This is a genomic window from Streptomyces sp. NPDC032161, assembly GCF_040636995.1.
Lineage (GTDB): Bacteria > Actinomycetota > Actinomycetes > Streptomycetales > Streptomycetaceae > Streptomyces.
Window position 1 is genome coordinate 1 of record NZ_JBEZVN010000004.1, and the last position, 115,343, is coordinate 115,343.

91 protein-coding genes and 2 pseudogenes (1 of these 93 running past the window's edge) are annotated in these 115,343 nt (G+C 71.4%); 57 read left to right on the top strand and 36 right to left on the bottom strand.

The features are described 5' to 3' along the window. Positions 1-98: 98 nt before the first annotated feature. Genes AB0E67_RS12415 through AB0E67_RS12425 form a run of 3 tightly spaced genes read right to left on the bottom strand, consistent with a single transcriptional unit; the run spans position 99 to position 2,300 of the window. Entirely contained in the window at positions 99-1,034 is a 936-nt protein-coding gene (locus AB0E67_RS12415; RefSeq protein ID WP_362024679.1) for a hypothetical protein, read from the bottom strand. 58 nt (positions 1,035-1,092) lie between these two features. Then, positions 1,093-1,674, bottom strand: a complete 582-nt coding sequence (locus AB0E67_RS12420; RefSeq protein ID WP_073784997.1) for a TerD family protein — start codon at positions 1,672-1,674, stop codon at positions 1,093-1,095. A gap of 50 nt (positions 1,675-1,724) precedes the next feature. Beyond that, complete coding sequence (locus AB0E67_RS12425; protein ID WP_073784999.1) at positions 1,725-2,300, bottom strand: TerD family protein; 576 nt, start codon at positions 2,298-2,300, stop codon at positions 1,725-1,727. A 797-nt stretch (positions 2,301-3,097) separates the two neighbouring features. Here AB0E67_RS12425 and AB0E67_RS12430 point away from each other — a divergent pair. From AB0E67_RS12430 to AB0E67_RS12475, 10 genes are all read left to right on the top strand, one after another. Next, on the top strand, positions 3,098-4,030 hold the full coding sequence (locus AB0E67_RS12430) for a helix-turn-helix domain-containing protein (protein WP_362024682.1): 933 nt from the start codon (positions 3,098-3,100) through the stop codon (positions 4,028-4,030). Between the two features lie 208 nt (positions 4,031-4,238). Further along, positions 4,239-4,427 (top strand): hypothetical protein, encoded by a 189-nt coding sequence (locus tag AB0E67_RS12435; RefSeq protein WP_362024685.1) that lies wholly within the window; start codon positions 4,239-4,241, stop codon positions 4,425-4,427. 440 nt (positions 4,428-4,867) lie between these two features. Next, positions 4,868-5,932 carry a phytanoyl-CoA dioxygenase family protein gene (locus AB0E67_RS12440; protein ID WP_362024688.1) on the top strand — a complete coding sequence of 355 codons (1,065 nt, stop codon included), beginning with the start codon at positions 4,868-4,870 and terminating at the stop codon, positions 5,930-5,932. Beyond that, complete coding sequence (locus tag AB0E67_RS12445) at positions 5,914-7,260, top strand: DUF6271 family protein (protein ID WP_362024690.1); 1,347 nt, start codon at positions 5,914-5,916, stop codon at positions 7,258-7,260. The genes AB0E67_RS12440 and AB0E67_RS12445 overlap by 19 nt, the downstream gene beginning before the upstream one ends. Then, positions 7,251-8,420, top strand: a complete 1,170-nt coding sequence (locus tag AB0E67_RS12450; protein WP_362024693.1) for a type III PLP-dependent enzyme — start codon at positions 7,251-7,253, stop codon at positions 8,418-8,420. The genes AB0E67_RS12445 and AB0E67_RS12450 overlap by 10 nt, the downstream gene beginning before the upstream one ends. A 20-nt stretch (positions 8,421-8,440) precedes the next feature. After that, on the top strand, positions 8,441-8,998 hold the full coding sequence (locus AB0E67_RS12455; protein ID WP_362024696.1) for a GNAT family N-acetyltransferase: 558 nt from the start codon (positions 8,441-8,443) through the stop codon (positions 8,996-8,998). A gap of 6 nt (positions 8,999-9,004) precedes the next feature. Next, positions 9,005-10,195, top strand: a complete 1,191-nt coding sequence (locus AB0E67_RS12460; RefSeq protein ID WP_362024698.1) for an MFS transporter — start codon at positions 9,005-9,007, stop codon at positions 10,193-10,195. 205 nt (positions 10,196-10,400) lie between these two features. Next, the gene (locus tag AB0E67_RS12465) at positions 10,401-11,168 is read left to right on the top strand and encodes a 4'-phosphopantetheinyl transferase superfamily protein (protein WP_362024701.1); all 768 of its coding nucleotides are present in this window, start codon (positions 10,401-10,403) and stop codon (positions 11,166-11,168) included. A gap of 132 nt (positions 11,169-11,300) precedes the next feature. Next, the gene (locus AB0E67_RS12470) at positions 11,301-12,437 is read left to right on the top strand and encodes a P1 family peptidase (protein ID WP_362024703.1); all 1,137 of its coding nucleotides are present in this window, start codon (positions 11,301-11,303) and stop codon (positions 12,435-12,437) included. 113 nt (positions 12,438-12,550) lie between these two features. Beyond that, positions 12,551-13,153, top strand: coding sequence for a hypothetical protein (locus AB0E67_RS12475; protein WP_362024706.1), 603 nt, complete (start codon positions 12,551-12,553; stop codon positions 13,151-13,153). A gap of 64 nt (positions 13,154-13,217) precedes the next feature. Here AB0E67_RS12475 and AB0E67_RS12480 read toward each other — a convergent pair whose 3' ends face one another. Both AB0E67_RS12480 and AB0E67_RS12485 read right to left on the bottom strand, forming a co-directional pair. After that, entirely contained in the window at positions 13,218-14,234 is a 1,017-nt protein-coding gene (locus tag AB0E67_RS12480; protein WP_362024708.1) for an acyl-CoA thioester hydrolase/BAAT C-terminal domain-containing protein, read from the bottom strand. Between the two features lie 6 nt (positions 14,235-14,240). Beyond that, entirely contained in the window at positions 14,241-15,125 is an 885-nt protein-coding gene (locus AB0E67_RS12485; protein WP_362024711.1) for a sugar isomerase, read from the bottom strand. A gap of 186 nt (positions 15,126-15,311) precedes the next feature. On the opposite strand from AB0E67_RS12485, the gene AB0E67_RS12490 reads away from it, so the two are divergent. The 19 genes from AB0E67_RS12490 to AB0E67_RS12580 all read left to right on the top strand — a co-directional run bounded on the left by AB0E67_RS12490 (position 15,312) and on the right by AB0E67_RS12580 (position 37,506). Next, positions 15,312-16,112 (top strand): DeoR/GlpR family DNA-binding transcription regulator, encoded by an 801-nt coding sequence (locus AB0E67_RS12490; RefSeq protein ID WP_362024714.1) that lies wholly within the window; start codon positions 15,312-15,314, stop codon positions 16,110-16,112. 478 nt (positions 16,113-16,590) lie between these two features. After that, the gene (locus AB0E67_RS12495) at positions 16,591-17,763 is read left to right on the top strand and encodes a Gfo/Idh/MocA family oxidoreductase (RefSeq protein WP_362024717.1); all 1,173 of its coding nucleotides are present in this window, start codon (positions 16,591-16,593) and stop codon (positions 17,761-17,763) included. A 408-nt stretch (positions 17,764-18,171) separates the two neighbouring features. Next, positions 18,172-19,173 (top strand): MBL fold metallo-hydrolase, encoded by a 1,002-nt coding sequence (locus AB0E67_RS12500; protein ID WP_362024720.1) that lies wholly within the window; start codon positions 18,172-18,174, stop codon positions 19,171-19,173. Positions 19,174-19,287: 114 nt separating this feature from the next. Then, a complete protein-coding gene (locus AB0E67_RS12505) occupies positions 19,288-20,880 on the top strand; it encodes an ATP-binding protein (protein WP_362024722.1) in 1,593 nt (530 codons plus the stop codon). Further along, positions 20,877-21,302 (top strand): roadblock/LC7 domain-containing protein, encoded by a 426-nt coding sequence (locus AB0E67_RS12510; protein ID WP_362024725.1) that lies wholly within the window; start codon positions 20,877-20,879, stop codon positions 21,300-21,302. Before AB0E67_RS12505 ends, AB0E67_RS12510 begins: the two co-directional genes overlap by 4 nt. Continuing rightward, positions 21,299-21,652, top strand: a complete 354-nt coding sequence (locus tag AB0E67_RS12515) for a DUF742 domain-containing protein (protein ID WP_362024728.1) — start codon at positions 21,299-21,301, stop codon at positions 21,650-21,652. Before AB0E67_RS12510 ends, AB0E67_RS12515 begins: the two co-directional genes overlap by 4 nt. Further along, entirely contained in the window at positions 21,630-22,244 is a 615-nt protein-coding gene (locus AB0E67_RS12520; RefSeq protein ID WP_362024731.1) for an ATP/GTP-binding protein, read from the top strand. The genes AB0E67_RS12515 and AB0E67_RS12520 overlap by 23 nt, the downstream gene beginning before the upstream one ends. After that, on the top strand, positions 22,241-23,539 hold the full coding sequence (locus AB0E67_RS12525; protein WP_362024734.1) for a cytochrome P450: 1,299 nt from the start codon (positions 22,241-22,243) through the stop codon (positions 23,537-23,539). Before AB0E67_RS12520 ends, AB0E67_RS12525 begins: the two co-directional genes overlap by 4 nt. A 161-nt stretch (positions 23,540-23,700) precedes the next feature. Further along, the gene (sepF, locus tag AB0E67_RS12530) at positions 23,701-24,099 is read left to right on the top strand and encodes a cell division protein SepF (protein ID WP_362024736.1); all 399 of its coding nucleotides are present in this window, start codon (positions 23,701-23,703) and stop codon (positions 24,097-24,099) included. Between the two features lie 298 nt (positions 24,100-24,397). Then, a complete protein-coding gene (locus AB0E67_RS12535) occupies positions 24,398-25,747 on the top strand; it encodes an ATP-binding protein (protein ID WP_362024739.1) in 1,350 nt (449 codons plus the stop codon). 2 nt (positions 25,748-25,749) lie between these two features. Further along, positions 25,750-26,118 carry a nucleotide pyrophosphohydrolase gene (locus tag AB0E67_RS12540; protein WP_362024741.1) on the top strand — a complete coding sequence of 123 codons (369 nt, stop codon included), beginning with the start codon at positions 25,750-25,752 and terminating at the stop codon, positions 26,116-26,118. Between the two features lie 124 nt (positions 26,119-26,242). Further along, on the top strand, positions 26,243-26,779 hold the full coding sequence (locus AB0E67_RS12545; protein WP_362024744.1) for a DUF6099 family protein: 537 nt from the start codon (positions 26,243-26,245) through the stop codon (positions 26,777-26,779). Positions 26,780-26,832: 53 nt separating this feature from the next. Further along, positions 26,833-27,756, top strand: coding sequence for an LLM class F420-dependent oxidoreductase (locus AB0E67_RS12550; protein WP_362024747.1), 924 nt, complete (start codon positions 26,833-26,835; stop codon positions 27,754-27,756). 149 nt (positions 27,757-27,905) lie between these two features. Next, positions 27,906-28,898, top strand: coding sequence for a homocysteine S-methyltransferase (gene mmuM / locus AB0E67_RS12555; protein ID WP_362024750.1), 993 nt, complete (start codon positions 27,906-27,908; stop codon positions 28,896-28,898). A 44-nt stretch (positions 28,899-28,942) separates the two neighbouring features. Continuing rightward, positions 28,943-30,547: a 3' terminal RNA ribose 2'-O-methyltransferase Hen1 gene (locus tag AB0E67_RS12560; RefSeq protein WP_362024752.1), complete on the top strand. Its 1,605-nt coding sequence runs from the start codon at positions 28,943-28,945 to the stop codon at positions 30,545-30,547. Further along, positions 30,544-33,117: a polynucleotide kinase-phosphatase gene (locus AB0E67_RS12565; protein ID WP_362024754.1), complete on the top strand. Its 2,574-nt coding sequence runs from the start codon at positions 30,544-30,546 to the stop codon at positions 33,115-33,117. The genes AB0E67_RS12560 and AB0E67_RS12565 overlap by 4 nt, the downstream gene beginning before the upstream one ends. A 217-nt stretch (positions 33,118-33,334) precedes the next feature. Further along, the gene (locus tag AB0E67_RS12570; RefSeq protein WP_351518681.1) at positions 33,335-34,570 is read left to right on the top strand and encodes an arginine deiminase; all 1,236 of its coding nucleotides are present in this window, start codon (positions 33,335-33,337) and stop codon (positions 34,568-34,570) included. Between the two features lie 168 nt (positions 34,571-34,738). Next, positions 34,739-35,776, top strand: coding sequence for an ornithine carbamoyltransferase (gene argF, locus AB0E67_RS12575; protein WP_362024758.1), 1,038 nt, complete (start codon positions 34,739-34,741; stop codon positions 35,774-35,776). A gap of 290 nt (positions 35,777-36,066) precedes the next feature. Next, complete coding sequence (locus AB0E67_RS12580) at positions 36,067-37,506, top strand: amino acid permease (RefSeq protein ID WP_362024761.1); 1,440 nt, start codon at positions 36,067-36,069, stop codon at positions 37,504-37,506. 60 nt (positions 37,507-37,566) lie between these two features. Here the strand turns inward: AB0E67_RS12580 and AB0E67_RS12585 are convergent, their stop codons facing one another. Beyond that, positions 37,567-38,001, bottom strand: a complete 435-nt coding sequence (locus AB0E67_RS12585) for an ATP-binding protein (RefSeq protein ID WP_362024764.1) — start codon at positions 37,999-38,001, stop codon at positions 37,567-37,569. Positions 38,002-38,230: 229 nt separating this feature from the next. Here AB0E67_RS12585 and AB0E67_RS12590 point away from each other — a divergent pair, with 229 nt between their 5' ends. Further along, complete coding sequence (locus AB0E67_RS12590; protein WP_362024767.1) at positions 38,231-39,058, top strand: enoyl-CoA hydratase family protein; 828 nt, start codon at positions 38,231-38,233, stop codon at positions 39,056-39,058. Positions 39,059-39,179: 121 nt separating this feature from the next. Continuing rightward, positions 39,180-41,450 carry a bifunctional salicylyl-CoA 5-hydroxylase/oxidoreductase gene (locus tag AB0E67_RS12595; protein WP_362025517.1) on the top strand — a complete coding sequence of 757 codons (2,271 nt, stop codon included), beginning with the start codon at positions 39,180-39,182 and terminating at the stop codon, positions 41,448-41,450. Here AB0E67_RS12595 and AB0E67_RS12600 read toward each other — a convergent pair. Genes AB0E67_RS12600 through AB0E67_RS12610 form a run of 3 tightly spaced genes read right to left on the bottom strand, consistent with a single transcriptional unit; the run spans position 41,437 to position 44,454 of the window. Beyond that, positions 41,437-41,913 carry a hypothetical protein gene (locus AB0E67_RS12600; RefSeq protein WP_362024770.1) on the bottom strand — a complete coding sequence of 159 codons (477 nt, stop codon included), beginning with the start codon at positions 41,911-41,913 and terminating at the stop codon, positions 41,437-41,439. The two genes, AB0E67_RS12595 and AB0E67_RS12600, sit on opposite strands and share 14 nt — an antisense overlap. Further along, on the bottom strand, positions 41,910-42,749 hold the full coding sequence (locus tag AB0E67_RS12605) for a GNAT family N-acetyltransferase (protein ID WP_362024772.1): 840 nt from the start codon (positions 42,747-42,749) through the stop codon (positions 41,910-41,912). Before AB0E67_RS12605 ends, AB0E67_RS12600 begins: the two co-directional genes overlap by 4 nt. A gap of 46 nt (positions 42,750-42,795) precedes the next feature. Next, positions 42,796-44,454: an AMP-binding protein gene (locus AB0E67_RS12610; protein WP_362024775.1), complete on the bottom strand. Its 1,659-nt coding sequence runs from the start codon at positions 44,452-44,454 to the stop codon at positions 42,796-42,798. A gap of 243 nt (positions 44,455-44,697) precedes the next feature. Between AB0E67_RS12610 and AB0E67_RS12615 the strand changes: the two genes are divergently transcribed. Both AB0E67_RS12615 and AB0E67_RS12620 read left to right on the top strand, forming a co-directional pair. Next, positions 44,698-45,852, top strand: coding sequence for an acyl-CoA dehydrogenase family protein (locus AB0E67_RS12615; RefSeq protein WP_362024778.1), 1,155 nt, complete (start codon positions 44,698-44,700; stop codon positions 45,850-45,852). Beyond that, entirely contained in the window at positions 45,849-46,250 is a 402-nt protein-coding gene (locus AB0E67_RS12620) for a RidA family protein (RefSeq protein WP_362024781.1), read from the top strand. The genes AB0E67_RS12615 and AB0E67_RS12620 overlap by 4 nt, the downstream gene beginning before the upstream one ends. 102 nt (positions 46,251-46,352) lie before the next feature. Here the strand turns inward: AB0E67_RS12620 and AB0E67_RS12625 are convergent, their stop codons facing one another. From AB0E67_RS12625 to AB0E67_RS12645, 5 genes are read right to left on the bottom strand one after another with little or no spacing between them, the layout of a single operon-like run. Further along, complete coding sequence (locus AB0E67_RS12625; RefSeq protein WP_362024783.1) at positions 46,353-47,486, bottom strand: FAD-dependent monooxygenase; 1,134 nt, start codon at positions 47,484-47,486, stop codon at positions 46,353-46,355. Positions 47,487-47,539: 53 nt separating this feature from the next. Beyond that, positions 47,540-48,109, bottom strand: coding sequence for an ATP/GTP-binding protein (locus AB0E67_RS12630; RefSeq protein ID WP_362024786.1), 570 nt, complete (start codon positions 48,107-48,109; stop codon positions 47,540-47,542). Between the two features lie 6 nt (positions 48,110-48,115). Then, the gene (locus AB0E67_RS12635; RefSeq protein WP_362025520.1) at positions 48,116-48,472 is read right to left on the bottom strand and encodes a DUF742 domain-containing protein; all 357 of its coding nucleotides are present in this window, start codon (positions 48,470-48,472) and stop codon (positions 48,116-48,118) included. A gap of 44 nt (positions 48,473-48,516) precedes the next feature. Then, a complete protein-coding gene (locus AB0E67_RS12640; protein WP_362024789.1) occupies positions 48,517-48,954 on the bottom strand; it encodes a roadblock/LC7 domain-containing protein in 438 nt (145 codons plus the stop codon). Continuing rightward, positions 48,951-51,935: a nitrate- and nitrite sensing domain-containing protein gene (locus AB0E67_RS12645; protein ID WP_362024792.1), complete on the bottom strand. Its 2,985-nt coding sequence runs from the start codon at positions 51,933-51,935 to the stop codon at positions 48,951-48,953. Before AB0E67_RS12645 ends, AB0E67_RS12640 begins: the two co-directional genes overlap by 4 nt. Before the next feature lie 376 nt (positions 51,936-52,311). Between AB0E67_RS12645 and AB0E67_RS12650 the strand changes: the two genes are divergently transcribed. The 7 genes from AB0E67_RS12650 (at position 52,312) to AB0E67_RS12680 (ending at position 59,955) form a co-directional block, all read left to right on the top strand. Beyond that, positions 52,312-55,227, top strand: a complete 2,916-nt coding sequence (locus AB0E67_RS12650; protein WP_362024794.1) for a Na+/H+ antiporter subunit A — start codon at positions 52,312-52,314, stop codon at positions 55,225-55,227. After that, a complete protein-coding gene (locus AB0E67_RS12655) occupies positions 55,224-55,979 on the top strand; it encodes a Na(+)/H(+) antiporter subunit C (protein ID WP_362024796.1) in 756 nt (251 codons plus the stop codon). Before AB0E67_RS12650 ends, AB0E67_RS12655 begins: the two co-directional genes overlap by 4 nt. Positions 55,980-55,996: 17 nt before the next feature. Further along, positions 55,997-57,652 carry a Na+/H+ antiporter subunit D gene (locus tag AB0E67_RS12660; RefSeq protein ID WP_362025523.1) on the top strand — a complete coding sequence of 552 codons (1,656 nt, stop codon included), beginning with the start codon at positions 55,997-55,999 and terminating at the stop codon, positions 57,650-57,652. Beyond that, positions 57,649-58,269: a Na+/H+ antiporter subunit E gene (locus AB0E67_RS12665; RefSeq protein WP_362024799.1), complete on the top strand. Its 621-nt coding sequence runs from the start codon at positions 57,649-57,651 to the stop codon at positions 58,267-58,269. The genes AB0E67_RS12660 and AB0E67_RS12665 overlap by 4 nt, the downstream gene beginning before the upstream one ends. 68 nt (positions 58,270-58,337) lie before the next feature. Then, positions 58,338-58,691 carry a monovalent cation/H+ antiporter complex subunit F gene (locus tag AB0E67_RS12670; protein WP_362024802.1) on the top strand — a complete coding sequence of 118 codons (354 nt, stop codon included), beginning with the start codon at positions 58,338-58,340 and terminating at the stop codon, positions 58,689-58,691. Next, positions 58,688-59,041 carry a monovalent cation/H(+) antiporter subunit G gene (gene mnhG / locus AB0E67_RS12675; protein ID WP_073785073.1) on the top strand — a complete coding sequence of 118 codons (354 nt, stop codon included), beginning with the start codon at positions 58,688-58,690 and terminating at the stop codon, positions 59,039-59,041. The genes AB0E67_RS12670 and mnhG overlap by 4 nt, the downstream gene beginning before the upstream one ends. A gap of 2 nt (positions 59,042-59,043) precedes the next feature. Beyond that, positions 59,044-59,955, top strand: coding sequence for a hypothetical protein (locus AB0E67_RS12680; RefSeq protein ID WP_362024805.1), 912 nt, complete (start codon positions 59,044-59,046; stop codon positions 59,953-59,955). Positions 59,956-60,005: 50 nt separating this feature from the next. Here the strand turns inward: AB0E67_RS12680 and AB0E67_RS12685 are convergent, their stop codons facing one another. Genes AB0E67_RS12685 through AB0E67_RS12695 form a run of 3 tightly spaced genes read right to left on the bottom strand, consistent with a single transcriptional unit; the run spans position 60,006 to position 61,913 of the window. Continuing rightward, positions 60,006-60,413 (bottom strand): arsenate reductase ArsC, encoded by a 408-nt coding sequence (locus tag AB0E67_RS12685; RefSeq protein WP_362024808.1) that lies wholly within the window; start codon positions 60,411-60,413, stop codon positions 60,006-60,008. Beyond that, positions 60,406-61,491 carry an ACR3 family arsenite efflux transporter gene (arsB, locus tag AB0E67_RS12690; protein ID WP_362025525.1) on the bottom strand — a complete coding sequence of 362 codons (1,086 nt, stop codon included), beginning with the start codon at positions 61,489-61,491 and terminating at the stop codon, positions 60,406-60,408. The genes AB0E67_RS12685 and arsB overlap by 8 nt, the downstream gene beginning before the upstream one ends. 20 nt (positions 61,492-61,511) lie before the next feature. Next, entirely contained in the window at positions 61,512-61,913 is a 402-nt protein-coding gene (locus AB0E67_RS12695; protein ID WP_362024811.1) for a metalloregulator ArsR/SmtB family transcription factor, read from the bottom strand. An 80-nt stretch (positions 61,914-61,993) separates the two neighbouring features. Here AB0E67_RS12695 and AB0E67_RS12700 point away from each other — a divergent pair, with 80 nt between their 5' ends. Continuing rightward, entirely contained in the window at positions 61,994-62,479 is a 486-nt protein-coding gene (locus AB0E67_RS12700; RefSeq protein WP_362024814.1) for an ArsI/CadI family heavy metal resistance metalloenzyme, read from the top strand. Positions 62,480-62,733: 254 nt separating this feature from the next. Here AB0E67_RS12700 and AB0E67_RS12705 read toward each other — a convergent pair whose 3' ends face one another. The 10 genes and pseudogenes from AB0E67_RS12705 to AB0E67_RS12750 form a co-directional block, all read right to left on the bottom strand. Further along, the gene (locus AB0E67_RS12705; RefSeq protein WP_362024817.1) at positions 62,734-63,570 is read right to left on the bottom strand and encodes a BTAD domain-containing putative transcriptional regulator; all 837 of its coding nucleotides are present in this window, start codon (positions 63,568-63,570) and stop codon (positions 62,734-62,736) included. 978 nt (positions 63,571-64,548) lie between these two features. Beyond that, positions 64,549-69,726, bottom strand: coding sequence for an amino acid adenylation domain-containing protein (locus AB0E67_RS12710; RefSeq protein WP_362024820.1), 5,178 nt, complete (start codon positions 69,724-69,726; stop codon positions 64,549-64,551). Positions 69,727-70,092: 366 nt separating this feature from the next. Further along, positions 70,093-70,308, bottom strand: a complete 216-nt coding sequence (locus AB0E67_RS12715) for an MbtH family NRPS accessory protein (protein WP_360114518.1) — start codon at positions 70,306-70,308, stop codon at positions 70,093-70,095. 23 nt (positions 70,309-70,331) lie between these two features. Beyond that, the gene (locus AB0E67_RS12720) at positions 70,332-71,561 is read right to left on the bottom strand and encodes an aminotransferase class V-fold PLP-dependent enzyme (RefSeq protein ID WP_362024823.1); all 1,230 of its coding nucleotides are present in this window, start codon (positions 71,559-71,561) and stop codon (positions 70,332-70,334) included. Next, a complete protein-coding gene (locus tag AB0E67_RS12725) occupies positions 71,561-72,844 on the bottom strand; it encodes a hypothetical protein (protein ID WP_362024826.1) in 1,284 nt (427 codons plus the stop codon). Before AB0E67_RS12725 ends, AB0E67_RS12720 begins: the two co-directional genes overlap by 1 nt. After that, positions 72,841-73,860, bottom strand: coding sequence for a TauD/TfdA family dioxygenase (locus AB0E67_RS12730; RefSeq protein ID WP_362024828.1), 1,020 nt, complete (start codon positions 73,858-73,860; stop codon positions 72,841-72,843). The genes AB0E67_RS12725 and AB0E67_RS12730 overlap by 4 nt, the downstream gene beginning before the upstream one ends. Then, positions 73,857-77,000: an amino acid adenylation domain-containing protein gene (locus tag AB0E67_RS12735; RefSeq protein WP_362024831.1), complete on the bottom strand. Its 3,144-nt coding sequence runs from the start codon at positions 76,998-77,000 to the stop codon at positions 73,857-73,859. Before AB0E67_RS12735 ends, AB0E67_RS12730 begins: the two co-directional genes overlap by 4 nt. Beyond that, positions 76,976-77,566, bottom strand: coding sequence for a DUF6817 domain-containing protein (locus AB0E67_RS12740; protein WP_360114508.1), 591 nt, complete (start codon positions 77,564-77,566; stop codon positions 76,976-76,978). The genes AB0E67_RS12735 and AB0E67_RS12740 overlap by 25 nt, the downstream gene beginning before the upstream one ends. After that, on the bottom strand, positions 77,567-78,868 hold the full coding sequence (locus AB0E67_RS12745) for an MFS transporter (protein WP_362024834.1): 1,302 nt from the start codon (positions 78,866-78,868) through the stop codon (positions 77,567-77,569). 310 nt (positions 78,869-79,178) lie between these two features. Continuing rightward, positions 79,179-79,321: pseudogene (locus AB0E67_RS12750) on the bottom strand (ISAs1 family transposase); the annotation flags it as partial. Positions 79,322-79,604: 283 nt separating this feature from the next. Between AB0E67_RS12750 and AB0E67_RS12755 the strand changes: the two are divergent. From AB0E67_RS12755 to AB0E67_RS12765, 3 genes are all read left to right on the top strand, one after another. Beyond that, positions 79,605-79,985 (top strand): peptidase inhibitor family I36 protein, encoded by a 381-nt coding sequence (locus AB0E67_RS12755; RefSeq protein ID WP_362024837.1) that lies wholly within the window; start codon positions 79,605-79,607, stop codon positions 79,983-79,985. Between the two features lie 706 nt (positions 79,986-80,691). Then, positions 80,692-85,350 carry an amino acid adenylation domain-containing protein gene (locus AB0E67_RS12760; RefSeq protein WP_362024840.1) on the top strand — a complete coding sequence of 1,553 codons (4,659 nt, stop codon included), beginning with the start codon at positions 80,692-80,694 and terminating at the stop codon, positions 85,348-85,350. A gap of 223 nt (positions 85,351-85,573) precedes the next feature. Then, entirely contained in the window at positions 85,574-86,386 is an 813-nt protein-coding gene (locus AB0E67_RS12765) for a phytanoyl-CoA dioxygenase family protein (RefSeq protein WP_362024842.1), read from the top strand. A 141-nt stretch (positions 86,387-86,527) separates the two neighbouring features. Here AB0E67_RS12765 and AB0E67_RS12770 read toward each other — a convergent pair whose 3' ends face one another. Continuing rightward, positions 86,528-87,481, bottom strand: a complete 954-nt coding sequence (locus tag AB0E67_RS12770) for a ScbA/BarX family gamma-butyrolactone biosynthesis protein (RefSeq protein WP_362024844.1) — start codon at positions 87,479-87,481, stop codon at positions 86,528-86,530. A 248-nt stretch (positions 87,482-87,729) separates the two neighbouring features. Between AB0E67_RS12770 and AB0E67_RS12775 the strand changes: the two genes are divergently transcribed. Continuing rightward, positions 87,730-88,434 (top strand): ScbR family autoregulator-binding transcription factor, encoded by a 705-nt coding sequence (locus tag AB0E67_RS12775; protein WP_362024847.1) that lies wholly within the window; start codon positions 87,730-87,732, stop codon positions 88,432-88,434. Between the two features lies 1 nt (position 88,435). Continuing rightward, positions 88,436-89,191 (top strand): glucose 1-dehydrogenase, encoded by a 756-nt coding sequence (locus AB0E67_RS12780; protein WP_362024850.1) that lies wholly within the window; start codon positions 88,436-88,438, stop codon positions 89,189-89,191. Positions 89,192-89,263: 72 nt separating this feature from the next. Here the strand turns inward: AB0E67_RS12780 and AB0E67_RS12785 are convergent. Beyond that, positions 89,264-89,431 (bottom strand): annotated as a pseudogene (locus tag AB0E67_RS12785) (IS5/IS1182 family transposase); the annotation flags it as partial. Between the two features lie 278 nt (positions 89,432-89,709). Here AB0E67_RS12785 and AB0E67_RS12790 point away from each other — a divergent pair. The 8 genes from AB0E67_RS12790 (at position 89,710) to AB0E67_RS12825 (ending at position 100,426) form a co-directional block, all read left to right on the top strand. Then, positions 89,710-90,348, top strand: a complete 639-nt coding sequence (locus tag AB0E67_RS12790; RefSeq protein ID WP_362024853.1) for a TetR family transcriptional regulator — start codon at positions 89,710-89,712, stop codon at positions 90,346-90,348. Between the two features lie 585 nt (positions 90,349-90,933). Beyond that, on the top strand, positions 90,934-91,713 hold the full coding sequence (locus AB0E67_RS12795) for a phytanoyl-CoA dioxygenase family protein (RefSeq protein WP_362024856.1): 780 nt from the start codon (positions 90,934-90,936) through the stop codon (positions 91,711-91,713). 42 nt (positions 91,714-91,755) lie between these two features. Next, entirely contained in the window at positions 91,756-93,621 is a 1,866-nt protein-coding gene (locus tag AB0E67_RS12800) for an NAD(P)-dependent oxidoreductase (RefSeq protein WP_362024859.1), read from the top strand. 75 nt (positions 93,622-93,696) lie between these two features. Further along, positions 93,697-95,538 (top strand): asparagine synthase (glutamine-hydrolyzing), encoded by a 1,842-nt coding sequence (gene asnB / locus AB0E67_RS12805; protein WP_362024862.1) that lies wholly within the window; start codon positions 93,697-93,699, stop codon positions 95,536-95,538. 97 nt (positions 95,539-95,635) lie between these two features. Further along, entirely contained in the window at positions 95,636-96,847 is a 1,212-nt protein-coding gene (locus tag AB0E67_RS12810) for an MFS transporter (protein WP_362024865.1), read from the top strand. Positions 96,848-97,072: 225 nt separating this feature from the next. Continuing rightward, the gene (locus AB0E67_RS12815) at positions 97,073-98,392 is read left to right on the top strand and encodes a UDP-glucose/GDP-mannose dehydrogenase family protein (protein ID WP_362024868.1); all 1,320 of its coding nucleotides are present in this window, start codon (positions 97,073-97,075) and stop codon (positions 98,390-98,392) included. A 75-nt stretch (positions 98,393-98,467) separates the two neighbouring features. After that, on the top strand, positions 98,468-99,739 hold the full coding sequence (locus tag AB0E67_RS12820; protein ID WP_362024871.1) for a glycosyltransferase: 1,272 nt from the start codon (positions 98,468-98,470) through the stop codon (positions 99,737-99,739). A 42-nt stretch (positions 99,740-99,781) separates the two neighbouring features. Continuing rightward, the gene (locus tag AB0E67_RS12825) at positions 99,782-100,426 is read left to right on the top strand and encodes a hypothetical protein (protein WP_362024874.1); all 645 of its coding nucleotides are present in this window, start codon (positions 99,782-99,784) and stop codon (positions 100,424-100,426) included. Positions 100,427-101,182: 756 nt separating this feature from the next. Here the strand turns inward: AB0E67_RS12825 and AB0E67_RS12830 are convergent. Continuing rightward, positions 101,183-104,476 carry an AAA domain-containing protein gene (locus AB0E67_RS12830; protein WP_362024877.1) on the bottom strand — a complete coding sequence of 1,098 codons (3,294 nt, stop codon included), beginning with the start codon at positions 104,474-104,476 and terminating at the stop codon, positions 101,183-101,185. 16 nt (positions 104,477-104,492) lie between these two features. Continuing rightward, entirely contained in the window at positions 104,493-105,275 is a 783-nt protein-coding gene (locus tag AB0E67_RS12835) for a CBS domain-containing protein (RefSeq protein WP_362024879.1), read from the bottom strand. Positions 105,276-105,308: 33 nt separating this feature from the next. On the opposite strand from AB0E67_RS12835, the gene AB0E67_RS12840 reads away from it, so the two are divergent. Then, a complete protein-coding gene (locus tag AB0E67_RS12840) occupies positions 105,309-107,720 on the top strand; it encodes a UvrD-helicase domain-containing protein (protein WP_362024881.1) in 2,412 nt (803 codons plus the stop codon). A 497-nt stretch (positions 107,721-108,217) separates the two neighbouring features. Here AB0E67_RS12840 and AB0E67_RS12845 read toward each other — a convergent pair whose 3' ends face one another. The 5 genes from AB0E67_RS12845 to AB0E67_RS12865 all read right to left on the bottom strand — a co-directional run bounded on the left by AB0E67_RS12845 (position 108,218) and on the right by AB0E67_RS12865 (position 112,719). After that, positions 108,218-109,747, bottom strand: a complete 1,530-nt coding sequence (locus tag AB0E67_RS12845) for a UDP-N-acetylglucosamine 1-carboxyvinyltransferase (RefSeq protein WP_351517349.1) — start codon at positions 109,745-109,747, stop codon at positions 108,218-108,220. Positions 109,748-110,014: 267 nt separating this feature from the next. Further along, entirely contained in the window at positions 110,015-110,638 is a 624-nt protein-coding gene (locus AB0E67_RS12850) for an RraA family protein (RefSeq protein WP_362024883.1), read from the bottom strand. 61 nt (positions 110,639-110,699) lie between these two features. Continuing rightward, on the bottom strand, positions 110,700-110,981 hold the full coding sequence (locus AB0E67_RS12855; protein WP_362024886.1) for a hypothetical protein: 282 nt from the start codon (positions 110,979-110,981) through the stop codon (positions 110,700-110,702). Positions 110,982-111,046: 65 nt separating this feature from the next. After that, on the bottom strand, positions 111,047-111,670 hold the full coding sequence (locus AB0E67_RS12860) for a histidine phosphatase family protein (RefSeq protein ID WP_362024888.1): 624 nt from the start codon (positions 111,668-111,670) through the stop codon (positions 111,047-111,049). Positions 111,671-111,813: 143 nt separating this feature from the next. Next, positions 111,814-112,719, bottom strand: coding sequence for a LysR family transcriptional regulator ArgP (locus AB0E67_RS12865; RefSeq protein ID WP_362025528.1), 906 nt, complete (start codon positions 112,717-112,719; stop codon positions 111,814-111,816). A gap of 70 nt (positions 112,720-112,789) precedes the next feature. On the opposite strand from AB0E67_RS12865, the gene AB0E67_RS12870 reads away from it, so the two are divergent. Beyond that, positions 112,790-113,416, top strand: a complete 627-nt coding sequence (locus AB0E67_RS12870; protein ID WP_362024891.1) for a LysE family transporter — start codon at positions 112,790-112,792, stop codon at positions 113,414-113,416. A 273-nt stretch (positions 113,417-113,689) separates the two neighbouring features. After that, positions 113,690-115,343, top strand: partial view of an aconitate hydratase AcnA gene (acnA, locus tag AB0E67_RS12875; RefSeq protein WP_362024894.1) — the 5' portion only. Its footprint extends 1,061 nt past the window's final position; 1,654 of the gene's 2,715 nt are visible here — the first part of the coding sequence; the start codon lies at positions 113,690-113,692; its stop codon lies off the right edge, out of view.

Sequence of the window (115,343 nt, forward strand, 5' to 3'; positions counted from 1 at the left end):
GCTCGCCCGACGATGTGTCGTCGGGCGAGCGCGCCGCCGTCGGCCGCATCCGTTGTCGTCGCCGCACCTGTCGTTGTCATCGGGCGAGCGTGTCGTTGTCAGCGGCGCGTGTCGGGGAGGCCCGGCCCACTGAAGTCGGGACCGCTGAAGTCCGGCCCGCTGAAGTCGGGTCGGCCGAAATCCGGTCGGCCGAACTCCGGGCGGATGGAGTCCTGACCGTCGGGCCCCCGGCCGTCCGGCGCCGGGCCTTCGGGATCCGGATCACCGCCACCCGGTCCGGCGAAGTCGGGGCTGCTGAAGTCCGGTCGGCTGAAGTCCGGGCTGCCGAAGCCGGGCCGGCCGAAGTCCGGGCTGCTGAATCGCGGCCGGTGGCCGGAGCCTGCGCGAGGGCCGGGATCGGGGTCCGCGTGTGCTTCCTGGAGCCGGGCGACGAGGAACGGCCTGATGCCGGCGTCACGCAGCGCTTCGAGCCACGACTCCCTCGCCCGGTCGAGGCCGGCGGAGGGGGCCGTACGGCCGTTCGCAGTGGGTTCCTTGTGATCCGCGGCGGTCCGGTAGAGGGCGATGAGGCCGATGACACCGGTCGACGCGGCCGTACCGAGGCTGATCCAGCCCGCGTGGACCAGGGTGTCCGCCGTGGCGGGCAGGCTGTCGGTGAGCCGCAGTCCATATCCCAGCAGCAGGAACGTGGCCGCGGCGACGGCGGCCAGAACCGGGGTGAGGACCGCCAGCACGGGCACCAGGCCCGCTCCGGTGCGTTCCTGACGCCCCGGCCCGGACGGGGACGTGGTCCGGTCGGTGGGCAGGTCGTCGCTGCCGTGCGACCGTTGCCGCAGCTCGGCGTACGACCGGTACTCGGCCTCGGCGGCCGCGGCGACACGGGGAGCCGCCGCCAGGCCCCTGACACGCAACTCCCCGGCGTCCAGCGGAGATCGGGCCAGTAGGTGCCGTATCTCCGCCGAACCGATGACCTCGTCCAGGGCCGCCGCGTAGTCGGCCGTGTCCTCGTCCCGCAGCCGGAACGACCGGTCCATTGCGTTCCCCCGATGTGTGATCCGATTCCGGCCCGGTGGCGGGCACGGCGTGTGCGACCTACAGATGTCCGGCGACGACCGGCAGCAGGTCCTGGAAGGTGCGACCGTGGGTGGCGGCTCCGATGGCGGTCATCTGCCAACCAGCCCCGGAGCGCGCCACCTTGGCCATGATCTGCGCGGTGTGACGTCCGCCGCCGCTCAGCGTGTAGCGCGCCAGTTCCTGCCCCGTGGTCTCGTCGACCAGCCGGCAGAAGGCGTTGTCGACCTCCTCGAAGGTCTGGCCCGTGAACGAGTTGACGGTGAACACGATCTGGTCGATGTGGGCGGGTACACGCTGCAGATCGACGAGGATCGACTCGTCGTCGCCCCCTTGGCCGGCCCCGCCGACGAGGTTGTCGCCGGTGTGCCGCACCGATCCGTCGTCGCTCGTCAGGTGCTGGAAGAAGACCACGTCCTGGGGCTGTGCCCCGGCGAACAGGATCGCCGAGGCGTCCAGGTCGATCTCGCGTGCGGTCAGGCGGGCGAGGAACCCTTTGCGGGGCGCGGCCTTCCAGCCGAGTCCCATGCGTACGACGGTGAGTTCGCCGCCGCCGGACTTGGTGAGGCTGATGCGCTGGCCCTTGGTCAGGTCGACGCTCATGGGGCCGTTCTCCTCTCGGATGTGCCGGTCGTCGGGTGGGGGAGCGGAGGTCAGAGCAGGACGCCGTAGTCGGCGACGATGCCGCTCAGCCCGGAGGCGTAACCCTGTCCGACGGCACGGAACTTCCACTCGGCGCCGTTGCGGTACAGCTCGCCGAAGACCATCGCCGTCTCGGTGGACGCGTCCTCGCTGAGGTCGTAGCGGGCGATCTCGGCCCCGCCCGATTGGTTGACCACGCGGATGTACGCGTTGCGGACCTGGCCGAAACTCTGGCCCCGACCCTCCGCCTCATGGATCGACACGGGGAACACGATCTTCGCCACGTCGGCGGGCACGGCGGCCAGGTCGACCTTGACGATCTCGTCGTCCCCCTCGCCCTCGCCGGTGAGGTTGTCGCCCGTGTGCTCGACCGAACCGTCCGGGCTGCGGAGGTTGTTGTAGAAGACGAAGTGCGCGTTGGAGAGCACCTTGCCCGCCCCGTCGCACAGCAGCGCGCTGGCGTCCAGGTCGTAGTCCGCGCCGGTGGTCGTGCGGACGTCCCAGCCCAGGCCCACCAGTACGGCGGTGAGACCTGGAGCCTCCTTGGTCAGCGAGACGTTTCCGCCCTTGGCGAGGCTCACACCCACAGCGATTCTCCTCTTGCCGGTTCTTTCCGAAGACGACGCCGGACAGTCATCGTCCGCGCGCTCTGTGACAGCGACTGAAATCTACAGCACTGTAGATTTAGCGGTGCGACGCTGGCCGGATCGCGTGGGTCGGTGGCCGACTTGGTCGACGAAGCCTCGGGGGTGGGGGGCGGGGTGGCCCCGTCGTGCGGCATGCCCGTGTCGTCGCCGGGGGTGGTCCGATCCCCCTCGGTCTCGCGTCGGGCCGCGGGGCGGGGCTCCGGTGTGACGCGTTGGTGCGTCACCGAGGGTGCGAGGGCGTGGTCGCCGCGACTGTGAGGGCGGAGGTGCGCCGAGGGGTCCGAATGGCTTGCTCCGCAAGGGATTCGGGCGATCGGGGTGCGTGTCGACGCGCTCGGGCGGGAGCCTTCCGGCGTGAACCTAACAGGAGTTGAGGCGACATGTCTAGACCAGACAGCGTTGCCCTGTGTGATCGATTGCTGATCTTCAGTGATTGATATGTGGCCTGAATCACAAGATTCTTGACAGTTGGCGGGTGGTGTCGAAAGCTCGTTCATCATTGGTCTGGACCACGATGAATGGGCGGGGTTCATGCTCGATCCGTCGCACACTGCCGTCGTCGGCATGTCGTTCTCGCATGATGAACTCCCTTTCAGATCAAGGGAGTCGGGGTCGAAGAGTGCCGGTCGGGGAGTCTTCTCCGTCGGCTCGGCGGTCCGCCGTGCACCCGCTCCGTTCGGGGTCGGTTCGTTCGCGGCCGGGGAGGCAGGTCCGGTGCGTGACGGCCGGGCGTGCTGATGGAGCGCCAATTACCCGACGTCCGCCTGGCGTTGTGCGAGTTGTGGCAAGCGTTCGGCGGCATGGCGCTGCTGGCCCGCCACGGTCCCGACGCCCCTTGGCCGCATGCGCCCTGGGCCCGCGAGGCGCATGGATCGCTGACGCCGCGGTTGCGGGCGGTCGTCGAACTGGCCCGGCCCCGCAGGCGTATCCCCTCGTTCCTGACCGGGGGTGTCGCCTCACGCGGCGGGCGTATCGCCGACGAGCTGGACGGCATGGTGGGCACGCCGCCGGGGCTCGTCCGCGAGGAGCTCGCCCGGGAGTATCCCGGGGCCTTCGGCGATCCGTTGATCGCCGCGCTGATCCGTGAACCCGAGGTGCAGCTCGGGTACTTGGCCGTGGAACTGGCCAACTTCTGGCAAGCCGCGATGGAGCCGCGGGGCACCGGGCTGGCGCGCTCCCTGGAGGAGGAGATCCTCTTCCGGTCGCGCACCCTCGCGATGAGCGGTGGTGCGGCGCTGCTGCACGAACTGGGGCTCCCGGCCGAACGTGCCGACGGCGCGGACCGCCTGACCCTGGTGCCGATGCTGCTGGCCGACGGGACGCACTGGTGGTCGGCCGTCGGTGGCCGGACCGTGCTCTCCTACGCCGCGCGGGGGGCGGGCATTCTCCGTGCCGAGCCGAAACGGGGCGGCGCCGCGGAGCCGGCGCGCGCGGACCGGCTGGCCATCCTGCTGGGGCGTGGGCGCGCCTCGGTCGTCCGTGAGCTGGGTACACCCATCACCACGTCGGCTCTCGCCGACCATCTGGGGCTCGCCGCGAGCACGGTCTCCCAGCATCTGTCGGCCCTGGTCTCCGCGGGCGTGGTGCGACGCCACCGGGCCGGTACCCGTGTCCTCTACGAACTCAACCGCGAGGGTGTGGCGCTCACCGAGTGCCTCATGAATCAATGACCCCCCGGTGTGGCGGAGTTGACACTTCGGTGGGATAGTCTCCTCGCCGCCTGATCGCTGCCCGATCGAGAGCGATCGCCGCCTGATCGCGGGGCGAGTGGCGGGAGTGGACTCCCCCGCGAGGGGTGAATTGGCAGGTCCATGCCGCGTGGCGTGGTGTCGGTCCTCGCCCGCGACGCCGGCCGCCCGAGGCAGTGACGTCCCCAACGTGGCGTACAAGCAAGGCGATTCGGCTCACACCGAAAAGGTTGTCGCGTTCTTCGGGCTCGACGAAAGTCAGGGCGGGAACCGCTCGACCGGAGCACCGCCGGAGGACCGCAACGCCGTGTGCAAGACACCTGCAACCATCAACTTCCTGAGACCGAGATCGCCGCTGGTGGACCCGACGCCACGCTGACCCGGCCGCCGCCCCGCTGCGGTGGCGCACCGGCCCGAGGTGTCCATGTCCGACGCCGTACGCGCCGTGCGGCATCGTCGCGGCGCCCGCTGCCGCACGACGGCGCCCGAAGCCGCGGTCGCGCCACCGGACCTTGCGTCATCGGATCCCGTGCCGTCGGACCGATGTCGTCGGACCGGATGGCGCCGCGTCCGTTGCCACCGGATCGCCCCCGTCGGGGCGTTGTCATCGGGCGCGCTGCTGTGTGCTCTCCCGCCGTGCGCTCGTGTCGCCGGCCCCGGTCGGCACCGCGACCGCCCGGCACGTGATCCATGGCCTCCCTCGCCCTTCCACTCCCTCCTCGTACCGGCACGCACCGCCGTGCGGCGCCCGTACGGGATGTGCCGTGCGAGCGGCCGGCCCCCTCAGCCACCGAGAACGTCGAACCTTGGAGTGATTGCATGCCGACTCCTGCCCCCTACCTGCACCGTGCCGCTTCGGAACGTCCGTACTTCAGCTCCGACGGCGAGTCGTACCTGGCCCAGACACCGCTGAGGGACATCCGGAAGAAGCACGAACTCCGTGTGCTGTCCGAAGAGGACTTCGCCTTCTGGCAGACCTATGGCTACGTCGTCGTGAAGCAGGCGATCCCCGCCGGTGCGGCGAAGCGTCTGCTCGACTTCGCCTGGGACTTCCAGGGCCTCGACCCGGCCCGGCCCGAAACCTGGTACGAGGACCGCCCGTTCCGCACGGACCTGGACCGCGAACTGCACGTCTACGGCTTCGTCGAGGCGTACCACCACCAGCTCATCTGGGACAGCCGCCAGGCGCGGCGCGTCTACGACGCGTTCGTCGACGTGTGGGACTGCGAGGAGCTGTGGGTGACCCTGGACCGGCTCAACCTCAATCCGCCCAACATCAAGAACCGTGACCGCGCGCTCATCGCGCCCACGGACAAGGGCTTCGACATCGAACTCCACTGGGACGTGGACACCTCGCTCGGTGTGCTGCCGCAGCGGGTGCAGGGCATCATCGCGCTGAACGACACCCGTCCGGAGGCCGGTGGCTTCCAGTGCTCGCCCGAGCTGTTCCGGCGGTTCGAGCAGTGGAAGGTGACGCAGCCCGCGGACCGGGACCCGATCAGGCCGGACGTCGACCGGGCCGAGTTCCCGGTCGTGCGGCCCGAGCTCGAAGCCGGTGACCTGCTGATCTGGAACGGGTTGCTGGCGCACGGCGTGGCTCGCAACACCTCCGGGGGCGAGGTACGCGCCGTCCAGTACCTCTCCATGATGCCCGCCCTGGAGTCGCACGAGGAACTGCGCCGGTCCCGGACCGGGTCCTGGCGCGAGCTGAGCACGCCGGACTGGAACAAGACCCTCGTCGGCGACGTGACGAAGCACGAATCACTGAGGTACGGCACCGCCGAGCTGAACGGGCTCGGCGAGCGGCTGCTGGGGCTCGCGTCCTGGAACGAGCAGGAGACCGACCGTGCGACCGGGGAGCCGGCATGCGCCGTATCTGCCTGACGCTTCCCACCAACAGAGCTTGTGCCGCGACGATTTCGGCCGTGGGAGCCGAGGCCGACCACGCGGCCACCCACTTCGACGCCGAGGTGCATCTGCTGATCCTCGACTCCTCCGACGCCGAGACGTTCGCCGAACACGCGAGGGTCGTCGAGGAGTCGCACCGGGCGCCGGACGTGACGGTGCATCATCTGTCGGAGGCGGAGCAGCGGGACTTCCTGGAGCGGGTGATCCGCCGCTCCGGTGTCGTCGAGCCGGAGCTCGTCCTCGACCTCATGCTGCCGTCCGGTGTCTCCTACGGCGCCTGCACCAACCGCGCGTTCCTCATCGCGGGCGCGCTGGGCTGCGCGTCGGTGCACCGCCGGGACTCGGACAGCGACTACCAGGTCGTGGACGGCCGCCCGGTCTTCCCCGTCCACCACGAACTCGCCTCGCTCGGAAGGACCGCCGCCGACGCGGCGGGCGGCGTGTCGGAGACGGTGCTGGACCCGGAACACAACGGCAAGCCGGTGGTGATGGTGGGCAGCTCCTTCGTCGGCGAACTGTCCGTGGACATCGGTGAGATCGCCCGCCTCGACAACGACGTCTACCACGACGTGGTGAGCCTGTGGGCCCCTCTCGACTGGCCGGACGAGCGGAAGCGGGCACTGGTCGAGGAGTCGTTCACGGGGGCGGGCACCGACCCGTTCGTACGCGACCACTCGACGCTCACCCATGTCGACCCCATGCGTGTGGACATGTGCAACATCAGCTTCCTGGACGAGGTGTACGAGCGCGTGCCGCTGCCGCCCGCCACCGACACCATCGGCAGCGACTACTTCCTCATGCACCTGGTGTACGACGGCACGCTGCCCGGCGTGCTGCACAACCGCAACATCGTCAACTTCTACACCCCCGAGCGCAGGACCGATGCCGGGTTCACGGCCTACCAGTTGCGGTTCACGAAGTTCTTCCTGTCGATGCTCTACCTCAACCACATCTACGACCGGATGGCCGATGCCGGTGCCGGCCTGCTCGACGACCGGCACCGGGTCAGGCCGGACGCGGTCGCCGCACTGGTCAGGGAGAGCGCCCGGCTGGACCGGGGGGACAACGTACGACGACTGGCGGTCATCGACCGCTCCTACCGCCGACTCGGGGGCAGGTACGAGGAGTTCGCCGACTTCCTGGCGCCGCGCCGCGAGCGGCTGCTCGAAGAGGCTCAGAAGGACATCGAGGACTTCGCCCTGCTGATCGAGGCGTGGGGACCACTGGTGCGGGCGAGCAGATCCACCGAGCTGCCCCGGCCGCCCCGGAGGACCCGCCCGGAGCCGACGGCGCCATGCGTCTGAACGAGACGATGCGTGCCGCACTGGCCGCCGCCACCGAGGACCGCATCGTCTTCGATCTTGCGGGAATCGAGGAGCAGTACGAAGCGCTCCTGCGGGAACTCCCCGGTGTCTCCGTACGGTTCGCCATGAAGGCGTGCCCGGTGGACGCGGTCCTCGCCCGTCTGGCGGACAAGGGGGCCGGTTTCGACGCGGCGAGCCCCCGCGAGATCGAGCAGGCTCTCGCGACCGGCGCACCGGCCGACCGGATCCACTACGGCAACACCATCAAGTCGGACCGGAACATCGCCGCCGCGTACCGCCTGGGCATCAGGGACTTCGCGACCGACAGCCTGGAGGACGTGGCGGCGACCGCGGCCCACGCCCCGGGGTCGCGGGTGTTCTGCCGGCTCGCCACCACCGGGGACGGTGCCTTGTGGGGACTGAGCCGGAAGTTCGGCTGCTCGGGCGCCGACGCGGTGCGGGTCATGGAGGCGGCGCGGTCGGCCGGACTCGTCCCGTCCGGCCTCTCCGTGCACGTCGGCTCGCAGCAGATGACGTCCGAGGCGTGGCAGGACACCTTCGAGCGACTCGCCGACGTGATCGTGGACCTGGACCGGCGGGGCATCGTCCTGGACCACGTCAATCTCGGCGGGGGACTGCCCGCCCTCGGCTATCTCGACAACCGTGGAAGGCCGTTGGTCCCCCCGGTCGACAAGATCTTCGCCGTGATCCGCGACGGCGTGCAGCATCTCGCCGCCGTCTCCGCGTCCCCGCTGACGTTCCTCGTCGAACCGGGACGGCATCTGGTCGCCGATCACGGGGCGATCAGGGCACACGTGGCCCGCCTCTCGTCCAGGGAGCAGAACGACGGCGAGCGGGAGCACTGGCTCTATCTCAGCTGCGGGAAGTTCAACGGCCTCTACGAGATGGACCAGTTGCAGTACCGGCTGCTGTTCCCCACGCACGACGGCGAGGACGGCGTCCCTGCCGTCGTCGCGGGTCCCACGTGCGACAGCGACGACGCCTATGCCCACGAGCACAACCGTGTCCTCGTGCCCAGGGCCGTCGCGTCGGGCGACCCGGTCTGGATCCTCTCCTGCGGCGCCTACGCCACCGGATACATGACCCAGGGATTCAACGGTTTCGACCCCCTTCCCGCCACCTGGACGGACGGACAGTGAACAGACGGACGGATCACGACGTGCGCGTACGGCACATCTCCGAGAGCGACTGGGACGGCATCACGGCGCTGGAAGCCCACGTGTACGGTGCCCACGGCCTGTCCGAGGGACGCGACGCGCTGCGGTCCAGGGCCCACGCCTCTCCCGGCACCTGCTTCGTGCTCGACCGCGCGGGGCGGACGGCCGGCTATCTGCTGGCCCTGCCCTACCCGAGGCTCGCGTACCCCGACCTGGACCGGCCGGAGGACGTCGTCTTCCACTCACGGAACCTGCACCTGCACGACCTCGTCGTCGCCGAGGAGTTCCGCGGCAGGGGTCTGGCCGGGAAGCTGCTGCGCCACTTCACCGCGACGGCCGGTGCGAAGGGGTACGAGGGGATCTCCCTCATCGCCGTCATGGGCAGCGACACGTTCTGGTCGGCGAACGGATACCGGGCCCATCGCGACGTCGAACCACCGCCGGGCTATGGGCCGGGCGCCGTGTACATGTCCAGGACGGTGCCGGACCACCGCACCGGGCGACCGAATTCCGCCACCGGGCCATCGCTCGGGGCGCCTCTGGAAGACGAAGTAGGCTGATCCCACATGCTTGGCGTCCGTGATCAATTCCACCGGGCACAACTCGCGATCGCGGCGTTGTTCTGCTTTCTCGGGTTCCAGTACGCGACCTGGGCCTCGCGGCTCCCAGCCATCAAGACACGTCTCGACCTCTCGGAAGCGGAACTGGGCCTCCTGCTGATGGCCTGCGGCGCGGGCGCGGCGGTGTCGTTCCCCCTGGTGACGGTACTGATGAGGCGCCTGGGGTCCCGGCGCCTGGCGTTCCTGTCGGCGATCTGCCTGAGCCTGCTGCTGCTCGCGCTGGCCGCGGCACCGAACTACCCGGTCGCGCTGGCGGTGATCTGCTGCGACGGCGTCGCCGTGGGTTGTCTGAACGTCGCGATGAACGCGCAGGGCGCGACGCTGGAGGCCACGTACCGACGGACCGCCATGTCCAGGCTGCACGCGACCTTCAGCGCCGGCTCCCTGTTCGCCGCGCTCCTCGCCTCCGGTGTGAACATGGTGACGACGGAGGTCGCCGTGCACTTCGGTATCGCCTGCGTCCTGCTCCTGCTGCTGGTGGGACTCACCCGCTCGGGACTCCTGACGGACGACGGGCACGGCGTCGGGGAGAAGGAGGCCCCGAAGAAGAGCGGGCGCAAGCTGACCATGCCGTCCCGGGTGACCATCTGGATGGGCTGCGCGATGGTGTTCGGCACGGTCACCGAAGGCGCCATGAACGACTGGTCCGCCCTCTACATGAAAGACGTCGCCGGTGCGTCGGCACAGCTGGCGCCCATGGGCATCGCGGTCGTCTCGGTGATGATGGTGCTGGCGCGCCTCTTCGCCGACGGCTGGCGCAACCGCTGGGGCGACGGGCGCATCGTGAAGGTGGGCAGCGCGGTGGCCGGGGCGGGACTGGCGCTGGCCCTGCTGGCCGGCGGCGCGGTCCCGGCACTGATCGGGTTCGCCTGCGTCGGCCTGGGGGTCGCGGCCGTCACGCCGTGCGTGTACGTGGCGGCGGCGGGCCGGGGCACGGAGGCCCTGGCCCTGGTCGCCGCCATGGGGACGACGGGGCTGCTGGCCGGACCGGCGGTGATCGGCTTCATCGCGAGCGCAGGCAGCCTGGTGTGGGGCATGGGCGCCGTCGCCGTCTCGGCGCTGCTCGTGTCGGTGTGCGCGACCCGGATCCGCTGGCCCGGGCTCGCGGAGACCGAACCGAGCCCGGGCCGGGCCTGACCGGCCCGGCTCGGCCGCGGGCGCGTGTCACCAGGTGTCACGCGGTACGTGGTGGGCGCGTGGCGCGCATCACGTATCAGGCACGATGCGATGAACCTTCGGCCCCGCTGCAACTAGTGTTCGTGCGAGGGGAATGCTGGAACCGGCACCGGCCGGACGGTGCCGTACCGCCGAGGCGGCGCAGCGGATGAATGAGGGGGAGACCGTGATCGAGAGAATCCTGCCGTCGCGGGTGGTCGTGGAGGAAGCGTTCTCGGATCCGCCCCACGCCACCCTCTTCCCCGCCGAGGAGGAGCTGGTCCGCAACAGTGTGGAGGTACGACGCAGGGAGTTCACGACGGTGCGCCACTGCGCCCGTCGCGCGCTCGGCGCGCTCGGTGTCGCTCCCGCCCCGATACTCAAGGGCGAACGCGGTGCCCCGGTCTGGCCGCGGGCGACCGTCGGGAGCATGACCCACTGCACCGGCTACCGAGCCGCCGCGGTGGCGCACCGGGCGGATGTCCGCACCCTCGGCATAGACGCCGAACCGCACGCGCCGCTGCCCGACGACGTGCACGACAGCATCGCGCTCGCGGCGGAGCAGCGGCGCGAGCGCGAACTGCGAGGCCAGAACCCCGGGATCCACTGGGACCGGCTGCTGTTCAGCGCGAAGGAGAGCGTCTACAAGACGTGGTTCCCGCTCACCCATCGTTGGCTGGGCTTCGAGCAGGCCGACATCGTGCTCCGCCCGGACGGCTCCTTCACCGCTGAACTGCTGGTGTCCGCCGAGGAGTTGGTGGCGAGGGCGGATGTCGTGGCAGGAACCGCCCCGGACGCCGTGCGGGATGGCGTACCGGGAGCGGTCTCCGGCACACAGGTGCGGCCGTCCGCCGCGCCGCCGTCGGTCCCCAGGGAGCTGCGGGGACGGTGGCTGGTCGCGGACGGCCTGCTGGCGACCGCGATCGTCATCGAGAACGCGCCGGACACCCCGTAGCGACCCGAATAGCCGGTGGCGAGCCGACGCCCGTCGCACCGCCCGCGGCCGGGGACACGCGGCCGGCAGCGGGTGCGCGGTCGTCGTCGCACCCTCGTGCCGGGCCCGGGGCCACCCGTAGTCTCTGCTCGCATGAGCGACGATCACACGAACGAAGGACGCAAGCGCGCGCGTGAGGCGGGCATCCCACTGACGGGTGAGCCGGGGCGGTGGAACGCGATCACCGACGTTCCGGGCGTCGAGGTCGGCTACGTCACGCTCGTCGAGGGCGACGACGTACGCACCGGAGTGACGGCGCTCCTGCCGCGCGGCCGGGACGGCGTGGGGACCCCTTGCGCGGCGGGCTGGCACTCGTTCAACGGCAACGGCGAGATGACCGGTACGGCCTGGATCGAGGAGAGCGGCTCGCTCGCCGTTCCGGTGCTCATCACCAACACGTACGCGGTGGGCCCGGTGCACCGGGGCGTCGTCGAGTGGGTGCGCGCCAACTGCCGGGGGATGGCCCCCGAGTGGCTGCTGCCGGTGGTGACGGAGACGTGGGACGGCCATCTGAACGACATCCACGGCACGGCGGTGCGGGAACACCACGCGGGAGCCGCGATCGAGGCGGCGGCCTCCGGTCCCGTCGAGGAGGGGTGCGTCGGCGGCGGCACGGGCATGCGCTGCTACGGCTTCAAGGGCGGCTCGGGGACGGCGTCGAGGGTGGTCCGTTACGGCGCCGACCGCTACACCGTGGGCGCGTTCGTGCAGGCGAACTTCGGCGCTCGCCGCGAACTGGTGGTGGCGGGCGTGCCGGTGGGGCGCGAACTGCCCGGCCCGGTCACGGTGTCCGAGCCGGTTCCGGGGACCGGCGAGGAGCGCCCCGTGCCGCCCGGGGCGGGCTCGGTGATCGTGGTGGTGGCGACCGACGCACCGCTGCTGCCCGGGCAGTGCAAGGCGCTGGCGCGACGGGCGACGCTGGGGCTGGGCCGTACCGGAACCACCGGCAGCCATTTCTCCGGGGATCTCTTCCTGGCTTTCTCCACGGCCAACCCCACCGCGCTGACCAGTACGTTCCCCGAGGACGACGGCAGCGCGCCGTACGAGTCGATGCGCTTCGTGCCGTGGGGGCGGATGGACCCGTTCTACGGAGCGGTGGTCGAGTCGGTGGAGGAGGCGGTGCTCAACGCGCTCGCCGGTGCGCACTCGATGACCGGACGGGCCGGCCACCACGTGCCGGCGCTTCCGCTGGGCGAGGTGACCGGGCTGGTGGCGGACCGGACGCGCTGACGCGGCACGCCGGGCCGGTACCGGCCCGGCGTTCGGGGGAGTTGTCGGGGCGTACGGGCGCCCGGCGCGGGGGTCGCTGGTCTCGTACAGGTTCGTCGGCCATACTGCCCGCCGTGGAGCAGCGCATAGATCCGAACACCCAGCCCGGGTACGCAGCGGGGACAGACCCGGCGTACATCCCCGGCCTCACGGCCCCCGTCACCGCCGGAAAGCCGGCACCGGGCCGAGGACAGCAGGAGCAGGAACAGGAACAGGCGGAGGAACCGGCGCCCGCCGCGATCGCCGTCGACGAAGCCCCCGCCGAAGCCGAAGCCGAAGCCGAGTCCCGGGCCGAGACCGAGGACGAGGCCGATGGCGCGGCGGACGACGCGGAGGCAGCGGCCGAGGACGCGGCGCCGGGATCCGACGGGAAGGAGAAGGGTCAACGGCCCGAGGACGGGCCGGTGTTCGAGGTGAGCGACCGCCGCGGGGCGATCACCGTGAACCACGAGGGCGTCCGGTTCAGGCTGGACGACCAGGAGGCCGACTTCGACTGGGACGAGATCGGGGCGGTCGAGGTGAAGACCCCTCGGTTCGGCCGCCGGTTCACCGTCACGGTCCACCTGGCGACCCGCCGGTGGTTCAACGCCGAGGTCGAGGCGCCTGCCAGGAGCGACCTCAAGCAGTGGGCGGAGCAGCTCGACGCGGCGCTCGACGCCTACTTCGAGGAGTCCTGAGACCGGACCGTGCCCCGTGAGGGGCCGGAACTCACGCCGGCCCCTCACGCCACGGACCCGTCCGTCACCGCCGCGGCACTCGACGCACCGGGCGAGGCCGTGGACCGTCCCGATGCCCACGCGTCCCGCGCAGTACATCGAGCAGATGCGGCCACGCGCGTGCCCCGAGCGTCGCGTCCGCGGCCGCTGAGCCCCCGTACAGGAAATGTGCGGACGCGGGTGCCGGTCCCTCGCCGGGGAAGCGCGGGCGGTGGCCGGCGTCCGGGGCGCCGATCAACCGCACGGGCAGCCCCGCGGCCCTGCGCCGGGCCGCCAGTTCCTCCGCGTGGGGGAGCGAGGGCCACATCGCGTCGTCCCCGCCCGCGACGAGCACGAGGTCGGCCGGGGAATCCTCCACCGTGATCGCCGCCGCCCCGACCCGGTCGGCGAACGTGCGGCGGCTGCGCTCGTACAGACCGCGTACGGCGACGGGGGCACCCTCCGGCGGGGCTGGGCCCGGGGTCCAGGAGTCGTCGTAGGGGACGAACGGCAGCGGCTCTCCCCGCCAGGTCCACGAGGAGCGGTACGGCCGCTCCCGGCCGTCGTCGCCGGGCCCGACGTTGGCCCAGGTCAGCGAGGTGGGCGAGACCGCCACCACGGCGTCGATGCCGGGCAGCAGCACGGACAGGCGCAGGGCGGCCTCGGCGCCCTTGGACGTACCGAGGACGCCGATCCGCCGGGCGCCGTACGCGCGGAGCACGTCGATCGCGGGAGTGAAGGTCTCCAGCGGGATCTCGCAGATGCCGGGCGGCTGTCCCACCCCGCCGAACCAGCGGAAGGACAGCGCGGTCATGCCCTCCCGGGCCAGGAGACGGCACCGCTCGGTCTCGATCCGCCCGCTGGACCCGGAGAGCACGAGCACACCGACGCCGTTGTCGTCACCGTCCGTTCGTCCGTCCGTTCCCCCGTCCGGGAGCCGGTTCGCGGGCATGGCGAGGAACCCCTCGCGGACGCCCGGAAGGGGCGGGACGTGAGGGGCTCCGTCGACGGCCTCCCGCGCGCCCGGGTCCGGAACGCCGAAGGCGCGCTCGGCGATGTCCACCGGCCGTCAGTCGTCCGTGAGCACGACCGAGCGGGTCAGGTGGCGCGGGCTGTCCGGGTCCAGGCCGCGGGCCGTGGCGCGGGCGATCGCCAGGCGCTGCACGCGCACCAGATCCGCCAGCGGGTCGAGGTCGCTCTCCACCCAGTGAGCACCCGTCGCGAGCAGCTGCTCCGACAGGCCCTCGGGCGCGGCGCCGAACATCCAGGTCGCGGTGGTGTCGGTGGCGATGCTGATGGGACCGTGACGGTACTCCATCGCCGGGTAGGACTCGGTCCAGGAGAGCGACGCCTCCTTCATCTTGAGCGCGGCCTCGTTGGCGAGCCCCACCGTCCAGCCCCGGCCGAGGAACGTGAACTGGGTGCAGTCCAGCAGGCCCTCGGGCAGCGGCTCCGCCAGCGCGGTCTCGGCGTCGCGCACCACGTCGTCGGTGTGCAGGCCGAGGTGGGCGCGGAACAGGGTGAGCGCGGTGGTGGCGAACCGGGTCTGCACCACCGACTTCTCGTCCGCGAAGTCCAGGACGACGACGTCGTCGGCGGCGGTCATGACCGGGGTGTCGGGATCGGCGGTGACGGCCACGGTACGGGTGACGCCGCGGAGGCGGTCGAGCAGGTCCAGGACCTCGGTCGTGGTGCCCGAGCGCGTGAGCGCGACGACGCGGTCGTACTCGCGCCCGAAGGGGAACTCCGAGGCGGCGAAGGCGTCGGACTCGCCCTGCCCGGCCCCCTCGCGGAGTGCGGCGTACGCCTGGGCCATGTAGAACGAGGTGCCGCAGCCGACGATCGCGACGCGCTCACCGGCGACGGGCAGGACGCCCGCCTGGGACCCGGCCAGTTCGGCTGCGCGGCGCCAGCACTCCGGCTGACTGGCTGTCTCGATCTCGACAAAAGACACTTCATGCACTCCGAACTCGTAGAATTATGCTCGTTCATGCACGCTATACGGGCGATACAAGCATTATCAAGCATCCGTTGTGTGGAATGCTTGACCGGGCAGGCCCTTGTGCGACGCTTGCGCGTGTCCGGTGACCGTACCCACGGGGATGGGTGCCCGAAGCCCGGGATCGTGAGGAGAGCTCTCTTGTCCAGGGAAGCCCGGTGGAACGCGCTGCTGGAACTCGTCGGCAAGAACGGCCGGGTGGAGGTCGAGGACGCCGCCGCCACGCTGGACGTCTCGGCCGCGACCATCCGTCGCGACCTGGACCAGCTCGCCGAGCAGCAGCTGCTGACGCGCACCCGCGGCGGCGCGGTCGCGCACGGCGTGGGCTACGAACTGGCCCTGCGGTACAAGACCGGCCGACACGCCCCCGAGAAGCAGGCCATCGGCCGGGCCGTCTCCGAACTTGTGGCGGTGGGCGAGGTGGTGGGGCTGACCGGCGGCACGACGCTGACCGAGGTGGCCCGCTCGCTGGCGGTGCGTTCCGACGTCGTCGGCGACACCGGGGCCGGGCCGGGCGGCCAGCCGGCCCTCACCGTCGTCACCAACGCCCTCAACATCGCCAATGAGCTGGTGATCCGGCCGCAGATCAAGATCGTGGTGACCGGTGGCGTGGCCAGGCCGCAGTCGTACGAGCTGACGGGCCCGCTGGCCAGCGGCGTGCTGGGCGAGATCACCCTGGACGTCGCCGTGCTGGGGGTCAACGCGATCGACACCGAGCGCGGCGCCTACGTCCACCACGAGGGCGAGGCCAGCATCAACCGGCTGCTCGCCCAGCAGGCGCAGCGGGTCGTCGTGGCGGCCGACTCCTCGAAGATCGGCAAGCGGGCCTTCGCCCGGGTCTGCGACCTCGGGCAGATCGCCTTCCTCGTCACCGACAAGGGGATCACGCCCGAGGCCGCCGCCCGGTTCGCGGAGGCCGGGGTGACCGTCGTGGCCGTCTGACGCCCGCAGTATCCGCAGTTTCCGTCGTTCGTCGTCCGTCCCGTTGTTCGTCGCGTCCGCGCCGTCGCGCCCTTATGCGGGCCGGCCGACCGGTCGTGTCCGCGTCCGCGTACGAGCCGATCGACCGAGCGGCGGGCCGGTTGTTTGAGCGGCGGGCCGCCGCCTTCCCGGCTGGTGGCCCGCCGCTCTCGTGCATCGTGCGAGGCGTCGGGGCGCGGGGCGGGCAGTGGAGCGTCGGATGGCACGCCCATGAGCCCTTATGGAGACTGCCGTGTTGGCAGATGCTCGATAACCAGGAGAAATGAGCAACTCTTGCCATTCGGGTGCACCGTCGTGAACTATGGGGATGTCGCCGCGAAGGGATGCGGTCCGCGCCCCGACCTGTACCGAACCGGCCGTTCCGTAGGGGCCCGCGCCGCCGGTGAAGACGTCCCCCTACGGAACACCCGCACCACCAGCACAGACAGAAGGGACCACCGTGTCAGACCTGCGACTCGGCGTCGTCGGGCTCGGCCTGCGCCGCTCCATCGCGACGTCCGCCCACCGCCCCGGAGAGGGGGCGGCCATCACCGCCGTCTGCGACCTCGACCCGGAGGTGCGCCGACGCGAGGCCGAGCACTTCGGCACCGACGTCGCCGTCGACGACTACAAGCTGCTCCTCGGACGCGACGACCTCGACGCGATCATCGTCGCCACCCCGGACGACACCCACGAGGCCATCGCCGTCGACGCGCTCCGGGCCGGCAAGGCCGTCTTCGTGGAGAAGCCGCTCGGCATCACGGTCGAGAGCTGCGACACCATCCTGCGTACGGCGTACGAGACCGGCACCCGGCTGTACGTCGGACACAACATGCGTCACATGGGTGTCGTGCGGCTCATGCGTGACGTCATCGCCCGCGGTGACATCGGCGAGCCGAAGGCTGTGTGGGTACGGCACTTCGTCGGCTACGGCGGTGACTACTACTTCAAGGACTGGCACGCCGACCGGACCCGCACCACCGGTCTGCTGCTCCAGAAGGCCGCCCACGACATCGACGTCCTGCACTGGCTGGCGGGCGGCTACACCCGCCGCGTCAACGCCCTCGGCGACCTCCTCGTCTACGGCGACCTGCCGCGCCGCGAGCCGGACACGCCGCGCCCGGCGAACTGGCTGCGCGAGTTCGACTGGCCGCCGACGGCCCGCAAGGACCTGCACCACGTCGTGGACGTCGAGGACGTCTCGGTGATGAACATGCAGCTCGACAACGGCGTCGTGGCCGCGTACCAGCAGTGCCACTTCACCCCCGACTACTGGCGGAACTACACGGTCATCGGCACGGAGGGGCGCCTGGAGAACTTCGGCGACGGTCCGGGCGACGAGGTCAGGGTGTGGAACTCCGGACCCACCGGATACCGCCGTGACGCCGACATGACCTATCGGGTGCCGGACGCCGGCGGCTCGCACGGCGGTGGCGACACCCGGATCATGGCGGAGTTCTGTCGCTTCGTGCGCGACGGCGGCGTCACCGACACCTCGCCGGTCGCCGCCCGGATGAGCGTGGCCGCCGGTGTGCTCGCGACGCGCTCCCTGCGCGAGGGCGGTGTGCCGTACGAGGTGCCGGGCCTCGATCCGGAGCTGGTCGCCTACTTCGAGCGCGGCCAGGTCCGCTGAGGCACCCCGGGTCCCGATCGAGCCGGTGGAGCCGACCGGGCCGACCGGGCCGGAGGGTGCCGTGCCCCTCCGGCCCGCCCTCCTCCGGCCCTCCGATGAGGGTGTCGCCCGCATCGCCGCGCCCTTCACTGAAGGAGTCGCGGCGTCACTTTTTGGTCATGCGCGGTGGGTAACCGGCGTCGGCGGGTTTGACGACCGCCCGGAGACGCTTCGCTGTGATGCGTGAGGGCTCCGGGGGAGTTGATGGCATTCACCCGGTAAGTCCCATGCCGGGATTCGAGGTGTCGGTCTCTCAGGGTCACCGGACCGCCACCATGAGAGTTCGGTGTGATCGATTTCACGCCAATGAGGCACATTGATGGCCGACTTCGAACGCGTGGCCGGATCGCGGTCGGCATAATCGCGTCCATGTCGATCACGGGTGGAGACGTCGTTGATCTCGGGCGGGGCCTGTACGCATGGCTCCCGCCGAAACGGGGCTGGGGGCTGGCGAACTGCGGTCTGCTCGTCTCACCCCGCGGCGCGCTCTGGATCGACACCCCGTACGACAGGACGCTGGCCGGCCGGTTCCTGGCCGAGTCCACCGCGCTCCTGCCCCACGGTGTCTCCATCGACCGGGTGATCGTCACCCACGCGAACGGTGACCACTTCTGGGGCGCGGGTGTGCTCCCGGACGCGGAGATCATCGCGACCCGCGAGGCCCGCGAGCACATCCATTACGAACCCACGCCGCAGCAGCAGCACGCGCTCGTCACCGGCGGCGACCGGAAGTCCCCGCTCGGGGACTACCTCGCGCGCCACTTCGGCCCGTTCGACTGGTCGCGGACCGAGCCCGTGCACCCGACGACGTACTTCACCGGCGAGCTCGAACTGACCCTGGGGGAGTACCCGGTCCGGCTCACCGCCCTGCCCTCCGCCCACACCACCGGCGACCTGATGGTCCATCTGCCCGAGCAGAAGGCCGTGTTCAGCGGGGACGTCATCTTCTCCTCCACCGCGGCCCGGCCCGGTGACCACGCGGTGCACTGGGCGGGCCCGCTCGGCAATGTGATCGCGGCCTGCGAACAGGTCCTCGCCACGGGCGCCGAGACCATCATTCCGGGGCACGGACCGGTGCTCGACCGCGCCGGGGTGCGCGAGCACATCGTGTACCTGGAGTACGTGCGCGAGCGCGCCCACGCCTTCCACACCGCGGGCGTCCCCGCGCTGGAGGCGGCCCGCCGGGTCATCGGCGAGGGCCGCTATCCGGAACTGGGGCTCCCCGAACGGCTGGTGGTGACCATCGGCAGCGAGTACCGGCAGCTCGACGGCTCCGAACTGCCCGGAGTGCTCCAGGTGATGACCGATGTCGCCGTCGTCGCCAGGGAAGTGGAGCAGTCCCGCGAGCCGGTGGGTACGGCCGAGCAGTGAGCAGAGTCTCCGCGGCCGTTTCCGCCGGACACCGGTCCGGGCAGCCGGAGGCCCGGTCCGGCCGAAGACCCACGTGGCCGACGACCGGTCCGACGACAGGGATGTGGTGACGGCATGGGATGGATCGTGGCGTTGATCGCCGCCTTCGTGGCCGCGGCGGCGGGCGTCCGCACACGGGACGTGACGCGTTCGGAGCACCTGGCGCTGGCCCGCGCCGAGATGGCCGAACGACAGGCGAAGGCCGCCGAGGCCCGTACCGCCGCCCTCACCGACGAGATCCGGCAGCTGGCCCGCCGTCGCATACCCGCCGCCGCGCTCGCCCTCTCCCACCCCACCGCACCGGTCCCCGGGCTGAGGGAACCGGCCGAGATCGACGGCGAGGCCGCCCGGCTGCTCGCCGAGGCCGTGCAGGCCACCCGCGCGGCGGTGGTCGAGGAGCGCGGACGGGTCGACGCCGCCGCTCGCGCGGCGATGCGCGGCACCTCCGCGAAGATCCAGTCCCTCCTCAACCAGTCGCAGCAACTGCTCCACGAGCTCCAGCACGAATACGACGACCCGCGGATCCTGCAGCTCGACTTCCGCAACGAACTGGCGTTGCGGCGCACCCAGGCCACCGCCGTGCTGTGCGACGCCTGGCCGGGGCTCGCCCGTCAGAACTCGCCGCTGGTCGAGATCGTGCTCGGCGCCCAGTCCCGCGTCGCGGGCTACGAACGGATCAAGGTCGCCAACCATCTGCGCGACGAACGGCTCGCGCTGGTCGCCCGCGCCGCCGAACCCCTCGCCATCGCGCTCGCCGAACTGCTGGCCAACGCCACGGCGTACTCGCATCCCGACACCGACGTGCAGGTGACCGTCCAGCAGAGCGGGGGACGCGGGGCGTTCCTGGTCGTCGACGACGGTGGCATCGGCATGGACGACGACCAGCTGGAACGGGCCCGCGGGCTGCTGGCCGGCCGGTCCGAGGTGCTCCTGACCGAGCTGGGCGACCCGCCCAGGACCGGCTTCGCCGTCGTCGGACGGCTCGTGGCGCAGTACGGCTTCGACTGCCACATCGAGGCGTCGCCGTTCGGCGGCATGCGGACGATGCTGCGCGTCCCCGCCCACCTGCTGACCGTGCTGGAGGACGACCACAGCCTGTCCGCGCTCGCCCCGGCACCGATCCGGTCCCACGGCCCGGCGTCCGGTCCGCCACCGGCGTCCGGGTCCGCCGTCCCGGCGGGTGCCGGGGCACCTTCCGGTTCCGCGCAGGGCCCCACGGCGCCCTCCGGTTCCGCGGTGTCCCCCGGATCCTCCGGTTCCGGAACCGGGCAGACGCCCGCCGCCGCGACCACGGCCACGGCTTCGTCCACCGCTTCCGCCTCCGCCGAGTCCTCCACCCCCGCCTCCGCCTCCGGGCAGGTGTCCGCCTCCGCCGGGCAGCCCGCCGGGCTCCCCACCCGCCGCCGACGCTCCCCGAGACCGGCACCGGCCCGTTCCGCCACGACGGGCACCCGGGACCACGAAAGCGTGCCCCGTACACCGGAGGAGGCGGGGGCTTCCTGGGCGGCACTCCAACAAGGCACCCTCAACGGCAGGAGCTCGACCGGACGGGCGGCCGCCGCACCGGCACCGGACGGTCGTGCGCGCCACCGCCCCGACGACGAGCACAGCCACCACGACCAGAAGCACCACCACGACGGCCAGGACGACCAAGGAGACGAGACGTGAGCGCCCCCACCCCCACCACCGGTGACCTCGCCTGGGTGCTGACCCCCCTGCTGGAACTCCCCGGGGTCCAGCACGCCGTGGTCGCCACCGGTGACGGCCTCGTCGAGGGCGCGTCGCCCGGCCTCGACCAGGCCTCGGGCGAGCGGGTCGCCGCCATGACCGCCACGCTGCACGCCGCGGCCCGCGCGTTCACCACCGCCTTCACCGACGTCCAGTCGCCGCACCTGGCGCAGACGGTCGTCGAGTCCGACCAGGGCTTCGCCATCGTCGTACCGGCCGGGAACAACACCACGCTCGCGCTGTTCGCGGAGCCCGGGGCCAAGCTCGGCGACATCGCGTACCAGATGCAGGTTCAGGTCAGCGCCCTGATCCGGGCGATGAACGCACCCGCCCGCCGACCGGACACCGCCGAACGGCCATGACCGCCGGCCGAGGACGCCGCCTGATCCCCGCCTACCTGGTCACCGGCGGCCGGTCCCGGCCCGCCGGGCCCGCACTCGACCGGCTCGCCGTACTCGTACGCACCGACACGGCACTGTCCCCGGACACCGGTTCCGAGCAGCGCAGACTGTGCGAACTGCTGGAGCCGGGCGCGCTCACCGTCGTCGAGTGCGCCGCCCACCTGGATCTGCCGGTCAGCGCAACCGTCTTCCTGGCCACGGACCTCGCGGCCGCCGGACATCTGCACACCCGACCGCCCATCCCCAGCGCAGGGGAGATCGACCGGTCGCTCGTCGAGAGGCTGCTCGTTGGACTCCGCTCCCTCCACTGACCGCGCGGGCGTCGGCTATCTGCCGTCCGCCGCCCGGACCCTGATGAAGATCGTCGTCACGGGTCCGTTCGGCGTGGGCAAGACCACGCTGATCCGTACGCTCTCGGAGATCGCCACGCTCCACACCGAAGAGGCGATGACCCAGTCCAGCACCCGGTTCGACGACACCGCGGGCCTGCCGGACAAGACCACGACCACCGTGGCCGTCGACTTCGGCCGGCTCACCGTCCTCGACGACCTGGTGCTCTACCTGTTCGGCACCCCGGGCCAGCAACGGTTCTTCCCGCTCTGGGAGGACATCGCGCGCGGCGCGCTCGGCGCACTCGTCCTGGTCGACACCCGCAGGCTCGCCGACTCCTTCGCGGTCATGGACATGGTCGAGGAGCAAGGGCTGCCGTACGCCGTGGCCGTCAATCGCTTCCCCGACGCCCCCGCCCACAGCGACGATGTCCTCCGCAAGCACCTCGACCTCGCCCCCGAGACCCCGCTGGTGCAGTGCGACGCACGCGGACGCCGCGGCAGCATCGACGCGCTGATCGCACTGGCCGAGCACGTGCTGACCCGACTGCCCCGCCCCGAGGACGCGTCATGACACCGTTCGCACAGCCTCCGCAGCCCCTCGCGCTGTACGGCCCGGACTTCGCCGCCGATCCGCAGGGGCACTACCGGCGGTTGCGGGAGCACGGCCCGCTCGCCCCCGTCCGGCTCGCCCCCGGCATCGACGCGCTCCTGGTCATCGACTACCAGGCCGCCGTCGACCTGCTGCGCGACACCCACACCTTCACCAAGGACCCACGCGCCTGGCAGGCCACCGTCCCCGAGGACTCACCGGTCCTGCCGATGCTCGGATACCGGCCCACCGCGCTGTTCAGCGACGGCCAGGTGCACGCCCGCTACCGCGAGGCCATCAACGACGGGCTCGCCCTGATCGAGCCGCACGTCCTGCGGGCCGAGGTCGCCGGGGTCGCCCGCCGCCTGATCGGCGAGTTCTCCACCACCGGCAGCGGCGACCTGATCGCCCAGTACGCCCGACGGCTCCCGCTGAACGTCTTCGTCACCTGGTTCGGCGTGGCTCCCGGCGATGCCGAGCGCGTCGTCGACGGCATCGCCGGGATGTTCAACTCCGCCGAGAACGCCGCCGCCGCGTACGCCGACCTCGTACGCGTCGTCACCGATCTGGTCGCCGCCCGGCGTGCCCGGCCGCGCCGCGACCTGACCTCGTACCTCCTCGCCCATCCGGCGGGCCTGGACAACGACGAGACGGTGCGTCAGATCAGCCTGCTGATGAGTGCGGGTCACGATCCGACGACGAATCTGATCGGCAACGCGCTGCTGCACATGCTCACCGACGCCCGCTACGCGGGTTCGCTGCACGGCGGCGCGATGACGGCGCACGAGGCGATCGACGAGGTTCTCTGGCAGGATCCGCCGCTGGCCAATCTCTCGGCCCACTACCCGCGCCACGACACGGAGTTCCACGGCGTCCGGCTGCGCGCCGGACAACTGGTCCTGGTCTCCTACGCGGCGGCCAACACCCAGTCAGGGCCCGGCTTCTCGGCCCCGGGAACCCGCTCCGGATCCGGCGCCCACCTGGCCTGGTCGGCCGGTCCGCACCGGTGCCCGGCCAAGCAGCCGGCGCTGCTCATCGCGATGACCGCGATCGAGCAACTCACCAGTCAGCTCTGCGATGTGGAATTGAGCATTCCGGTCGATGGTCTGAAGTGGCGGCCGGGACCCTTCCACCGTGCCCTGGTGAGGCTTCCGGTACGTTTCACTCCTGTCGAGATGAACGCGGCCATGGAGCCGACGGACGCGGCCACGGCGCCGGACGACGCAGCCGACATCGCGCACGACCTCGCACGGGGCGTCACGCACGACCTCACGTGAGGTGTCGCGCACGACCTCACGCGGGAAGGCCCGCCGGCGGCGCCGATCGGTCCGTGAACCGTGTCGGTAGTACGCCGAACGGGTGAGGGGCGAGAGAATTGCCCGATGAACAGCGGGCGCAGCGGGCGCCACGCCGACCGAAGTACAGACGGGGTGGTCCGGTGAGCAGGTATGACAGGTACGACGTCACGGACGAGCAGTGGGAGGGGCTTGCCCAGGTCGTGCCTCTGCGCAGCCGCAACGAGTGGCCGTCCAGGGTCGATCACCGCACGGTCCCGGACGAGATCCCGGAGGCCGAACAACGGCGCCTCGTCGTGATCCGGGTCCAGGTCTTCGCGGACGCGCGCGAGGTCGCGGAATACCTGGTCGCGCACGTTCCGGTGCTGCTCGACCTGACCAGCGCCGAGACGGACGTGGCCAAGCGCATCCTGGACTTCACCAGCGGGGTCGTCTTCGGGCTGGGCAGCGGGATGCACCGTGTCGACCGGAACGTCTTCCTGCTGTCGCCGGTCGGCATGGAGGTCGAGGGGGCCGCGGCGGCGGGCCTCCCAGGTTCGTAGCGGAGCCGGCCCCCGGTCCGTGGAGGGCGGGCGGCGGCGGTGCGCGGGCGCCGGTCGACCGGGTGTGCGACGGTCGCGTGGTGGGCGGGGTGTGGTCGTGCCGGGGCGGGCCGACCGGTTCGGGGTGGGGCGTCGGGTGTGCAGGGGTGGTTCGGGGCGGGGTGGCTCCGGTGGGGGCAGATCCCTCGATCGAGGGAATAGCGGCTGTGCAGGATTGCCGTGGCAGACGTAGCCCGATCGTAGGAAGGTCCGTCTGGCGGAACGATTCTGCTCTGCGTGGTCTGCATACGGTCCGCCCATGACTGCACTCCGCCCGGGTGTCACCACCCCGCCGCCCGTTCCCGGTACGTCGGGGCCCGGTGCCGTCGCCATCGCGGGGGTGCCCGGCGGTGAGGGTGTCCGCGTCCGTACCGGCCCGGTCGTGCGGCCCGTCGCGGACGCCGGGACCGTCGTGCGGGCCGTCACGGGTGCGCCGGGTTCCACCACCGAGCCCCTCCGCCACGCCGGAACCCGCCGGTCCGACGGCTCCGTCCGGGCCGCCGGGCCGGTGGTGACCGAACTGCGCCTTTCCGCGTTCGCCGCGCACCGGGGGGCCACGTTCCCCATCGGCCCGGTCACGCTCTTCACCGGCCCCGGAGGCAGCGGCAAGTCGAGCGTCCTGCGGGCGTACGAGGCACTGGCCCGGCTGGTCGGCGGGGATGCGCTCGGCGAGGTGTTCCCGGATCCGGCGGGCTGTGTACCGGAGGGCGCCGCGGCTGATGCCCAGGGGCGGCGGGGGTTCCGGATCGGCTGCACGACGGACGGCCCGGCGGGGCCGGTGCGGCTCGATGTCGCCGTCCAGGCGGAACCCACCCTCCGCGTCGTCGGAGAACGCCTCACCGGCGGCGGTGAGACGCTGCTCACCACCGCGTTGCGCGATCCGGGCCGCTCGATGGTCCAGGCGGCCTGGCACACGGCGGGCACGGTCCCGGTCACCCGGGCACCGCTGCCCGACGACCGGCTCGGAACGGCCCTGCTGCCCCTGCGGGTGGCGGGCAGGACCGAGGGACAGTTACAGGTCCTGGCCGCCGCGGAACAGACGATCGTGGCCCTCCGGTCCGTCTTCTCCTGCGAACCGCGGCCGTCGCGGATGCGCGCCCCGGTCCCGGCGGGCGACGACCGGCTGCGCCGGGGCTGCGACAATCTCGCGGCGGTGCTGGAGCGCACGCACACGCGGTGCGTCCGCCGCCATGCCCGCCTGGTCGCGGCGGCTCGCGTCGGCTGCGCGCGGCCGGTCACCGCGCTGGGCGTCGAACGGTCGGCGGACGGGCTGGTGCGCGCCACGCTCGGCCGCGACGGCGGGGGCACCACACCGCTCGGACGGCTCGGCGACAGCGAGCTGAGGTACCTCGCGCACGCGCTGGTACTGCTCATCGGCCCCGGGGCGCTGGCGGTGGATGCCGTCGGGGAGGTGCCGTCGGCCATGCAGACACTGACCGTGCTGGCCGACGGATTCGACCGCGACCTGGACGGACGGCAGTTGCGCGGACTGCTGGATCTCGCGGTGTCGGTCGGCGCGACCGGGCACATCGGGCTGGTGGGCACGGTCACGGAACGGGGTGCGGCCGGGGCCAGGGAGACGGCCGGGGTGACGGTGATAGACCTGTAACGGTGACAGAACTTGATGTACGGGCCCTGCAGCGACGACTTGCCGCGTTCGCGGCCGCGCGTGACTGGGAGCAGTACCACACCCCGAAGAACCTGGCGATCGCCCTCAGCGTCGAGACGTCCGAACTGGTGGAGATCTTCCAGTGGCTGACTCCGGAGGAGTCGGCGCGGGTGATGGAGAGCCCCGGCTCGGCGCACCGGGTGAAGGACGAGATCGCGGACGTCCTCGCGTATCTGCTGCAGTTGTGCGAGGTGCTGGGGGTCGACGTGCTGGCGGCACTGTCGGAGAAGATCGACCGGAATGAGATCAGATTTCCGGTTCCGGAGCGCCCCGAGGCCGCCGAATCCCAGGATCGTCACTCTTCGGAGTGATCAACTTATCCACAGTTGAATTCGTGTCCACAGATTTCCGAATTCCCCTGGCTATTCGGTGCTGGTGCCCTCACTGTGGGTAATGGATGGGTTGAGCGGTTTTTCGTACGGACGGGGGTAACACATGGAAGCGGAGCGGCTTGTGGGAGTCAGTCGGCGTGCGTTGGCGCAGAGCCGGGGCACGCCGGACATCATCGCCGAGGCATGGCAGGCCCAGGCGCTCGCCCAGGCGATCGGCAGCCGGCTGGCTGCGGAAGGTCCGAAGGAGTTACGGGGTGAGGCGCGCGGACTCAGCGAGATCGGTGGCAGGAGCGGGGGACCACTGGACCATCCGGCGGCTCGGGCACAGGTGGCCAGGGCCGCCCAGTTGTCCGAACTGGCCGAGCCCCGGGCGACGTTGACGGGATTGGGTGCGCTGCTCGGGGAGGTGGGGATGGCACTCGTCGGGGTGGCGTGCGAGACCGACGAGCAGGCGCTCTACTGGCAGTGCATGGAGGCGATCGACGCGGCCGACGAGTCGATGGACCGGGTGCACGGAATGCTGCGACGCCTCGACGAGCACGAGCGTGAACGACAACAGGATCTGGAGCGCGGCCGGGAGCGGGACGGCCCGTACGGGGCGGTGGGCGGACCGGCCGCATCGGTGAAGGGCCGACCGTGAGCGACGCGGTCCTCGACGTCCACGAGCGGCGCCCCGAGGTGCAGGATGGTTGCATGGATCTTCGAATCTTCACCGAGCCCCAGCAAGGGGCGAGCTACGACACCCTGCTCGCCGTGGCCAAGGCGGCCGAGGACCTCGGCTTTGACGCCTTCTACCGCTCCGACCACTACCTCCGCATGGGGCCGGGTGACGGACTGCCCGGGCCGACCGACGCGTGGATCACCCTGGCCGGGCTGGCGCGCGAGACCAGGCGGATCCGTCTCGGCACGCTCATGACGGCCGGGACCTTCCGGCTCCCCGGTGTGCTCGCCGTCCAGGTCGCGCAGGTCGACCAGATGTCGGGCGGGCGTGTCGAGCTCGGACTCGGCGCGGGCTGGTTCGAGGAGGAGCACAGGGCCTATGGCATTCCGTTTCCCAAGGAGAAGTTCGGCAGGCTGGAGGAGCAACTGGAGATCGTCACCGGACTCTGGGCGACCGAGATCGGCCGGACGTTCAGCTTCGACGGCATCTACTACCAACTGACCGACTCGCCCGCGCTGCCCAAGCCCGCGCAGGCCAAGGTGCCCATTCTGGTCGGCGGCCACGGCGCGAGGCGTACGCCGAGGCTGGCCGCTCGGTACGCGGACGAGTTCAACATCCCCTTCGCGTCGTCGGAGGACAGCGAGAAGCAGTTCGGCCGGGTCAGGGAAGCGGCCCGAGCGGCCGGCCGCGAGCCCGACGATCTGGTGTATTCCAACGCCCTGGTCGTCTGCGTCGGCAAGAACGACGCGGAAGTGGCGCGCCGTGCCTCCGCCATCGGCCGCGAGGTGGCGGAGCTGAAGGCGAACGGGCTCGCGGGCTCGCCCGCCGAGGTGGTCGACAAGATCGGCCGGTACGCGGCGATCGGGTCGTCCCGCATCTACCTCCAGGTCCTGGACCTGGAGGACCTGGAACACCTGGAGCTGATCTCGTCCCGGATCCAGCCCCAGCTCGGCTGAGACGGCCTCCGGCTCGTACCACCCCGCCGGAGAGCGGCCCCGGCGCTGACGCGGGGGAGACGGCTCGGGCCCGGCGGGCCGGCCGGGGGCCGTCGAGGCCGCTGGTGGGAAGAGGCCGAGGTGAGGCCCGGACGATGAAGGAGGTCACCGTGCAACCCGTTCGACGACCGGTCGAGGGAGCGCCCGCCCGTGGACTCGGACACGCGCTCTCCCGGGCGACGGTCCTGCTCGACGGCGGTCTCTCCAACCAACTGGAGGCCCAGGGCTGCGACCTGTCCGACGCCCTGTGGTCGGCCCGGCTGCTGTCGGACGGGCCGGAGCAGATCGTGGCCGCGCACACGGCCTATGTGCGGGCGGGTGCGCAGGTGCTCATCACGGCGAGCTACCAGGCGACCTTCGAGGGTTTCGAGCGGCGAGGGATCGCACGGGCCGGGGCGGAGGAGCTCTTCGCCCGCAGCGTTCGCCTCGCGCGGCGGGCCGCGACCGGGGCCGATCGGCAGATCTGGGTAGCCGCCTCGATCGGTCCGTACGGGGCGATGCTGGCGGACGGCAGTGAGTACCGGGGCCGGTACGGGCTCTCGGTCCGGGAGCTGGAGCGGTTCCACCGGCCCCGCGTCGAGGCACTCGTCGGGTCCGGGCCCGATGTGCTGGCGCTGGAGACGGTGCCGGACGTCGACGAGGCCGAGGCGATGCTGCGCGCGGTGGAGGGGTGTGGCCTGCCCGTCTGGCTCTCGTACAGCGTGGCGGGGGACCGCACCAGGGCGGGGCAGCGGCTGGAGACGGCCTTCGCCCTGGCCGAGGGGCGCGACCAGGTCCTTGCCGTGGGGGTGAACTGCTGCGAGCCGGCGGACGCGGACCGGGCGGTGCGGGTGGCGGCGGAGACGGCCGGGAAGCCGGTCGTCGTCTATCCCAACAGCGGCGAGCGGTGGGACGTCCGGAGCCGGGGATGGACGGGCGGTGCCACGTTCGATCCGGGGAGGGTGCGGTCCTGGCGGGACGAGGGGGCCCGGCTGGTGGGCGGGTGCTGCCGGGTCGGACCGGCGACCGTCGCGGCGCTGGCCCGAATACTCGATGCCGATGCCGATGCCGGGCGTGCGGAAGGGAGGAACGACCAGGAAGGACGGCAGCGGCGAGGCACCTGAAAATGCTTGGTGGTGGGCGAGTGGACCGGACCATACTCGTACGCGTGTTCCTGACGATCAGTACCACCGGCGCTCCGGAACGTCCGGCGACCGACCTCGGCTTTCTGCTGCACAAGCACCCCGACAAGGCGCAGGCGTTCTCCACCTCCCACGGCACGGCCCACGTCTTCTACCCCGAGGCGTCCGCCGAGCGGTGCACCGCGGCGCTCCTGCTGGAGGTGGATCCGGTGGCGCTGGTACGTCGAAGCAAGGGCAAGGGGAAGGGCGGAACCCCCGACGCGGCGCTCGCGCAGTACGTCAACGACCGTCCGTACGCGGCGTCCTCGCTGCTCTCCGTGGCGATGAGCACCGTCTTCAAGTCCGCGCTGAGAGGGGTGTGCCAGGCACTTCCCGAGCGCGCCCGGACGCCGCTCCCGCTGCGGATCGAGGTACCGGCGCTGCCGGCGCGCGGTGGGCCGGAGCTGGTGCGCAGGCTGTTCGGGCCGCTCGGCTGGACGAGCGTGGACGCCGTGGCCGTACCGCTGGACGAGCGGTTCCCGGAGTGGGGGGACTCGCGGTACGTACGGCTGGCGCTGGAGGGCGAGTTGAGGCTCGCCGACGCGTTGCGGCAGTTGTACGTGCTGCTGCCGGTGCTCGACGACGCCAAGCACTACTGGGTCGCGCCGGACGAGGTGGACAAGCTGCTGCGGGCGGGGGAGGGCTGGCTGGCCACGCACCCCGAGCAGAAGCTGATCACCAGCCGCTACCTGTCCCGGCGGTGGGGCCTGACCCGGCAGGCGGCACAGCGGCTCGAACTGGTGCGGCTCGCCGAGTCGGACGACCTCGACGTCGAGAACGTCGACAACGCGGTGGACGAGACCAAGGACACCGAGGAGAGGCCGGTGCCGCTGGCCGAGCAGCGGCGTACCGCGATTCTGGAGGCGCTGCGTACGGCCGGTGCGTGCCGGGTGCTCGACCTCGGCTGCGGCCAGGGCCAGTTGGTGCAGGCACTGCTCAAGGACGCCGCGTTCACGGAGGTCGTGGGCGTCGACGTCTCCATGCGCGCCCTCACCATCGCCGCGCGGCGGCTGAAGCTGGACCGGATGGGCGAGCGGCAGGCCGCGCGGGTCACGCTCCAGCAGGGTTCGCTCACATACACCGACAAGCGGTTGAAGGGCTACGACGCGGCCGTTCTCAGCGAGGTCGTCGAACACCTCGACCTGCCGAGGCTGCCCGCGCTGGAGTACGCGGTATTCGGTTCGGCCCGCCCCCGGACCGTGCTCGTGACGACGCCGAACGTCGAGTACAACGTCCGCTGGGAGACGCTCCCGGCCGGACAGGTGCGTCACGGCGACCACCGGTTCGAGTGGACCAGGGCCGAGTTCCGCGACTGGGCCGGGGACGTGGCGGAGCGGCACGGATACGGCGTCGAGTTCCGCCCCGTGGGGCCCGACGACCCGGAGGTCGGGCCGCCGACACAGATGGCCGTGTTCACGATGACCGCCGCCGGCACCCCACACCGGTCCGGAGGCCGGGCCGGGGACACACCCGAGAACGCGCCCCGGGACAACCGTGGCAACGGACCCCAGGACGGGCCCCGGAACGGATCCGACAACGGGACCGGGAATCCGGCCGAGAGCCGGGCCGAGAAGGAGGGAGAAGCCGCATGACCAGTACGTCCCGCACCCTGCCCGTGACCGACCTCTCCCTCGTGGTGCTCATCGGGGCCAGTGGTTCCGGCAAGTCCACGTTCGCCCACCGGCACTTCAAGCCGACGCAGGTCGTCTCCTCGGACTTCTGCCGAGGGCTCGTCGCCGACGACGAGAACGACCAGAGTGCCAGCCGCGACGCCTTCGACGTCCTGCACACCATCGTCGGCAAGCGGCTCGCCGCCGGCCGGCTGACCGTGGTGGACGCCACCAACGTCCAGGCCGAGGGCCGCAGACAGCTGGTCCAGCTGGCCCGCAGTCATGACGTGCTGCCCGTCGCGATCGTCCTCGACCTGCCCGAGGAGGTCTGCCTCGCCCGCAACGCGACCCGCCCCGACCGCGCCGACATGCCGCGCCATGTCGTCCAGCGCCACCGCCGCGAACTGCGGCGCTCGCTGCGCGGCCTGGAGCGCGAGGGCTTCCGCAAGGTGCACGTCCTGCGCACCGAGGAGGAGGTCGAGCACGCCGAGGTCGTGCTGGAGCGCCGCTACAACGACCTGCGCCACCTCACCGGCCCCTTCGACATCATCGGCGACGTCCACGGCTGCAGTTCCGAACTGGAGACACTTCTCGGCAAGCTCGGATACGTCGACGGCGCGCACCCCGACGGGCGCACGGCCGTCTTCGTCGGCGACCTGGTGGACCGGGGCCCGGACAGCCCCGGCGTGCTGCGCCGCGTCATGTCCATGGTGTCGGCGGGCAACGCCCTGTGCGTGCCGGGCAACCACGAGAACAAGCTCGGCCGGTACCTCGAGGGCCGCAAGGTCCAGCACACCCACGGACTGGCCGAGACCATCGAGCAGTTGGACCGGGAGGACGAGAAGGACCCGGCCTTCCGCGGACAGGTGCGGGAGTTCATCGACGGACTCGTCAGCCACTACGTGCTCGACGGGGGAGCGCTCGTCGTCTGCCACGCCGGGCTGCCCGAGAGGTACCACGGCCGCACCTCCGGCCGGGTCCGCTCGCACGCGCTGTACGGGGAGACCACCGGCGAGACCGACGAGTTCGGTCTGCCCGTGCGCTACCCGTGGGCGGAGGAGTACCGCGGCAGTGCCGCCGTGGTCTACGGCCACACCCCGGTGCCCCGTACCTCCTGGATCAACAACACCCTCTGCCTGGACACGGGCGCGGTCTTCGGCGGGAGGATGACCGCGCTGCGGTGGCCGGAGCGCGAGATCGTCGACGTACCGGCCGAGCGGGTCTGGTACGAGCCGGTCAGACCGTTGGCCACCGAGGCGCCCGGGGGCCGCGAGGGACGGCCGCTGGACCTCGCCGACGTGCAGGGCCACCGGATCGTGGAGACCCGGCACATGGGCCGTGTCGCGGTCCGCGAGGAGAACGCGGCGGCGGCGCTCGAAGTGATGAGCCGGTTCGCCGCCGATCCCCGGCTGCTCGGCCATCTGCCCCCGACCATGGCGCCCACGGCCACCTCGCGCGAGGACGGTTATCTGGAGCACCCGGCCGAGGCGTTCGACCAGTACCGGACGGACGGCGTCGCCCGGGTCGTGTGCGAGGAGAAGCACATGGGCTCCCGTGCGGTGGTCCTGGTCTGCCGGGACGCGGAGACCGCCCGCGAGCGCTTCGGCGTGGGGGACACCCCCCGCGTCCCGGGCGGTGCGGACGGTCCGACCGGCGCGCTGTACACCCGTACCGGACGCCCGTTCTTCGACGACGCCGCGCTCACCGAGGCGGTCCTCGACCGGCTGCGCACCGCCGTCACCGCGGCCGGGCTCTGGGATGAGTGGGGCACCGACTGGGTGCTGCTCGACGCCGAGCTGATGCCGTGGTCCCTCAAGGCGTCCGGCCTGCTGCGCTCGCAGTACGCCGCCGTCGGCGCCGCGGCGGGGGCGGCGCTTCCCGCGGCGGGCGACGCCCTCGCGGCAGCGGCGGCGCGCGGTGTGGACGTGACCGCTCTCGCGGACCGCCGGCGCGGGCGGGCCGAGGACGCGGCCGCGTTCACCGAGGCGTACCGCCGTTACTGCTGGAGCACCCGGGGCCTGGACGGGGTCCGGCTCGCGCCGTTCCAGGTCCTCGCCGTGGCGGGCCGTTCGCTGGCCCCGGTACCGCACGACGAGCAGCTCGCCTGGATCGACCGGTTGGTCGAGCACGACCCGACCGGACTGCTCCAGGTCACCCGTCGGCTGGTCGTCGACACGGGGGACGAGGCATCCGTGCGCTCCGGGATCGACTGGTGGCTGGAGCTGACGCGGAGCGGCGGCGAGGGCATGGTCGTCAAACCGCTCGCCGCGCTCGTGCGGGACGCCCGGGGACGGCTCGTCCAGCCCGGTCTCAAGGTGCGCGGCCGGGAGTACCTCCGGATCATCTACGGACCCGAGTACACCCGCCCCGAGAACCTGGAGCGGCTGCGCGGCCGGTTCCTCGGCCACAAGCGCTCGCTGGCGCTGCGGGAGTACGCGCTCGGGCTCGAAGCGCTGGAGCGGCTGGCGGGAGGGGAACCGCTGTGGCGGGTGCACGAAGCGGTGTTCGCGGTGCTCGCCCTGGAGTCGGAGCCGGTCGACCCCCGTCTCTGACGCCCGCCTCCGAGGCCCCGTCCGTCGGTGGGGCCAAGGGGGGCGCCCCGTCGGTCACGGCACCCGGCCCCGCCCGGCACGTCGCGCCGGGAAACGGCGCGCACGTCGTCCGTACCGGCCCGCGGCGGCCGGTACGGACTGCGTGCGCGCCGCGCGGTGCGGGAACCCGCTGGCGATTCGCCGGGTGAACGGCGCTCCGCACGGCGAGGATGGATACATGGGATTCCATGTCGACTCCGAGACCGGGCGGCTGCGCCGCGTCATCCTGCACCGTCCGGATCTGGAACTGAAGCGGCTCACACCCGACAACAAGGACGCGCTCCTGTTCGACGACGTGCTCTGGGTCCGCCGGGCCCGGCAGGAGCACGACGGCTTCGCGGACGTGCTGCGCGACCGCGGGGTGGAGGTGCACCTCTTCGGCGAACTGCTGCGCGAGTCACTGGAGATCCCGGTGGCCAGACGGCTCGTCCTGGACCGGGTCTTCGACGAGAAGGAGTACGGGCCGCTCGCCACCGAGCACCTCCGGGCCGCCTTCGAGGAGTTGCCCGCCTCCGAGCTGACCGAGGCGCTGGTCGGCGGGATGACCAAGCGGGAGTTCCTGGAGCGGCACAGCGAGCCGACCTCCGTCCGCTTCCACGTCATGGATCTCGACGACTTCCTGCTCGACCCGCTGCCGAACCATCTCTTCACCCGGGACACCTCCGCCTGGATATACGACGGGGTGTCCATCAACGCGATGCGCTGGCCCGCCCGGCAGCGCGAGACCGTCCACTTCGAGGCGATCTACCGCCACCACCCCCTCTTCACGGGCCCCGACGCGGGTGCCTTCCACCACTGGTCCGAGGGGCAGGACGACTACCCCTCCACCATCGAGGGCGGTGACGTCCTGGTCATCGGGCACGGCGCCGTGCTCATCGGGATGAGCGAGCGCACCACCCCGCAGGCGGTCGAGATGCTGGCCCGCGGGCTGTTCGACGCGGGGTCGGCGCGCACGATCGTGGCGCTCGACATGCCCAAGCGCCGGGCGTTCATGCATCTGGACACGGTCATGACGATGGTCGACGGCGACACCTTCACGAAGTACGCGGGCCTGGGCATGCTGCGCTCGTACACCATCGAGCCGGGCGACGGACCGAGGGACCTGAAAGTCACCGATCATCCGCCCGAGCACATGCACCAGGCGATCGCGCACGCCCTGGGCCTGGACTCGATCCGGGTGCTGACGGCCGTCCAGGACGTGCACGCAGCCCAGCGCGAGCAGTGGGACGACGGCTGCAACGTGCTCGCCGTCGAGCCGGGCGTCGTCGTCGCCTACGAGCGCAACGCCACCACCAACACGTATCTGCGCAAGGAAGGCATCGAGGTCATCGAGATCCGCGGCAGCGAACTGGGCCGGGGCAGGGGCGGGCCTCGTTGCATGAGCTGCCCCGTGGAACGCGACGCCGTGCGGTGACCGGGTGCGCCCCGGTGAGCGACGACTCCCTCGACGCCTCTCCGCGCCGGCCGGCCTGCGGGTCTCTCGCCGTGGCTTTCCGGCAAGGCCTGTATAGCGATGCATTGTGTCGTATAGACTTCCAAAGTCGCTGTACGTTCGATCATCGCCCTACCCAGGAGCTGTCCCATGGCCATAGACCTCGCAGGCCGCCACTTCCTCAAGGAGCTGGACTTCACGGCCGAGGAGTTCCGCGGTCTGATCGATCTCGCGGCCGAGCTCAAGGCCGCGAAGAAGTCGGGGACCGAAGTGCAGCGGCTGCGTGGCAGGAACATCGCGCTGATCTTCGAGAAGACCTCGACCCGCACCCGTTGCGCCTTCGAGGTGGCCGCCGCGGACCAGGGGGCCTCCACGACGTATCTCGATCCCTCGGGCTCCCAGATGGGACACAAGGAATCGGTGAAGGACACGGCTCGCGTCCTCGGCCGCATGTTCGACGGCATCGAGTACCGCGGCGACAGCCAGGCGGCCGTCGAGGAGCTGGCCGCCCACGGCGGGGTCCCGGTGTTCAACGGGCTCACCGACGACTGGCACCCGACGCAGATGCTCGCGGACGTCCTCACCATGACCGAGCACTGCGAGAAGCCGCTGGACCGGATCGCCTTCGCCTACCTCGGGGACGCCCGCTTCAACATGGGCAACTCGTACCTGGTCACCGCTGCGCTGCTGGGCATGGACGTGCGGATCGTCGCGCCGAGGTCGTACTGGCCGGACGACCAGGTCGTCGGTGAGGCCCGCAGGCTGGCCGACGCGAGCGGTGCGACCGTCACGCTCACCGAGGACGTCGCCGAGGGCGTGAGGGGCGCGGACTTCGTCGCCACCGACGTCTGGGTCTCCATGGGGGAGTCCAAGGAGGTCTGGGCCGAGCGGATCGAGGCTCTCGCCCCGTACGCCGTGACCATGGACGTCCTGCGGGCCACCGGCAACGCGGACGTGAAGTTCCTGCACTGCCTCCCCGCCTTCCACGACCTCGGCACCGCGGTCGGGCGGGAGGTGGCCGCGGCCCACGGTCTGACGGAGCTGGAGGTGACCGACGAGGTCTTCGAGTCCGCGCACTCGATCGTCTTCGACGAGGCGGAGAACCGGATGCACACGATCAAGGCCGTCCTGGTGGCCACCCTCGCCGGCCCGGCGGCCGGTGTCGCGGCCCCGGCCGAAGGCGACTGACTGCATGATCATGCGCCCAATTGGGTGAACATGCGCAGAGGCGATTAATATCGTGCTTCTTGGTGGGGTTCGGGCCCGGACGCTCGGACCCCGCTTGCGTGAGTGCCGCCCACGCGGCATCGCGACCCCGTCCGGCAGCCTCGTCCCCAACCGGCCGCCGTACTCCCGTCCGGCTCCGAAGCCCCGGCGGCCCCGAAGCCCCGGCGGCTGCGAGGTCCCACCGGCACCGAGGTCCCCCACAGACCCGCGTGCCGCCCCCCACATGCTCCACCAGAGAAGAGATCCCCGCCGTGAGTGCGCTGCGCCCGCCGAACCGCTCGATCCCGTCCGGTCCGCGCGTCAAGAACCCCCACCAGCTGATCGCCGAATCCGGCGCGGACCTGGAGGGGCACGGCCTCAAGCGCACCATGGGCCTCTTCCAGCTCGTGTGCTTCGGTGTCGGCGCCGTCGTGGGCACCGGCATCTTCGTCGGCCTCTCCGACAGCGTCGCCGAGGCGGGTCCCGCCGTGGTGCTCTCCTTCGTGCTGGCCGCGATCACCTGTGTCTTCACCGCCTTCTCCTTCGCCGAGCTGGGCAGCGCGATCCCGGTGTCCGGGAGCTCGTACTCCTTCGCCTACGCGACCTTCGGCGAGCGCGTCGCGTTCCTCGTCGGCTGGTGCCTGCTGCTGGAGTACGGGGTCTCGGTCTCCGCGGTCGCCGTCGGCTGGAGCCAGTACGTCAACGAACTCCTGGACAGTCTGTTCGGCGGGCAGCTGCCCGCCGTCCTCTCGGCGGGGCCCGGTGACGGCGGGCTGATCAATCTGCCGGCGGTGCTGGTGATCATGATGGCCGCCGTCCTGCTGGTGCGCGGCGTCCGGGAGAGCGCCGGGGCCACCGCCGCGATGGCCGTGCTCAAGATCGGCATTCTGGCCCTGTTCTGCGCCATCGCCTTCACCGCCTACCAGCACGAGAACCTCACGCCCTTCGTCGCGCACGGGGCGGGCGGGATCACCGCGGGCGCGTCGCTGGCGTTCTTCTCCTACATCGGCTTCGACGCCATCACCACGGCCGGCGAGGAGGTCAGGAACCCGCGCCGGAACATCCCGATCGCGATCATGGTCTGCATCGGCCTGGTCACCCTGCTCTACTGCGCCGTCGCGCTCGCCGCCATCGGTGCGCTCGGCCCGCGGGACGTCGCCGACAAGCCCGCCGCGCTCTCGATCGTCGTCGACCAGGTGACCGGCTCGGCCGTCGGCGGCGCGGTCATCGCCTTCGGGGCGGTCGTCGCGATCGCCTCCGTCGTGCTCGCGGTGATGTACGGGCAGACCCGCATCCTGATGTCGATGTCCCGCGACGGCCTGATCCCGCGCGTCTTCGAACGGGTCTCGCCGCGCACGTCGACGCCGGTCGCCAACACCTGGATCGTGGCGGTCGTCTTCGCCGTTCCGGCGGCCTTCTCGTCGCTCGACGTGGTGGTGAACCTGACCACCATCGGCACCCTCGGCACCATGGTCGTGGTGAACCTGGCGGTGATCATGCTGCGCCGCCGCAACCCCGAGGTGCGGGGCTCGTTCCGGGTGCCGCTGTATCCGTTGAGCCCGCTCCTGGGCGTCGTCTTCTGCTTGTACCTCATGTATGGGACGGGCTGGGCGACCTGGGTGCAGTTCGCCGTGTTCCTGCTGGTGGGCGCGGGGGTGTACGCCTGCTACGGCCGCAGCCGCTCCCGGCTGGGCGCGGCGGAGCCCCGATAGACCCGGGCGGCTCCCGTTCCCCGGATCCCGGCCCGCCGGGCGGCGGCCGTCGCGGCGGGGTCAGTCCCGGGGCGACGCCTGGGACGGCAGGGTGAACCACACGGCCTTGCCCCGTTCCGTCGTGCGATGACCGCAGGAGGCGCTGAGCGTACGGATGAGCAGCAGGCCCCGGCCGTGCTCCTGCCAGGGGTCCGGTTCGCCGCCGGGCGCGGGACGGGACAGGTCGCCCGGCGGTGTGGGATCGCGGTCGTGCACCTCCACCTGCCAGCCGCTCGGACAGAGCTCCACCACCAGCTCGATGGGTTCGTCGCCGCGCGTGTGCTCCACCGCGTTCGCGACCAGCTCCGCGGTGAGGAGCTCGGCGGTCCCTGAGTCGGCCGCCTCCCCGATGTCCGCCAGTGCCGTACGGATCAGCGCGCGGGCGACCGGTACGGCCACCGTCGAGTGCGGCAGGGCGATCCGCCAGGAGGCGGGAAAGGGGGCATCGGAGGGCACGGCAGCGTTTCCGTTCCGGAGTCGGGGACTCTCTCTAGGTCAATAACTTCTGAGCTTCAACCTTACGAAGCGCAACAACACAGACAAGGGTCCGCCGACCGGTACGAAGGGGGACGTTCGGCACTACGCTCTCACGGCCCCGCTTATCTCGTTCCCATGACGGGAGTCACATGCGAGTGATACGTTCGTGTGCAGGCAGCGGCCCGACGGCTGAAGGGGAGTCCCCTCCATGAGTCCGTTTCCCAGCTCCGCCCCCCGAACGGATGACTGGCGTCATCTGCGGCTGACGACGGACGACGGGGTCGCCACCGTCACCCTCGCCCGCCCCGAGAGACTCAACGCGCTCACCTTCGGCGCCTACGCCGATCTGCGCGACCTGCTCGCCGAACTGTCCCGCGAACGTGCCGTACGCGCTCTGGTCCTCGCGGGGGAGGGGCGCGGATTCTGCTCCGGCGGGGACGTCGACGACATCATCGGCGCCACCCTCGCCATGGACACCGCCCGACTGCTCGACTTCAACCGCATGACCGGCCAGGTGGTGCGGGCCCTGCGCGAAGCGCCGTTCCCCGTCGTCGCCGCAGTGCACGGCGTGGCCGCCGGTGCCGGGGCGGTTCTCGCGCTGGCGGCGGACTTCCGGATCGCCGACCCCTCCGCCCGCTTCGCCTTCCTCTTCACCAGGGTCGGTCTCTCCGGCGGCGACATGGGCGCCGCCTATCTGCTCCCGCGCGTCGTCGGCCTCGGACACGCCACCCGGCTGCTGATGCTCGGCGAACCGGTTCGCGCCCCGGAGGCGGAGCGGATCGGGCTGATCAGCGAGCTGACCGAGGAGGGCGGCGCGGACGTGCGGGCGGCGGCGCTGGCCCGCCGCCTCGCCGACGGACCGGCGCTCGCCCTCGCCCAGACCAAGGCGCTGCTGACCGCCGAACTCGACATGCCCCTCGCCGCCGCGGTGGAGATGGACGCCGCGACCCAGGCCCTGCTGATGAACGGCGAGGACTACGCGGAATTCCATGCCGCCTTCACCGAGAAACGGCCACCGAAGTGGCAGGGGCGGTAGCGCCGTGCCTCCCGATGCGACGGTGCCCGAAGCGTCGGCGGCCGATGCGGCGGTGTGCGGGGCGGCGCCCCTCGGCTCGGTGACGGCCGGTGCGAAGCCGGCCGACGGGCGACGGACCGGCGTGCGGCGGATCGCGGTCATCGGCGGCGGGCCCGGCGGCCTCTACGCCGCCGCCCTGCTCAAGCGCCTCGGCCCGGAGCGCGACATCACGGTCTGGGAACGCAACGCCCCCGACGACACCTTCGGCTTCGGTGTCGTCCTCTCCGACGAGACCCTCGGCGGCATCGAGCACGCCGACCCCGTCGTCCACGCCGCCCTCCAGGACGAGTTCGTCCGCTGGGACGCCATCGACATCGTCCACCGGGGGGTGACCCAGACCTCCGGCGGGCACGGCTTCGCGGCGCTGGGCAGACGCAGGCTGCTGGAGATCCTGCACGCGCGCTGCGACTCCCTCGGCGTACGGCTCCGCTTCCGCACCGAGGCCCCGCCCGCCGCCGAACTGGCCGCCGCGCACGATCTGGTGATCGCCGCCGACGGGGTGCACAGCCTCACCCGCGCCGCCCACGCCGACGTCTTCGCCCCCCGCCTCACCCCGCACCGCTGCCGCTACATCTGGCTCGCCGCGGACTTCGCCCTCGACGCGTTCCGCTTCGAGATCGCCGAGACCGCGCACGGCGTGATGCAGCTCCACGGCTACCCCTTCTCCGCCGACGCCTCCACCGTCATCGTCGAGATGCGCGAGGAGGTGTGGCGCGCCGCCGGATTCGACACCGCCGACGTGACGCACTCGATCGCACGCTGTGCCGACATCTTCCGCGAGACACTCGGCGGCCGGCCGCTGCGGTCCAACAACTCCGCCTGGCTCACGTTCCGTACCGTCGTCAACGCCCGCTGGTCGCACGGCAACACGGTGCTCATCGGCGACGCCGCCCACACCGCGCACTTCTCCATCGGCTCCGGCACCAAACTCGCCGTCGAGGACGCCCTCGCACTCGCCGCCTGCGTCGAGGAGCAGCCCGGCCTGCCCGCCGCGCTGGCCGCGTACGAGGCCGAACGCCGGCCGGTCGTCGAGTCGACCCAGCGGGCCGCGACGGCCAGCCTGCGCTGGTTCGAGGAACTGGGCACCTACGTCGACCAGCCGCCCCGCCAGTTCGCGTTCAACCTCCTCACCCGCAGCCGCCGCGTCACCCACGACAACCTGCGGATGCGTGACGCCTCCTTCACCACCGCCGTCGAGGAGGAGTTCGGCACCGCTCCCGGCACCCCGCCCATGTTCACCCCGCTGCGGCTGCGCGGTCTCGCGCTCCGCAACCGCGTCGTCGTCTCACCGATGGACATGTACTCGGCCGTCGACGGAGTTCCCGGCGACTTCCACCTCGTCCACCTGGGGGCCAGGGCGCTCGGCGGGGCCGGACTCGTCATGACGGAAATGGTGTGCGTGAGCGCCGTAGGCCGCATCACTCCTGGCTGCGCCGGGCTCTACACCGCCGAACAGGCCGCGGCCTGGGCCCGGATCACCGACTTCGTCCACGCGAGCTCACCCGGGACGGCCATCGGCGTCCAGCTCGGCCACGCCGGGCGCAAGGGCTCCACCAGGCTCATGTGGGAGGGCATCGACCAGCCCCTCGACCACGGCAACTGGCCCGTGGCCGCCGCGTCCCCGATCCCGTACACGGCCGGTGTCAGCCAGATTCCGCACGCCCTGGACCGGGCCGGGCTCGCGGCCGTGCGCGAACAGTTCGCGGCGGCGGCCCGGCGCGCCGACCACGCGGGTTTCGACCTGCTCGAACTCCACTGCGCGCACGGCTATCTGCTGTCCGGCTTCCTCTCGCCGCTCACCAACCACCGCACCGACGCGTACGGCGGGCCGCTGAGGAACCGGCTCCGCTACCCCCTCGAGGTCTTCGACACGGTCCGTGCCGCATGGCCCGACGACCGCCCGATGATCGTCCGCATCTCCGCCACCGACTGGGCCGAGGGCGGCACCACGGCCGAGGACGCCGTCGAGATCGCCCGCGCCTTCGTCGCCCACGGGGCCGACGCCATCGACGTGTCGACGGGGCAGGTCGTCGCCGGGGAACGCCCCGAGTTCGGCCGCTCCTACCAGACCCCGTACGCCGACCGGATCCGCAACACGGTGTGCGTGCCCGTCGTCGCGGTCGGCGCGATCTCCTCCTGGGACGACGTCAACTCCCTGCTGCTCGCGGGCCGCGCCGACCTCTGCGCCCTGGCCCGCCCGCACCTCTACGACCCGCACTGGACGCTGCACGCCGCGGCCGAACAGGACTACGGCGGCCCCGGCGCGCCCTGGCCGCCCCCGTACCGCGCGGGCAGTCGCACCCCGCCGACCGGCCGCACCGACGCCCCGAGACCCCGGCTCACCCTGGGGTGACGGGCCCGCACTCGTGGCAGAGGCACGGGTCGGGATGCGGCGCCCCGTGGTGGGCGTGCCGCTCCTTTTGCGCCACCCGCTCCAGCAGGACGGCCAGCTCCTCGGCCTCCTCCCGTGTGGCGCCGACCTGCCCCGGGCATCTGCGCAGTACCGCCGGGGCGTACACCAAACGGGCCCGGAAGGTGTGCAGATGACGGGTCCCCATGTCGATGGCGATCCAGCGACCGGTGCGCCGGGCGTGCCCCACCGCCGTCAGTTGCTCGTGCCCCGCCCCCGGGTGGGTGTCGACGACGTACACCCTCGCCCCGCCCCGGTACGCCTTCGTCCCGGGGCGGAACTCCCGGCCCAGGTCCCCGTACCGCCGCCACCGCACCACGGTCGCCGTGACCAGCCACCGGGGTGCGAACGGCCCGGGTTCGAAGGGCCGGGGTGCGGACGGCCGGGGTCCGGGAGACGCGCTCATCGGTCCGCCGCGGCGAGCAGCAGGCGGTCCGAGACCGGGCGGTAGCCGATGCGGCGGTACACCCCGTTGCTCGTCGGATTGGCGAGGTCGGTGAAGAGGAGCACCTCCGCCGCGCCGGCCTTCCGTGCCGCACGGCTCGTCTCCGCCGTCACCGCGGCCGCGTAACCGCGGCGGCGGTGCTCGGGAGGCGTGTAGACCGCGGTGATCCGCACCATGCCGGCGATGCGCGGCGAGACGCCCGCCATCGACACCGGGACGCCGCCGTCCTCCCAGAGCGTCAGCCTGCCGGACGCCGTCCGTTCGTCCACCAGCCGCTCGACATGGGCAACGGACTGGCCGGTGCGCTCGCCGAACGCGTGGTGCCAGCGCACCAGCAGTTCCCGGTCGGCCCCTGTGGCCGCCCTGGCCCGGCCGGGCGGTGCGATGACGGGCGGGGTCAGCGTTCCCAGGCGGTACAGCCGCTGTTCCTGGACCACCCGGTGACCGGGCCAGAGCGCGGTGGCCAGGGCCTCGGCGGTGGCCCGGTCCGCGTTGACCTCCGCCGGGACGGTGCCCGTCCGGGAGAGCGCGGCGGCCAGCGGACCGACCGCCTCCGGGGCGACGAGGGCGAGCACCGGCGGCCGGGGCGGGGTCTGCACCAGCGTCCCCGCGACCCGCCCGTCCGCGCCGCGCCACCACCCCAGCAGCGGATCGGCGTCACCGAAGGCACGGGGGCCGCCCAGCCGCAGGGCGGCGGTGACGGTCAGAACCAGGGTGTTCTCGGCGGGCCGTGCGGTCAGCGAGGCCCCGGCCGCGTCGAGAAACACCTCGACGTCATGGGTGAGGGTCCAGGCCATGCCTCATCCTGCCGGGAACGCCTGGGACGGGGCACCCGCATTTCCCTCAGGCACCTTCGGGACGCTCCTCGCGGAGACGGAATCGCTGCAGCTTCCCGGTCGCCGTGCGGGGGAGGGCGGGCAGGAACTCGATGACGCGCGGACACTTGTACGGGGACAGCTCGCCCTTCACGTACGTACGCAACGCCTCGGCCGACAGCTCCGCGCCCGCGCGCAGCACCACGTACGCCACCACGATCCGGCCGCGCAGCTCGTCCGCCCTGCCCACCACCGCCGCCTCCGCGACCGAGGGATGGCGCAGGAGGACGTCCTCGACCTCGGGGCCCGCGATGTTGTAGCCGGAGGAGATGATCATGTCGTCCGCGCGGGCCACGTAGCGGAAGTAGCCGTCCGCGTCGCGCACATAGGTGTCGCCGGTGATGTTCCAGCCGTGTGCCACGTACTCCCGCTGGCGTTCGTCGGCGAGGTAGCGGCAGCCGATCGGACCGCGCACCGCGAGGAGACCGGGTTCCCCGTCCGGCACCTCGCGCCCCTCGCGGTCCAGCACCCGCGCCTGCCAGCCGGGCACGGGAACCCCGGTGGTGCCGGGGCGGACCGCGTCGTCGGCGGCGGAGACGAAGATGTGCAGCAGCTCGGTGGCGCCGATGCCGTTGATGATGCGCAGCCCCGTCCGCTCGTACCAGGACCGCCAGGTGGCGGCCGGAAGGTTCTCCCCGGCGGAGACGCAGCGCCGCAGCGCGCTCAGGTCGTGCGCGTCCACGTGGTCGAGCATCAGGCGGTAGGCGGTCGGCGCGGTGAACAGGACCGAGACCCGGTGGGCGGCGAGCGCGGGCAGCAGCCGTTCCGGGCCGGACTGTTCGAGCAGCAGCGCACTGGCACCGGCCCGGAGCGGGAAGACCACCAGACCGCCGAGTCCGAAGGTGAAACCGAGCGGGGGACTTCCCGCGAACACGTCGTCGGGCGTGGGGCGCAGCACATGGCGCGAGAACGTGTCCGCGATGGCGAGCACGTCCCGGTGGAAGTGCATGCAGCCCTTGGGACGTCCGGTGGTGCCCGAGGTGAACGCGATCAGCGCGACGTCGTCCGCCGCAGTGTCCACCGGGACGTACGGTCCTCTTCCGTCCTCGGCCCCGTTCTCGGTGACGGTCCCGGTCCCGGTCCCCGCACCGGTCGGGCGGAGCGGATCGTCCGGTGCGTCACCCCCGTACACCGTGATCCGCAGCCCCGGCACCTCTGCCCGCACCAGGTCGTCGACCGACCGGACGTCGCACAGGGCGTGGCTCACCCGGGCGATCGAGCAGATGGTGGCGAGTTCGGCCGCCCGCTGCCGTTCCAGGACCGTGACCGCTATGGCGCCCGCCTTCAGCACCGCGAGCCAACAGGCTGCCAGACAGGGGGTGGTGGGACCGCGCAGCAGCACCCGGTTGCCGGGGACGACCCCCAGATCGGAGGTCAGGACGTGGGCGATCCGGTCCACCCGCTCCCGCAGCTCCCCGTAGCTCCACACCCCGCCGTCGGGGGTGCGGAAGGCGGGGCGGTCCGGGCCCAGCCGGTCGACGGTCCGGTCCAGCAGTTCCGCCGCGCAGTTGAGCCGGGCCGGATAGCGCAGCTCGGGGAGATCGAAGAGCAGGTCCGGCCACTGGTCCGGGGGAGGGAGGTGCTCCCGGGCGAAGGTGTCGAGGTGCGCTGAGGTCTTCGGGTCCATGAAGGATCGCCCCCTTGTCGCCTCTGGAGCGTATCGTTCGGGTGACGGTAGTCAACGGTCCGCGATGGACGAACGGGCGCGAAACCGTAGAAGGGCCGACGTGCGGACCGGGTACGGAACATGACGTACCGAGGGGTCCGGTGCGCGGAGGACGGAAGTCCGGCGGACAGGAGACGCAAGAACGGGGAAGACGACAGAACGAGAAGGACGACTCAGACGAGACGCGACAGGAGAGACGCCGCGATGACGGCATTCTCGCTCGATCCGGCACGGACCTCATGGTGCGAGGAGTTGAGAGCCCTCGCCGAACAGCGACTGCGCCCCCTCGCCGAAAAGGGCGAACCGGGCCACGTGAACCGCCCCTTGATCGCCGCGCTCGGCGCGTCGGGTCTGCTCGACCGGATGCTGGACTCCGGAGCGCTCGACCTCTGTCTGCTCCGCGAGTCCCTGGCCCGTGGCTGCACCGAGGCGGAGACCGCCCTGGCCCTCCAGGGTCTCGGCAGCCACCCGGTGCTCCGGGCCGGTACGCCCGCCCAGCGGGCGCGCTGGCTGCCCGAGGTGCGAGTGGGGCGTGCCGTGGCCGCCTTCGCGCTCAGCGAGCCGGGCGCCGGCTCCGACGCGGCGGCCCTGGCCCTGGACGCCGCCCCCGACGGGGGCCCCGGTCCCGGTTCCGGCACGGGCCGCGGCTGGCGGCTCACCGGTGAGAAGTGCTGGATCTCCAACGCCCCGGAGGCCGACTTCTACACCGTCTTCGCCCGTACGACCCGGGGCGCCGGATCACGCGGCGTCACCGCGTTCCTCGTGCCCGCCGACCGTCCCGGACTCACCGGCTCCGCACTGGACATGCTCTCGCCGCACCCCATCGGAACCCTGTGCTTCGACGGTGTCCCCGTCACCGCCGAGGACGTGCTCGGCGAACCGGACCGCGGCTTCCGGGTCGCCATGGACACCCTGAACCTGTTCCGCCCCAGCGTGGGCGCGTTCGCCGTGGGCATGGCCCGCGCCGCCCTGGACGCCACGCTCGCCCACACCGCCGGACGCACCGCGTTCGGCGGCCCGTTGAAGGACCTCCAGGCCGTCTCCCACCAGGTCGCCGAGATGGCCACCCGCACCGAGGCCGCCCGGCTCCTGGTCTACGCGGCGGCCGCCGCGCACGACGCGGGCGAAGAGGGCGTGCCGCGCCGCGCGGCCATGGCGAAGCTGTACGCCACCGAGACCGCGCAGTACGTCGTCGACACCGCCGTCCAACTGCACGGCGCCCGCGCCCTGCGCCGCGGCCACCTCCTCGAACACCTCTACCGGGAGGTCCGCGCCCCACGGATCTACGAGGGCGCCAGCGAGGTGCAGCGCACCATCATCGCCCGGGAGTCGTACGCGAACAGGGAGGCGTCCGCATGAGTCCGGTGCACCGGATCAACCCCGCCGAACTGTCGCCCCCGGCGGGGTTCTCGCACGCCACGACGGCCGTCGGCGGCCAACTGGTCTTCCTGGCCGGGCAGACCGCGCTAGACGTGGACGGCAGGATCGTCGGCGCCACGCTGCCCGAGCAGTTCGCGACGGCGCTCGCCAACCTGCTCACCGCCCTGCGCGCGGCGGGTGGCGCCCCGGCGGACCTGGCCCGGGTGACGGTGTACGCCACCGATGTCGCCGACTACCGGGCCCGGGCCGGTGAACTGGGCCGGGTCTGGCGCCGGTTGGCGGGCCGCGACTATCCGGCGATGGCGGTCATCGGGGTGGCGAGACTCTGGGACGAGCGGGCGCTCGTCGAACTCGACGGGGTGGCGGTCCTGCCCTGAGCGCGTAGGGCGGTCGCGAACCGGCCGTCCGTTACCGGTCTCCGCCCCCGCCTCTTCATGGGCGGCGACGGAGACCGGTAACGGACGGGAGGCGGGCGCCGGTCAGTAGGGCTTCACCAGTGCGTGGGCCGCGCCCGGTATCCCGATCTTCAGCAGTTCGTCCTCCACGGGCGTGGTCTCCAGGCCCGTCTCCTGCTTGAGCACGGCACGCGACATGGCCTGCACCCACATGGCCCGGGGGCGGCGGCGGGCCTCCCACGCGTCGAGGGCGGCGGCCACATCGTCCTCGACGTCCAGCGACTGCGCGAGCACCAGCGCGTCCTCGACGGCCATGGCCGCGCCCTGCGCGATGTGCGGAGTGGAGGCGTGCGCGGCGTCACCGGCCAGCACCACCCGGCCGACGTGCCACGGCTCCTCGACCGTGACCTGGGAGATCCGCGAATACACCACCGCGGCCGGGTCGGTGACCGCGGCGAGCGCCTCGGCGACCGGACCGGAGAACATCGTCAGCCGCTCCGCGAGCTGCTCGTGCGCGCGCTCCGGATCCGGACGGAAGTCCTCGGGCTCCGCGAACACCGCGGCCAGATACATCAGTTCGTCGGTGATCGGGGTCAGCAGGGCCTTGGTGTCCTTGCCCGCGGTGCCCATCACCACACCCCGGACCCCGGGCTGCCGGGGGACCGTCACCCGCCAGTTGGCGAAGCCGGTGTACTCGGGCACGTAACGGTCCCCGTACAGCCGGGTGCGCAACGGCGAACCGATGCCGTCGAACCCGACGACCAGGTCCCAGCGACCGGTGGAGCCGTCGGAGAGGGTGACGTCCACGCCGCCGCCGTCGTCGGTCAGTTCGGTGATGGTGCTGCCGAAGCGGACCGTGGCGCCCGCGGCGACCGCGGCGGCGTTCAGCACCTGTGCCAGGGCGGGGCGCGGGATGCCGTTGTTGGAGGGGGCGTCGTCCATTCTCGGCTGTGGAATCTCGGCGAGCGGCTTGCCCGTCGGGTCGACGATGGTCAGGATCTCCCACTCGAAGCCCACCTCGAGGCAGGCGTCGAGGACCCCGATCTCGCGCATCACGTGGAGGGCGTTGGACGGCTGGATGATGCCGACGCCCAGCGCGTCCAGCTCGTCGCGGATCTCGGCGACCTCGACGGTGTGGCCGCGACGGCCCAGTGCCGTGGCGAGTGCGAGCCCGCCTATGCCGCCACCGTGAATCAGGACACGCAGGGGTGATGCCATCTCAGAGCTCTCCAGAACGGGGAAGGGCGGAACGAAGGGGGAGGGACGGGGCGTCAGCCGGCCGTCGCGGGCAGACCCATCAGATGGTCCACCAGCGCCAGCAGCACGTCCCGGGAGAACGGCCGCTGACGGACGTCACCGATCAGCAGCGGGACCTGCGGATCGAGGTCGAGTGCGGCCCTGATCTCGTCCGGGGTACGGGTGTTGTGGCCGTGGAAGCAGTTGATCGCCACGACGAACGGGATGTTCCGGCTCTCGTAGAAGTCGATCGAGGCGAAACTCGTCTCCAGCCTGCGGGTGTCGGCGATCACCACGCCGCCCAGCGCCCCGTTGACCAGGTCGTTCCACATGAACCAGAAGCGTTCCTGGCCGGGCGTGCCGAAGAGGTAGACCACCAGATCGGGACTGACCGTGATCCGGCCGAAGTCCAGGGCCACGGTGGTGGTGTCCTTCTGGCCGACACCGGCCAGGTCGTCGACGCCGACGCTGGCCTGGGTCAGATACTCCTCCGTGCTCAGCGGGGTGACCTCGCTGACGGCACCGACCATGGTGGTCTTGCCGACGCCGAAGCCTCCGGCGATGAGGATCTTGACGGCGGCGGGGGCCGCCTGACTGCTTGTCATGTTGGTTCAGAGTCTCCGGAGTCCGTCACGAACGGCGGCCAGCAGGCCCATGTCGGCGCCGCCGGCCGCCCGCGCCACCGAGAGCGGCGCGCGGGCCGTCAGCAGGCCCTGGGCGACGAGGTCGGCCAGCAGGATCTTGGTCACCGAGACCGGGAGGCCGAGGCCGGACGAGACCTCGGCGACCGCGGACGGCCGACGACAGCGCTCCAGGATCAGCCGGTGCTCCGGCTGGAGCCGCCCCGGCAGGACCGGCGCACCGTGCTCGTCCCTCGGGTCCTGCGTGGTCGTCAGCACGGTGATGAGGCTGAAGTCGTCGCGCTCGGGAGCGGTCCGGCCCCGCGTGATGGTGTACGGGCGCACCATCGTGCCCGCCCCGTCCTCCCCGGCGTCCTCATCCCAGTACGGGGTCACGCGCGCTGCCCGTCCCCGGTACCGAAGGGGTCGAACTCGCCGCGGGCCGGGGTGGAGAGCTTCTGGCCGACCTGCTGGACGAGGTTGTGCATGGCGAGGGACATGATCTCGGCGTCCACCTCCTGGGAGGCGATCACGGCCAGGTGGGTGCCCTGCCCGGCGGAGATGATGAACAGCCACAGGTCCGCGAGTTCGACGACCACCTGGTGGACGCCGCCGCCGTCGAAGAGCTGGCCGACACCGCGGGCCAGGCTCTGCTGACCGGTGCAGATGGCGGCCAGCCGCTCGGCGTCGGCACGTTCGATGGTGCGCGAATGGCTCACCACGAGACCGTCGTCGGAGAGCAGGACGGCGTTGCGGGTCTCGGCCACCGAGTCCACCAGGCCGTCGAGCAGCCAGTCGAGGTCCTGATGCGTGGCGGTTGTGCGTGTCATGACCGTTCTTCTCTCGTGGGATGCGGGGTGGCGGGCGGCGCGGGCGGCGGTGTCGCCTCCGTGGTCGCGCGGGCCGCGCGTGAGCGGCGCTGGAAGGCGCCGATCGCCGCCCCGGCCCGGTGCGGGGCCGGTCGCGCCTGCGGGTTCTCGTCCGGGCCCGGCGGCCGGGGCACGGTGTTCCGGGCGGCCGGGGCGACCCGCAGCTCGTCCACCAGGCTGGCCTGTCGCACGCGGCGCGGCAGCGGCGGTTCCGTACCGGGCGCGGGCGGGGTGCCCGGCGCGGGCGGCGCGGCCCGGCCGGAGCCGTGCTCCGCGGGGACGGCTTCCGGGTCCGGCGGTGCCGGGTGGTCCGGCTCGGACACCGGCAGCCGCGCCGGGCGGTGGTCATCCTGCCCGGACCGGTAGGGGACCGGGAGGCCGACGGTGTCCACGGGGCCCATGAGACCTGCGGGCCCGGCGAGCGGCGGGTGACCGGACTCGGCGTCGGCGGAGTACGGAGCGGGGTAGGGCTGTTCCGGTCCCGCGGGGGTGTGGTAGGGCGGCGGCGGGTCCACCGGGTACTGCCCGGCGGCCGTCATGTAGGGCTGTTCGTCCGTGCCGTACGGGGACGGGTGCGAGGCGTACGGCCCGACGGGCGCGGCGGTGTACGTGTCGCCGGTGGGCGCAGACGCCCCGTACTGCTCCTGCGGCGTCGGGGGGTGCGGGGCGGGAGCGGCGTTCTTCGGGGCCGCGTAGGGGTGCTCCTGGGCGGCGGGGTATGTGGTCCCGGACGGCTGCTGGGGCTGTTCGGCGGGCTGGTGCGGCTGCTGGGCGTAGGGGGTGCTCGCCGTGTTGATCGCGGTGACGTCGGCCAGGGCGCGGCCCTGGACGCGGGTGGGCAGCGGCTGCCCGTCGGCCGTCTCCGGTGCCAGGGACGGGGTCGACGCGGACGCGGGGGCCTGCGCGGGTGCGGGCGCGGCGGCCGGGGGCGCCACGGCCACCGGGCCGGAGTTCGGTCCGGGGACGGTGAGTTCGTCGGGGACGAGCAGGACCACGCGGGTGCCGCCGTACGCCGAGGAGCGGAACTCCACCCGCAGTCCGTGCTGGTTCGCGAGCCGTGCGATCACGTACAGGCCGAGCCGGATGTCCTCGGAGTGGGCCAGCACGTCCATCCGGGGCGGACGGGCCATCAGCTCGTTGGCCTCGGCCAGCTGCTGGTCGTCCATCCCCAGGCCCCGGTCCTCGACCTCGATGGCCAGACCGCGGCTCACCCTGGCCGCACGGACCTCGACCGGGTTCGGCGGCCGGGAGAAGGTGAGCGCGTTCTCGATGAGCTCGGCCAGTACGTGCGTGACCGGGCCGACGGCCCGTTCCGACAGCCAGGGGCTGTCGTTCAGGTCCAGCGCCACCCGCCGGTAGTCCTGCACCTCGCCCTGGGCGGAACGCATCACGTCCAGCAGCGGGACCGGCTTGCGCCAGCGCCGGTGCGGGGTGCCGCCCGCGAGGATCACGAGGTTCTCCTCGTACCGGCGCAGACGTGCGGTGAGGTGGTCGAGGTCGAAGAGACCCTCCAGGATCTCGGGGTCCTCGTGCTTGCGCTCCAGGTCGTCCAGCTTCCTGAGCTGCTGGCCGATCAACTGCTGGGTGCGGCGGGCGATCCGCTGGAGCAGCTTCTCGAACCCGCGGTGCTGGTCGGCCTGCTTGACGGCAGCCGTCAGCGCACTGGTGCGGGCCAGGTTGAGGGCGTGACCGAGCCGGGCCAGTTCGTCGCCCTCGCCGCTCCCCGCGTCCTGCTCGATGGCCCGGACCTCGGCCTCGACGTCGATGCGCTCGCCGCCGGCCAGCCGCTCGACCACGTCGGGGAGCGCCTTCTCCAGCTCCTCGGCCCGTTCCTGGAGACCGCCGATCCGGCGGCGGAGAATACGGGTCAGGCGCCAGGTGGTCCAGATGACCGCGATGACGGCGAGCAGGCCGACGGACGTGGTCAGCACCATCCTGAACAGCAGGGACAGCACACTGTTCTTGCCCTCGTCGACCACGGAGGCGGTGCGCTTCTCCAGCAGGTCCACGAGCTGATCGTTCACCTCGTCCATCGCGCCGCGCCAGGTCTTCTCGTCGGCGTCGACGGTGACGAGGCCGGAACCGTCGGCGCCCGCCGCGCGCAGCACCTGGTTCTCCACCCGCGTCTTGGTCTTCCAGGCCGGGCTGTGGATGAGCTTCTCCCACGCGGCCCTCTCGTCCTTCGACAGGTAGGGCACGACCTGGGTGGAGTACAGCAGCGGCTGGCCCATGACGGCCTCCCGCACCTGGGCGAGATCCTCGCCGCTGAGCTTTCCCTTCGACCAGCCGCGCGCCAGCAGGGCGTCCGAGCGGGAGATCATCTCCTTGGTCCAGAAGAGGTGGACGAGGGGTTGCGAGATGGTGGTGATCCGGCCGTTGTCGACGTGGCTGAGTGCGGCGAACAGCTTGAGATCCACCGCGATCAGGTCCGAGTAGTAGCCGTACACGGCCTTCTGCTGTCCGGCGCCGCCGTCGTCGACGAGGGCACGCTGGGCGGGCAGTTGACCGATCGCGGTGCGTGCCGCGCGTACGGCGTCACGGACCTCGGCGGGGGCGTCGTCGGCCGCCACGTCGGAGAGCCCCTGAAAGCTCTCGATGGCGTCGTCGGTCAGCTCGCGCTGCCGTCGCAGCGCTTCCTCGGAGCCCTTGCGGCCGTCCAGCACGTCGGCGCTGAGCCGCCGCTCCTCCTGAAGGTTGTAGTACACGATGTTGGAGGGCTGACCCGCCTTCTCGGCCAACCGGCCCTGGGCCGCCTGCCGTTGGAAGTCCCACAGGGTCTGGCCACTGGTGACGGCCCAGAGGGCGGCCAGCGCGACTCCCGGAACGATGGCCAGTACGAGAAGGGCCGTCCGCAGCGACATGGTGGTCGATTTGGTCCGCCGTGAGACGCGCGTGCGCAGGGCGTGCTCCTTGACGATGGTGCCAGCCTCAGGACTGGCCAAATCCGTTGAGAACTTCGACAGTTAGATAGTAGTCACACCGCAAAAAATGAAAAGGAAGTGATCTCACAGGTGCATTACTGATCACGAACAGTGCCATCACAGGGTCCGGAAGCGACCGTTCCATACCGGTTCGGGCGGCGAGGCGGTCGGCCCGGGCGGACGCGGTCGGTGTCCGTGCGCGTCGGGCCCGCCGCGCTCCGGCGGTGCACTCGGACCGCGCCCGGCGGCGGACGCAGTGCGCCGGGACGGGTGCGGCGCGCCGTAGGGGTGGGATGCGATCGGGGATATATCTGTATTGAGTGGCTTTTGTCCTTGATGCGTCGTCCGGTTTCCGGATCTCCGACCGGGGTGGGCGCGCGGCGCCTTCCGGGGCCGCATGACCGCGCTCGTCGTCTGTCACTTCGTGCTCGCCGGCTGCGCGCGCCCGCTGGTACGACTCCTGGGCAGGCGCGCCTTCGTCGTGCTCGCGGCGGCACCGGCCGCCGCCACCGTGTGGGCGGCCACGCGGTGGAACGCCACCGCGTCGGGCGACGTGCTCACCTGGACATGGTCGTGGATGCCCGCGTACGGCGTCGGCGCCGACCTGCGGCTCGACGCGCTCGCCGAGCTGATGGTGCTGCTCGCGGCCGGAATCGGCACGCTCGTCCTGCTCTACTGCGCCTCGTACTTCACCGACTCGACCCCGGGCCTGGCGGGCTTCGCGGGAAACCTGCTGGCGTTCGCGGGCGCCATGCTCGGACTGGTCCTCGCCGACGATCTGATGACGCTCTACGTCTTCTGGGAACTGACCACGGTCTTCTCGTACCTGCTGATCGGGTACGACAGCGAGCGCAAGCACAGCCGCCGCTCCGCGCTCCAGGCGCTGGTGGTGACCACGCTCGGCGGCCTCGCGATGTTCGTCGGCTTCCTGATCCTCGGTCAGGTGACCGGCACCTACCGGATCTCCGCCATCCTCGCCGACCCGCCCCCGGCCGACGCCGCCGTCTCGACCGCGGTGGTGCTGATCCTGTGCGGGGCCCTGTCGAAATCGGCGATCTGGCCGTTCAGTCTCTGGCTGCCCAACGCCATGGCCGCGCCCACCCCCGTCAGCGCCTATCTGCACGCCGCCGCGATGGTGAAGGCAGGCGTCTACCTGATCGCGCGACTGGCCCCCGCCTTCGCCGACGTTCCGGTCTGGCGGCCGGTGGTGCTGGTGCTCGGCACCGCGACCATGCTGCTCGGCGGCTGGCGGGCGCTGCGCCTGAACGACCTCAAGCTCGTCCTCGCCTACGGCACCGTCAGCCAACTCGGCTTCCTCACCGTGCTCGCCGGATTCGGCAGCCGCGACACGGCACTGGCCGCCGCCGTGATGATCCTGGCCCACGCCCTGTTCAAGGCCCCGCTGTTCCTGGTCACCGGCATCGTCGACCATGCGGCCGGCACCCGTGACCTGCGCGCCCTGTCCGGCGTCGGACGGGCGCTGCCGCAGGTGTGCGCGGTCGCGGTGGCGGCCGCCGCCTCCATGGCGGCCCTGCCCCCGCTGCTCGGCTTCGCCGCCAAGGAGGCCGCGTTCGACACGCTGCCGCACGGCGACACCGGGGAACGCTGGGTCCTGGCCGCCCTCGTCGTCGGTTCCGCCCTGACCGTCGCGTACACCCTGCGGTTCGTATGGGGTGCCTTCGCCCGCAAACCCGGGGTCGAGGACACGCCCGTGCACCGGGTCGGTCCGGCATTCCTCGCGGCGCCCGCGCTCCTCGCGGTGTGCGGGCTGCTGCTCGGGCCCGGTGCCGGACGGGCCGACCGGCTGCTCGGCGCGTACGCGGACGCGTTCCCCGCGCCCGCGCACCCGTACCACCTCGCGCTCTGGCACGGGATGGGGACCGCCGTGCTGCTCTCGACCCTCGCCACGGCGGGCGGGGTGCTGCTCTTCATGGGACGCGCCACCGTCACCCGGATCTCCCGGCGGATCGCCTGGCCGACCGCCGACAGCGTCTTCGGCCATCTGCTGCTCGGCCTGGAACGGCTCTCCCTCCAGCTCACCGGCTTCGTCCAGCGCGGCTCGCTCTCCGTCTACCTCGCCACCACCCTGCTGGTGATGCTGGCCGGCCAGCTCACCGTCCTGGTGTTCGACCAGCCCTGGCGCGGGGCCGTGGCCCCGCGCCTCTGGGACGCCCCGCTGCAGGGCGCCGTCGCCGTGCTGACCTGCGCGGCGGCGCTCCTCTGCCTCGCCGTCAGACGCCGGATGAAGGCCGTGGTCCTGGCCGGTCTGACGGGATACGGCGCGGCGCTGCTGTTCGTCGTCGAGGGCGGGCCGGACCTGGCGCTCACCCAGTTCTGCGTCGAGACCGTGGCGATGATCGTGTTCGTGCTGGTGCTCCGCCGGATGCCGGTGCGCTTCCAGGAGTCGGTCAGCAGCCGGCGGCGGGCCGTGCGCATCCCGGTGGCGCTGGCCGCGGCGGCGACGCTGAGCGTGGTGGTGTGGGTCGCGGCGGCCGCCCGGAGCGCCGCCCCGGCGGGTGCGGCCATGGTCGAGGAGACCGCCCACCACGGGCTCAAGGACGTCGTGGCGACCATCCTGGTGGACCTGCGCGCCTGGGACACGATGGGGGAGTCCGCCGTGCTCGCCGCGGCGGCGATCGGGGTGACGAGCCTCATCTATCTGCACCGCCGTACCGAGGAGCCGTGGCTGAGGGAGGAGGTGCGGGGGCGTACCGCCTGGTCGTTGTCCGCGCCCGCGATGACGGGTCTGCCGCGCGGTGACGAGGGCGCACCGGAACGCGGCTGGCTCGCGGCAGGTTCGACGCTCGCCCCCGAGCACCGCTCGATCGTCTTCGAGGTGGTGACGCGGCTGCTGTTCCATCCCGTCCTGGTGCTCTCGCTGTACCTGCTGTTCTGCGCCGAGAACATGCCGGGGGGCGGTTTCGTCGCCGGTCTCGTCGCGGGACTCGCCCTGATCACCCGCTATCTGGCGGGCGGCCGTTTCGAACTCGCCGAGGCGGCCCCGCTGCAACCCGGACTCTTCACCGGCCTCGGGCTGTTCGTCTCCACCGGTGTCGCCCTGCTCGGTCTCATCGACGGAACGGTCCTGCACTCCTGGTCCCACCACGGGCGGCTGCCGCTGTTCGGCGAGTACCACCTCGCCACCCCCGTCCTCTTCGACTTCGGGGTCTATCTGCTGGTCCTGGGCGTGGTGCTGGACATCGTGCGCGCGCTCGGCGCCAAGATCGACCGGCAGATCGAGCGGGCGGCGGCCGTCGAGGCGGTCGCGGGGGGACCGGAGCAGGGGCCCGGGACGGGAGGCGCCCCCGCATGACGGTGAGCGCCTCGCTCCTGGCCACCGCCGCGGTGCTGTGCGCGGTCGGCGGCATCCTCATGCTCACCAGGCCCCTGACCCGCATCCTGCTCGGCGCGGTGATCGCGAGCAACGGCATCAACCTGCTCGTCCTCGCCGCGAGCGGACCGGCCGGCCGGGAACCGCTCCTCTACGGCGTCCCCCTGGGACTCGTCACCGACCCGCTGCCGCAGGCCATCGCACTCACAGCCATCGTCATCACCCTCGCCACCACGGCGTTCCTCCTGGCCATGGCCTACCGCAGCCACCAGTTGAACGGCACGGACGAGGTCCACGACGACGACGAGGACCGGCGGATCGCCCTGCGCGCCGAGGTGCTGGGGGAGCGGGCCGAACTGCGTGAACGCTACCGGGCCGCCGCCGACGTCACGGCCGAGGTCCGCGAGCGGTACCGCGAGGAGCGCCGCCGGCTGCGCGCCCGGCTGCGCGCCGATCGCGCGCTCCAGGCCCGGGGCCGGTATGCCACCGGGGACCTCTGGCACGACGTCCTGGGCGCGGACCCCGAGGACTACGCGGAGGGACGGGCCCGTCCCCAGAACCACGCACCGAGCGCGCCCGGCCCGCGCGGCGGTCCGAAGCGACCGCCCCGCCCCGGGGAGCCGCACCCGGAGGAGCCCCGCCACGACGACGGCCCCTCGCGGCGGTCCCGCCCGGGGGACGGTCCGCCCCGGCCGCCCCGCCCCGACGACACCGACCCGGGAGCCACCGGATGAACGTCCTCGTCCCGCTGATGAACGCACTCGTCCCGCTGCCGGTGCTGCTGCCGCTCTGCGCCACCGGCCTGAGCCTCGCGTTCGGCACCCGGCTCAAACAGGTCCAGCGACTGGTCAGCGTCGCCGTGCTCACCGTCGTGCTGGCGCTCTCCGCCGCCCTGATGATCGTCACCGATCTGCACGGCCCGCTGGCCGTCCATCTCGGCGACTTCGCACCGCCGATCGGCATCACCCTGGTGGCCGACCGGCTGTCCGGGCTGATGCTGACCGTCTCCTCCGCCATCACGCTCTGCGTGCTCGTCTACTCCATCGGCCAGGGCATGGCCGACCGGGACGAGCAGACGCCCGTGGCGGTCTTCCACCCCGCCTATCTGATTCTGGTCGCCGGGGTCTCCGACACGTTCCTCGCCGGTGACCTCGTCAACCTCTTCGTCGGCTTCGAGATCATGCTCGTCGCGAGCTTCGTCCTGCTCACCCTCGGCGGCACCGGCCCCCGCGTCCGCGCGGGCTCCACCTACGTGATCGTCTCGCTGCTCTCGTCGATGCTGTTCCTCACCGCCATCGCCATGACCTACGCGGCGACCGGCACCGCCAACTTCGCCCAGCTGGCGGGCAGGATCGCCGGACTGCCGACCGGCGTCCAGACCCTGATCCAGGCGATGCTGCTCACCGTCTTCGCCCTCAAGGCCGCCGCCTTCCCGCTCGCCGCATGGCTCCCCGACTCCTATCCGACCGCGCCCGCCCCCGTCACCGCGGTCTTCGCCGGGCTGCTGACCAAGGTCGGCGTGTACTGCATGCTCCGTACGGAGACGCTGCTCTTCCCCGGCAACCGGCTCGGGGACCTGCTGATGGCCGTCGCCCTGGCCTCGATGACCGTGGGCATCCTCGGGGCCGTCGCCCAGACCGACCTGAAGCGGCTCCTCTCCTTCACGCTCATCAGCCACATCGGCTACATGGTCTTCGGCATCGGCCTCGCCACCCGGGACGCGTACGGCGGCGCGATCGTCTACGTCGCCCACCACATCACCGTCCAGACCACGCTGTTCCTGGCGACCGGGCTGATCGAACGCCGGAGCGGCACCACCGAACTCACCCGCATCGGCGGACTGGCCGCGGCCGCGCCCCTGCTCGCCGCCCTCTTCTTCGTCCCCGCCATGAACCTCGCCGGTATTCCGCCGCTGTCCGGGTTCATCGGCAAGCTCGGACTGATGCGGGCCGGTGTCGAGGACGGCGGCGCCTGGGCCTGGCTCCTCGTCATCGGGTCGGCCGTGACCAGCCTGCTCACGCTGTACGTGGTGGCCAAGGTCTGGAACCTCGCGTTCTGGCGGGCGGCGCCCCCGGGGCAGGCGGCGTACGGCACCGTCCTGGAGTCCGGCTCCGACGAGGGCGACATCGACATCGGTCCGGGCCCCGACCACATCCCCGGCAGCGGCGACGAACCGGTCCCGCACCGCCACGAGCCCGCCGGGCGCGCGGTCGCCGCCACCCTGCACGGACACGCCGTCACCACCACCACACAGCTGCCGCGCCCGATGACGGCGGCCACCGCCGCGGCCGTAGCCCTCGGGCTGGCCTTCACCGTGTTCGCCGGGCCGCTGACCTCGTACGCCGACCGCTCGGCCGTCGAACTCCTCGGCCGTTCCCCCTACACGGAGGCGGTGTTCGGCCGGTGAAACGCGTCATCACGCTGTCCTTCCGGCACAAGGGAACGCCGCCCTACCGGGGTTGGTACGCGCGGCGACGCGTGCTGGACCTCCCGCTGATCGCCTGGCTCACCCTGATCTGGGTGCTGCTCTGGTCCGGGCCCAACTGGGCCAACGTGGTCACCGGCGCGGTCGTCGCGATCGCCGTGTGCCTGGCCTTCCCGCTGCCCCGGGTCGACCTCGGGCTCCGCCTGCACCCCTGGGGCATCCTGGTGCTCACCGGCTTCCTGCTCCACGACATGTACACCTCGGGCGTGCGGGTCACCCGGCAGATCTTCGTCGGCCACCCGCACCGGGCCGCGGTCATCGCCGTACCGCTGCGCTGCCGTTCCGACCTGATGCTCGCGGCCACCGCGGTCGCCGTGTCGAACGTGCCCGGCGGATCGATCGTCGAGGTGCGCCGCGCCACCGCCACCGTCTTCCTGCACGTCCTCGACGCGGACCGGCCCGCCGCGCTGGACGCGGCCCGGCGATCCGTGTGGCGCCTGGAGCGGCTGGTCGTACGGGCCTTCGGCACCCCCGACGAGATCGCCCGGGTGGCCGGACCACCGCCATCCGTCGCCCACCGGGGGAGGCGCGAAGCATGAGAAACCACCTCGTACGAACAGGGGGCGGCACATGAGGAGGTACGGCGAATGAGGAGGAGGCACGGCGCATGAGTGTTCCGGAGACCGTCGACCGGGTGCTGCTCACCGCCGCCGTGGTCGTGATCGTCATCGCCGGCGCGCTGCTGCTCGCCCGCATCCGGCGAGGCCCTTCCATGCTGGACCGGGCCATCTCGCTGGACGTGGCCGCCGCGCTCATCATCGCGGGCCTGGGTGCGAAATCGGCCTTCGCGCGCGACCCGTTCTACTTCCCGATCATGCTGGTGCTGGCCTTCCTGGGATTCACGGGATCGGTCGGCATCGCCCGTTTCATCGCCGCCCGCGACCGCCCGGTGCCCCGGAACGGAACGGGCCCGGCCGCGCACGGCGGCGGACGCGACGGGGGCGAGGGGGAGACGCGGTGAACGTCTGGGTCCAGGTCCTCGACACGGCCGGTGCGGCACTGGTGTTCACCGGCGCGGCGATCTGCCTGCTCGGCGTGATCGGCATGCTGCGGCTGCCCGATGTGCTCTCCCGCAGCCACGCCGCCACCAAACCGCAGACTCTCGGCATGATCCTGGTCCTCGTCGGGGTCGCCCTGCGACTGCGCAGCGGCGTGGATCTCGCCACCCTGGCGCTGATCGCGTTCTTCCAGCTGATGACCGGACCGGTCGCGGCGCACCTGGTGGCGCGGGCGGCCTACCGCACCGGCCAGATCGACCACAGCGAGCTGCTCTTCGACGAACTCGACGAGCAACTGACCGAGGGGAACTGATCATGCTGCGCGTCACCGACACCCGTACCGGCCGCCTCGTGGAGGTACCCGCCCCGCCGCGCCGGCTGCTGCGCAGCCGCGTCCACCTGCCCTCCCTCGACGCGGGGACGGACGACGGCACCGGGATCCGGCCGGTCCATCTGCGTGTGCTGCTGACCGGCGACGTGCTCGCGCGCGTGGCGGAGCTCCAGGGCCTGCAGGTCGTCACGGTCCTCACCACCACCGCGCCTCCGGCCGGGGACCGGTCGCGGGCGCTCGACCGGGTCCTGGACGTGCTGGGCATCCACCCGCCCGTCGTCGTGGGGGCACGCCATCCGGACGCCGCGCTCGGCGGCCCCGCCGACGTCCACGTGACCGCCCGGGGCGAGGGTCCGGCCGACGTCACGAGCGGGGTCCGGATCGAGGTGGGGCCGGTCACCACGGTCCCGTCGGGCGAGGGCACCCCGCCGGACGGCCCCCGTCCCCCGGACAGCCCGGCCCCGGCCGGAGCCGAGGCCACCCCGCCGACCACGCCCGGCACACCCGTCCCGGCCGTGCCCACCGTGCCGGACACGGGCACCGCGAGCGCATCGGACGCGGCCGATCCGCTCGCCCTGCGCCTGCTCCTGCTCGGGTGCCCCTACGCCTCGCCGGTGACGATCACCGGCGAGGCCCTGGCCGCCGCCCGGCACACCCTGCGCGAGTGGCGCCGACAGGTGGCCGGCTGGGCACGCGAGCCGTCCGCGCCGATCCCCGCCGAACTGCTGCGCCGCTCGCACGAGGCGCTCGTCGACGACCTCGGTGTCCACGCCGTCCTGGACCTGCTGGCCGACGCGGCGGCCCGGGGCGACGTGCGGTCCGGCGCCAAGTTCGAGACCTTCGCCCATCTCGACCGCGTCCTCGGCCTGGACCTCGCCCGCGACATCGGGCACTGACGAGCCGTCGGGGCATCCGTGCGTGGCGGGCGGCGGTCCGGCGACGGTCCTCAGGGCAGGAGGACGGCGAGCAGGCCGCGGACGCGCTGCTCGATCTCGTCCCGGATGGGACGGACCGCCTCGACACCCTGTCCGGCGGGATCGTCCAGTTCCCAGTCGAGGTACTTCCGGCCGGGGAAGACGGGACAGGTGTCGCCGCAGCCCATGGTGATCACGACGTCGGACGCCCGTACGGCTTTCGTGGTCAGCACCTTGGGGGTCTCGGCGGAGATGTCGATGCCGACCTCTGCCAGCGCTTCGACCACGGCAGGGTCGACGGTGTCGGCCGGAGCGGATCCGGCGGAGCGGACCTGAACGGCGTCGCCCGCCAGGTGGGTGAGGAGGGCGGCGGCCATCTGGGAGCGCCCGGCGTTGTGGACGCAGACGAACAGCACCGACGGCTTCGCGGACTCAGACACGGGCGGAACCTTCCGGGGACGCCGCCGGTTCGGCGGGACGGGGTCGGGGGAAGCAGCGGCGGGCGGCCAGGGAGACATGGACCAGGCCGATCAGGACGGGGACTTCGATGAGGGGGCCGACGACTCCGGCGAGGGCCTGGCCGGAGGCGGCGCCGAAGGTGGCGACGGCTACCGCGATGGCCAGCTCGAAGTTGTTGCCCGCCGCGGTGAACGCCAGCGTGGTGGCTTTCGGGTAGTCCAGTCCGGCCGCGCGGCCGACCGCCATGGACCCGGCCCACATCACGGCGAAGTACACCAGGAGCGGCAGGGCGATCCGGGCGACGTCGAGCGGCCGGGAGGTGACGGCTTCGCCCTGGAGGGCGAACAGGACGACGATGGTGAACAGCAGTCCGTACAGGGCGAACGGGCCGATGCGCGGCACGAGCTTCGTCTCGTACCAGGTACGGCCCCGGGCCCTCTCGCCCAGGCGACGGGTCAGGAACCCAGCGGCGAGCGGGACGCCGAGGAAGACGAGCACGGAGCCGGCGATCTCCTGGACGGAGACGTCGAGCGCGGTCCGCTCCAGGCCGAGCAGGCCGGGCAGGAAGGTCAGGTAGAACCAGCCGAGCAGGCCGAAGGCGACGACCTGGAACACCGAGTTGAGGGCGACCAGGACGGCGGCCGCCTCACGGTCGCCGCAGGCGAGGTCGTTCCAGATGATGACCATGGCGATGCAGCGCGCCAGGCCGACGATGATCAGCCCGGTGCGGTACTCGGCCAGGTCCGGCAGGAACGTCCAGGCCAGGGTGAACATCAGCGCCGGGCCGACGATCCAGTTCAGGACCAGCGACGGGACGAGCAGGCGCCGGTCGCGGGTGACGGTGTCGAGACGGTCGTAGCGGACCTTGGCGAGCACCGGATACATCATCACCAGCAGGCCGAGCGCGATGGGCAGGGAGACGCCCGCGACGGTGGCTCCGGCGAGCACGTCCCCCAGGCCGGGCACGAGGCGGCCCAGCCCCAGGCCGGCGGCCATCGCGGCGAGGATCCACACGGCGAGGAAGCGGTCGAGGAACGACAGCCGCCCGGCCACCGGCATGGCAGGGATCCCGTCCTCGCTCACGAGGCGGCCCCGGCAGGGGAGGGTTCGGCATGCCGCTGCCCGGTGGGTCGGGCGAGGATCCGGGCGAGGTGGTCGGTCATCTCGGGCAGCAACCGGTAGTACACCCAGGTGCCGCGGCGTTCGGAGTCGATGAGCCCGGCCTGCTTCAGCAGCTTCAGGTGGTGGGAGATCGTCGGCTGCGACTGGTCGAAGGCCGGGGTGAGGTCGCAGACGCAGACCTCTCCTCCCTCGCGGGAGGCGATCAGGGACAGCAGCCGCAGCCGCACCGGGTCGCCGAGCGCCTTGAACACCTTCGCCAGCGTCTCGGCCCGGTCCTCGTCCAACGGGGTGGTCAGCAGTGTGGGGCAGCACTCTCCGGCGCCGTCCCCGCCGAGCACCACCAGCTCTTGTTTCGACATGCTTCTATGTTGACGTTCTTCGATCCAAGGCGCAAGGTTGCATCGACCGACATCGATACAACGTGATCGGGGAGACTGTCATGTCCCGTGTCCAGCTCGCGCTCAACGTCGCCGACCTCGAAGGATCGGTGGCCTTCTACGCCAAGCTGTTCGGCGTGGAGCCGGCCAAGCGCCGCCCCGGCTACGCCAACTTCGCCATCACCGACCCGCCGCTCAAGCTCGTCCTCATCGAGGGCGAGCCCGGTCGCGCCACCCGCCTGGACCACCTCGGCGTCGAGGTCGCCAGGACCGACGAGGTCGCCGCGGCGGCCACCCGTCTCGAGGACGCGGGACTCGCGACGTTCGAGGAGAACGACACGTCCTGCTGCTACGCGCTCCAGGACAAGGTGTGGGTGCACGGCCCCGGCAAGGAGCCGTGGGAGGTCTACGTCGTCAAGGCCGACGCCGACGGGCTGGGCAAGGGCACCGTCCTCGACGACGCCTGCTGCTCCGGCCGGACCGGTGTCGCCGACCCCGCGGCCGAGGCGGTCGCGCCGTCGATGGAGCGATGCGCCTGCGAGGGCTGAAACCGGCCGTCCTGCGCACGGGGCGCGGCGGGTGTCCGTCCCCTCGGACGTCGGCGACGGCCGAGGGGAGCACGCCCACCAGTGCCGGCGCCGGCAGGGGCGGGGCCGTGCGGTGGCGTCCGGGGGCGGAGCGCGACCGCGGTCAGGGTGAGAGGGGCGGGGACCGCCCGTCCGCCGACCGGTGGACCGGTCGCGGTGAGCATCGGGGACGGCGGGAGGGGATGCGGAGGTCGATCACCGTCGGGGCGCCGTGGTCACCAGCTCAGCTGTTCACCGCGCAGAGCGTGCTCGTACATGCGTCGGGTCTTGTCGTTCGGGGGCACCTGGAGCTCGTCGCGCAGCCGTTTGACGCAGAGCCGGTACCACCGCTGGACCTGCGTCAGCTGGCCCAGTTCGGCATGCACGGAGATGAGCATGCGATACGAATCCTCGTGCAGGGAGTCGACGGCCAGCATGCGGCGGCACACATCGATGACACCGAGGTGATCGCCCTGTTTGAGGTGCCTCTCGGAAAGGAAGTTCAACGCGACGAGTTGACGGCTCCTCAGCCACTCGCGCTGGGTGGCCGCCCAGTCGTCCGTGAGACCCGGCAGGAATTCCCCTTCGTAGATTTCGCTCGCTTTGCTGTAGAGCTCGTCCGCGCGGTGGAGTTCATGGTTCTTCTGGGCGTTGTACGCCCGGTCGACCAGTGATTCGAACTCGTTGAAGTCGGTCCAGACGTTGCGCGTCTCCAGCTTGTAGCCGGATTCGTACGTGTGAACCCGTAATGAGGAGTTCAGATGCTCCGAACCGTGCAGGCGCTGTGCCTGCTGCAATATTTTCCTGAGTGCGTGCACCGCGACTTTGAGCGAGCTGGAGTTGGCCGCCGTCGATGCGTCCGGCCAGAGTGCGTCGTAGAGGCTGTCGCGTGACACCACCTGATCCCGGTGCAGCAACAGGAACTGAAGTAATTTCCGCGCCTTTCCGGCCTGCCACCTTTCAACGGGGTCTCCGTTGAACGTAACCTTGAAGGCGCCCAAAGCGCGTACCGAAATAGTACAGTCGCCACTCATGAAACTACCCGTGAACCTTTCTCGGTAACGTCTCGACATGCTCGGTGACACCGATCGCGGCTCGTGGCTCGTGGCCCGTGTGCCGCTCAGGCTCTCGAATTCCCCACAGCAGAAGGCCCCTGGCAGGAACGATTTCGCCGAGGACGCGTCCGACCGAGGGGCTCCGCAGGACCTGGGGTGTCACCTACGCTGCTGCGCTGGACATCGACCGCTTCATCACCAGGCATCCGGCCCGGCGGTCGGGAGGGCGCCGTACTCGGCCCGATGGCGTCCGGATCCGCGCGCCCGGGGCTGCCGGGGGCAGTCCCTTCCGGCGTGGCGCTGGTTCCTCGACGGAATCCGGGGACCGCCGACCGGCCCACGACAACGCACTGTCCACCCCAACCTCCCCGTTGGCATCACCGTGCTCGTCCGCATCGCCTGTGTCAATCCCCCCGAGCTGTGGGGATCTTCTCTCCATCCGCCTCGTCGGGGAGTCGTCCGAGCGGTGGAGCGCGTCTTCTCCCGGCGCAAACACTCCCATTCCGCATGCTCGGCCTTCCGGAATCTTCGGAGATCTCCGCCGCAGCACCGGAAGAAAACGGTCACGGGTCGCTCGGGCATGGACGCGTGCGGCCGCGAACCCCATGAATCCCGATCTCCCGGAGAAATGTTCGGTCCATGCCGTGGCGGGGGTACGGTCCCGTTCCGTCCGTTCGGTGCGCCATGGTCGATCGGTATCCCGCCCTCCGGTTCCGGGGCCGTGAAAACAACCGGAGGTGCTTACTCCGGTCACCGGCGGGCCGTACGCGAATCACAGCGGATTCACAGGCGGGTGACACCTCCCGCCCTTCCCTTCGGAATATGCCGCGACATCCGAACCCACTGAACTCGGGGAACGGTGAAAACCGTTTCCCCGAGCTCAGTGTTGATCGATCATGGGGCGGGCTTTTCCTTTGCGAGGTGCATCGATGCCCGGCCCCCGCCCCGAAGGGCAAAGGAATTCGCTTTACCGTTCCTTGGTGCCCCGTTGACCGCTCAGCCGTCGGTCGTCATGGACCGCCGACGGCTCGCGAGAGCCCGGATGGAGATGCCCGGCGGCCGTGCCGGAGCCGCACCGGCGAGCCGCCGGGCCAGATCCGCCACCACGGGTGCCTCGAACACCGTCCGGACCGTGAGCTCCAGGCCCAGCGACGAGCGGGCGCGGTTCACCAGCTTCGCCGCCGCCATCGAACTCCCGCCGAGGGAGAAGAAGTTGTCCTCCCTGCCGACCGAGGTGACGTCCAGGACGTGCTCGATCAGCAGGCACGCCTTCTGCTCCCATTCGTCGCGCGGCGGCGCGCCGCCCGGGGCGACGGCCGCGCGGACCTCGGGCAGGGCCCGGTGGTCCAGCTTGCCGTTTCCGGTCAGAGGCAACGCGTCGAGCGCGACGAAGGCCGACGGGACCATGTACTCCGGGAGCGCCGCGGCGGCGTGCCCACGCAGCACCGACGTGTCCGGGCAGCGCTCCCCGGACGACGGCACCACATAGGCCACCAGCTGCTTCTCCCCGGAGGACGACGCCTTCGCCACCACGGCGACCTGCGCCACCCCGGGACAGCCGGAGAGCACGCTCACGATCTCGTCCGGCTCGATGCGCACACCCCGGATCTTCACCTGGCCGTCGGCGCGCCCGAGGTAGTCGAGCTGCCCGTCGGGCCGCCAACGGGCGAGGTCGCCCGAGCGGTACATGCGCGTGCCGGGCGGTCCGAACGGGTCCGCGACGAAGCGCTCGCTCGTCAGCCCGGCGCGCCCGAGGTAGCCGCGCGCCACACCGTCGCCCGCCAGATACAGCTCGCCGACCACGCCGACCGGCACCGGATTGAGCGATGCGTCCAGCACATACGTCCGGCTGTTCCACACCGGTGCCCCGATCGGGGCCGTCGTGGGCCAGTCGTCCACGTCCTCCGGCAGGGTGTACGCGGTCACCACATGGGTCTCCGAGGGCCCGTAGTGGTTGTGGAGCCGGACCCAGGGGCGGCGCCGATGGAACGCGGCGACGTTCTCGGACAGTCGCAGCGCCTCTCCCGCCTGCAGCACGTGGCGCAGCGGAACGAGCTCCAGATCCCGCTCGTCGGCCGCCTCGTACACACCGCTCATGACCAGATCGGGTGCGAACAACTCGGTCACCCGCTCCCGCTCCAGCCAGGCGGCCAGCTCCGCCGGGTCGAGCCGGGTCTCCTCCGTGGGGACCAGCAGGGTCTTGCCGTTGAGCAGCGTCGCCAGGAACTCGTGGATGGAGGCGTCGAAGGTGATCGAGCTGAACTGGGCCACCCGGGCCCCGGGTTCGACGGGGATGGCGTGCCGGTTCCAGGCGATCAGGTTGTCCAGCACCTGGTACGTGACCACGACGCCCTTGGGCCGGCCCGTCGAACCGGAGGTGTAGATCACGTACGACGGCGACTGCGGGTCGGCCGCCGGGGCTTCGGCATCCGTCGGGTTCTCCGGCGAGTGGCGGCGCAACGCCTCGGCGGTTTTGGGCGCATCGAGTCGGAGCGCCGGGGCGGCGGGCGGCAACCCGCTCGCGGCGCCGCTCGTCAGGACGAGCGCGGGTCGGCAGTCCTCGGTGATGTACGCGATCCGGTCCGGCGGGAACGACGGGTCCACCGGCACGTACACGGCGCCCGCCTTGAAGATCGCCAGAAAGGCGACCAGGAGCTCCGCGGAACGCGGCAGCAGCACGCACACGTGGTCCTCGGGGCCGATTCCCCGCTCCACCAGCAGCCGGGCCAGACGGTTGGCCCGGGCGTTCAGTTCACCGTACGAGAGCGTGGTCCCGGGATCCGTCACCGCGACCGCGTCCGGAGTGCGGGCGGCCTGCTCCTCCACCTGACGGCTCAGGGAGCCGGACGGCAGCGCCGCGGCCGTGTCGTTCCAGCCGAGCAGCACCTGATGCCGCTCGGCGTCGTCGAGCAGATCGATCGAGGCGACCGGCCGGTCGGGGTCCTCGGCCACGGCCTCCAGCAGCAGGACGAGCCGTTCCAGGATCCGCTCCACCGTGGCACGGTCGAACAGATCGGTGGCGTACTCGACCGTTCCGGTCATCCCCGCGCACTCCCGCTCCTCGGAGCGGTGCGCCGAGATGTTGAACAGGAGGTCGAACTTCGCGGTACCGGTGCCGAGTTCCTCGGACGTCCGGGCCAGCGCGGGCAGCGAGAGACCGGTCTCGCCCGCGTCCTGGAACACCAGCATGGTCTGGAACAGCGGATGCCTCGCCTGCACACGCAGCGGATTGACCGCCTCCACGACATGTTCGAACGGCACGTCCTGGTGGTCCAGGGCGGCGAGCGTGGCCGTCCTCGCCCGTCCGAGCAGTTCGCGGAAGCCGGCCCGCCCGGAGACGTCGGTGCGCAGGACCACGGTGTTCACGAAGAACCCGACCAGGTCGTCGAGCAGTTCGTCGGGCCGCCCCGCGACCGCCGACCCCAGGGGGATGTCGTCACCGGCGCCGAGCCGGTGGAACAGCGCCGAGAGTGCCGCCTGCACGACCATGAACAGCGTGCCGCCGTTCTCGCGGGCGAGCCCGGCCAGGCGGGCGTGCAGGCCGGCGTCGATCCGCCACGCGATCCGTTCCCCACGACGGCTCGCGACCGCCGGGCGCGGACGGTCGAAGGGGAGCTTCAGCTCCTCGGGCAGATCCCGCAACGCCTCGCGCCAGTACTTCAGCTGGGCCGCGAACCGGCTCGCCGGATCGGCCGCCCCGCCCAGCAGCTCACGCTGCCACAGGGTGTAGTCGGCGTACTGGACCGGCAGTTCGGCCCAGTCCGGAGCCGTTTTGGCGCACCGCGACGCGTAGGCGTGCTCCAGATCGCGGCCGAACGGACCGTCGGACCACCCGTCGGACGCGATGTGGTGGAACACCAGGAGCAGTACGGACTCATCGGCGTCCACCTCGAACAGCACGGCCCGCAAAGGCACTTCACGTGCGAGGTCGAACGGTGCGGCCGCCGCCCGCCGCAGTTCGGCCTCCAGCCGCTCGGGGACGGACCGGACCACCCGCAGCGGGGGACGGGCGGACGCGGGGTCCAGCACCAGCTGGCGGGGCTCCCCGTCGGTCTCGGGATACACGGTGCGCAGCGCCTCGTGCCGTTCCACCACGTCGCCCAGCGCCGCCTCCAGCGCCGCGCGGTCCGTGCCCCGCCTCAGGCGGTGCGCGGACGGCAGGTGGTAGACCGCCGACGGCCCCTCCAGGCTGTTGATGAACCACAGCCTCCGCTGCGCGAACGACAGCGGCAGGGACCGCGGGCGGTCCGCGCGCGACAGCGCCGGACGGGCCTCGTCCGCGCCGTCGGGACGGGCGCCGAGCCCGGCGACGGTCGGCGCCTCGAACAGCGTCCTGATCGGCAGCTCCGCACCGAGCACGGCCCGCACCCGGCTCGCCAGCCGGGACGCCGACAGCGAATGCCCGCCGAGTGCGAAGAAGTCGTCGTCGACCCCCACCCGCGGCAGGCCCAGGACCTCCGCGAACAGCCCGCAGAGGATCTCCTCCCGATGGGTGGCGGGCGACCGGCCCGCTCCGGCGCCCCCGGCGAAATCGGGGTCGGGCAGGGCCTTGCGGTCCACCTTCCCGTTGGCGGTGAGCGGCAGCGCGTCCACGACCACCACCAGCGCCGGCACCATGTACTCGGGCAGCCGCTCCGCCGCGAAGTCCCGGACGGCGGCGGGAAGCCGGCCGGTGTCCGTCGCCGCGGAGGTGACGTAGGCGACCAGGCGCTGGTCCCCGGCCGCGTCCGCGCGGGCGACCACGACGGCCTGGTCCACGTCCGGATGGCGTGCCAGCCCCGCCTCGACGTCGCTCGGCTCGATCCGGTGACCCCGGACCTTGACCTGGCCGTCCGCGCGGCCGACGAAGACCAGTTCGCCGTCCTGCGTCCGGCGGACCCGGTCCCCCGTGCGGTACATGCGGGACCCCGGCGGCCCGAACGGATCGGCGGTGAAACGCTCCGCGGTGAGGCCGGACCGCCCGTGGTACCCGCGGGCCACCCCGGCCCCGGCGAGGTACAGGTCCGCCGTCACCCCGGGCGGCACCGGCCGCAGCCGGTCGTCCAGGACATGGGCGCGGGTGTTCGCGATCGGACGGCCGATCGGCGGCGGCCCGTCCGGGGCGCCCGCGTCGATCCGCGCGGCCGTGGACCAGATCGTGGTCTCGGTCGGGCCGTAGAGATTGGTCGTCCCGCCGATCCGCCGCAGGTCGTCGGCGAGACGCGCGGGCAGGGCCTCGCCGCCGACGAGGACGCGCAGCGCCACAGGCACCTCGTCGCGCTCCGACAGCTCGGCCGACAGCACCCGCCACAGGGAGGGCGTGGCCTGCATGATCGTCACCTTGTGGTGGTGGAGCAGCGCGATCAGCTCCGCCGGATCCAGCACCGCCGCCCGGTCCGCCAGGACCACCCGGGCACCGCTGACCAGCGGCAGATACAGCTCCAGTGCGGCGATGTCGAAGGCGATCGTGGTGACGGCGAGCCAGCTGTCGCTCCCGTCGAGCGGGAACCGGGCGCCCATGTCCGCGAGGAAGTTCGACAGGTTGGCATGGGTGACCACCACCCCCTTCGGGCGGCCGGTCGAGCCCGAGGTGTAGATCACGTACGCGGCCGAGGCGGGGTGCGGCTGCATGCCGCGTTCGGCGTCGGTGAGTGTGCCGCCGTCGAGCCCGGCGAGCGCGCGGACGCTGTCCGGGTCGTCGAGCAGCAGCCGGGCAGTGCCGGACGCCGGGAGCCGGTCCCGCGTCGCCGTCTGCGCCACCACCAGCGCCGGGGCCGCGTCGGCGAGCACGTCGGCGACGCGCTCGGCCGGATAGGCCGGATCCACCGGCACATAGGCCGCACCGCACTTGAGCACCGCCAGCAGACAGGCCGGCAGGTCCACCGAGCGCCCCAGGACCAGGGCGACACGGTCTCCCGGCCGCACGCCTCGCGTCAGCAGGAGGCGCGCCAGACGGTTGGCCCGGCCGTCGAGATCCCCGTAACGGATCTCCGCCCGGCCGGCGACCACCGCGACCCGGTCCGGGGTCAGGGCGGCCTGCCGCTCGAACAGCTCCGGCAGGGTGGCGCCCGGTTCCGGCAGGACAGGGCCCTGCCACGCCTCCGGGATCTCGCCGGGCCGGTGCCGCTCGGCGGCCCTGGGCCCGGGCGCATCGGTCGGGGACGTGTGGGGTCGGGGGGAGGAAGGCGTACTCACAGACGTACTCCTGGGCTGAGACGGTTCGGACAGCCGGGCTGCTCCGTTCCGGACACGGTCAACTGCGTCGTGGTGCGACGGCCGGTGCGCGGTCCCGCCGCCGGGCCCGCCGGCCCCGGGCCCGTCCTCGAACCGCCGACGTCCGGCAGGGGGCCGGGCCGTGCGTGCCGGGCCCGTCCTCGAACCGCCGTCGCACGGCAGCCGGCAGTTCGAGGACGGGCCCTCGCCGACGCGTACGGACCCGGCCGCCCCGGTCCCCGCCGTCCGACGGCGGGGAGGCGCGCGCCGGACGGGCCCGCCCGCCCCGCGGCTCCCGGCGGGAGCGGCCGTACCCGTCCGGGGACGCGCACGGCCGCTCCCGCGGGGTCACGAACCGTGGGACGTGAGCGCGCGCAGACTCCTCGGCCGCATGTCGGTCCAGTTGGCCTCCACGTACTCCACGGCGCCCTCGCGGTCACCGGGGCCGAAGACGACGCTCCAGCCGGCGGGCACGTCCGCGTGGGACGGCCACAGGGAGTGCTGGTCCTCATCGTTGACCAGCACGTAGAACGCGCCCTCGCCGTCGAAGGGATTGGTGCTCATGGGTCCGCTCCTGTCCCGACCGGTCACCGGGCCGCACCGACCGCGACCGGGGCCATCAGGCTCAGCAGTTCGTCCAACGCCTGGTAGAAGCCCTCGATCTCCGCGACCTCGTTGTACAGATACGCCGAGACCCGGAGGGTCTCCCCACCGGCCAGCTCGGTGACCAGGGGCTGCGCGCACATATGACCGCTGCGCACCATGAAGCCGTAGGAGTCGCTCAGCAGACGGGCGATCTCGCCGGTGGGCACCCCCTCCTCCAGGCGCAGGGTCGCGAGCGCGATCCGGTCGTGCTGGTCCGGGGGCCCGATCAGGCGCACCCCGGGACGGGCGAGCGCCCCGCCCACCAGCGCGGCGCACAGCTCCCGGGCGTGCTGGTGGTGCTCCGGGCCGTCCACGGCCTCCAGGTAGCGGATCGCCGCGGCGCATCCGATGACGGACGCGATGTCGGGCGTCCCCGTCTCGAACTTGAACGGGATGCGCCGGTCGACGCTGCCGTCGAGGTCCACCCAGTCGACCATGCCCCCGCCGACCGACAGGGGGCGCAGCTTCGTGAGGAGCTCGCTGCGGCCGAAGAGGCAGCCGACCCCGGTGGGGCCGAGCATCTTGTGCATCGAGAACGCCATGAAGTCCACGCCCAGCTCGTGCACGTTGACCCGCTGGTGGGGCAGGGACTGCGCGGCGTCGAGCACGATCACCGCGTCGCAGACGGAGCGGACCTCGGCGATCAGCTCCTCCACCGGGTGGACGACCCCCGTGACGTTCGAGCAGTGCGTGAGCGCCACCACCTGCGGTCGGCCGCGCAGGAGCGACCGGAAGTGGTCGCGGTCGAGGCGGCCGTGGGCGTCCACCCGCGTCAGGTCGAGGCGCCCGACGCGCCGCCACGGCAGCATCTGCGAGTGGTGCGCGTCCAGACAGCCCACGACGTACGGGTCCGGGCCCAGGCCCAGACCGCTCGCGACCAGGTTCAGGGCCTCGCTGGTGTTGCGGACCAGCACCACTTCGTTCGCCGCGGCGCCGATGTACCGGGCGAGCACCGTGCGGGACGCCTCGTACGCGTCGGACGCCTCCTCCGACAGCCGGTGCTTCCCGCGGTGGATGTTCGCGCCGTTCGTCTCGTAGTACTCGCTGACGGCATCGACGACCTGGCGCGGCTTCAGCGTCGTGGCGCCGTTGTCCAGGTACGAGATCGCCTGTCCGTCGATCTCCCGCCGCAGCGCCGGGAAGTCGTCCCGGCGGCTCTTCCGCATGGTCATCACGCACCTTCCGCCGAGATGTGGGAGACGCACGGCTGGAACTTCCCGCTGCGCTCGCAGGCGATGTAGTCCACGGCCTCCAGATGGACGTCGTTCGGGGCCAGGGCCTCGGCCAGCCGGAGCGCGAGCGCCGCGGCGTCCTCGTCCCGTGCCCCGTCGTTCGGGACGTACCGCAGGACGCAGTCACCGCTGCGGTCCTGTTCCAGCTTGTAGAGATCGAGCCAGGGCGCGGCGCCGACCACGGCGTCCACGGCGCCCGGGGTGACGACGCGGCCGTCCCGCAGCCGGACCATGTGCGTGGCCCGTCCCTCGATCCGCACCACCGGCAGATCACTGCCGCAGTCGCAGGCGCTGCCCAGCGGGGTGAAGTGGTCGCCGGTGGCGTAGCGGATGCGCGGGATCAGGCCGTCGTCCAGCGTGGTGACGTACAACTCGCCCGTCCCGCCTTCCTCGACGGGCTTGCCGTCCCGGACGAACTCCATGTAGAAATCACGGTCGTTGACGTGCCGGTTCCCGTGGTGGCACTCGAATCCCAGGTACCCCAGCTCGGACATGCCGATCATGTCGCCGATCGGCAGTTCCGCACCCATGAAGTCCTCGATCTGGCGCCGGGCGACCCGGGTCATGAGGGTGTAGCCGCACACCATGTGCAACGTGCGGGGCGAGGTGATCCGCCGACCCAGCCGCCGCGCCCACCGGGTCAGGAAGGCGAAGTGCGTCGGATCCACCACCAGCATGTCGGGCTGGTAGATCTCGATCTCGTCGAGCGCCTTGACGATCTGCCACTCCGGGGTCGCCAGCAGGTCGTGGGCGACGGTCAGCACCAGTGTGCCGTCCGGGAGCGTACGTTCCTCCAGGGTCGAGAACCCCGTCGCGCACTCCACGTCCGAGCAGTTGGGCGGCGCGAACCGGCAGATCCTCGGCCGGCTGCCGGGACGCCACAGCGTGTCGAAGCGACGGTTGACCTTGATCGCCGTGGCCTGACGGCGTGCCAGGTCGAAGGAGAGGATGGCACTGTTCAGACGGTCCCCGGACGTTCCGGAGCTCTGGAACCGCATGACGTTGGGCGAGTTGAGGGTGTACCCCTTCGCCAGTACGCCCGCCGGGAAGTTGCGCCGGTAGTGCGGCTTCGAGGTCGGCGGTATCCGCCGGAAGTCCTCCGCGTCCCGGATGTCCTCCGGCCGCAGGCCGTTGGCGTCCATGTGCTCGCGGAAGAAGACGGTGCTGTCGTACGCGTAGGCGATCTCCTCGCGCACGGCCTCGAACACGGTCGCGTCGCTCATGCCATGGCCACCAGCACTGAACGGGCCCCGGTGTAGGGCCTTCTGCCGTGTGCGAACTGCTCGTTGTCGACGACCACGACATCGCCCTCCTGCCACGGGAACGCGATCTCCTCCGCCGCGTAGGCGTCCCGGACCGCGGCCAGGTCGGCCGGGTCCAGCGGACTGCCGTCCCCGTACATGGCGTTGCGCGGCAACTCGTCCTCGGAGAAGCTCTCGCGCAGCTCGCGCTCCACGCTCCCGGGCAGCGAGCTGACGTGGAACAGGTGCGCCTGGTTGAACCAGACCCGCCTGCCCGTCTGCCGCGACTCCAGGGTCGCCTGCACCACGTGCCGGGTACGGAGCCGCTCGCCGCCCAGCCACTCCGCCTGGATGCCGTGCCGCTGGCAGTACGCGGTGACCTCGTCCCGGTCCTCGGTCTGGAACGCCTCCCGCCAGCTCAGGTCCAGGCCGTGCCCGAAGTTGCGCACGTACATCACGCCGTGGCGCTCGAAGCGCTCGCGCGTCGCGGCCGGCACCCGGTCGTGGACGCGGGCGCTGTCGGCCAGCGGCGTCTCGCCGCCCGTCGCCGCCGGGACCATGCAGGCGAGGAACAGCGTCCCCGGCCACGAGTCGGTGTACGACATCTCGTTGTGCAGGGGGATGGTCTGGTCCGGCGGGTACTCCGTCGAGGTGAAGACCCGGTCGTTGACCCGCGTGCGCGGGGTGGAGCGGTTGTCGTAGTCGCGCAGCTCACCGGCGAGGGCCGTGGCGAGCTCGCCCAGCCCCTCGGCGTCGAGCGGGCTGAAGCCGCGCAGCAGCACGGCACCGTGCTCGTCACGCAGCCGCGCCAGCGTGCTCCCCGAACCGGCCAGCCACTCCCGCGCGTCGAGCCGGGAGACGGCCGGGGTGCACGACACCGCGCGGGTGCCGTCGAACAGCGGGGCCACCCGGACCAGCGCCTCGCTGCTGACCGAGATGGACTTGCGGGCGCTGCCGAAGCGCCCCTTCGGACTCGCCGCGGTCCCCCGGGACATCATTCGCCTCCCGCCTTCTTGTCGAGGAGCTGGTCGACGAACTCGGAGAGCTCCGACACGACGGGCCGCTCGAAGAGGTTGCGCAGCTTGATGTTCACCTTGAACTCGTCGCGCAGCCTGGCGATCAGCTGGGTCGCCAGCAGCGAATGGCCGCCGATCTCGAAGAAGTCGTCGTCGGCACCCGCGGACTTCAGCAGCAGGAGCTGCGCCATGATGTCGGCGACCTTCTTCTCGGTCGGGGTCCGGGGCTCGACGTACGAGGTGGGGACCTCGCTGTAGGAGCCGGGCGCGGGAAGCATCGAGGCGTCGATCTTCCCGGTGCCGGTCAGCGGGAAGGCGTCCAGCGCCACGAAGTGCGCGGGCATCATGAACTCCGGGAGATGCTCCGCCAGGAACTCGCGCAGCCACTCCGCGGACCCGCGGCTTCCCTCGGCATCGGTCACGTAGCCCACGATGTGCCGGGCGGTGCTCTCGCCCGCCACGACGGCCACACTGCCCGTCACTCTCGGGTGCCGGCGCATGACCGCCTCGATCTCACCCAGCTCCACCCGGAACCCGCGCACCTTGATCTGCCGGTCGACGCGGCCCAGGAACTCGATGCTGCCGTCGGGGAGCAGCCGCGCCCGGTCGCCGGATCGGTACATCCGTGCCCCGGGGACCGGGCTGAACGGGTCGTCGGTGAACCGCTCCCGCTGGTCCGCCGTCCCGGCCAGATAGCCCTGGGACACCGAGGACCCGCCGATCCACAGCTCACCGGGGACGCCGGCGGGCACCGGCCGGTGCTCCGGGTCCAGGACGTAGGCGCGTGCGTGCCGCATCGGCCTGCCGAGCGGAAGGGTGGAGGCCAGGCCGGCCAGGTCGTCGGAGGTGATCCGCCCGCAGAGCACGCCGACGGTCGTCTCGGACGGACCGTAGTGGTTGTAGAGCCGGCAGTCGCCGAGGAAGCCGCGGAACAGGTTGTACGTGCCCCAGCCGACCGGTTCGCCGCCCACCACCAGCGCCTGACGTGGCATCAGTTCGTCCGGGGCGTCGGCCACGGCGAAGACGGCCTCCAGGTGCGAGGGCGTGATCTTCAGGAGGTCGTAGCTCTCCTCGGCCAGCAGCTCCGCGAGCGCCTGCGCGTCCGAGGAGACCTCCGCGGCGACGACCCGGAGCCGGCCGCCCGTCATGAGCGGAGGGAAGAGGGCGGTGTTGCCCAGGTCGGTGCCCAGGGTGCTCAGCGCGACCGAGTCGATCGGGCCGTCGAGGTCCAGCCGGCCGAGCACGCCGTCCAGGTAGGCGGCGAGCTGTCCGTGGCCGACCAGCACCCCCTTCGGTGTCCCGGTGGAGCCCGAGGTGAACAGCACATAGGCGAGGTCGTCGTCGGCCGTCACCACGTCGGGGCACGTGTCGTCGCGGTCGGCGCAGACCGTCAGTTCGGCGTCGACGAGGACGACGTCGCGGTCCCGCGGCAGGTCAGGGGCCGTCTCCCCGGTCGCCACCACATGGGTGAAGCCGACGGCGTCGACGATGGCGGCACGACGCCCCGGGGGCAGATTCGGGTCGACCGGGACGTAACCGGCGCCCGCCTTGGCGATCGCGAGCATCGAGACGAGGGCGACGTCGGAGCGTTCCAGACAGAGACCCACCAGGGCCCCGGCGGTCACGCCGCGTGCGATCAGCTCGTTGGCCAGGCGGTTGGCGGCCTCGTCGAGTTCGCGGTAGCTCCAGTCACGCGTGTCGGACCGCAACGCCACGGCGTCGGGCGTGCGCCGGACGGTCCGCTCGACGCGCCGGTGCCAGTGCTCGGCGGGCCGCAGCGGCGGCTCGGCGCCGTTCGTGGCCGCGACGGCCGCCCGCGCGCCCTCCTCGTCGAGCATGGGCAGCGCACGCACGAGGGCCGCGGGGTCCTCGCCCAGCGCCGACAGGGCGGCCCGCAGGCAGGCGAGGAGCGCCTCGGCGCCTCCCTCGGCCATGCCCAGTCGCTGGTGACGCAGCCGGATGCGGATCTCCTCGCCCGAGGACTCCACCCACAGACCGATCTTCCTGCCGTCGTCGTCCGGTTCGATCCACAGACCGGAGAAGGCCGGGGCGTCCTGCGCCGCGAGACCGGCGGCGTCACTGAACCGGAAGCCCGGGATGCCGGCGGTGTGCTGCCTGGCCGGCTCCATGGAGCTCTCGTCCGCGTGCTCGTAGGAGTCGGTCTCCACGCCCACCGTGCGCAGCAGATCGCTCAGCGTGGTCTCGTCGGCCATCGAGGCGAAGACCGGCATGGGGCTCTCGAAACGCCCGATGGACGAGGCCATTTCGCCGAACGGCCGCCGCGTGATCAAGGTGTCGACCGCCAGGCCCTCCGGCCGTCCGGTGGCGTGCCAGAGGGCGGTGATCCAGCCGGTCAGCAGGACCGTGCGCAGCCCGCCGTCGGACGTGTCGCCGAGGCTCCGCAGCTTCTGTGCCAGGGGCGCCGGGACCGTCCACCGCACCTCTTCGTGCCCCGCCTCGTCGGAGCGGAGTTCGAGCGGCAGGCGCAGGGGAGGCAGGGCCGCCAGCCGGGCCTCGCGGTCGGCCGCGATCTCCTTCTGCCGCTTGCTCGGCGGCCCCTCCTCGAACTGCCACTGGGCGTAGTCGGCGTACTGGACGACGTCCTCTCGGTGCCACGGGGTGCCGTTCAGCCGCGAGGCGTACGCCTGCCGCAGGTCCCGGAAGAAGATCTCGACCGACGCCGTGTCGACGCTCAGCCGCGGAGCGGACAGGACGAGCGACCGGCTCCGGTCGGTGTGGGTGAACAGGATCAGACGTACCGCGCACGCCTGGTCCTCGTCGGCGTTTGCGCGCAGTTCCTCGCGGACGAGCGCGCTCAGCGCGTCCTCGTCACCGGAGCGTTCCGACACGAGGATCCGCGGTTCGTCCTCGATGACCATCAGCACGCCGCTGTTCTCGCCGAGGACCTGGCGGTAGGCGGTGCGCAGGCTCTCGTGCACCGACGCCACGTCGTGCGCCGCCCGCTCCAGCACCTCGCGGTCGCACGGGGCCGCGAGGCGCACTCCGGCCACCGTTCTGCTCGACGACGCGCCGGACACGAGACCGAGGACGTGCTCCTGCTGCTTGGAGAGCCGGAATCCGTCCCACGTCTGGGAAGTCAGTTCTGTTCCGTGTCGATGCACAGTTCGCCTCCCGTGAACTTGTTCCAAGTGCTGATCGCGTCCGGACCCAGGTATTCGGCGGCCATCTTCCAGAACCCTCCGTATTCCGTCGGAAGGTCCACCAGGGAGTGACCGACCTGCGGGGGCATGTGGGCCAGGACATCGCCCAGCTTCATGCGCAGGAGGTCCAGGAACTCGTCCCGGTCCATCGGAATGTCCTCGCCGGTCCGGCGGTCCTTGATATCCGGTTTCCCGGTCGGACGCATCACGTTGCGGAAGCTCTTCCCCAGGGATGCGTAACTCATGACGGAGAAATTGAAGATGACCTGCTCGACCTGCGGTCCGACGACCTCCCGGACCTCGACGCGCTTCCAGTCCGGAATGGACTCGACATCGTCGTTGTGCAGCCCTTCCGTTCCATAGACACCGTGAAAGAGACCGGCGAGGCAGATGTGCTCCTTCGCCTTCATGTCCTGGAGGATGGTACATGCGCGAAGCATGTGGTCCATCAACGTCACGTCCTGATGCGCGACCTTGTGCATCCCTAACCGCACGAGATCGCTCCGGTATTCCTGAGCGTCAAGCACCTAACACTCCTTGCTGGCTGTTTGCTTGCTTTTCTCGATTCCGACATCAGAGATGTCTCGAATTCGCCGAAGGGGCGAGATCATCGTCATGAGTGCCGGAATCAGGTATCCGCCGCCGAGCACGGCGATCGTGGACCGGGTTCCGAACGCCTCGCCCAGGAATCCGCCGACGAGTGCTCCGACGGGGAGCGTTCCCCATACGAGGAATCGAATGGCGGCCGTTGTTCTCCCCATCAGGTGATCGGGGGTGATCATCTGCCGGATGCTGATGACATTGACATTGAAGAGCGGCTGACTGGCATTGATGAGCATGAAGCCGGACGCGACGACGACGATCGCCAGGAGCGACGAACCGTCGGCGGCGACCAGGAGAATTCCGCCGGCGCCGGCCGAGCACATGGAGAGCACGATGCCCCGGCCCAGTCCGCACCACCTGTTGACGGTGCCCATCACCAGGACTCCGAGCACGGCGCCCACGCTGCCCGCGAGCACGACGATCGCGATGTTCGCGGCGCTGAGCCGCAGCTCACGCGCGAGGTAGACGAAGAAGACCGCGAGCAGGGCCTGGTACAGCAGGTTCCATGTCGCGCCGATGACGGCGTTCCAGCGAAGAAAGCTGGTCTCGCGGACGAAGCGCAGGCCGGCCTTGAAATCCGACCAGAGCGAGGAATCGCGCGGCGCCCGGGGAGCCGGCTCGGTGGGACGTGTCGAGTGGACGAACAGTGCCGAGAATACGAACGAGAGGGCATCCACCGCAATGGAGACCGGTACGGAAACGACTTTCAGGAGGCCCGCGGCGACACCCGGCCCCGACATCTCCGCCACCGAACGGCTCGTCTCCAGCCAGCGGTTGGCCGTGAGCAGATCACCCGGTTCCACGAGGGAGGTGAGGACGCTCTGATAGGCGATGTCGAAGAAGACGGTGCAGGAACCCACGGCGAAAGCGATGAAGAAGAGCCACTCGATGGTCAGGGCGTCCGAGAACGCCGCCACCGGGATCAGGCCCAGGAGCACGGCACGGATCCAGTCCGTGACGATCAGCACGGTCCGCGGCCGCCAGCGATCGACGAGAACACCGGCGACCAGGCCGAACACCAGAAAGGGCGCCCTCTCCAGCGCGGAGAGGATGCCCACTTCCGACACGCTCGCGTGAAGCAGTGAGATCGCTATGAGAGGAAAGGCGATGAGGGTGATCTGGGAACCGAAGACCGAGATGGACTGCGCGCACCAGAGTCTTCGGAAGTTCGGCCGCTCGACAGCGAACGACCACCATTTTTGCCGCGCGGACACCACATCGTCCATAAGCCCTCGCCGGTAGAAATACGAGGGTGGTCGCCGAACGTGGCGTGGCCCCCTCCTGCGCCGTAGCAGCGGTGAAAGTAACCCACCTTGGTTATCGGACGGTTATGCAGGCGGAAGGCGCCGAACCGGCCCTTCCGGCGCGAGAGGAGGCCTCTCGGTTCCCAGGGGCCCGGCGTTCGCCTCGGATGTCCGGTTGATCACGTGGTGCAGTAGAGGGGGAGGACGCGGTGGCTCGTGGCGACCGTGACCGCGGGCAGGGGCGCGAACTCGGCCATCGCGTTCGTCTTCGAGCCGATCTCACGCGGGGCGAGCTGCGCAGGGCCTTCGCGCCCGGCACCCGGTAGCGGCCCGGGAGCGGGTGGTAGGCAGGTCGAAGGCGGCCGGTTTCTCGGGGGCCGCACGTCGGCACCGCGCCGCTGCCGCGGTGGCCGAGTCGCGGCCCGCTGGTGTCATCGCGCAGACAACCAGGGCCGGCAGGGGCGGGAGCCGGTGGCGCGAGGGCGGCGGTCCGCCGGACGTACCGGGGGCGCCCGTGAAGAGGCGCCGGAATATCACCTGTTCGTGCTGACCGGCGTCATCTCTTGAAATCCCGAGAAGCCCCTGAAATCAAGAGGAGAAACCTTTATCCGTAGAATGGCCCGCCCCGAGTGATTATTGTCAGCCGGCCTGCGGCATTCCCAGGGTGCCCGCGGTTGACTCTATGCGGTCGACCACGGAATACGAAACGGAGAAAAACTTGGTCCGATTCAAAAGCTTCTCCTCGCGTCTGTGGGCCGTCGCGGCCGTCCTGGCGTTCACCACGGGCGCCGCCTCCATGGCCGCGAATCCGGCGGCGGCCGACTCCGACCAGTGCCCGTCCGGATCCTTCTGCGTATGGGAGCAATCCAGCTACCGGGGCGACTTCCGGCACTACACCTCGTCGAACCCCAACGTCGGCGACTACATGAACGACCGCATGACCTCGTACTGGAACCGCACTGGCAAAACGGTCGGCGTCTACGAGCACTCCAAGTACGTCGGGTGCATGTTCACGGTCGCACCGGGCAAGTTCGAAGCGGCCGTGGCCTCGCACTTCAACGACAAGATGACCTCTCTTCGCATCGGCAGCGGCTGCTGACACCGCCCGAGGACGACGGTGTCCACCGAACCGGAACGCGCACCGGCGAGCTCCCGGTGAGCCCTTCGAGCCCCAGCCCGAACCGGGCCGGGGCTCTCCGGCTGTTGTGGTCCACGGCAGCTCTCGTGGACCAAGGCGTCGCCGACGGCGGTCCCCGGCTCGCCATGGGCGTCGATCCAGGCGCAGCCGCGGAAGCCGGGCTCCGCGAACCACCGCTCGAGCCGAACAGGCGGACGCGACCGAAATCGCCGCCTGGGCCCGTGGGCCCCTTGGAAAGCGCTGCGCGACCGGTCGAAGCCGTCGGTCGAGGCTCGTAACCGAACCAGAACTGGGCCCGCCTACTCTGGGCCCGTTCGGAGGCGATGAAGCGTCGGCGGGAGGCGGTTCTCCACGCCCACGGATGCCCGTGGGCGACGCAATGCGCGTCGGCGGTGCGGTGGATCGCGTACGCCGTCGAGCAGGGCGGGGGAGACCGGGCGGATTCGTGCGGTCCGCGGGGGACTTCGCCCGTCGGAGCGGGCGTGTGCCGGGCCCGGGGAACCGCACGTCGCGTTCGACGGCGTCGGACGGCGCCCATGTCCGGCGTCGCGGGGTCCCAGCGGCGTCGGGCGGCCCTCATCGGCGCCCGCCGTGGTCTCGCAGGAAGCTGACGGTTTCGATCGCACGCGCCTTGGTCCTTTCAGGCCCGCCAGTTGGGAGAGCCCGCATGATCCAGTCGTCCCCGGCGCAGCAGCGGTTGTGGTTCCTCAATCAGTTGGAGGACGCCGACGCCGCCTACAACCTGCCCTTCGTGCTGCGGTTGCGGGGACCGGTGGACCGGGGGGCGCTGGGTTCCGCCCTGTTGGACACGGTGGTCCGCCAGGAGAGCCTGCGGACGGTCTTCGTCGACCAGGGCGGTGTTCCCTGGCAGCGGGTGCTGGAGCCGGAGGAGTTCGAGGTACCGCTGGACGTGGTGGCGGTGCCCGAGGGCGCACTGGAGGGGGAGCTGGCGGCCGAGGCGAGCCGGTGCTTCGACCTGTCCTCGGAGATCCCGCTCAGGGCCCGGCTGTTCGAGGTGGGGCCGCAGGAACACGTCCTGTTGCTGGTGGCGCATCACATCGCGATGGACGGCTGGTCGTTGGAACCGTTGTTCCGTGATGTGTCGACGGCGTACGCGGCGAGGCTGGAGGGCCGGGAGCCGGAGTGGGAGCCGCTTCCGGTGCAGTACGCGGACTACGCGGTGTGGCAGCGCGAGGTGCTGGGTGAGGAGTCCGACCCCGAGAGCCTGGTGAGCCGACAACTGGATTACTGGCGGGCCACGTTGGAGGGTGTCCCGCAGGAGCTGGCCCTGCCGTACGACCGGCCGCGCCCGGCGGTGGGTTCGCGTCGCGGCGATCTGGTGCCGGTCGTCCTGGACGCGGAACGCCACCGGGCTCTGACCGATCTGGCGCAGCGCACCGGGACGAGCCTGTTCATGGTGGTCCAGACGGCGCTGGCGGCGCTGTTGACCCGGATGGGCGCGGGGCACGACATCCCGATCGGCTCTCCCGCGGCCGGCCGTGCCGACGAGGCATTGGACGACGTCGTCGGCTTCTTCGTCAACACCCTGGTCCTGCGGGTGGACACCTCGGGCGATCCCACGTTCGAGGAGTTGCTGAAGCGGGTGCGGGACGTGGACCTGGAGGCCTTCGGCCACCAGGACGTGCCCTTCGACCGCCTCGTGGAAGAACTCAACCCGGACCGCTCGCTGTCCCGCCACGCGCTGTTCCAGGTGATGCTCTCGCTGGAGGAGAGCGGAGGGACCCTGCGGCTGCCCGGGGTGGTCTGCGAGGAGCGGCCCCTCCACCTCCCCAGCGCCCGGTGGGATCTCAATCTGACCCTGACCGTGACGCCCCGGCACAACGGCGCCCCGAGCGCACTGACCGGGTACCTGGAGTACGCCACCGATCTGTTCGACCGCGCCACCGCCGAGGCTCTGGCGCTGCGGCTGGTGAGAGTCCTCGAAGAGGTCTGCGCGGATCCGAGGCGGGCGATCGGTGACATCGACCTCTTCGCCCCGGACGAGCGCGCACGCATCCTCGACACGTGGAACGACACCACCCGCCCGCTGCCCGAGGGCGCGATCCCGGACCTGTTCGAGTCGCAGGCCGCCCGCACCCCGGAGGCGATCGCGCTGGTGGACGGGCGGACCACATGGACGTACCGGGAACTGGACGAACGGGCCGACCGTCTGGCGCGGACCCTCGCCGCTCACGGCGTCGGACCCGAGGCGGTGGTCGCGGTCGCCATGGAACGCTCGGCCGAGCTCGTGGCCGTGCTCCTGGCCGTGCTGAAGGCGGGCGGCACATACCTGCCCGTCGACGACCGGTACCCGACGGATCGCGTCGCGTTCATGCTCGACGACGCGCGACCGGCCCTGATCGTGACGGCGGGCACCGTCCGCGACACCGTCCGGCGGGCGGCGCACGACACCGACACCCCGGTGCTGACGCTCGACGCTCCCGGGCCGACGGCCGCGCCGGCCGGGGCCGCACCGGACGAGCCGACCGGGACCGACCGCGCCCTCCCGCTGCTGCCCGGTCACCTCGCCTACATCGTCTACACCTCCGGATCCACCGGCCGGCCCAAGGGGGTCGCCGTCCCGCACGCCGCCGTGATCCGGCTGGCGCGCGGCTCGGGCTTCATGGAGCTCGGCCGCGGCGACGTCTTCGCGCAGATGTCCTCGGTGTCGTTCGACGCGGCCACCCTGGAGATCTGGGGAACGCTCCTCAACGGCGCGACCCTGGCGATTCCCCCCGCGGGACTCCTCTCGACCGCGGAACTGCGCGCCTTCCTGTCCACGCACCGGGTGACCGCGCTGTGGCTGACGGCCGAGCTGTTCCACCAGGCGGTCGACGCGGACGCCGAGGCGTTCGCCGGTCTGCGGTATCTGCTGGCCGGAGGCGATGTGCTCGCCGCGTCGCAGTGCCGGGCGCTGCTGGAATCCGCCCCCTCGGTCGCCTTGATCAACGGATACGGGCCGACGGAGAACACGACGTTCACCACGACCCACCCCGTACGAGCCGCCGACCTGACCGGGAGCGCCGGCGTGCCCGTCGGGCGGCCCATCGGCAACACACGGGTGTACGTGCTCGACGAACACCTCGCCCCCGTGCCGCCGGGCGTGGTCGGCGAGCTGTACACCTCGGGCACCGGTCTGGCCCGCGGCTACCACAACCGCCCCGGGCTCACCGCCGAGCGCCTGGTCGCCTGCCCCTTCGGTCCGGCAGGCGCACGCATGTACCGGACCGGGGACCTGGTCCGCTGGAGCCCCGACGGGGTGCTGGAGTTCGCGGGCCGCGCCGACGACCAGGTGAAGGTCCGTGGATTCCGGATCGAGCCCGGCGAGATCGAGACGGTGGTCCTGGAGACACCGGGGGTGGGCCGGGCCGTGGTCGTGGTGCGCGAGGACACCCCCGGTGACCGGCGCCTCGTCGCGTACGTGGTCCCGGCGGGCCGGCCCCGCACGGGCGGCGACGCCGCGCCGCGGACCATCGACGACCACGAACTCTCCTCGTCGGTACGGCGGTTCGCCGCCTCACGGCTCCCGGAGTACATGGTCCCCGTCGCGGTGGTCGTGCTCGACGCCGTACCGGTGACCGCGAACGGCAAGCTGGACCGCCGGGCGCTGCCCGCGCCCGGCCGTGCCGCGGCCGGCTCCGGGGCCGGGCCCGCCGGTTCGCACCGTACGCTCGCCACCGAACAGGAACGCGTCCTGTCCGGCCTGTTCGCCGAGGCGCTCGGCCTCGAACGGGTCGGCCTGCACGACAGCTTCTTCTCCCTGGGCGGCCATTCGCTCCTGGCCACCAGACTGATCAACAGCGTGCGCTCCACGTTCTCCGTGGAGCTTCCGCTCAAGGCACTGTTCCAGGCGCCGACCGTGGCCTCACTGATGGGAGTCATCAGCGACAACGAGGAATCCCGTCCCCCCTTGCGGCGTCAGGAGCGCACCGGGCCGGTCGAGCTCTCGCTGGCGCAGCAGCGGCTGTGGTTCCTCAACCAGCTCGAGGACTCCAGCGGCACCTACAACGTGCCCGTCGCCTTGCGGCTGCGCGGGACCGTGGACCGGGACGCCTTGCGGGCCGCGTTGCGGGACACGATGGTCCGGCAGGAGAGTCTGCGGACGGTCTTCGTCGACGAGGGCGGTGTTCCCTCGCAGCGGGTGCTGGAGCCGGGGGAGTTCGAGGTTCCGTTGAGCGTGGTGGCGGTGACGGAGGACGACCTGGAGGGGGAGCTGGCCGCCGAGGCGAACCGGGGTTTCGACCTCTCCGCGGAACTCCCGCTCAGGGCCCGGCTGTTCGAGATCCGCCCCCGGGAGAGCGTGCTGCTGCTGTCGATGCACCACATCGCGATGGACGGATGGTCGCTGGAGCCGTTGTTCCGGGACCTCTCGACGGCCTATACGGCCAGGCTGGCGGGGCACGAGCCCGAGTGGGCGCCGCTTCCGGTGCAGTACACGGACTACGCGGTGTGGCAGCGCGAGGTGCTGGGTGAGGAGTCCGACCCCGAGAGCCTGGCCGGCCGCCAACTGCGGTACTGGCGCGAGGCGCTGGCGGGGATACCCGAGGGGCTGGCGCTGCCCTACGACCGGCCGCGTCCGGCGGTGAGTTCGCATCGCGGCGATCTGGTACCGGTCGTCCTGGACGCGGAACTGCACCGGGCGCTGACCGGGCTGGCCCGGCGCACCGGGACCAGCCTGTTCATGGTGTTCCAGGCCGCGTTCGCCGCGTTGCTGACCCGGATGGGTGCGGGGCACGACATCCCGATCGGCTCTCCCACGGCCGGCCGCACCGACCAGGCCCTCGACGACCTGGTCGGCTTCTTCGTCAACACCCTCGTCCTGCGGGTGGACACCTCGGGCAATCCCACGTTCGAGGAGTTGCTGAAGCGGGTGCGGGACGTGGACCTGGAGGCGTTCAGCCACCAGGACGTGCCCTTCGACCGCCTCGTGGAAGAACTCAACCCCCACCGCTCGCTGTCCCGCCACGCACTGTTCCAGATCATGTTCATGTTGAACGAGTCGGGCGACGTGCTGCGGCTGCCCGGCGTGCGATGCGCGGAGGAGCCCGTCGACTTCCCCGTGGTGCGTTTCGACATGTGGCTGGGCCTGACGGAGTCGAAGTCGCGCGAAGGGGAGTGCGAGGGAGTCGTCGGAGAACTGCGCTACAGCGTCGACCTCTTCGAGCACTCCACGGTGAAGGATCTCGTGGAGAGGTTCGTGGAGCTGCTGCGTACGGTCGCGGCCCGCCCGGAGGACCCCCTGGAGCCGGCACGGTCCCCCCGCGGGCTCACGGCCGTACGCAGAAGGCCGGTACGCAACGAGGGCCGGACCGATCCGGCGAGATGAACGCGAGGAACGGCGAGTTCCCGCGCGAGAACCCATGTGCGCGGTCCGCCTCGGAGAGGCGGGTGACGCGTGCCACCGAGGCGGCCGCCCGGCCCCGTCGGCCCGACGACGGCCTTCCCGCGGACGCGGGGCGGCCGGAAGAGCGCCGTCCCCGTAGGGGCCGCTCCGGGGACGCGCGCCCGATGACGACCATGCAGTTCAAGCCCGAGTGCCGGGAGGCGCCGTGAACGACTCGATCCAGACATCGGCGAGCACCAGGAGCCGCTACGAGCGGGAGGGCTGGTTCCGGTCACCGGAGGCCCTGGACGAGGAGGTGATCGCCCGTGTGACGGAGCGGATCGAAGCCCTGAGCACCCAGGAACGGCCCGAGGTCGTGTACGAGAAGGACACCCGGACCGTGCGCGGCATCCATGGATGCCACCTGTTCGACGACGTGTGCCGCCGTCTCGTCCGGTTGCCCGCGCTCCTGGGACTGGCCGAGGAACTGCTCGGCGAGCCGGTCTACGTCTACCAGTTCAAGGTCAACATGAAGCAGCCCGGTGAGGGCGCCGCGTGGCCCTGGCACCAGGACTTCGCGTTCTGGAGCCGGGAGGACGGAATGCCCGCCGACAAGGCGGTCAACATCGCGGTCCTGCTCGACGAGGTCCACCAGGAGAACGGCCCGTTGCGCGTCATCCCCGGCAGTCACCGCGAGGGGCTGATCGACTCCGAGACCGGCGGCGTCTCCGGCGGGCCGGGAGGCGACTGGCGCAAGCACGTCTCCGCGGACCTGGAGCACACCGTCCCCGACAAGCGGGCCGAGGACCTGGCCCAGGAGCTGGGCACGGCCCTGGTGACGGGACCGACGGGCACGGTCTACGCCTTCCACCCGACGATCGTCCACGCGTCGTCCAACAACCTCTCGCCCGACCGCCGGGCGATGCTGCTGGTGACCTACAACGCCGTGAGCAACGCCCCCGAGCGGCTGACCCGGCCGGAATTCCTGGTGAGCCGGGACACCACCCCGCTGGCCGCGGTCGGCGCGAACACACTGTGAGCACCGGGCACGACCCGTCGGCTCCCGCGGCCGTTCCACGTCCCCGCGCCGATGCGGCGGGGCCCGTGTTCCCGACGCGGGAGGGGGTGATCCCGCCGGGCCGCGGAACGCGTCGGGTCCGCCTCGGGAGCCGGGCGGCCGTCAGGGAGGATCGAGCAGGACGGTGCACGTGAACCGGCGTACGGCTCCCTGCCGGGCGGTCACCCGGACCGTACGGCGGGCCGCCGCGCCGTCCGCCGTCCCGGAACCGGACTCGGACTCGGACTCGATCCAGCAGGGCGCGTCCAGCTCGGCATAGCGGTGGAACGAGGCGTCCATGCCGATCACGACCATCGGCGTCGGGGCGAGGGCGGCGTGCGCCGCCTGGCGGGCGCCCTCGAGCAGCAGCATCCCGGGGATGTGGTCGACGGGGTGGTCGAAGAGCACCGGATGGGTCAGGTCCACGCGCAGCCGGCTGCGGGCCGGGGAGCCGGCCGGGGAGAGGACGACATCGGTGAGGCTGTCGCGGGCGACGTCGGCGGGAGCCACGGGCGGGGCGGGGGGAACGGCGCCGGCGAGTGCGGCCTCCAGGTCTCCGTAACGGCCGCGCAGCCAGGCGTAGATGGCCGGGGGGTGGTTGTGGAAGCCCAGTTCGGCGCGGCCGATCGTCCGCCCGCCGCGGACCATTCGTACCCGCATGGACAGCGACACCAGTCGTCCGGTGCGCCGGACGATGTCCGCGCAGGTGATGAGGAGTTCCACCTCGGGGCGGTCGGCGGTCGCCGCCAGGGCGGCCATGTCGGCCGTGCAGCGGAAGTAGTCCCAGGACTGTCTGTGCCCGAAGGGCACGTCGTACCCGGCATGGCTGAGCAGCGGCACCGCCTGCCGTACGGACTCGGCGACCAGCAGCGGATCGTAGCCGCCGTGCACCGGGCGATAGAAGCGATGGTGCGTGGGCCAGCGGGCGACGACACGGAAGGCGTCGGGGCCTGAGCGCCGGTAGGCGGCGAGCAGGATTTCGGACTCGTCGGTCTTGTGCACGTAGACACCCGGTACGCGGTCGACGAGGCCGGGTGCCCGGCCCAGGCAGTCGACCCCCGGAGCGTCGTCGATCACATGGACCTCCCCGATGCGGGCACGGGTCTGATCTCGCTGGGCGTGAAGTGGCTCGATGTCATGGGCGCAACCTACAGAGAACTCGCTCCGCCGTGCCGCGAGTCCGGTCAAGAACCTTGATCCGCCCGGGAGTCGCGAACGCCGCGCGGCAGCCCGGATTCCTCCTTGTGCACCGCTCTTAGGATAAGAAGGGACGTTTCATTCGGAGTGGAGAGGGGCGGCCGATGGGTCGGCCACGACAAGAGCCGATGGGTCGGCCACGACAAGAACGGGCCGCGCGGACGCGCGAAGCGCTCCTGCGGGCTGCGGCCGAGGCGTTCGACCAGCACGGCTACGCCGGTTCGAGCATCAACCAGATCCTCAGGGCGGCCGGAGTGACGGCGGGGGCGCTCTACTTCCACTTCAGCTCCAAGAAGGAACTGGCGCGGGCCGTGATGAACGCGCAGCCGGACACGATCCTGCCGCTGCTCGCATCGGAGGGGATGCAGCGCCTGGTCGACATCACCATGGTCTGGTCGCAGCAGTTGCAGGTCGACGTGCTTCTGCGGGCCGGGGTACGGCTGACCGGTGAACAGGAGTCCTTCGGCATGCGGGACGCCAACCCCTACCGGGAGTGGGTGCGCATCATGGAGGACTGCCTGTGGGTGGCCCGGGACAAGGGCGAGCTGCTGCCCGGCGTGGAGCCGCGCGAACTCGCCGAACTCGTCGTCGAGTCCTGCACCGGCATGCAGATGTACGCGGCGGTGGAGAACGGCCGGGCCGACCTCCCCGAACGAGTGGTGCGGATGTGGCGGCTCGTCCTGCCCGGCGTCGCCGTGCCGTCGGTGATCGCCCGCACGGAGGTGAGCCCCGCCCGGGTGCGCCCGCTGATGGAGGCGGTCGCCGTCGACCGGCGCGCCGACGCGGGCCCCGGCTCCCCGGGTGGCGCGGACGACCGGGGCCGGGGGGACTGAGATGCTGAACGGCAAGGTCGCCATGATCACGGGGGCGTCCAGCGGGATCGGTGCCGCGGCCGCACGCCTGTTCGCCCGGGAGGGCGCGGCGGTGGTGCTGATGGCCCGTCGGCGGGAGCCCCTGGCGCGGATCGAGGAGGAGATCCGTGGCGCCGGAGGCCGGGCTCTCGCCGCCCCCGGTGACGTGACGGTCCCGCAGGACGTGGAGCGTGCCGTGTCGATGGCCGTGGACACCTTCGGCACGCTGGACGCCGCGTTCAACAACGCCGGGTTCGCCACGGCCGGCACCCCGCTGCACGAGATCGACGACGAGGTGTACGCCCGGACGATGGACGTCAACGTGCGCGGCGTGTGGAACTGCCTGCGGCACCAGATCCCGGCGATGCTCGCCTCCGGCCGCGGCGGGTCGGTGGTCAACACCTCCAGCGTGGCCGGTGTGCGCGCCACCAGCGCTTCCGCCGCGTACATCGCGGCGAAGCACGCCGTGATCGGTCTGACCAGGGCCGCCGCACAGGACTACGGGCACCGGGGTATCCGTGTCAACGCCCTGGTCGTGGGCAGCACGAGAACGGAGATGATGGACGAACTGATCTCCCGCTCGCCCCACTTGGAGGAGCGCTTCCGGTCGCACACGCTGCGCGGGCGCATCGCGTCCGCCCAGGAGGTGGCGGAGGCCGCGGCCTGGCTCTGCAGCGACCGGGCGTCGTTCGTGACGGGGATCGCGATGCCCGTGGACGGCGGCCGGACCGCGGTCTGACACCGCGCATCCGGGCGCGCACGGCGGAGGGGGCGGTCCCTGAGAGGGGACGCCGTTGGCTAATTCGGGGGCCGACCAGGCGCATCGCGTGGCGAACAGATCCGCGAAGTCCTCATCGCGGAACATCGGCCCCAACTCGTCCCGGGCCCGGATCGCCAGGCTTCCCTTCGGGAACGCTGCCCGGGCGACCCGCACCGTCTCCGCCGGAATCTCCCCCGGCCCCTTCGGCTGCATCGGCATCGACACCCGCCCCACACAACAACGTCGGTCTCCACGACCACAACCGGATCGTGAAGACCGACGTCACGCGCGGGACCGAACAAACCAACAGCGTCCCTGAGAGGGGGCCGCCCCCCTCCGCCGTGGGGGCCCGCTCGCTCCGGTACCGGGACATTGGGGTCCGCACGCCTCTGGAAAAATATAACGAGCGTTTGGTTTGCTTCTGCTGCTGCCCGGCCGGACCGCCGATCGCTCGCCCGTCCCGGTCCGCGGCGTGCCGGCCCACTGGAAGAGGTGACATGGGGACCGAGAAGAAATCCGATCGCACCCGGAGGCGGTTGATCCGGGCCGCGGCGGTCGAGATCGACCGGAACGGCTACGAGCGCGCCACGCTCGCCCGCATCTGTCAACTGGCCGATGTGTCCATGGGGGCCCTGACTTTTCACTTCGCCTCCAAGGGTGAGCTGGCGGACGCCGTTCGGGCCGATGCCCGCGCGCTCGCGGACGCCCGGATGGAACAGGTGGCGAACGACCCGTCGCCGGCCCTGGGCTCCGCCGTCGGCCTGACCGTGGGGCTCGCCCGTCTGCTGGAGGGCGAGCCGGTGGTGCGTTCCGCGGCGCGTCTGGCCCGGGACGATCCCCGTGGCGCCGTCGACTGGACGGCTGCGTGGATCCCCGTGGTGCGCGAGCTTCTTCTCAGGGCCGACCGCGAGGGGGAACTGCGGCCGGGCGTGGATCCGGACACGGTGGTCGCGCTGGCCGCCTGCCTGCTGGCGGGGGCGGAGGCCCTTGCCAGGACGCCGGACGAAGCCGCTCCCGCCGGGGCTGTCGACCAGCTCGAATCCATGTGGCGGGTGGTGCTGGGCGGTGCCGCCCGTACGCCGGGCGAATCGGGCGACCGGCGGCAGGACTCCGCACGCTCCGGTCACCGATCCTGAGCGGACAGTATTGATCCCCTAGTAAACAAAGCGCGGATTCTGTATGTTTCATGGGCGCGGGCGCCCCAGGGCTCGAACGGGCCGGGTGCACCTGCGCGCGTTTCGCTCGCGAAGGACCGGGGGAAGGAGGGGGAGGGACTTCGACGGCCGGCACCGCCGTGCGGCGCCCGGCACGCCGAGTTCATGACGTCTCTTCGACGGGCGAACGTTCCGATGACCGGGGCCGCTGTGTCCGCCCGGCATCGACCGGGCAATTCCATGAGCCGTTCCGACGGTTGAGGACCAGCACGAAGACGTGTCCGTGCCAGCCCCTCGGGGCCATCGCATTCTCCACGCTCCCGACGCGTCTTCCGGTGCCGTCCCGTGTGCGCCGTCCCCGGTTGCGGGGTGTGCCCCGGACCGGCGCTCCTTGCCCTTCCCGGCGCTCCGTCAACGTCGACGGTGCCATCTTCCGGGCCGCGAACCGTCCTGGTCACGCGGCTTTCCGTTCGACGCCCCTGCCCGTCGTCCCGTCGGTGCCGCATGCGCAACTGCCCTCACCCGCACCGCAGATCACCTGAGCATCACGTCACACGGAGGATTCCCATGACAGTGAACACTGAGATCGACCGGGCGCAGACCTTCGCGAACGACGGATTCGTCACCACGGGCCCGTTGCTGTCGAGGGAGGAGGTGAGGACCTACCGGGACGTCTACGACCGGTTCCTCAGCGGCGAGATCGCGAGCGGCGACAAGCGCTCCGACCTCGGTTCGCACGAGCCGCGCCGGGGCGGCGGCCAGGAGAACATCACCCAGATCATGTGGCCCTCCGCGCTCCACGAACCCCTGCGGGAGATGCCGTTGCACGCCAGGGCACTGGAGACGGCGAAGGAACTGATCGGCGACGACGCCGTGTTCGACTTCGACATGCTGATCCACAAGGCCCCGCGCACCGGTGTGCCGACCCCGTGGCACCAGGACGCGGCGTACTGGATCGATCTGCCCGACAAGCGCGCGGTGTCCATCTGGGTGGCGCTGGACGACGCCGTCCTGGACAACGGCTGCATGTGGTACGTCCGCGGCTCGCACCGCGAGCCGATCCGGCCCCACTACGCGACGAGCGACGGCAAGAACATCCAGTGCGACTGCGCGGAGACGGAGCCGGGCGCCACCGCGGTGCCGCTGTCCGCGGGCGAGGGCGTCGCGCACTCGGGCACCACCCTGCACTACTCGCGCGGCAACACCACGGACGGAGTGCGCCGCGCCTACATCCTCAACTTCCGGCCCGCGGAGATGCTCCGGCTGGAGCGGGAACGCGGCTACGACGTGGGGCTGACGGAGAACGTGAGGCTCGTCCGCAACAGCGAGTTCGACGCACAGAGCTGAACGCCCCGGCCCCTCCACCCCCTGAAACCATCGAGGTATCCCATGAACACTCCGGACCGCCCGGTGAAACTGAGTGGTGCGGTGATGACCCACCCGCGCCGGCTGGAAGAGGCCCGAGAGGTCGCGGCCACCGACCCCCGGGGCCGCGTCACGGTGGTCGTCGACCCCGAGCCCGACGGACGCCCCACCGCGCTGCGGGTGGCACCGCTCTCCTGGGACTGCGTCGCCCCCGACGCCACGCACCACATGGTGCTGCAGGACGACGTGGCGATCGCCGACGGCTTCTTCACCTACGCCGAGCAGGTCGCCGCCGTGGCCGGTGACGAAGCGGTCGCGTTCTACGCGGGCTGGGAGACCCGCAACGGCGCCGTGGCGCGGCTCGCGGCCCTGACCGGAGATCCGTGGGCCTACGCGCTCCAGGAGCATGTGCCGTGCTACGCGCTCATGCTGCCGGCCGAACTGGCCCGTGGTTACGCCCGGTTCCAGGCGGAGGACGAGCCCGGCTGGCCCTACGACGTCGTGGTGCAGCGCTATCTCAACGCCCGCGGGGTCCGGGTCAGGTTCTGCACGCCCAGTCTGGTGCAGCACATGGACATGCCCAGTCTCGCGGGCAACGCCTATCACGGGCTGCGCCAGGCGACGTGGTTCGCGGAGCGGGCCGGGGATCCGGAGCCCTACGACGCGGTCCGTTTCCCGGTGGTGCCCTTCTACCAGTACGGCCTGGCCCGTTGTGCCGTCCGGCACGAGGAGGGCTGGGAATACGTCGAGACCGAGCGTCACCTGAAGCGGATCGGGCTGCTGGACGACTGCCTCGCCGCTCTGGCGTCGGCCGCTCCGTCCCCGCTGTCCGACGAGACGCGCAGGGCGGTGTGGGTCACGGCCTACACCATCGGAGTCGTCACGGCCGGCTCCCCGGCCCCGGACGCGGCCACCGCCGAAGCGGCGATGAGGACACTGGGGCCCGGTGGCCTGTGCGAGGACTACCCCGTCGACGAACTGCTCGCCCTGGCCCGCCCGATCGCCGGTCTCGCGACGGACGCGCTCTCGGCGGGGAGGCGGGCGCGCCGCGCCGACGCCGCCCGGCCGACGGCCCCGGCCGGGAGCAGGACCGTGGTGACCGGGGGTTCGAGCCGCTTCGCCCGGCAGCTCGCGGGTCTGCTGGGCGACGGGGGTCTGGACGCCGTGCACCGGGCGGAGCCGCCGTCGGTACCGGATCTCACCGGGGCGCGGTACGTGGTGCATCTCGGCGGCGCCGTCCGGGGCGACGACCAGAGGCTCGACGGCGTCCTGAAGGCCGCGGAGACCGCCGGCGTGGAGCGCCTGGTGTACGCCGGTTCGTACGCCGTGTACCGGGGGAGCGCGGCGGAGCGGATCGACGAGGACGCGCTGACCGCGGCGCCGCAGGACCCCGTCGCGCTGGCCTGGTGGCAGGAGGAGCAGCGGTGCCGGGAGTGGGGCGAGCGCACCGGCATCCCGGTGCAGGTGCTGCGGCTGGGCGAGCCGGTGGGGCCGTACGCACCGCGCGACGGCGCGTGCGTGCAATGGGTGCATTTGGCATGGACGCGACATTCTTTGACTCTCGCCCCGGGAGAGATCCACCAGGTCCTGGACTACCGGGACATGGCCGACGCGATCGGGGCCGTCCTCGCCGCCGAGCCGTCGCGGCCGGTGTTCAACATCGCCACGGCGGCCTGCGCGGAGGAGGAACTGGCCGGCCTGGTCGCCGACGTCTCCCGCCGCACCCCCCGGGAGACCGGACCGCACACGGCGCCGCGCAACCGGCACATGACGACGGATCTCATCGAGTCCGAGCTGGGCTGGACGAGTTCGGCGTCCCTGGTCGAGGGGCTGCGCGATCTCGCGCAGTGGTACGCCTGCGACATCCACGGCGGCGACCTCCTTCCCTGACTCCCGCCCCGGCTCCCTTCCTGACCAACCGTTTCCTCAGCAACCGTCCTCCCTCCACACCCCTAGGAGCACTCGATGTCCGGTATAGCCGGATGGGTAGATTTCTCGCGCGACGTGTCGGCACGGCAGGACGTCGCCGACGCACTGACGCGGACCATGGCACGCCGCGGGCCGGCCGTCGGCGGCACCTGGACCTCCGAACACGCAGCCCTGGGACAGCGGGTCCTGTCGGCCCACGGCCTGGAAGGCCGTAGCCTGCCCCTCACCGCCGCCGACGGCTCCGGCACCCGCGCCGTCATCTCCTTCAACGGCGAGCTCTACAACGCCGGGGAACTGCGCGCCCGGCTCCGCTCGCTCGGCCGGATCCTCGAAACCCCCACGGACGCCGAGGTCGCCCTCCACGCCTACCTGGAATGGGGCGCGGACTTCGTCGGGCGGCTCGAAGGCGTCTACGGCTTCGCCCTCTGGGACGAACGGCGCCAGGAGCTGCTCCTCGTGCGCGACCGCCTGGGCGTCAAGCCGCTCTTCTACGCTCCCGCGCACACCGGCGTGGTGTTCGGGTCCGAACCGAAGGCGATCCTCGCGCACCCGGATTTCTCCCCCGTCCTGGACGCGGACGGGCTGCGGGACATCCTGTCGGTCGCCAGGGTCCCCGGCCACGCCGTCTTCCGCGGCATGCGGGAGGTCCTGGCCGGCTGCACGGTGCGTGTCACCCGGGAGGGCACGACGCAGGAACGGTACTGGGGCCTGCGGCTCGGGGAGCACACCGACTCGTTGGAGCGGACCGTCTCCACCGTGCGCGAACTGCTCGAAACGGTCGTCGGCGACCACATGGTCGCCGAGATCCCGCCCGCGGCGCTGCTGTCGGGAGGGCTGGACTCGAGTTCCCTGACGGCGCTGGCGGCCCGGGTCGCCCGGCGCGAAGGACTGGGTACGCTGCGCTCCTTCGCCGTCGACGACCACGACCCCTCGCTGCCCGACGGGAGCTCCGGCAACGAGGACCACATCTACGCCCGGCTGATGGCGGACCACGTCGGCTCGGACCTGACCGAGATCCCGCTCGGCTCGCTGGACCTGCTCGACCCGGCCCTGCGGGCGTCCGTCCTGAGCGCCTACGACCTGCCCATCAACAAGGGCGACCAGTACGCCTCCCTGTACCGGCTGTTCGGCACCGCTCGCCGGCACGCCACGGTGGCCCTGTCCGGCGAGTGCGGGGACGACGTCTTCGGCGGCTACAACTGGCAGCGTCTGCCGGAATGGGTCTTCGCCGGCACGTATCCCTGGGTGGCGCAGGGGCGGGACCGCTACGTCGGGAACGACGAGATATTCGATGCCGGCCTGCTGGCCAAGCTCGACCTGACCGCCTACGAACTCGACACGCACAGCGCCGCGCTGGCGGAACTGGGGGCGGCCGGGCAGATCTCCGACCCGAAGGAAGCACGGCACCGTGAGGTCACCTACCTCGCGCTGACCCGCCACTCCCGCGTCCTGTTCGACCGCCTCGACCGGCTGGGCATGAGCTGCGGCCTGCAGATCCGCATCCCCTTCGCCGACCACCGGCTCATCGACTACACGTTCAACGTCCCCTGGGCCATGAAGAGCTTCGACGGCCGGGAGAAGAGCCTGCTGCGCGCGGCCATGCGCGATCTGCTCCCCGAACGCGTGGCCATGCGGATCAAGACCCCGTACCCCAATCTGCGCACCGGCGCCTACGACCGTGTCCTGCGCGAGCGCCTCGCCGGGATCGTCCGGGACCCGCAGAGCCCGAGCGCCCCGCTCTTCTCGGAGGAACTCAAGCAGGCGGTGGCGTCGCACGGAGCGGACGGGCTGCGGCAGGGCGTGAGCCGGGCCGCTCTGGAGACCGCCCTCCAACTCGACACCTGGCTCACCTCCTACGACGTCCGCGTCGCTCTGTGAGCCCCTGCCTCCGCAGGCGGTGCCCCGGCCACGCGCAGCACGCCGGGAACCCGCCTGCGGCGGCGCCCCCTTCCTGTCCACAGCCCTGGAAAGTCAGATGAGCCTGTCCCTCGCCCTGCCGTCCCGTCTGTGGACGCCGAACTTCGCGTTCTACTTCACCGCCCGCGTCGCGTCGCAGGTCGGCGACACCATGATCCCGGTCGCGACAGCCGTGGCGATGTTCTCCCTCGGTTACGGGGTCAGTGGCGTCGGCTACTCGCTGGGCGCCTGGATGGGGGCCTTCGCGCTCTGCGTCGTCTTCGGAGGCGTGTTCGCGGACCGCTTCCACCCCCGTCCCCTGATGATCGGCGCGGACGCGACACGGTTCCTCGTGCAACTGCTGCTCGCCGCCTACCTGTGGCTCGGGCACCCGCCCCTCGCCGTCATGATCGTCGGATCGCTGATCGGCGGGGTGGCCACCGCCATGTTCCAGCCCGGCACCTCCAGTCTCGTGCCCCAGGTCGCGGCCGACCCGCAGAAGGCCAACGGTGTCCTGCGGGTCAGCGAGGGCTTCGCCACCATGGCCGGTCCGGCGCTGGCCGGCACCCTCGTCGCCATGGCGTCACCGGCCTGGGTCTTCGCTCTCGACGCCGTCACCTTCGCGGTCAGCGGGCTCTGCCTGCTGGCACTGCGCCTCGCACCCGGCCAGGCCGACCGGGACGCCTCCACGCTCACCAACCTCCTCACCGGGTGGCACGAGTTCCGCTCCCGCGCCTGGCTGTGGTCCGTCATCCTCATCTGGTGGGTCCTGGGCGTCTTCGTCTGGGGCCCCATCGTCCCGCTCGGCTCCGCCGCCATCATCGCGGAGCACGGCAAGGCCGCCTTCGGCTACGCGGAGGCCGCCTTCGGCGCCGGCTGCGCGATCGGCGGTCTCGTCGCCATCCGCGTCCGCGCCGCGCGTCCGTTGCGCGCGGGCGGCATCGCCATGCTCCTGTTCCCCCTCATGCCTCTGGCCGCCGCCCTCGTCCCCGTCCAGCCCCTGCTCATGGCCGGGTACGCGATCAGCGGCATCGGCTGGGCGTTCTGGGGGGTCCAGTGGTCCACCACGGTCCAGACCCAGATCCCCGAGGACCGGCTCAACCGGGTCGCCGCCTACCAGGTCGCGGGATCCATCCTCGCCGTCCCCCTCGGCCAGGTCGTCGCCGGTCCGGCCACCCACCTCGCCGACCTGCGGTCGCTCCTGCTGGCCTCCACCGTGGCGGCCGTCGCCTGTGCCCTCGCCCTGCTCGCCATCCCCGCCATCCGCAACCTGCCACGCGCCCGTCCCTGACCGACCCCCGTCCCCGCACCCGCCGGCCACCACGCGCCCATCGGCCACCGACCACCACGCGCCCATCGGCCACCGACCACCACGCACCCGCAGGCCACCGGCCACCACGCACCCATCGGTCACCGGCCACTTCGCACCCAACGGCCATCCGCGGCGCCTCCGGTCCCGTATGCCCGAGGCGCTCCTCACCCGTGCCCGAAAACCACTGAAGGAAGGACCACGACCTTGCACGCGCCCCGCAGAATCACCGTGATCGGCACCGGATACCTCGGAATCACCCATGCGGCCTGCATGGCCGAACTGGGCTACGAGGTCCTGGGCCTGGACATCGACGTGGACAAGGTCCGTCGACTCGCCAACGGCGACCTGCCCATCCACGAGAACGGACTCGGAGCCCTCCTGCGCAACGGCCTGGAGTCGGGACGACTGGGGTTCACCACCTCGTTCGAGAAGGCGGCGGCCTTCGGAGACGTGCACTTCCTCTGCCTCGGCACCCCCCAGTCCGCCTCTGGGCACGCCGCCGACACCTCCCAACTCGACGCGGCCGTCGACGCCCTGGCCCCCCACCTCACCCGGCCGTGCCTCGTCGTCGGCAAGTCGACGGTGCCGGTCGGCACGGCCGACCGGCTCGCCCGCCGGCTCCAGGAACTGGCACCCGCCGGGACGGGCGCCGACCTGGCCTGGAACCCCGAGTTCCTGCGCGAGGGGTTCGCGGTCGAGGACACCCTGCGCCCCGACCGGATCGTTCTCGGCGTGCGGACCGCGCAGGCGGAACGCACCCTGCGCGAGCTGTACCGCCCGCTGGGCGACCCCCCTTGCGTCGTGACCGACTTCGCCACCGCGGAGCTCGTCAAGACCGCCGCGAACTCCTTCCTCGCCACGAAGATCTCCTACATCAACGCCATGGCCGAACTGTGCGAGGCGGTCGACGCCGACGTCGTGGCACTGGCCGAGGCCCTGTCCCACGACGACCGCATCGGCAAGCGTTTCCTGCACCCGGGCATCGGATTCGGCGGCGGCTGTCTCCCGAAGGACATCCGCGCCTTCCGGGCCCGGGCCGAGGAGCTCGGAGTGGGCCACGCGCTGGCGTTCCTGGGCGAGGTCGACGCGATCAACACCCGCCGCCGGGAACGGGCCGTGGAGCTGGCCCGCGACCTGGCGGGCGGGTCGCTCGACAACTGCCCCGTCGCGGTCCTGGGCGCGGCCTTCAAACCGGACTCCGACGACATCCGTGACTCCCCGGCCCTGGCCGTGGCGAAGGCGCTCGCGGGAGAAGGCGCACGGGTGTCGGTCTACGACCCGGCCGCGCTCGACAACGCCCGCAAGTCCTGCCCGGAACTCGGCTACGCGGGCTCCGCGGTGGAGGCGGCGACCGGTGCGCGCGTCACCCTGCTGCTCACCGAATGGGCGGACTTCACCGGCCTCGACCCGGTCACGCTCGGCGCCGTCAGCGGCGAACGCAACATCGTCGACGGGCGCAACGTCCTCGACGCCGCCGCCTGGCGCACCGCCGGCTGGAACTACCGGGCTCCGGGCCGCCCCTGAACCGGGACGGCACCGACACCCCGCACGCCCTGCGCCCCACCACGTTGCCACGCCGACAGACCTGGAGTGTTCCCCGTGTCTCCGCACGATCCTCAGCTGACCGGCATCATCGTCGTCAACGAACGCTACTTCCCCGACAGCGAACTGGCCCCGGCCCATGTCGGCGCGACGTCCTTCGCCCGCTCCGTACTGCGCTGCCTGCAGGCGGCCGGTCTGTCCGCGGGCGTCCTGCTCTACCAGCGTGACGAGGACCTCGTCGAGCCCCGGATCCGCCTGGCCCGTCGCTCCGGAGTCGTCTGCGCACTCCTGCAGTTCAACTTCCGGATGGCGCAGCGGGTGGTCAGCGGCGCCATCGCCGAGGCCGCGAGGCTCCTGCTCGCCGAGCACGGCGAGACGCGCCAGGCCATGCTCTACTACCAGACCGACTCCCTCCTGGGCTTCCACCCCGATGAGTTCGCCTGCTGCGTGACCCATCACGGCCCGTTCGTACACGACTTCGTCGGGACGTTCTCGGCCGACGCGACGGGTCGCGCGTTCGGCGACGCGACGAAGGCACTGCACCTGCTCAAGCACCAGGAACTCGGTCTGGACAGGGTCCGTACGAGCGAGCGCATGTTCGTCCTGCAACACTCCCATCTGCAGCGCACCCACCTGATCAACCGCGGCGTCGACGAGCGTCGCATCCGGGCCGTGCGACCGCCCATCGTGCTGCCGGACACGGTCGAACCCCTGCGTGACCCGGTTCTCCAGGGCTTCGTGGAGGGCGCTGCCGTGCTCGCCTTCACGGCGGTCGCGCGACTGGACTACTTCAAGAACGTCGAACTGCTCGTCGACGGCTGTGTCCAGGCGCGCCGGCGCGGTGTCCCGCTGCGCATCCTGGTCGTCGGGGACGGCGTCGACGACGCCGCCGCCCGCGAGAGCCTGCGCTCGCGCGTGCCCGCCGAGTACGCCGACGCGTTCATGGCCGTCGGCAAACTGCCCAAACCGCAGCTCTACGCGCTGTTCGACAAGGCGAGACCGGTCGGCGTCTTCATCTGCCCCTCGCGCTACGAGACCCTGGGGATCACCCCGCTGGAGGCCGCCCTCTCCGGCGTGTGCACCCTCATGATCGACTCGGACAAGGTCGAGGCCCGAAGGTTCTTCCCCCGGACCCATCTCTTCGGACCCACCGGTGACGCGCTGGCCGACGCCGTCGTCCGCGTGCACGACAGCCATCTGGGCATCGAGCAGCTCGGCAAGCAGTTGCGCGCGGACATCTCCACCGAGATCTCCCGGGAGAAGTTCGAGCAGGACACGCTCACCGCCTGGGAGCACTTCTCCCGCGCCGTGCACACGGCCACCGCCTGACCACCGGCCGTACACCGGCCGCCCGTTGGAGGAGCAACGACGATGGTCCACGAAACGATCTCTCCGGACGGTCTCCCCGTCCGCGGCGCCCACCGCCGCAACCCCTACCAGTACCTGATGTCCGGCCCACAGTTCGACGCACTGCTCACCCGTCTCGCGCTGCGCCGGGCGGAGAGCGTCTGGCGCAACCACCACATCTCCCCGGAGCGCGCACCCCACGGCGTCTACCCCAGGCCGCACATGGCGTTCGTCCTGCTGGACGCCACAGCGGGCCCCTGGGTACCCAACGAGGACGCCGTCCTGGCGGCCGTCACCCTGGGAGAGCGGGGACACGACTTCCTCCCCTACGCCGCGGCCAAGGCGGCCGGGCACCGAAGAACCGGCCACAACTGGGGCACCGCCGTCCTGGTGGACCCGCACCTGTGCGGCGACGGCGGCTTCCGCTACGGCCACTCCGCGGAAGTGCGCGGCCAGATCGTCGGGGCCAGCTCGCAGAGCCCCGACCAGGACCTCCACGAAGCCGCGGCTCTCGCCACGGACTTCGTCCAGGCACTGTCCGAACTCCACCAGGCGTGGGAACGACGCACCGGCCCGGGCGAGTGGTTCACCATCGACGGCGGCTCCGGCACCGAACCCGTCGCCATGACCCGCTGGTTCCCCACCCCGGAACCCCGCCCGGCGCCCTGACGCCGGGCGCGATCGCCTGCCGCCCCCCTCAGGACCTGGCAGTGCGTCGGTCCTGAGGGGATGTGGCGGCTTCTCGGTGAGACGTGATCTGCTGGTACCAGCCGGCGTAGCGGCGGACTTCGTACTGGTCCAGGCCCCATTCGTTCACGTGAACTATTGGGGCCCGGAATCGCTGTCGGAGGGCGTCTTCAGGAAACAGCGTCAAGAATGGCTTGATGCTTGAGTGCGGGACCTTGCCCAGGTCCTGAAGAACGGTGGGGCCCGGCTGGACGATCTGCTTCCCCTGACCTCGGCGATCAGCACCTTGTGGCGGCAGCCACGATCGCGCGCGTGGCGGCGGACCAGGCGCGGGCGCAGTCCGTGGCCGAGACCGTGCACTGGCTGGAGCGGCTGATCCCCGGCGCGGCCACCCCCATGACCTGACGGATTCGGTGCGGGAATTGCGTTCGCGCCTCGTGCCGGGTGACGAGCCAGCCCTGTGGTCGTGGAACGCCGAGGTCTGGGAGCAGATGCTGTTGTGGTGGTGGAGGCGGAACCAGCATCGGTCGGCGAGCCCCGACACTGGAAGGAGTTCCGGGCTTCCTCGGGTGATCGGCGTCCGATACGAGATGCCCAGCGGCTCAGGCCTCCCCTACGGCTGCGTCATTGGGCCTCGTCCGAAGTGGGCAGTTGGACCCGCCCGCCATGACCAAGAAGGCCGCTGCTGTGCTGTGTCCGGCTGTGTCTGACCGAGTGAGTGAGGGGAGGTGGGAAGCCCTATCGTCCTTGTCTCAGGCGGATCTTCTGAGTCCATGCGTTGACGCCGCCCTTCGGCGTGGACTTGCAGGCGGTGGCGTAGCAACGCCAGACCCAGTCGTCCTTCTTGTAACGCCGGATCTCGATCTCGCTGCCTTTGCACCGTCCGCATGTCGGCGGAGCGGCGAACGTGGTGGCGTGCTCGTGTTCCAGCAGCTTGCGGGCGAAGTAGCGGCCTTGCATCGTCAGCATGATCTCCCGGGTCGACTTCTGGGAGAGCGGGTTGAGGCTGCCGAGCAGGACGGTCTGCTCGTCTACGACGACGATCTTCTGATGCATTTCATGCATGGGTACCACCGTGTCGACGACGCGCCTCAGCTGGGTGATCAGCGCCTGGTTCTTCTCCTGTTTCTGAAGCTTGTCGGTGTCGTCACGGATGAAGACGTTGATCCGGACGCCCCGCTCGGCGGCGGCTTGGAGTTCGGGCAGGAGGGAGTGGAGACGGGCCGCCACCCAAGGAGCCCAGAGCCACAGTGAACGCCGGGCGTGACCGATCTTCTCGGAGAAGGCCCGGTAGAAGTCCCGTTCGTCGTCCATCTCGGTCACCTCGACGTGCCGACCGAGGACATCCGCGAGAGCGGTGCCGAATTCACCTCGGAACGGGCGCGAGGCGGTGGGCGGGGTGATCAGGTTCCGGGCGTGCAGCACTCGGACACCGGGTGTACCGATCATTGCGGCCAATTGGCCCAGAGCTGTCGCCCGGCCCGCGGCTCGAAGGCGCTCAAGGCTGGCGATCACGTACACCCGGGTCTTCACCCGGGTGACGGCGACGTTGAACAGCCGAACCCCGTCAAGGGGCCATGTACTCCTTGCGGGTTGGCGGTGGGCATGCGCCATCCACAGCGGCCGCGTGCTCCTGTCGCCTTCGACGGTGTCGAAGACGACTACGTCGAACTCCCGCCCCTGAAACCTGTGGGCCGTCCCCACTTCGGCCGACGCATCCCCGTTCGGCCCCTCGACATCGCGCAGGGCCTCCAAGGTGGCTTCGGCCTGGACGCGGCACGGGGTGACCACGCCCGTGTCCTCGCCGAGTTCGCGGTGAACTTCCACCAAGGCACGAGTGATCAGCGTGCCGGCGGGCCACCATCCGCGGCGGCTGCCGGTCAGATGGGGCCTGGCCAGCTCGTGCAGTCCGTCCGTGTCGATCAGTACGATTTCGGGGTCGCCGGGCCCACGCTCCACGCGTGTCTGCGGGCCGCCGCTCAGCACGCCGCCGTATGCGAGTTCATTGGCCAGCCGCATCACGGCGGGACCGAATCGATGCTGCTCGGTCAGAGTGATGCAGGCGGGATGGTGCTGTGCGTCGGAGGGGGTGCGGACGCCGCAGTGAGCGAACACGTCGGGGAGGAGCCAGCGCTGGATGTCGGGGCGCCTCTGGTCCTTGAGCTCCGGTGGGACGACTGCGCCCAACTGCATGAAGTCGCCCAGCAGCACGACGCCCCGACGCGCCTTGCCGGTTGCCAGAAGCACCTCCGGCAGTGTGGCGGCCCCTGCCTCGTCCACGAGCACCACGTCGTACGGTCCGTCGAGGACGACCCGGTTGGTGCGGAACCGGGCCAGCGTGGTCGCGACCAGTTTGGCGGCTTTGATGATCACGCTCTCGGCGTCGCGCGCCAGCCGTTCGTATTCCTCCTGGATCTTCTGGTAGGCCTTCTCCAGCCCCGGACGGCGTGCCTCGTCGGCGGCGACAGCAGGACGGAGTCGGCCTGCGCGCTTGAACGTGGTGGGCCAGTTCTTGTGTTCGGCATCCTTGACGAGTTCATACGCGTGGACGGTGCATTTGCTGATCTCGGTCATCCTGGCGAGTTCGGCGGCGCATCGGTCGAGATGCTGCCAGGCCCGATGCGAAGCGGCCCGTGCCGTGTCGGCTTCGGCGTGCAACGCCGCGGTCTGTTTCCGGGTCAGGGGGATGCTCTCGGCGAGGGCGGTGCTGCGGACTTCGAGGGTTGCGGCATGAGTCGTGGCGATGGACCGGGCCTTGAGCGCGTCCTCCCGGGCTGTCTCGGCGGCCGACTCCATCTCCGCCAGCCGTCGCTGGAGTTCTGCGATTTTGTCCCGGGACCGACGCTGCGACCAGGAGCCTTTCCCCTTGAGCGTACGCAGTTCCGTCCGCAGGGGGTCGCAGCGGCCGTCCGCAAGCAGTGCCGCTGCCTCGCGCAGCGTGGCCGCCTCGCCCACCTCGGTCATCTCTGCCCGCAACTGATCCACCTGACGCCACTGGGCACGGGCGGCATCTGCGGCCTTGTCCCTGGCCGACGCGCTTCGGAGCGCGATGACTGTCTTCTCGTGTTCCTGGTGCGCCTCGTGGTGCTGTCGCTTCGCCTCGTCGGCCAGCCGCTGCACCGACTCCGGGTCCATCCCGGGAGTGCGCAGCAGTTCCAGAGCCGCGTCGTAGGCATCGGAGTCGAACCCGCTCAGTGCGGCGTCCAGAGTGGCCAGTTCGGCTGCCCGCTCCTTGATCGCGACCAGCTCGGACTCGAGCGCGCTGCGTCGCTCCGCGGTCTCCATGAGCCGTGCCCTGACCATCAGGGGGAGAGAGACAGAGGGATCCTCGGCCACCTCCTTGAGATGCGGTGGGCCGACACGGACGATGTCTCCAGGAATGTGTCGCCGGTCGCGGACCACCCCCATCAGCGCGTTGTCCACGGCGATGTTGGTCGTGGAGACGAGTAGTACGCGATCACCGCGGGCGATGAGGTCGCCGATCGCTCTCTTGAGCACGGTGGTCTTCCCGGTACCGGGAGGTCCCCACACCAGGTGGACGCCTTCTCCGAGGCACGCGCGATACGCGTCGGCCTGGGAGGGATGAAACCCCGGAGGGTCCCCCTCCGCCGCCCGTGCTCCGCCGATGGAGCCGGCCGCCAGCGCTGCCGCCAAGGGATGCTCCCCGAGCCCCGCGATGCCTTGGCGCAGGGCCTCCACGAGAAAGGTGGGCGATTGCTTCTGCATCCACAGGTGAGGGTCTGCGACCTGGGCGAACCTGGCCACCTTCAGGGTGAGAAGACTGCCGTTCTGCACGGCCTCGGAGACGACGAATCCTTCCGACTCGATGCTGTCGGTCTCCGGCCCGGCGAGTCGCAGGCTGTCCAGCTGATCCGGTCCGATGTCGGAACCCCGGATGTCCACGACGTACACGCCGGGGTCGCCCGCACGAGCCGCCCGCCCGACACGCTGCCAACGGGACTGCCTCCCCGCACCTCCTTCCAGGGCGATCCACTCGCCGAGTGCAGCAGCGATCTCCTCGCGCCACCCCACTTGAGACTCCTCCCCGTCAGTTGTGCGGATCCATGGAGCGGAGCAGTTCCAGCAGCCCTTGAGCCGGGTGCAGCTGGTCGTCGGTGACGGGGTCGGGGCTGAAGTGCATCAGGTCGTTGCGGAAGTTCCGGCACTCCTCCAGCGCGGAGAGGAAGTGCTGCTGGTCGATGGCCCAGCCCAGTGCGGACCAGTTCTCGGAAACCTTGAACAGGTGGCCGTACGCGCCGAACGTGAGGTTGGCAGCGGAATTGACCCGGGCGGCACGGTGTTTGGGCACGACGGCACGAATGCGCTCGATCGGGATGCAGCGGTCGACGATGCGGCGCAGGCGCTGCTCGATCTCCTCGACGAGCACGAAGGGCCGCACTCGGGTACCGAACTGGACTGTGAGATCGGAGTCGGTGATCAGACCGCACACCTTGTGGTCGTGATCGCGTACGAGGACGTAGCCCGACTTCTGGATGGTCCCGATCCAGTCGAGCAGGTCGTCGGACCGGTCCGCTTCCTGAGCGCGAACCGTGGCAGCGGTGAGACCGGCCCCGGGATCGGCCATGCGGGCACGGCCGATCGACTCCCAGCTGACCACTCCGCGAAGCCGTCCGTCCGCGTCGAGGACGGGCAACTGACTGTAGTCGCGCAGCACCATGAGCGTCATCGCGGTATCGAGACCGTCCCCGACCCGCACGCACTCCGGCATGCGGTTGGCCGAATCGAGGTTGCTCACCCGGTAGGCGACGGTCCGTGCCCGGAGGTCCTCGTCCGCCAGGTGTCCGGCGGCGTCCGCCGCGCTCTGGACCACTGCCCGCATGCTGGGCGAGGAAGGGGGCACGCGATGACTCACGGGGCAGGGCGGCCGGCGAGCCCGGCCCGGACACGTGTCCGGGCGAGCCGCCAGGCCGGCGCGGACATCGCCCGGCGCGGCGGGGCGGTACGGGACGCGGTCGGGACGTTCGTCCGCCGACTGCGGGCCGACCGCCACAACAAGGCGCTGAGTCTGACCTTCCTGCGCGCCGCCGGCGACGACGGAGATCTGTACCTCGCGCGTGTCGACGCTCGCTGCATGGTCCTGCTCCTCTCGACCGAGGGTGGGGACGAGCTGCAACTCCTCGCGGTCCGCGACGGTGCCTTCGCCCGTGACGAACTCTCCCGGCTCACCGTCGCCATCAACTCCGTGTCGGGCGCGGTCGAGGTCGTCGACCAGAGCGAGGTCGCCGCCAACGTCGTCGCCCTCTCCGAGCGTTCCGAGACCGCCGCCTCCGCCTCGGCGGCAACAGCCGTCCCACAGACCTCGGATGCGGCACCGACCGCGTCCACGAGCAGTCTCCGGCAGCCGATCTTCGCCGCCCACGACGACCAGCGCCTCGTCGACCTCGGCGTGGTGCCGTCCCTGCTGCCGACCCTCCGGAGGATCACCACCGGCGAGCAGTTGGACCAACTGCTCACCCATAACCTTCCGGAGCTGACCCGCGACGTCCTGATCGCCCTGCGCGACCGCATGGACCCCGCGGACGTGGAACGCCTGATCACGAGCGCCTGGCGCCCTGAGGACGGGAAGGTCGACGTCCGGGACTGGGCGGGCGCCGCCCGGCGTGCCGTTTCCCAGGCGGAGACCGACGACGACGCCGTCCTCAAGGCCCTGGGCAGCGGGTTCGACGCCTGGCGTCTCTTTCTCCACCCCGAACAACGGCGGCTCGCCGTCGGAGACTTCAAGGGCTCGGCCAAGGTGACCGGAGGCCCCGGCACCGGCACCGGCAAGACGGTCGTCGCCCTGCACCGGGTGCGGCACCTCGTCGACCGACTGCCGGCCGGTCACACCCGCGCCGTGCTGCTCACCACGTACAACACCAACCTCGCCCTGGATCTGCGTGAACGGCTCAGGGACCTGGGGGGCGAGGAGCTGCTGCGCCGGGTCGACGTCAAGTCCGTCGACGTGCTCGCCCGGGAGATCCTCCAGGAGTCCCGCACGGAGATCGGTCGGCCGCTGGACGACGAGGCGGCGGTGAACCTGTGGCACGACGTGCGCATCGAGACCGGCCTGCTCGACTATGACGCCGAGTTCCTCGACAGCGAGTTCAAGCACGTCATCCTCGCGAACCGCTGCGGTTCGTGGGACCTCTACCGGCGTGTCGGCCGCCCCGGCCGTCCCCGCATCACCATGCCCCAGCGCCACGACGTGTGGCAGCTCGTCGAGGCGTACCGGGCTCACCTGAACGGTTCGCCGCGGCGGACGACGTACGCGATCATCGCCGACCAGGCGGCAGGCCTGGAACAGCACCGCATGGCCCGAGTCGAGGAACAGGCACGCTACAAGGCCGAGCAGGGCGGGCTCGACCTCGTCCACCGGGAAGCGGGCAGCGGCATGTGGCTCACGCCCCGGTACCGGCACGTCGTGGTCGACGAGGCACAGGACCTGTCCGCCTCGCACTGGCGGATGCTGCGCGCCGTCGTCCGCAAGGGCCCCAACGACATCTTCCTCGTCGGGGACGCCCACCAGCGGATCTACGGCAGTCGAGTCGTCCTCGGCCACCACGGCATCGAGGTCCGGGGACGTGCCTCACGACGCCTCACGCTCAACTACCGCACCACCAGGCAGATCCTGGGCAGCGCCAATCGACTGATCGCCGGAGAGCCCTTCGACGATCTGGACTCCGGCACCGACACGCTCGACGGCTACCGCTCCGTTCTCACGGGACTCGCCCCGCAGTTCTGGCGCGCTCCGGACCGGCTGACCGAGATGCGAGCGGTGGCCACCCTCATCAAGGAACGCCACGACGCCCACGGCACGGCCTACTCGGCCATGGCCGTCGCCGTGCCCGACGGAAGCTCCGCCCAGCAGTTCGCGAACGTACTGGCCCGGGAACCGTTCGGCATCCCGGTCGCCCCGCTGGGCAAGGAAGGCGTCCGCTCGGACCAGGACGCCGTGCGCATCGGCACCATGTACCGGTTCAAGGGCCTGGAATTCCAGCGTGTCTTCCTCACGTCCGTGGGTGAGGGACAGGTGCCGCGCCAGAGCATCGAGCAGTACCGGCTCGCGAACCCCGACCGCTACCGCCTTGAAGAACAGCGGGCCCGGTCCCTGGTGTTCGTCGCCGCCACCCGGGCCCGGGACGAGCTCGTCGTCACATGGAGCGGCAAGGCCAGCCGCTTCCTGCCCGCAGACGCGGACGCCACCGCCCTCCGGGCTGTGGACCTGCTCCGGCCGGATGGTCCGGCGCCCGGTTCGGCAGTGGCGTCCATCGCCTGACAGCCAGTCGGGAGAGGGAGGGACGACGGAGGTGCGCGGGATCCCACCGGAGATGTTCCGCTTCACCACGGGAGAGAACGCAGACTTCACCCGGCCCGCGGAATCGGCATCCGTCGTCCGCGTCGTGGAGAACCCCGGTGTTCTGGCCCTGGCCGTACGCCGTTCCGGTCCTGGCTGCCCACCCCTCGTGCGCGCGCTTGGCGCATGACGACAGAGGACCACCTCGAGGCAGTTGCCCGCAACCCCGCCGGTCCTCTCCCCGACGCCCCGAGTAGCCGCCTTGCATCGTCAGCGGTGTGGGGCTCTGCCGTGGTCGAGGAGCTGGTGGCCGATGTGCTGCTGGAAGCTCTCGCCATCGCTGCACGGGAGAAGGGGCCGGAACCCACCAGGTCCCGTCCCTGACTCCCGGAGATGTCGCACGGGTGCCGTCATGTCCCCTCCTGGCGCCGTATGAATACAGGTCAGGAGTGGAGTGACGGCACGGCCCCTGAAACAGATCAGATGTCCCTGAAGATCTCGATCTGTGCCCCCACGGAGTTCAGACGCTCCGCAAGTTCCTCGTAACCGCGGTTGATGACGTACACGTTGCGCAGCACGGACGTGCCCTCGGCCGCCATCATGGCGAGCAGCACGACCACGGCGGGGCGCAGCGCGGGCGGGCACATCATCTCGGCGGCGCGCCACCGGGTCGGGCCCTCGACCAGGACCCGGTGGGGGTCGAGGAGTTGGAGCCTGCCGCCGAGGCGGTTGAGGTCGGTGAGGTAGATGGCGCGGTTGTCGTAGACCCAGTCGTGGATGAGGGTCTGACCGTGTGCCGAGGCGGCGATCGCCGCGAAGAAGGGCACGTTGTCGATGTTGAGCCCGGGGAACGGCATGGGGTGGATCTTGTCGATCGGTGCCTCCAGCTTGGAGGGGCGGACCGTGAGATCGACCAGTCTGGTACGGCCGTTGTCGGCGACGTACTCCGTCGTACGGTCGCAGTCGACGCCCATCTCCTCCAGCACCGCGAGCTCGATCTCCAGGAACTCGATCGGTACCCGGCGGATCGTCAGCTCGGACTCCGTCACGACGGCGGCGGCCAGCAGGCTCATCGCCTCGACCGGGTCCTCGGAGGGGGAGTAGTCGACGTCCACGTCTATGTGCGGGACGCCGTGCACGGTCAGGGTCGTCGTTCCGATGCCGTCGACGCGTATGCCCAGCGCCTCCAGGAAGAAGCAGAGGTCCTGGACCATGTAGTTGGAGGAGGCGTTGCGTATGACGGTCGTGCCGTTGTGCCGGGCGGCGGCCAGCAGCGCGTTCTCGGTCACGGTGTCGCCGCGCTCGGTCAGCACGATGGGGCGGCCGGGGGTGACCGCGTGGTCGACCTGTGCGTGGTACAGGCCCTCCGTCGCGGCGATCTCCAGTCCGAACCGGCGCAGCGCGATCATGTGCGGCTCGATGGTCCGCGTACCGAGGTCGCAACCGCCCGCGTACGGGAGCTTGAACGAGTCCATGCGGTGCAGCAACGGGCCGAGGAACATGATGATGGACCTGGTCCGGCGGGCGGCGTCGGCGTCGATGGCGTCCATGTCGAGCCGGGCGGGCGGGACGATCTCCAGGTCGGTCCCGCCGTTGATCCAGCGGGTCCGTACGCCGATGGAGTTCAGGACCTCCAGGAGGCGGTAGACCTCCTCGATGCGGGCGACGCCGCGCAGCACCGTACGGCCCTTGTTGAGGAGTGAGGCGCAGAGCAGTGCCACGCACGCGTTCTTGCTCGTCCTGACATCGATGGAGCCCGAGAGCCGGCGTCCTCCGACCACGCGCAGATGCATGGGCCCGGCGTAGCCGAGCGACACGATCTCGCTGTCGAGCGCTTCACCGATGCGCGCGATCATCTCAAGGCTGATGTTCTGGTTGCCGCGCTCGATGCGATTGACGGCGCTCTGGCTGGTGGCGAGCGCCTCGGCGAGCTGACTCTGCGTCCAGCCCCGGTGCTGACGGGCGTCACGTATGAGCTTGCCGATGCGTACGAGGTAATCGTCTGACATGACGAAAGGCTATCTCAGATATGAGATGCGCCTTCCGGTGGGGTGCGCCGTTCGAGTGACGACGGTGCGCAGGCGCGACTATTGGCCGCTCACGTGCACGTCAGAGGCGCGGCACGGCACGGGTGGCACGTGCGTTCCATGGTCCACCCGGTCCGCCGCCCCGGCGCGCGGGGTACCCCCGTTCGGGGACGGGGACGGGGACGGGGACGGGGACGGGGACGGGGACGGAGGCAGCGGCAGGGGCGAGGCAGGAGGGGGCGGGCGGGATCAGTCCGTGAAGCCGCCCTCGGCCAGGATGCCTTCGACCCGGGTGCGGTGCGCCTCCTGCCAGGTGTCGAGGGTCTCCCGAGCTTCCTCGGCGAGCCTCTCACGGGCTTCGAGGAGCACCTGTTCGCGGCGGGCGCCCGGGGTGATCACGACGCCCTCTTCGTCAGCCACCACGATGTCGCCGGGGTGGACCTCCACCCCGCCGCACCGCACCGGGACGTTGAGCGGTCCGACGGCCTTCTTCACTCCCGGGACGGGCATGACGCCCCTGGCGAAGACGGGAAAGCCCAGCTCGCGCACCTCGGCCAGATCACGGATCACCCCGTCGGTCACGAATGCCGCGACCCCGCGACGCCGGGCGATGGCGCAGACGTTCCCTCCCGCGAGTGCGTAGTCCACGTCCCCCGCCTCGACGACGACGACCGAACCGGGTTCCGCGCGGTAGACGGCCGCGTGCAGCATCAGGTTGTCGCCCGGAGGGCACCGTACGGTGAACGCCGGTCCGGCGACGCGCGGGGGCGACGGCCACAGCGGGCGGATGCCGATGTCCATGACGTGTTCGCGGCCCAGGAGTTCGGCGAGGATGGTCGGGGATATGCCGTCGAACGCGGCGATGTCGTTCACGCTTCTCCTTCGCTCGGGTGCTCGCGCCACCGGGCGGCGGCGCGGCCCGTGTCGCAGTGGGTCAGGTGTCGTACAGGCCGTCCCACGAGGCGCCGAACCCGAGGCCGTCGGGGAGGAGTTCGGCCCGGTCGTGCTCACCGTCGCCGGCCTCGTGGCGTTCCGTGACGAGGCCGAACAGCACACCGTCGACCGTCAGCCGGAAGGGACGGACCGCGATGTCCCCGCACGCGTCCGGGAGGGCACAGGTGGCCATGGCCAGGAACTGTCCGTCCGCGCAGTGCCCGATGGTGTCGGTCCGGTGGTCCGGTTGGTGGGCGATGGGGACGACCGCGGGAACAGCCATCCCGGGATCATAGACACGGTGCCGGACGGCCCGGAAGACGGGCCAGGAAGGCCGTGGGCGTGGGCTCAGACGTGGAGTTCGGGCGGCAGCCCCGTCCAGCGCAGGTCGGCGGGAAGGTGTCCCGTGTCGTTGTAGAGCAGTACGGAGGCGGGGCGGCCGGGGGCGTAGCGGATGACCGTCAGCGCGGCGTTGGCATGGTTCAGTCCGATCCAGCGCCACTTCGGGGCGTCGAGGGCCTCCCGGACCAGCCAGGCGATGAGGAAGTTGTGGGTGACGACCAGTTCGTGGCGCGGCTCGTCGCCGTCGACCGGGCCGGTGAACCGCGCGAGCGCCGCACGGGCGAGGCCGGGGCCGGCCTCACGCTGTTCCCGGGGGAATCCGGCCAGCCGTTCCAGCGTGGCGTCGGCGATGTCCAGCGGCAGTTCGTGCCGGTGAGGAAGGTGGGGCAGGTGGTCCCCGGCGAGCTCGGACGACCGGAGCGGAACGCCGTCGAGCCGGTCGCCGATCAGCTCGGCGGTCCGCGCGGCCCGGGGGAGCGGGCCGTGGTGGATCACCGAGAGGGGAACGTGACGCAGCCGCTCGCCGAGCGACTCGGCTTGCCGACGGCCGTTCGCGGAGAGCTCGCTCTCGTCTTCCGTGGCCTCCCCGTGCCGGGCGAGGTAGAGGTGGCGTGCGGCTGTTGCGGCCATGGCGTGCGGCGCCCTTCGACGAGTCCTGGTTCCTGTGTCCCGAACCCGTGGACGTCCTTCCGGGGGGACGGGGTTCCCGCAGCCGTCGCCCCGCCCTGCCGGCTCCGGTGCCGGCCGGTGGGCGGCGGAACGCGGGGACGCCGTCAGTCCTGGGGGTGCAGGGACTCGGCCGCCACGGCGGAGACCGTCCGTGCCACGAGGGCGAGCGCGGGCACGTCCAGCTTCCACTGCTGCCAGTACAGCGGTACGTCCACACGCCGCCCCGGTGCCAGTTCGACGAGGACGCCCGACCGCAGCAGGGGCTCCGCCTGCGGCTCCGGGACCAGCCCCCAGCCCAGACCGGTGGCCACCGCGTCGCAGAAACCCTCCGACGTGGGGACGTGGTGGCGCAGGCGACCGGCGCCCGAACCGTCGGGTGTGAAGGACCGGACGAACCGGTCCTGGAGGTCGTCACGCCGGTCGAAGACGATCACCGGCGCGTCGGGCAGGCGGCGCTCCAGCGGTCCCGACGACAGATGGCGCGCCACGAACCCCGCACTCGCCACCGGCAGATAGCGCGCGAGGCCCAGCGGGCGCACCGTGCAGCCCGCCACCGGCTGCGCCGCCGACGTCACCGCCGCCATCACCTGGCCCTCGCGCAGCAGCGCCGCGGTGTGCGCCTCGTCCTCGCGATGCAGGTCGAAGCAGATGGGCGGGTCCTGCGGCACCCGGGTCAGGACGGGCAGGAACCAGGTGGCCAGGGAGTCCGCGTTCACCGCGATGGGCACCCGGGCCGGGCCCGCCCCGGTCGCGATCCCCAGCTCCGTGCGCGCATCCCGTTCCAGAGCGGCCAACTGGCGCGCGAACCGCACCACCACCTGCCCGGACTCCGTCGGCCGCACCGGCTTCGTACGCATCAGCAGCACCCGCCCGGTGCGCTGCTCCAGCGCCTTGACCCGCTGGCTGACCGCCGAGGGCGTCACGTGCAGGGCCGCCGCGGCGGCGTCGAAGGTGCCCTCGTCGACGACGGCGAGCAGCGTGCGCACCTGGTCGAAGGGGAGATCGGTCATCACAGGGGCTAATGCTACGTAAGAAACTTTAGCTGTACTGATGTCGCGGCGGGCCATAGCGTCGGACGACATGAACAGCGGTGTCCTCTCGGCGGCCCTCGCCGGATTCGGTACAGGCATGTCCCTCATCGTCGCCATCGGCGCGCAGAACGCGTTCGTCCTGCGCCAGGGCGCGCGCGGGCAGGCCGTGCTCGCGGTGGTCGGCATCTGTGCCGCGTCCGACGCGGTCCTCATCGCCCTCGGTGTGGCCGGGCTCGGTGCAGTCGTCACCGCGTGGCCCGCCGCCCTGGCCGCGGTCGGTCTGGCCGGTGGCGCCTTCCTGATCTGCTACGGCGTGCTGGCCGCCCGCCGGGCGCTGCGACCCGCCGCCGGACAGTCGCTGACGGCGGGGGGCGCCGCCGCGGGCTCCGTCCGTGCCGCGGTGCTCACCTGCCTGGCCCTGACCTGGCTCAACCCGCACGTCTACCTGGACACCGTGCTGCTGCTCGGCTCGGTCGCCGCCGACCGCGGCCCGCTGCGCTGGGTCTTCGGCCTCGGCGCGATGCTGGCGAGCCTGGCGTGGTTCGCGGGTCTCGGCTACGGCGCCCGGCTCCTCGGCGGCGTCCTGGCCCGCCCCGGCGCCTGGCGGGTGCTGGACGCCCTGGTCGCGGCCACCATGCTCGTGATGGGCGTCCTGCTGCTGGCCCGTACCTTCTGATCCCGCCCCTGCCGAAGGCCCGGACTCCGCGGCGGTCGGCCCTCGGCCGCGGCGGACACGGGTGCCCGCACATGACCGTGCAGCGGTGATGTACTAGAGTTATCTCGACATCGAGATATTTGCCGAAGGCGCACCGCAGTCCGCCATCGGGTAAGGGTTACCTAACTAAGTCTTACCTTAACGGATGGGCGAGGGGCCGCAGGCGGCACCACGCGGCGCCCGCCGTAATGAGGCGCGGCGCGGAGTACGCGCACATTGATGAAGGAGACTGTCGTGTCGGCGAACAGCTTCGACGCCCGCAGCACGCTGCGCGTGGGCGACGAGTCGTACGAGATCTTCAGGCTGGACAAGGTCGAGGGCTCCGCGCGCCTCCCGTACAGCCTGAAGGTGCTCCTGGAGAACCTGCTCCGCACCGAGGACGGCGCGAACATCACCGCCGACCACATCCGGGCGCTCGGCGGCTGGGACTCCCAGGCGCAGCCCAGCCAGGAGATCCAGTTCACCCCGGCCCGCGTGATCATGCAGGACTTCACCGGCGTGCCGTGTGTCGTGGACCTCGCCACCATGCGTGAGGCCGTGAAGGAGCTGGGCGGCGACCCGGCCAAGATCAACCCCCTCGCCCCGGCCGAGCTGGTCATCGACCACTCCGTCATCGCCGACAAGTTCGGCACGAAGGAGGCCTTCGGCCAGAACGTCGAGCTGGAGTACGGCCGCAACAAGGAGCGCTACCAGTTCCTGCGCTGGGGCCAGACCGCCTTCGACGAGTTCAAGGTCGTCCCGCCGGGCACCGGCATCGTCCACCAGGTCAACATCGAGCACCTGGCCCGCACGGTCATGGTCCGGGGCGGCCAGGCGTACCCCGACACCCTCGTCGGCACCGACTCGCACACCACGATGGTCAACGGCCTGGGCGTGCTGGGCTGGGGCGTCGGCGGCATCGAGGCCGAGGCCGCGATGCTCGGCCAGCCGGTCTCCATGCTCATCCCGCGCGTCGTCGGCTTCAAGCTGACCGGCGAGCTGAAGCCGGGCACCACCGCCACCGACCTCGTGCTGACCATCACCGAGATGCTCCGCAAGCACGGCGTCGTCGGCAAGTTCGTCGAGTTCTACGGTGAGGGCGTCGCCGCCACCTCCCTCGCGAACCGCGCCACCATCGGCAACATGTCGCCCGAGTTCGGCTCCACCGCCGCGATCTTCCCGATCGACGGCGAGACCCTGAACTACCTGCGCCTGACCGGCCGCAGCGAGCAGCAGGTCGCGCTCGTCGAGGCGTACGCCAAGGAGCAGGGCCTCTGGCTGGACCCGGCCGCCGAGCCGGACTTCTCCGAGAAGCTGGAGCTGGACCTCTCCACGGTCGTCCCGTCGATCGCCGGCCCGAAGCGCCCGCAGGACCGCATCGTCCTCGCCAACGCCGCCGAGCAGTTCAAGCAGGACGTCCGCAACTACGTGGACACCGCCGACGAGGCGGGCAAGGAGTCCTTCCCGGCCTCCGACTCCCCGGCCGCCTCCGACGGCGTCCCGTCGAACCCGGTCCCCGTGACCGCCCCCGACGGCACCACCTACGAGCTGGACCACGGCGCCGTCACCGTCGCCGCGATCACCTCCTGCACCAACACCTCGAACCCGTACGTCATGGTCGCCGCCGCGCTCGTGGCGAAGAAGGCGGTCGAGAAGGGCCTGACCCGCAAGCCGTGGGTCAAGACCACCCTCGCCCCGGGCTCGAAGGTCGTCACCGACTACTTCGACAAGGCGGGCCTGACCCCGTACCTCGACAAGGTCGGATTCAACCTCGTCGGCTACGGCTGCACCACCTGCATCGGCAACTCCGGCCCGCTGCCGGAGGAGGTCTCCAAGGCGGTCAACGAGCACGACCTGGCCGTGACCTCGGTGCTCTCCGGCAACCGCAACTTCGAGGGCCGGATCAACC

Excerpts from the sequence above, each read along its gene's own strand:
- AB0E67_RS12415 (WP_362024679.1), bottom strand. The coding sequence starts at position 1,034 with ATGGACCGGTCGTTCCGGCTGCGGGACGAGGACACGGCCGACTACGCG.
- AB0E67_RS12420 (WP_073784997.1), bottom strand. The coding sequence starts at position 1,674 with ATGAGCGTCGACCTGACCAAGGGCCAGCGCATCAGCCTCACCAAGTCC.
- AB0E67_RS12430 (WP_362024682.1), top strand. The coding sequence starts at position 3,098 with ATGGAGCGCCAATTACCCGACGTCCGCCTGGCGTTGTGCGAGTTGTGG.
- AB0E67_RS12440 (WP_362024688.1), top strand. The coding sequence starts at position 4,868 with ATGCCGACTCCTGCCCCCTACCTGCACCGTGCCGCTTCGGAACGTCCG.
- AB0E67_RS12445 (WP_362024690.1), top strand. The coding sequence starts at position 5,914 with ATGCGCCGTATCTGCCTGACGCTTCCCACCAACAGAGCTTGTGCCGCG.
- AB0E67_RS12450 (WP_362024693.1), top strand. The coding sequence starts at position 7,251 with ATGCGTCTGAACGAGACGATGCGTGCCGCACTGGCCGCCGCCACCGAG.
- AB0E67_RS12460 (WP_362024698.1), top strand. The coding sequence starts at position 9,005 with ATGCTTGGCGTCCGTGATCAATTCCACCGGGCACAACTCGCGATCGCG.
- AB0E67_RS12470 (WP_362024703.1), top strand. The coding sequence starts at position 11,301 with ATGAGCGACGATCACACGAACGAAGGACGCAAGCGCGCGCGTGAGGCG.
- AB0E67_RS12500 (WP_362024720.1), top strand. The coding sequence starts at position 18,172 with ATGTCGATCACGGGTGGAGACGTCGTTGATCTCGGGCGGGGCCTGTAC.
- AB0E67_RS12505 (WP_362024722.1), top strand. The coding sequence starts at position 19,288 with ATGGGATGGATCGTGGCGTTGATCGCCGCCTTCGTGGCCGCGGCGGCG.
- AB0E67_RS12515 (WP_362024728.1), top strand. The coding sequence starts at position 21,299 with ATGACCGCCGGCCGAGGACGCCGCCTGATCCCCGCCTACCTGGTCACC.
- AB0E67_RS12525 (WP_362024734.1), top strand. The coding sequence starts at position 22,241 with ATGACACCGTTCGCACAGCCTCCGCAGCCCCTCGCGCTGTACGGCCCG.
- AB0E67_RS12535 (WP_362024739.1), top strand. The coding sequence starts at position 24,398 with ATGACTGCACTCCGCCCGGGTGTCACCACCCCGCCGCCCGTTCCCGGT.
- AB0E67_RS12545 (WP_362024744.1), top strand. The coding sequence starts at position 26,243 with ATGGAAGCGGAGCGGCTTGTGGGAGTCAGTCGGCGTGCGTTGGCGCAG.
- AB0E67_RS12550 (WP_362024747.1), top strand. The coding sequence starts at position 26,833 with ATGGATCTTCGAATCTTCACCGAGCCCCAGCAAGGGGCGAGCTACGAC.
- AB0E67_RS12565 (WP_362024754.1), top strand. The coding sequence starts at position 30,544 with ATGACCAGTACGTCCCGCACCCTGCCCGTGACCGACCTCTCCCTCGTG.
- AB0E67_RS12570 (WP_351518681.1), top strand. The coding sequence starts at position 33,335 with ATGGGATTCCATGTCGACTCCGAGACCGGGCGGCTGCGCCGCGTCATC.
- argF (WP_362024758.1), top strand. The coding sequence starts at position 34,739 with ATGGCCATAGACCTCGCAGGCCGCCACTTCCTCAAGGAGCTGGACTTC.
- AB0E67_RS12590 (WP_362024767.1), top strand. The coding sequence starts at position 38,231 with ATGAGTCCGTTTCCCAGCTCCGCCCCCCGAACGGATGACTGGCGTCAT.
- AB0E67_RS12600 (WP_362024770.1), bottom strand. The coding sequence starts at position 41,913 with ATGAGCGCGTCTCCCGGACCCCGGCCGTCCGCACCCCGGCCCTTCGAA.
- AB0E67_RS12605 (WP_362024772.1), bottom strand. The coding sequence starts at position 42,749 with ATGGCCTGGACCCTCACCCATGACGTCGAGGTGTTTCTCGACGCGGCC.
- AB0E67_RS12610 (WP_362024775.1), bottom strand. The coding sequence starts at position 44,454 with ATGGACCCGAAGACCTCAGCGCACCTCGACACCTTCGCCCGGGAGCAC.
- AB0E67_RS12615 (WP_362024778.1), top strand. The coding sequence starts at position 44,698 with ATGACGGCATTCTCGCTCGATCCGGCACGGACCTCATGGTGCGAGGAG.
- AB0E67_RS12620 (WP_362024781.1), top strand. The coding sequence starts at position 45,849 with ATGAGTCCGGTGCACCGGATCAACCCCGCCGAACTGTCGCCCCCGGCG.
- AB0E67_RS12625 (WP_362024783.1), bottom strand. The coding sequence starts at position 47,486 with ATGGCATCACCCCTGCGTGTCCTGATTCACGGTGGCGGCATAGGCGGG.
- AB0E67_RS12630 (WP_362024786.1), bottom strand. The coding sequence starts at position 48,109 with ATGACAAGCAGTCAGGCGGCCCCCGCCGCCGTCAAGATCCTCATCGCC.
- AB0E67_RS12635 (WP_362025520.1), bottom strand. The coding sequence starts at position 48,472 with ATGGTGCGCCCGTACACCATCACGCGGGGCCGGACCGCTCCCGAGCGC.
- AB0E67_RS12640 (WP_362024789.1), bottom strand. The coding sequence starts at position 48,954 with ATGACACGCACAACCGCCACGCATCAGGACCTCGACTGGCTGCTCGAC.
- AB0E67_RS12650 (WP_362024794.1), top strand. The coding sequence starts at position 52,312 with ATGACCGCGCTCGTCGTCTGTCACTTCGTGCTCGCCGGCTGCGCGCGC.
- AB0E67_RS12655 (WP_362024796.1), top strand. The coding sequence starts at position 55,224 with ATGACGGTGAGCGCCTCGCTCCTGGCCACCGCCGCGGTGCTGTGCGCG.
- AB0E67_RS12660 (WP_362025523.1), top strand. The coding sequence starts at position 55,997 with ATGAACGCACTCGTCCCGCTGCCGGTGCTGCTGCCGCTCTGCGCCACC.
- AB0E67_RS12670 (WP_362024802.1), top strand. The coding sequence starts at position 58,338 with ATGAGTGTTCCGGAGACCGTCGACCGGGTGCTGCTCACCGCCGCCGTG.
- AB0E67_RS12680 (WP_362024805.1), top strand. The coding sequence starts at position 59,044 with ATGCTGCGCGTCACCGACACCCGTACCGGCCGCCTCGTGGAGGTACCC.
- arsB (WP_362025525.1), bottom strand. The coding sequence starts at position 61,491 with ATGCCGGTGGCCGGGCGGCTGTCGTTCCTCGACCGCTTCCTCGCCGTG.
- AB0E67_RS12695 (WP_362024811.1), bottom strand. The coding sequence starts at position 61,913 with ATGTCGAAACAAGAGCTGGTGGTGCTCGGCGGGGACGGCGCCGGAGAG.
- AB0E67_RS12700 (WP_362024814.1), top strand. The coding sequence starts at position 61,994 with ATGTCCCGTGTCCAGCTCGCGCTCAACGTCGCCGACCTCGAAGGATCG.
- AB0E67_RS12705 (WP_362024817.1), bottom strand. The coding sequence starts at position 63,570 with ATGTCGAGACGTTACCGAGAAAGGTTCACGGGTAGTTTCATGAGTGGC.
- AB0E67_RS12715 (WP_360114518.1), bottom strand. The coding sequence starts at position 70,308 with ATGAGCACCAATCCCTTCGACGGCGAGGGCGCGTTCTACGTGCTGGTC.
- AB0E67_RS12720 (WP_362024823.1), bottom strand. The coding sequence starts at position 71,561 with ATGACCATGCGGAAGAGCCGCCGGGACGACTTCCCGGCGCTGCGGCGG.
- AB0E67_RS12725 (WP_362024826.1), bottom strand. The coding sequence starts at position 72,844 with ATGAGCGACGCGACCGTGTTCGAGGCCGTGCGCGAGGAGATCGCCTAC.
- AB0E67_RS12730 (WP_362024828.1), bottom strand. The coding sequence starts at position 73,860 with ATGATGTCCCGGGGGACCGCGGCGAGTCCGAAGGGGCGCTTCGGCAGC.
- AB0E67_RS12745 (WP_362024834.1), bottom strand. The coding sequence starts at position 78,868 with ATGGACGATGTGGTGTCCGCGCGGCAAAAATGGTGGTCGTTCGCTGTC.
- AB0E67_RS12760 (WP_362024840.1), top strand. The coding sequence starts at position 80,692 with ATGATCCAGTCGTCCCCGGCGCAGCAGCGGTTGTGGTTCCTCAATCAG.
- AB0E67_RS12775 (WP_362024847.1), top strand. The coding sequence starts at position 87,730 with ATGGGTCGGCCACGACAAGAACGGGCCGCGCGGACGCGCGAAGCGCTC.
- AB0E67_RS12780 (WP_362024850.1), top strand. The coding sequence starts at position 88,436 with ATGCTGAACGGCAAGGTCGCCATGATCACGGGGGCGTCCAGCGGGATC.
- AB0E67_RS12790 (WP_362024853.1), top strand. The coding sequence starts at position 89,710 with ATGGGGACCGAGAAGAAATCCGATCGCACCCGGAGGCGGTTGATCCGG.
- AB0E67_RS12795 (WP_362024856.1), top strand. The coding sequence starts at position 90,934 with ATGACAGTGAACACTGAGATCGACCGGGCGCAGACCTTCGCGAACGAC.
- AB0E67_RS12800 (WP_362024859.1), top strand. The coding sequence starts at position 91,756 with ATGAACACTCCGGACCGCCCGGTGAAACTGAGTGGTGCGGTGATGACC.
- asnB (WP_362024862.1), top strand. The coding sequence starts at position 93,697 with ATGTCCGGTATAGCCGGATGGGTAGATTTCTCGCGCGACGTGTCGGCA.
- AB0E67_RS12810 (WP_362024865.1), top strand. The coding sequence starts at position 95,636 with ATGAGCCTGTCCCTCGCCCTGCCGTCCCGTCTGTGGACGCCGAACTTC.
- AB0E67_RS12825 (WP_362024874.1), top strand. The coding sequence starts at position 99,782 with ATGGTCCACGAAACGATCTCTCCGGACGGTCTCCCCGTCCGCGGCGCC.
- AB0E67_RS12840 (WP_362024881.1), top strand. The coding sequence starts at position 105,309 with ATGACTCACGGGGCAGGGCGGCCGGCGAGCCCGGCCCGGACACGTGTC.
- AB0E67_RS12845 (WP_351517349.1), bottom strand. The coding sequence starts at position 109,747 with ATGTCAGACGATTACCTCGTACGCATCGGCAAGCTCATACGTGACGCC.
- AB0E67_RS12855 (WP_362024886.1), bottom strand. The coding sequence starts at position 110,981 with ATGGCTGTTCCCGCGGTCGTCCCCATCGCCCACCAACCGGACCACCGG.
- AB0E67_RS12860 (WP_362024888.1), bottom strand. The coding sequence starts at position 111,670 with ATGGCCGCAACAGCCGCACGCCACCTCTACCTCGCCCGGCACGGGGAG.
- AB0E67_RS12865 (WP_362025528.1), bottom strand. The coding sequence starts at position 112,719 with ATGACCGATCTCCCCTTCGACCAGGTGCGCACGCTGCTCGCCGTCGTC.
- AB0E67_RS12870 (WP_362024891.1), top strand. The coding sequence starts at position 112,790 with ATGAACAGCGGTGTCCTCTCGGCGGCCCTCGCCGGATTCGGTACAGGC.